The sequence below is a fragment of the Pseudoduganella sp. R-32 genome, assembly GCF_049913245.1.
Lineage (GTDB): Bacteria > Pseudomonadota > Gammaproteobacteria > Burkholderiales > Burkholderiaceae_D > Rugamonas.
In genome coordinates, this window is record NZ_CP183987.1 from 4,419,291 (window position 1) to 4,531,403 (window position 112,113).

General features: G+C 63.0%; 109 protein-coding genes, 1 tRNA gene and 1 pseudogene (2 of these 111 running past the window's edge). 46 read left to right on the plus strand and 65 right to left on the minus strand.

The features are described from left to right. Both mdcB and ACN9MU_RS20005 read left to right on the plus strand, forming a co-directional pair. On the plus strand, positions 1–920 hold the 3' portion of the coding sequence (gene mdcB, locus ACN9MU_RS20000; RefSeq protein ID WP_426162167.1) for a triphosphoribosyl-dephospho-CoA synthase MdcB. Its footprint begins 7 nt before the window's first position; only the last 920 of its 927 coding nucleotides appear in the window; its start codon lies off the left edge, out of view; it ends in the stop codon at positions 918–920. Further along, positions 878–1,810 (plus strand): acyltransferase domain-containing protein, encoded by a 933-nt coding sequence (locus ACN9MU_RS20005; RefSeq protein WP_426162168.1) that lies wholly within the window; start codon positions 878–880, stop codon positions 1,808–1,810. Before mdcB ends, ACN9MU_RS20005 begins: the two co-directional genes overlap by 43 nt. Here ACN9MU_RS20005 and trxC read toward each other — a convergent pair. Then, positions 1,807–2,241, minus strand: a complete 435-nt coding sequence (gene trxC / locus ACN9MU_RS20010; RefSeq protein WP_426162169.1) for a thioredoxin TrxC — start codon at positions 2,239–2,241, stop codon at positions 1,807–1,809. The genes ACN9MU_RS20005 and trxC overlap by 4 nt on opposite strands. Before the next feature lie 61 nt (positions 2,242–2,302). On the opposite strand from trxC, the gene ACN9MU_RS20015 reads away from it, so the two are divergent. Next, positions 2,303–3,184 (plus strand): alpha/beta fold hydrolase, encoded by an 882-nt coding sequence (locus ACN9MU_RS20015; protein ID WP_426336001.1) that lies wholly within the window; start codon positions 2,303–2,305, stop codon positions 3,182–3,184. Here the strand turns inward: ACN9MU_RS20015 and ACN9MU_RS20020 are convergent. From ACN9MU_RS20020 to ACN9MU_RS20045, 6 genes are read right to left on the minus strand one after another with little or no spacing between them, the layout of a single operon-like run. After that, positions 3,181–3,987 (minus strand): substrate-binding domain-containing protein, encoded by an 807-nt coding sequence (locus tag ACN9MU_RS20020; protein WP_426162171.1) that lies wholly within the window; start codon positions 3,985–3,987, stop codon positions 3,181–3,183. The genes ACN9MU_RS20015 and ACN9MU_RS20020 overlap by 4 nt on opposite strands. After that, positions 3,988–4,641 (minus strand): energy-coupling factor ABC transporter ATP-binding protein, encoded by a 654-nt coding sequence (locus ACN9MU_RS20025; protein ID WP_426162172.1) that lies wholly within the window; start codon positions 4,639–4,641, stop codon positions 3,988–3,990. Next, the gene (locus ACN9MU_RS20030) at positions 4,638–5,345 is read right to left on the minus strand and encodes an ABC transporter permease (RefSeq protein ID WP_426162174.1); all 708 of its coding nucleotides are present in this window, start codon (positions 5,343–5,345) and stop codon (positions 4,638–4,640) included. The genes ACN9MU_RS20025 and ACN9MU_RS20030 overlap by 4 nt, the downstream gene beginning before the upstream one ends. Continuing rightward, positions 5,345–6,301, minus strand: coding sequence for a formate dehydrogenase accessory sulfurtransferase FdhD (locus tag ACN9MU_RS20035; RefSeq protein ID WP_426318358.1), 957 nt, complete (start codon positions 6,299–6,301; stop codon positions 5,345–5,347). The genes ACN9MU_RS20030 and ACN9MU_RS20035 overlap by 1 nt, the downstream gene beginning before the upstream one ends. Continuing rightward, positions 6,298–9,081 (minus strand): formate dehydrogenase subunit alpha, encoded by a 2,784-nt coding sequence (gene fdhF / locus ACN9MU_RS20040; protein WP_426343344.1) that lies wholly within the window; start codon positions 9,079–9,081, stop codon positions 6,298–6,300. The genes ACN9MU_RS20035 and fdhF overlap by 4 nt, the downstream gene beginning before the upstream one ends. Further along, positions 9,078–10,772 (minus strand): NADH-ubiquinone oxidoreductase-F iron-sulfur binding region domain-containing protein, encoded by a 1,695-nt coding sequence (locus ACN9MU_RS20045; RefSeq protein WP_426343345.1) that lies wholly within the window; start codon positions 10,770–10,772, stop codon positions 9,078–9,080. The genes fdhF and ACN9MU_RS20045 overlap by 4 nt, the downstream gene beginning before the upstream one ends. A gap of 99 nt (positions 10,773–10,871) precedes the next feature. Here ACN9MU_RS20045 and ACN9MU_RS20050 point away from each other — a divergent pair, with 99 nt between their 5' ends. Continuing rightward, positions 10,872–11,282 (plus strand): hypothetical protein, encoded by a 411-nt coding sequence (locus ACN9MU_RS20050; RefSeq protein ID WP_426162179.1) that lies wholly within the window; start codon positions 10,872–10,874, stop codon positions 11,280–11,282. On the opposite strand, the gene ACN9MU_RS20055 is transcribed toward ACN9MU_RS20050, so the two are convergent. Then, positions 11,283–12,323, minus strand: coding sequence for a dienelactone hydrolase family protein (locus ACN9MU_RS20055; protein ID WP_426323801.1), 1,041 nt, complete (start codon positions 12,321–12,323; stop codon positions 11,283–11,285). A gap of 201 nt (positions 12,324–12,524) precedes the next feature. Then, on the minus strand, positions 12,525–13,082 hold the full coding sequence (locus ACN9MU_RS20060) for a TetR/AcrR family transcriptional regulator (protein WP_426318362.1): 558 nt from the start codon (positions 13,080–13,082) through the stop codon (positions 12,525–12,527). A 114-nt stretch (positions 13,083–13,196) separates the two neighbouring features. On the opposite strand from ACN9MU_RS20060, the gene ACN9MU_RS20065 reads away from it, so the two are divergent. The 3 genes from ACN9MU_RS20065 to ACN9MU_RS20075 are packed head-to-tail and all read left to right on the plus strand — an operon-like array spanning position 13,197 to position 15,236. Then, positions 13,197–13,532, plus strand: coding sequence for a flagellar basal body protein (locus ACN9MU_RS20065; RefSeq protein WP_426318363.1), 336 nt, complete (start codon positions 13,197–13,199; stop codon positions 13,530–13,532). Between the two features lie 54 nt (positions 13,533–13,586). Continuing rightward, on the plus strand, positions 13,587–14,228 hold the full coding sequence (locus tag ACN9MU_RS20070) for a phosphoribosyltransferase (protein ID WP_426318364.1): 642 nt from the start codon (positions 13,587–13,589) through the stop codon (positions 14,226–14,228). A gap of 54 nt (positions 14,229–14,282) precedes the next feature. Beyond that, positions 14,283–15,236, plus strand: coding sequence for a gamma-glutamyl-gamma-aminobutyrate hydrolase family protein (locus tag ACN9MU_RS20075; RefSeq protein ID WP_426162183.1), 954 nt, complete (start codon positions 14,283–14,285; stop codon positions 15,234–15,236). 24 nt (positions 15,237–15,260) lie between these two features. On the opposite strand, the gene ACN9MU_RS20080 is transcribed toward ACN9MU_RS20075, so the two are convergent. The 5 genes from ACN9MU_RS20080 to ACN9MU_RS20100 all read right to left on the minus strand — a co-directional run bounded on the left by ACN9MU_RS20080 (position 15,261) and on the right by ACN9MU_RS20100 (position 20,437). After that, a complete protein-coding gene (locus ACN9MU_RS20080) occupies positions 15,261–15,737 on the minus strand; it encodes a hypothetical protein (RefSeq protein WP_426162184.1) in 477 nt (158 codons plus the stop codon). A gap of 49 nt (positions 15,738–15,786) precedes the next feature. Next, a complete protein-coding gene (locus ACN9MU_RS20085) occupies positions 15,787–17,742 on the minus strand; it encodes a hypothetical protein (RefSeq protein ID WP_426343346.1) in 1,956 nt (651 codons plus the stop codon). Next, positions 17,735–18,049 carry a hypothetical protein gene (locus ACN9MU_RS20090; protein WP_426343347.1) on the minus strand — a complete coding sequence of 105 codons (315 nt, stop codon included), beginning with the start codon at positions 18,047–18,049 and terminating at the stop codon, positions 17,735–17,737. Before ACN9MU_RS20090 ends, ACN9MU_RS20085 begins: the two co-directional genes overlap by 8 nt. 83 nt (positions 18,050–18,132) lie before the next feature. Next, positions 18,133–19,251 carry a YbdK family carboxylate-amine ligase gene (locus tag ACN9MU_RS20095; protein WP_426162187.1) on the minus strand — a complete coding sequence of 373 codons (1,119 nt, stop codon included), beginning with the start codon at positions 19,249–19,251 and terminating at the stop codon, positions 18,133–18,135. Between the two features lies 1 nt (position 19,252). Continuing rightward, entirely contained in the window at positions 19,253–20,437 is a 1,185-nt protein-coding gene (locus tag ACN9MU_RS20100) for a cation:proton antiporter (protein ID WP_426162189.1), read from the minus strand. Positions 20,438–20,511: 74 nt separating this feature from the next. Here ACN9MU_RS20100 and fghA point away from each other — a divergent pair, with 74 nt between their 5' ends. Beyond that, positions 20,512–21,357 (plus strand): S-formylglutathione hydrolase, encoded by an 846-nt coding sequence (gene fghA / locus ACN9MU_RS20105; protein WP_426343348.1) that lies wholly within the window; start codon positions 20,512–20,514, stop codon positions 21,355–21,357. Between the two features lie 7 nt (positions 21,358–21,364). Here fghA and ACN9MU_RS20110 read toward each other — a convergent pair whose 3' ends face one another. Together ACN9MU_RS20110 and ACN9MU_RS20115 are read right to left on the minus strand one after the other, a co-directional pair. Continuing rightward, positions 21,365–22,318: a chemotaxis protein gene (locus tag ACN9MU_RS20110; protein ID WP_426162191.1), complete on the minus strand. Its 954-nt coding sequence runs from the start codon at positions 22,316–22,318 to the stop codon at positions 21,365–21,367. 141 nt (positions 22,319–22,459) lie between these two features. Next, positions 22,460–22,535: transfer RNA gene (locus ACN9MU_RS20115), tRNA-Gly, on the minus strand. A gap of 77 nt (positions 22,536–22,612) precedes the next feature. Between ACN9MU_RS20115 and ACN9MU_RS20120 the strand changes: the two genes are divergently transcribed. The 4 genes from ACN9MU_RS20120 (at position 22,613) to ACN9MU_RS20135 (ending at position 26,814) form a co-directional block, all read left to right on the plus strand. Next, positions 22,613–24,259 carry a Na+/H+ antiporter gene (locus ACN9MU_RS20120; protein WP_426162192.1) on the plus strand — a complete coding sequence of 549 codons (1,647 nt, stop codon included), beginning with the start codon at positions 22,613–22,615 and terminating at the stop codon, positions 24,257–24,259. Beyond that, positions 24,256–25,305 (plus strand): sensor histidine kinase, encoded by a 1,050-nt coding sequence (locus ACN9MU_RS20125; protein ID WP_426343349.1) that lies wholly within the window; start codon positions 24,256–24,258, stop codon positions 25,303–25,305. Before ACN9MU_RS20120 ends, ACN9MU_RS20125 begins: the two co-directional genes overlap by 4 nt. After that, complete coding sequence (locus tag ACN9MU_RS20130) at positions 25,293–26,009, plus strand: LytR/AlgR family response regulator transcription factor (RefSeq protein WP_426336007.1); 717 nt, start codon at positions 25,293–25,295, stop codon at positions 26,007–26,009. Before ACN9MU_RS20125 ends, ACN9MU_RS20130 begins: the two co-directional genes overlap by 13 nt. 88 nt (positions 26,010–26,097) lie before the next feature. After that, positions 26,098–26,814 (plus strand): SDR family oxidoreductase, encoded by a 717-nt coding sequence (locus tag ACN9MU_RS20135; RefSeq protein WP_426336008.1) that lies wholly within the window; start codon positions 26,098–26,100, stop codon positions 26,812–26,814. Here the strand turns inward: ACN9MU_RS20135 and ACN9MU_RS20140 are convergent. Continuing rightward, complete coding sequence (locus tag ACN9MU_RS20140; protein WP_426336009.1) at positions 26,695–27,693, minus strand: LysR family transcriptional regulator; 999 nt, start codon at positions 27,691–27,693, stop codon at positions 26,695–26,697. The genes ACN9MU_RS20135 and ACN9MU_RS20140 overlap by 120 nt on opposite strands. Positions 27,694–27,783: 90 nt before the next feature. Between ACN9MU_RS20140 and ACN9MU_RS20145 the strand changes: the two genes are divergently transcribed. Next, entirely contained in the window at positions 27,784–28,803 is a 1,020-nt protein-coding gene (locus tag ACN9MU_RS20145) for a metallophosphoesterase family protein (RefSeq protein ID WP_426162197.1), read from the plus strand. On the opposite strand, the gene ACN9MU_RS20150 is transcribed toward ACN9MU_RS20145, so the two are convergent. Continuing rightward, positions 28,777–30,366 carry a sigma-70 family RNA polymerase sigma factor gene (locus ACN9MU_RS20150; protein ID WP_426343350.1) on the minus strand — a complete coding sequence of 530 codons (1,590 nt, stop codon included), beginning with the start codon at positions 30,364–30,366 and terminating at the stop codon, positions 28,777–28,779. The genes ACN9MU_RS20145 and ACN9MU_RS20150 overlap by 27 nt on opposite strands. A 177-nt stretch (positions 30,367–30,543) precedes the next feature. Between ACN9MU_RS20150 and ACN9MU_RS20155 the strand changes: the two genes are divergently transcribed. Next, positions 30,544–31,716: an acyltransferase family protein gene (locus ACN9MU_RS20155; RefSeq protein ID WP_426343351.1), complete on the plus strand. Its 1,173-nt coding sequence runs from the start codon at positions 30,544–30,546 to the stop codon at positions 31,714–31,716. Positions 31,717–31,855: 139 nt separating this feature from the next. Here ACN9MU_RS20155 and ACN9MU_RS20160 read toward each other — a convergent pair whose 3' ends face one another. From ACN9MU_RS20160 to ACN9MU_RS20180, 5 genes and pseudogenes are all read right to left on the minus strand, one after another. Continuing rightward, positions 31,856–32,569, minus strand: coding sequence for a hypothetical protein (locus tag ACN9MU_RS20160; RefSeq protein WP_426343352.1), 714 nt, complete (start codon positions 32,567–32,569; stop codon positions 31,856–31,858). A 155-nt stretch (positions 32,570–32,724) separates the two neighbouring features. Then, positions 32,725–33,312: a hypothetical protein gene (locus tag ACN9MU_RS20165; protein WP_426343353.1), complete on the minus strand. Its 588-nt coding sequence runs from the start codon at positions 33,310–33,312 to the stop codon at positions 32,725–32,727. A gap of 21 nt (positions 33,313–33,333) precedes the next feature. Continuing rightward, positions 33,334–33,525 (minus strand): hypothetical protein, encoded by a 192-nt coding sequence (locus ACN9MU_RS20170; protein WP_426343354.1) that lies wholly within the window; start codon positions 33,523–33,525, stop codon positions 33,334–33,336. 41 nt (positions 33,526–33,566) lie between these two features. After that, positions 33,567–34,157 carry a hypothetical protein gene (locus tag ACN9MU_RS20175; RefSeq protein WP_426343355.1) on the minus strand — a complete coding sequence of 197 codons (591 nt, stop codon included), beginning with the start codon at positions 34,155–34,157 and terminating at the stop codon, positions 33,567–33,569. A 398-nt stretch (positions 34,158–34,555) separates the two neighbouring features. Next, a pseudogene (locus ACN9MU_RS20180) lies at positions 34,556–34,723 on the minus strand (IS3 family transposase); the annotation flags it as partial. 44 nt (positions 34,724–34,767) lie between these two features. Here ACN9MU_RS20180 and ACN9MU_RS20185 point away from each other — a divergent pair. Both ACN9MU_RS20185 and ACN9MU_RS20190 read left to right on the plus strand, forming a co-directional pair. Beyond that, on the plus strand, positions 34,768–37,518 hold the full coding sequence (locus ACN9MU_RS20185) for an AAA family ATPase (RefSeq protein WP_426343356.1): 2,751 nt from the start codon (positions 34,768–34,770) through the stop codon (positions 37,516–37,518). 48 nt (positions 37,519–37,566) lie between these two features. After that, on the plus strand, positions 37,567–38,754 hold the full coding sequence (locus tag ACN9MU_RS20190) for a Shedu immune nuclease family protein (RefSeq protein ID WP_426343357.1): 1,188 nt from the start codon (positions 37,567–37,569) through the stop codon (positions 38,752–38,754). Between the two features lie 349 nt (positions 38,755–39,103). Here the strand turns inward: ACN9MU_RS20190 and ACN9MU_RS20195 are convergent, their stop codons facing one another. Beyond that, positions 39,104–40,033, minus strand: coding sequence for a sensor domain-containing diguanylate cyclase (locus ACN9MU_RS20195; RefSeq protein WP_426318374.1), 930 nt, complete (start codon positions 40,031–40,033; stop codon positions 39,104–39,106). A 101-nt stretch (positions 40,034–40,134) separates the two neighbouring features. Here ACN9MU_RS20195 and ACN9MU_RS20200 point away from each other — a divergent pair, with 101 nt between their 5' ends. Further along, positions 40,135–40,998, plus strand: coding sequence for a dienelactone hydrolase family protein (locus ACN9MU_RS20200; RefSeq protein WP_426344897.1), 864 nt, complete (start codon positions 40,135–40,137; stop codon positions 40,996–40,998). Here the strand turns inward: ACN9MU_RS20200 and ACN9MU_RS20205 are convergent. Further along, positions 40,988–43,375: a penicillin acylase family protein gene (locus ACN9MU_RS20205; protein ID WP_426343358.1), complete on the minus strand. Its 2,388-nt coding sequence runs from the start codon at positions 43,373–43,375 to the stop codon at positions 40,988–40,990. The two genes, ACN9MU_RS20200 and ACN9MU_RS20205, sit on opposite strands and share 11 nt — an antisense overlap. Before the next feature lie 185 nt (positions 43,376–43,560). Between ACN9MU_RS20205 and ACN9MU_RS20210 the strand changes: the two genes are divergently transcribed. Further along, entirely contained in the window at positions 43,561–43,974 is a 414-nt protein-coding gene (locus ACN9MU_RS20210) for a hypothetical protein (protein WP_426318377.1), read from the plus strand. A gap of 34 nt (positions 43,975–44,008) precedes the next feature. On the opposite strand, the gene ACN9MU_RS20215 is transcribed toward ACN9MU_RS20210, so the two are convergent. The 6 genes from ACN9MU_RS20215 to ACN9MU_RS20240 form a co-directional block, all read right to left on the minus strand. Next, entirely contained in the window at positions 44,009–47,260 is a 3,252-nt protein-coding gene (locus ACN9MU_RS20215) for an EAL domain-containing protein (protein WP_426343359.1), read from the minus strand. 19 nt (positions 47,261–47,279) lie between these two features. Beyond that, positions 47,280–48,158, minus strand: a complete 879-nt coding sequence (locus ACN9MU_RS20220) for a pyridoxamine 5'-phosphate oxidase family protein (RefSeq protein ID WP_426336017.1) — start codon at positions 48,156–48,158, stop codon at positions 47,280–47,282. Continuing rightward, entirely contained in the window at positions 48,155–48,766 is a 612-nt protein-coding gene (locus ACN9MU_RS20225; protein WP_426343360.1) for a glutathione S-transferase family protein, read from the minus strand. Before ACN9MU_RS20225 ends, ACN9MU_RS20220 begins: the two co-directional genes overlap by 4 nt. 99 nt (positions 48,767–48,865) lie before the next feature. Next, the gene (locus ACN9MU_RS20230; protein ID WP_426162210.1) at positions 48,866–50,005 is read right to left on the minus strand and encodes an esterase-like activity of phytase family protein; all 1,140 of its coding nucleotides are present in this window, start codon (positions 50,003–50,005) and stop codon (positions 48,866–48,868) included. Then, positions 50,002–51,303, minus strand: a complete 1,302-nt coding sequence (locus ACN9MU_RS20235) for a DUF3422 family protein (RefSeq protein WP_426162211.1) — start codon at positions 51,301–51,303, stop codon at positions 50,002–50,004. The genes ACN9MU_RS20230 and ACN9MU_RS20235 overlap by 4 nt, the downstream gene beginning before the upstream one ends. A 67-nt stretch (positions 51,304–51,370) precedes the next feature. Beyond that, positions 51,371–52,129 (minus strand): hypothetical protein, encoded by a 759-nt coding sequence (locus tag ACN9MU_RS20240; protein WP_426343361.1) that lies wholly within the window; start codon positions 52,127–52,129, stop codon positions 51,371–51,373. A gap of 178 nt (positions 52,130–52,307) precedes the next feature. Here ACN9MU_RS20240 and ACN9MU_RS20245 point away from each other — a divergent pair, with 178 nt between their 5' ends. The 3 genes from ACN9MU_RS20245 to ACN9MU_RS20255 are packed head-to-tail and all read left to right on the plus strand — an operon-like array spanning position 52,308 to position 55,080. Then, entirely contained in the window at positions 52,308–53,288 is a 981-nt protein-coding gene (locus ACN9MU_RS20245; protein WP_426172248.1) for a L,D-transpeptidase Cds6 family protein, read from the plus strand. Between the two features lie 5 nt (positions 53,289–53,293). Next, entirely contained in the window at positions 53,294–54,514 is a 1,221-nt protein-coding gene (locus ACN9MU_RS20250; protein ID WP_426162213.1) for a L,D-transpeptidase family protein, read from the plus strand. Next, a complete protein-coding gene (locus ACN9MU_RS20255) occupies positions 54,484–55,080 on the plus strand; it encodes a CPBP family intramembrane glutamic endopeptidase (RefSeq protein ID WP_426162214.1) in 597 nt (198 codons plus the stop codon). Before ACN9MU_RS20250 ends, ACN9MU_RS20255 begins: the two co-directional genes overlap by 31 nt. Here ACN9MU_RS20255 and ACN9MU_RS20260 read toward each other — a convergent pair. Next, positions 55,035–56,060: a GlxA family transcriptional regulator gene (locus ACN9MU_RS20260; protein WP_426343362.1), complete on the minus strand. Its 1,026-nt coding sequence runs from the start codon at positions 56,058–56,060 to the stop codon at positions 55,035–55,037. The two genes, ACN9MU_RS20255 and ACN9MU_RS20260, sit on opposite strands and share 46 nt — an antisense overlap. 65 nt (positions 56,061–56,125) lie before the next feature. Here ACN9MU_RS20260 and ACN9MU_RS20265 point away from each other — a divergent pair, with 65 nt between their 5' ends. Then, positions 56,126–56,875, plus strand: a complete 750-nt coding sequence (locus tag ACN9MU_RS20265) for an SDR family oxidoreductase (protein WP_426318385.1) — start codon at positions 56,126–56,128, stop codon at positions 56,873–56,875. Positions 56,876–56,878: 3 nt separating this feature from the next. On the opposite strand, the gene ACN9MU_RS20270 is transcribed toward ACN9MU_RS20265, so the two are convergent. Further along, positions 56,879–58,369 carry an AMP nucleosidase gene (locus tag ACN9MU_RS20270; protein WP_426162217.1) on the minus strand — a complete coding sequence of 497 codons (1,491 nt, stop codon included), beginning with the start codon at positions 58,367–58,369 and terminating at the stop codon, positions 56,879–56,881. A gap of 43 nt (positions 58,370–58,412) precedes the next feature. Between ACN9MU_RS20270 and ACN9MU_RS20275 the strand changes: the two genes are divergently transcribed. Beyond that, a complete protein-coding gene (locus ACN9MU_RS20275) occupies positions 58,413–59,156 on the plus strand; it encodes a substrate-binding periplasmic protein (protein WP_426162218.1) in 744 nt (247 codons plus the stop codon). A gap of 2 nt (positions 59,157–59,158) precedes the next feature. On the opposite strand, the gene ACN9MU_RS20280 is transcribed toward ACN9MU_RS20275, so the two are convergent. The 6 genes from ACN9MU_RS20280 to ACN9MU_RS20305 all read right to left on the minus strand — a co-directional run bounded on the left by ACN9MU_RS20280 (position 59,159) and on the right by ACN9MU_RS20305 (position 64,486). Beyond that, complete coding sequence (locus ACN9MU_RS20280; protein ID WP_426343363.1) at positions 59,159–59,743, minus strand: NAD(P)H-dependent oxidoreductase; 585 nt, start codon at positions 59,741–59,743, stop codon at positions 59,159–59,161. After that, positions 59,740–61,239, minus strand: a complete 1,500-nt coding sequence (locus ACN9MU_RS20285) for a thymidine phosphorylase family protein (RefSeq protein ID WP_426343364.1) — start codon at positions 61,237–61,239, stop codon at positions 59,740–59,742. The genes ACN9MU_RS20280 and ACN9MU_RS20285 overlap by 4 nt, the downstream gene beginning before the upstream one ends. A 64-nt stretch (positions 61,240–61,303) precedes the next feature. Beyond that, entirely contained in the window at positions 61,304–62,029 is a 726-nt protein-coding gene (locus ACN9MU_RS20290) for a TorF family putative porin (RefSeq protein ID WP_426343365.1), read from the minus strand. After that, positions 61,987–63,258 carry a S8 family peptidase gene (locus ACN9MU_RS20295; RefSeq protein WP_426323803.1) on the minus strand — a complete coding sequence of 424 codons (1,272 nt, stop codon included), beginning with the start codon at positions 63,256–63,258 and terminating at the stop codon, positions 61,987–61,989. Before ACN9MU_RS20295 ends, ACN9MU_RS20290 begins: the two co-directional genes overlap by 43 nt. After that, positions 63,258–63,938 (minus strand): zf-HC2 domain-containing protein, encoded by a 681-nt coding sequence (locus ACN9MU_RS20300; protein ID WP_426343366.1) that lies wholly within the window; start codon positions 63,936–63,938, stop codon positions 63,258–63,260. The genes ACN9MU_RS20295 and ACN9MU_RS20300 overlap by 1 nt, the downstream gene beginning before the upstream one ends. Then, on the minus strand, positions 63,935–64,486 hold the full coding sequence (locus tag ACN9MU_RS20305) for an RNA polymerase sigma factor (RefSeq protein WP_426162226.1): 552 nt from the start codon (positions 64,484–64,486) through the stop codon (positions 63,935–63,937). Before ACN9MU_RS20305 ends, ACN9MU_RS20300 begins: the two co-directional genes overlap by 4 nt. A 171-nt stretch (positions 64,487–64,657) precedes the next feature. On the opposite strand from ACN9MU_RS20305, the gene mrtJ reads away from it, so the two are divergent. From mrtJ to ACN9MU_RS20340, 7 genes are read left to right on the plus strand one after another with little or no spacing between them, the layout of a single operon-like run. Further along, positions 64,658–64,993, plus strand: a complete 336-nt coding sequence (gene mrtJ, locus ACN9MU_RS20310; RefSeq protein ID WP_426162228.1) for a JDVT-CTERM system glutamic-type intramembrane protease MrtJ — start codon at positions 64,658–64,660, stop codon at positions 64,991–64,993. A 26-nt stretch (positions 64,994–65,019) separates the two neighbouring features. Next, positions 65,020–67,602, plus strand: coding sequence for a choice-of-anchor D domain-containing protein (locus ACN9MU_RS20315; protein WP_426318392.1), 2,583 nt, complete (start codon positions 65,020–65,022; stop codon positions 67,600–67,602). Continuing rightward, a complete protein-coding gene (locus ACN9MU_RS20320) occupies positions 67,599–67,817 on the plus strand; it encodes a DUF4266 domain-containing protein (RefSeq protein WP_426162230.1) in 219 nt (72 codons plus the stop codon). The genes ACN9MU_RS20315 and ACN9MU_RS20320 overlap by 4 nt, the downstream gene beginning before the upstream one ends. A gap of 11 nt (positions 67,818–67,828) precedes the next feature. Further along, entirely contained in the window at positions 67,829–68,974 is a 1,146-nt protein-coding gene (locus tag ACN9MU_RS20325) for a DUF3570 domain-containing protein (protein ID WP_426343367.1), read from the plus strand. Beyond that, on the plus strand, positions 68,968–69,858 hold the full coding sequence (locus ACN9MU_RS20330; RefSeq protein ID WP_426343368.1) for an FAD:protein FMN transferase: 891 nt from the start codon (positions 68,968–68,970) through the stop codon (positions 69,856–69,858). Before ACN9MU_RS20325 ends, ACN9MU_RS20330 begins: the two co-directional genes overlap by 7 nt. 3 nt (positions 69,859–69,861) lie before the next feature. Then, positions 69,862–71,736 carry a protein-disulfide reductase DsbD gene (dsbD, locus tag ACN9MU_RS20335; protein ID WP_426343369.1) on the plus strand — a complete coding sequence of 625 codons (1,875 nt, stop codon included), beginning with the start codon at positions 69,862–69,864 and terminating at the stop codon, positions 71,734–71,736. Next, on the plus strand, positions 71,733–72,479 hold the full coding sequence (locus tag ACN9MU_RS20340; protein ID WP_426343370.1) for a carbonic anhydrase: 747 nt from the start codon (positions 71,733–71,735) through the stop codon (positions 72,477–72,479). Before dsbD ends, ACN9MU_RS20340 begins: the two co-directional genes overlap by 4 nt. Positions 72,480–72,481: 2 nt before the next feature. On the opposite strand, the gene ACN9MU_RS20345 is transcribed toward ACN9MU_RS20340, so the two are convergent. Both ACN9MU_RS20345 and ACN9MU_RS20350 read right to left on the minus strand, forming a co-directional pair. Further along, a complete protein-coding gene (locus tag ACN9MU_RS20345) occupies positions 72,482–73,504 on the minus strand; it encodes a diguanylate cyclase domain-containing protein (protein ID WP_426343371.1) in 1,023 nt (340 codons plus the stop codon). Between the two features lie 8 nt (positions 73,505–73,512). Then, positions 73,513–74,877, minus strand: a complete 1,365-nt coding sequence (locus ACN9MU_RS20350) for an MBL fold metallo-hydrolase RNA specificity domain-containing protein (RefSeq protein ID WP_426343372.1) — start codon at positions 74,875–74,877, stop codon at positions 73,513–73,515. Positions 74,878–75,025: 148 nt separating this feature from the next. Here ACN9MU_RS20350 and ACN9MU_RS20355 point away from each other — a divergent pair, with 148 nt between their 5' ends. Both ACN9MU_RS20355 and ACN9MU_RS20360 read left to right on the plus strand, forming a co-directional pair. Then, complete coding sequence (locus ACN9MU_RS20355) at positions 75,026–76,372, plus strand: amino acid permease (RefSeq protein WP_426343373.1); 1,347 nt, start codon at positions 75,026–75,028, stop codon at positions 76,370–76,372. Next, positions 76,372–77,202 (plus strand): hypothetical protein, encoded by an 831-nt coding sequence (locus ACN9MU_RS20360; protein ID WP_426162241.1) that lies wholly within the window; start codon positions 76,372–76,374, stop codon positions 77,200–77,202. The genes ACN9MU_RS20355 and ACN9MU_RS20360 overlap by 1 nt, the downstream gene beginning before the upstream one ends. Before the next feature lie 81 nt (positions 77,203–77,283). Here the strand turns inward: ACN9MU_RS20360 and ACN9MU_RS20365 are convergent, their stop codons facing one another. From ACN9MU_RS20365 to ACN9MU_RS20400, 8 genes are all read right to left on the minus strand, one after another. Continuing rightward, entirely contained in the window at positions 77,284–77,847 is a 564-nt protein-coding gene (locus ACN9MU_RS20365; protein WP_426162242.1) for a hypothetical protein, read from the minus strand. Next, a complete protein-coding gene (locus tag ACN9MU_RS20370) occupies positions 77,844–79,157 on the minus strand; it encodes a peptidylprolyl isomerase (protein ID WP_426343374.1) in 1,314 nt (437 codons plus the stop codon). Before ACN9MU_RS20370 ends, ACN9MU_RS20365 begins: the two co-directional genes overlap by 4 nt. Further along, positions 79,157–80,182 carry a phospholipase gene (locus ACN9MU_RS20375; protein ID WP_426336024.1) on the minus strand — a complete coding sequence of 342 codons (1,026 nt, stop codon included), beginning with the start codon at positions 80,180–80,182 and terminating at the stop codon, positions 79,157–79,159. Before ACN9MU_RS20375 ends, ACN9MU_RS20370 begins: the two co-directional genes overlap by 1 nt. Before the next feature lie 87 nt (positions 80,183–80,269). Next, positions 80,270–81,943, minus strand: a complete 1,674-nt coding sequence (locus ACN9MU_RS20380) for a methyl-accepting chemotaxis protein (RefSeq protein WP_426336025.1) — start codon at positions 81,941–81,943, stop codon at positions 80,270–80,272. 85 nt (positions 81,944–82,028) lie between these two features. Next, on the minus strand, positions 82,029–82,949 hold the full coding sequence (locus ACN9MU_RS20385; RefSeq protein ID WP_426162247.1) for a hypothetical protein: 921 nt from the start codon (positions 82,947–82,949) through the stop codon (positions 82,029–82,031). A gap of 80 nt (positions 82,950–83,029) precedes the next feature. Further along, the gene (locus ACN9MU_RS20390; protein WP_426318399.1) at positions 83,030–83,668 is read right to left on the minus strand and encodes a dienelactone hydrolase family protein; all 639 of its coding nucleotides are present in this window, start codon (positions 83,666–83,668) and stop codon (positions 83,030–83,032) included. 42 nt (positions 83,669–83,710) lie between these two features. After that, on the minus strand, positions 83,711–84,073 hold the full coding sequence (locus ACN9MU_RS20395; RefSeq protein WP_426162250.1) for a DUF5329 family protein: 363 nt from the start codon (positions 84,071–84,073) through the stop codon (positions 83,711–83,713). Further along, complete coding sequence (locus tag ACN9MU_RS20400; protein ID WP_426162251.1) at positions 84,070–84,489, minus strand: hypothetical protein; 420 nt, start codon at positions 84,487–84,489, stop codon at positions 84,070–84,072. Before ACN9MU_RS20400 ends, ACN9MU_RS20395 begins: the two co-directional genes overlap by 4 nt. A 143-nt stretch (positions 84,490–84,632) precedes the next feature. Here ACN9MU_RS20400 and ACN9MU_RS20405 point away from each other — a divergent pair, with 143 nt between their 5' ends. From ACN9MU_RS20405 to ACN9MU_RS20425, 5 genes are all read left to right on the plus strand, one after another. After that, positions 84,633–86,030, plus strand: a complete 1,398-nt coding sequence (locus ACN9MU_RS20405; protein WP_426162252.1) for an amino acid permease — start codon at positions 84,633–84,635, stop codon at positions 86,028–86,030. A gap of 146 nt (positions 86,031–86,176) precedes the next feature. Next, positions 86,177–87,376, plus strand: coding sequence for a porin (locus ACN9MU_RS20410; RefSeq protein ID WP_426318400.1), 1,200 nt, complete (start codon positions 86,177–86,179; stop codon positions 87,374–87,376). A 10-nt stretch (positions 87,377–87,386) separates the two neighbouring features. Further along, complete coding sequence (locus ACN9MU_RS20415; RefSeq protein ID WP_426162254.1) at positions 87,387–87,794, plus strand: hypothetical protein; 408 nt, start codon at positions 87,387–87,389, stop codon at positions 87,792–87,794. A gap of 83 nt (positions 87,795–87,877) precedes the next feature. Further along, entirely contained in the window at positions 87,878–88,756 is an 879-nt protein-coding gene (locus ACN9MU_RS20420) for a DMT family transporter (RefSeq protein ID WP_426318402.1), read from the plus strand. A 92-nt stretch (positions 88,757–88,848) separates the two neighbouring features. Beyond that, positions 88,849–89,526 carry a PEP-CTERM sorting domain-containing protein gene (locus ACN9MU_RS20425; RefSeq protein WP_426318403.1) on the plus strand — a complete coding sequence of 226 codons (678 nt, stop codon included), beginning with the start codon at positions 88,849–88,851 and terminating at the stop codon, positions 89,524–89,526. Between the two features lie 18 nt (positions 89,527–89,544). On the opposite strand, the gene ACN9MU_RS20430 is transcribed toward ACN9MU_RS20425, so the two are convergent. Further along, positions 89,545–90,246, minus strand: coding sequence for a 2OG-Fe(II) oxygenase (locus ACN9MU_RS20430; protein WP_426318404.1), 702 nt, complete (start codon positions 90,244–90,246; stop codon positions 89,545–89,547). A 255-nt stretch (positions 90,247–90,501) separates the two neighbouring features. Here ACN9MU_RS20430 and ACN9MU_RS20435 point away from each other — a divergent pair, with 255 nt between their 5' ends. Next, positions 90,502–92,067 carry a S8 family serine peptidase gene (locus tag ACN9MU_RS20435; protein WP_426318405.1) on the plus strand — a complete coding sequence of 522 codons (1,566 nt, stop codon included), beginning with the start codon at positions 90,502–90,504 and terminating at the stop codon, positions 92,065–92,067. Positions 92,068–92,259: 192 nt separating this feature from the next. Here ACN9MU_RS20435 and ACN9MU_RS20440 read toward each other — a convergent pair whose 3' ends face one another. From ACN9MU_RS20440 to ACN9MU_RS20465, 6 genes are all read right to left on the minus strand, one after another. Continuing rightward, positions 92,260–92,676 carry an ExbD/TolR family protein gene (locus ACN9MU_RS20440; protein WP_426318406.1) on the minus strand — a complete coding sequence of 139 codons (417 nt, stop codon included), beginning with the start codon at positions 92,674–92,676 and terminating at the stop codon, positions 92,260–92,262. Positions 92,677–92,761: 85 nt separating this feature from the next. Next, positions 92,762–93,541: an exodeoxyribonuclease III gene (gene xth, locus ACN9MU_RS20445; RefSeq protein ID WP_426323805.1), complete on the minus strand. Its 780-nt coding sequence runs from the start codon at positions 93,539–93,541 to the stop codon at positions 92,762–92,764. 24 nt (positions 93,542–93,565) lie between these two features. Beyond that, entirely contained in the window at positions 93,566–94,099 is a 534-nt protein-coding gene (locus ACN9MU_RS20450) for a GNAT family N-acetyltransferase (RefSeq protein ID WP_426318407.1), read from the minus strand. Further along, positions 94,099–94,455 (minus strand): hypothetical protein, encoded by a 357-nt coding sequence (locus tag ACN9MU_RS20455; RefSeq protein ID WP_426318408.1) that lies wholly within the window; start codon positions 94,453–94,455, stop codon positions 94,099–94,101. Before ACN9MU_RS20455 ends, ACN9MU_RS20450 begins: the two co-directional genes overlap by 1 nt. 81 nt (positions 94,456–94,536) lie before the next feature. After that, on the minus strand, positions 94,537–95,571 hold the full coding sequence (locus tag ACN9MU_RS20460) for an NADP-dependent oxidoreductase (RefSeq protein ID WP_426323807.1): 1,035 nt from the start codon (positions 95,569–95,571) through the stop codon (positions 94,537–94,539). 79 nt (positions 95,572–95,650) lie between these two features. Beyond that, positions 95,651–96,244, minus strand: coding sequence for a TetR/AcrR family transcriptional regulator (locus tag ACN9MU_RS20465; RefSeq protein WP_426318409.1), 594 nt, complete (start codon positions 96,242–96,244; stop codon positions 95,651–95,653). A gap of 94 nt (positions 96,245–96,338) precedes the next feature. Here ACN9MU_RS20465 and ACN9MU_RS20470 point away from each other — a divergent pair, with 94 nt between their 5' ends. After that, positions 96,339–96,773, plus strand: coding sequence for a DUF411 domain-containing protein (locus ACN9MU_RS20470; RefSeq protein WP_426162263.1), 435 nt, complete (start codon positions 96,339–96,341; stop codon positions 96,771–96,773). On the opposite strand, the gene ACN9MU_RS20475 is transcribed toward ACN9MU_RS20470, so the two are convergent. Continuing rightward, complete coding sequence (locus ACN9MU_RS20475) at positions 96,770–97,126, minus strand: hypothetical protein (RefSeq protein WP_426162264.1); 357 nt, start codon at positions 97,124–97,126, stop codon at positions 96,770–96,772. The two genes, ACN9MU_RS20470 and ACN9MU_RS20475, sit on opposite strands and share 4 nt — an antisense overlap. A 122-nt stretch (positions 97,127–97,248) precedes the next feature. Between ACN9MU_RS20475 and ACN9MU_RS20480 the strand changes: the two genes are divergently transcribed. Next, the gene (locus ACN9MU_RS20480) at positions 97,249–98,055 is read left to right on the plus strand and encodes a ferritin-like domain-containing protein (protein ID WP_426318410.1); all 807 of its coding nucleotides are present in this window, start codon (positions 97,249–97,251) and stop codon (positions 98,053–98,055) included. Between the two features lie 11 nt (positions 98,056–98,066). Further along, positions 98,067–99,521 (plus strand): DUF4832 domain-containing protein, encoded by a 1,455-nt coding sequence (locus ACN9MU_RS20485; protein WP_426343375.1) that lies wholly within the window; start codon positions 98,067–98,069, stop codon positions 99,519–99,521. A gap of 3 nt (positions 99,522–99,524) precedes the next feature. Here ACN9MU_RS20485 and ACN9MU_RS20490 read toward each other — a convergent pair whose 3' ends face one another. Further along, complete coding sequence (locus ACN9MU_RS20490) at positions 99,525–99,902, minus strand: GFA family protein (protein ID WP_426162268.1); 378 nt, start codon at positions 99,900–99,902, stop codon at positions 99,525–99,527. 64 nt (positions 99,903–99,966) lie between these two features. Here ACN9MU_RS20490 and ACN9MU_RS20495 point away from each other — a divergent pair, with 64 nt between their 5' ends. Further along, entirely contained in the window at positions 99,967–100,296 is a 330-nt protein-coding gene (locus ACN9MU_RS20495; protein ID WP_426162269.1) for a hypothetical protein, read from the plus strand. Between the two features lie 63 nt (positions 100,297–100,359). Then, on the plus strand, positions 100,360–101,031 hold the full coding sequence (locus ACN9MU_RS20500) for a CatA-like O-acetyltransferase (RefSeq protein ID WP_426343376.1): 672 nt from the start codon (positions 100,360–100,362) through the stop codon (positions 101,029–101,031). Here the strand turns inward: ACN9MU_RS20500 and ACN9MU_RS20505 are convergent. From ACN9MU_RS20505 to ACN9MU_RS20515, 3 genes are all read right to left on the minus strand, one after another. After that, positions 101,028–101,579 (minus strand): hypothetical protein, encoded by a 552-nt coding sequence (locus ACN9MU_RS20505; protein ID WP_426343377.1) that lies wholly within the window; start codon positions 101,577–101,579, stop codon positions 101,028–101,030. The genes ACN9MU_RS20500 and ACN9MU_RS20505 overlap by 4 nt on opposite strands. 4 nt (positions 101,580–101,583) lie before the next feature. Further along, positions 101,584–101,940 carry a hypothetical protein gene (locus ACN9MU_RS20510; RefSeq protein WP_426343378.1) on the minus strand — a complete coding sequence of 119 codons (357 nt, stop codon included), beginning with the start codon at positions 101,938–101,940 and terminating at the stop codon, positions 101,584–101,586. A 129-nt stretch (positions 101,941–102,069) separates the two neighbouring features. Continuing rightward, positions 102,070–102,933: a hypothetical protein gene (locus ACN9MU_RS20515; protein WP_426162276.1), complete on the minus strand. Its 864-nt coding sequence runs from the start codon at positions 102,931–102,933 to the stop codon at positions 102,070–102,072. A 274-nt stretch (positions 102,934–103,207) separates the two neighbouring features. Here ACN9MU_RS20515 and ACN9MU_RS20520 point away from each other — a divergent pair, with 274 nt between their 5' ends. Beyond that, on the plus strand, positions 103,208–103,408 hold the full coding sequence (locus ACN9MU_RS20520) for a hypothetical protein (protein WP_426318414.1): 201 nt from the start codon (positions 103,208–103,210) through the stop codon (positions 103,406–103,408). Positions 103,409–104,029: 621 nt separating this feature from the next. Here the strand turns inward: ACN9MU_RS20520 and ACN9MU_RS20525 are convergent. The 4 genes from ACN9MU_RS20525 to ACN9MU_RS20540 all read right to left on the minus strand — a co-directional run bounded on the left by ACN9MU_RS20525 (position 104,030) and on the right by ACN9MU_RS20540 (position 110,312). Next, a complete protein-coding gene (locus tag ACN9MU_RS20525) occupies positions 104,030–104,452 on the minus strand; it encodes a hypothetical protein (protein WP_426318415.1) in 423 nt (140 codons plus the stop codon). Between the two features lie 31 nt (positions 104,453–104,483). Further along, positions 104,484–104,864 (minus strand): hypothetical protein, encoded by a 381-nt coding sequence (locus ACN9MU_RS20530; RefSeq protein WP_426318416.1) that lies wholly within the window; start codon positions 104,862–104,864, stop codon positions 104,484–104,486. A 637-nt stretch (positions 104,865–105,501) separates the two neighbouring features. Further along, a complete protein-coding gene (locus ACN9MU_RS20535; protein ID WP_426336027.1) occupies positions 105,502–105,849 on the minus strand; it encodes a hypothetical protein in 348 nt (115 codons plus the stop codon). Next, on the minus strand, positions 105,849–110,312 hold the full coding sequence (locus ACN9MU_RS20540) for a hemagglutinin repeat-containing protein (RefSeq protein ID WP_426343379.1): 4,464 nt from the start codon (positions 110,310–110,312) through the stop codon (positions 105,849–105,851). The genes ACN9MU_RS20535 and ACN9MU_RS20540 overlap by 1 nt, the downstream gene beginning before the upstream one ends. A gap of 48 nt (positions 110,313–110,360) precedes the next feature. Between ACN9MU_RS20540 and ACN9MU_RS20545 the strand changes: the two genes are divergently transcribed. Beyond that, positions 110,361–111,035, plus strand: a complete 675-nt coding sequence (locus ACN9MU_RS20545; protein WP_426343380.1) for an integrase core domain-containing protein — start codon at positions 110,361–110,363, stop codon at positions 111,033–111,035. A 50-nt stretch (positions 111,036–111,085) separates the two neighbouring features. Continuing rightward, positions 111,086–112,113 (plus strand): IS3 family transposase gene (locus ACN9MU_RS20550; RefSeq protein WP_426336026.1). Its coding sequence is split into 2 segments (ribosomal slippage): positions 111,086–111,524 and positions 111,524–112,113, totalling 1,569 coding nucleotides; it runs 540 nt beyond the window's last position; the frame shifts between segments, so codons are not numbered across the junction.

Genomic DNA, 112,113 nt, shown 5'->3' on the forward strand with positions numbered 1-112,113 from the left:
CCTCCGCCATCCGCACGACGGAGGCCGCCCGCGCAATGGCGGCTGCGCTCAGGCGCAGCGCCGGCCCTACCGCACACCGGCATCCAGCGCAAGCGCTCTCCCGCGAAGTCGCCCTGCGCGCAGTGCGCAGCCTGTACCACGAACTGGCCCTTTACCCCAAGCCCGGCCTGGTCTCCTTCGTCGACAACGGCAGCCATGCCGACATGGATGCGGACACCTTCATGCGCAGCCTGTTCTCGCTGCGCCACTACTTCGCCCGCATCTGCAGGGCGGGCTACGACGGCGTCCCCTTTGCGGAACTCAAAAGACTCGGCATCGCCGCCGAACAGCGCATGATGGCCGCGACCCAAGGCATCAACACCCACCGCGGCGCCATCTTCGCCCTCGGCTTGCTGTGCGCCGCAATGGGCCGCGTCCGCGCGTTGCGCATGACCTTGACGCCAGCCGCCTTGCGTACCGCCCTGCTGCTGCACTGGGGCGAAGAGCTGGCTGCCCATACGCATGCCAGCGGTGACTCGCATGGCCAGCAAGCCGCCGCCCGGCATGCCGCCAGCGGCGCCCGCGAAGAAGGCGCGCTCGGCCTGCCCTCGGTATTCGAAGTCGGCCTGCCCGCGCTGCAAGACACGCTGGCGCGTGGCGCGCCCATGCTGCACGCCCGCGTCGACGCCATCTTCGCCCTGATGGCGCATATCAGCGACACCAACATCTACCACCGCGGCGGGGCCGAAGGCGCCGGCACGGTGCGCCATGCCGCCCGCGACTTTCTGCGACAGGGAGGCACCGCAAACCGGCAATGGCAAGAGCATGCGCTGGATTGCCACCGGCGCTTCATCGCCCAGCGCCTGTCGCCGGGCGGCGCCGCCGACCTGCTGGCCGCATGCTGCCTGGTGCACAGCCTGACAACCCTGCCACCGCCATGAATAGCCGCTTGCTGATCCTGTGCCCCGGCCAGGGCGGCCAGCATGCCGCCATGTACGACCTGGCCCGTAGCGACCCGCACGGCGCGGCCCTGCTATCACAACTGGCGCCAATGCTGCCCGGCTTGAGCGACCCCGCAGCGATGTTCAGCAACCACAACGCCCAGCCAGCCATCGTTGCCAGCAGCCTTGCCATGTGGGAGGCATTGCGCCGCGATTGCCCGCAGCCGGCGCTGGTGGCCGGCTACAGCATCGGCGAACTGACAGCATACAGCGTGGCAGGCGCATTCACGCCGGAACGCACCCTGGCCCTCGCAGCACAGCGCGCCGCACTGATGGACGCCTGCGTCGCAGGCGACAGCCCGCAAGCCATGCTCGCGATCAGCGGACGCCGGACAGCAGCGCTGCGGCCCCAGCTTGCAGCTCACGGCTTCCACATCGCGATAGAAACAGGGGAAGACAGCTGCATCGCCGGCGGTCCCGCCGCGAATGCTGCATCCCTGGCGATTCCCGGCGCGCGCATCGCACAGTTGCCGGTCGCAGTCGCTTCGCACACACCCTACTTGCGGGCCGCAGTCGAACCCTTCGCAAGCCTGCTCTCCCAGGAAGCATTCGGTACGCTGCAGGCGCCGGTACTGGGCGGCATCGACGCCGCGCCCGTACGCGACAAGGCGACGGCAATTGGCCATCTCTCCCGTCAGTTGGCAGAAGCAATCTTGTGGGCAGATTGCATGGATGCCTGCGCCGAGCGGGGAATCACCGCAGCGCTGGAACTGGGGCCAGGAAGTGCTCTATCGAAGATGTTGTTGGCACGCCACCCTGGCATTGCCTGCCGCTCGGTGGCCGACTTCCGCTCATTGGACGGAATCAGGAACTGGCTGGCGCATTTCTAACGCAAGTGCTGCTGCACCCAGGCGATGATGCTCTTGCTGTCCATTGCGCCGGCCTGGCGCGCCAGTTCGCGGCCACCCTTGAACACCGCCAGCGTAGGAATACTGCGGATGACATAGCGCGCCGCCAGTTGCTGTTCCGCCTCGGTATTAACCTTCACCACACGGAAATAGGGTTCGAGGTGCTGGGCCGCCTGCTCGTAGAAAGGCGCCATCGTGCGGCACGGGCCACACCACGGCGCCCAGAAATCGACCAGCACAGGAATATCGTTGCGCTCGATATGCTTGAGGAAACGCTCCGTCGACAGGTCCACCGGATGGCCAGTAAACAAGGGCCGCTGGCATTTGCCGCAGGTAGCCTCTTCTTCCAGGCGTACCGAAGGCACGCGGTTGACCGCGTCGCAGTGGGGGCAGACGATATGCAAGTTTTCCATGGGTCCCAGTATAGCGCAGGCTTATAATCCTGAGGGCACGCTTCGCCAGCCAGGAGTCAACATGGAATACGTGAACACCGACCGCTTGCGCATTGCCTTTCGCCAGCATGGCGACCTGCAGGGGGAACCGATCATCCTGCTGCATGGCTGGCCGGATGATATGCACACCTGGGATGGCGTGCTGCCCTTCCTTGCAGGCTCCGGCTACCGGCTGATCGTGCCCAGCCTGCGCGGCTTCGGCGAAACCCGCTTCCTCGATCCGGCCACGCCGCGCAGCGGCCAGCTAAGCGCCCTTGCGCAAGACCTGCTGGACTTCGCCACGGCGCTGGGCATCGAACGATTCAATGTCATCGGCCACGACTGGGGCGCGCGCGCCGCCTACAACGCCGCCTTGCTGGCGCCGGAACGCGTGATGCGCTGCATGGCCTTGTCGGTCGGCTGGGGCACCAATGACCCTGGCCAGGCCCTCAGCTTGCACCAGGCGCGCAATTACTGGTACCACTGGTATATGGCAACCGATCGCGGCGCCGAAGCGCTGCGCAAGGACCGGCGCGAATTCGCCCTGCTGCTTTGGCGCACCTGGTCGCCTTCATGGCATTTCGGCGAAGGCGTGTTCCACGACGCCATGCATGCCTGGGACAATCCGGACTGGGTGGACGTCACGCTGCACTCCTACCGTCACCGCTGGGGTCTCGCCCTGCCCGACCCTCACTACGCCTTGCAGGAAGAGCGGCTGCGGCACGAATCCATGATCAGCGTGCCGACGCTCACCCTGCACGGCACGGAAGATGGCGCCAACAGTCCGCAGACCTCGGAGCACAAGGCGCACCTGTTCAGCGGGCCGTATCACCGCGCGCTGCTGGCCGGCGTCGGCCACTTCCCGCAGCGCGAGAATCCGGGCGCCGTGGCAGACGCCCTGCTCGCCTGGCTGCAGCGCGCCTAATCAGGCCTGGCGCTTGGGAAGAACAACTGCTGCCCGCCTGGACGGAACTGCGCAATCCCGGCCTGTCCTTCCTGCGACGTGATCCAGTCGATCAGCTGGCGCGCGCCCTTGTAATTCACGCCGGGATGCCTCGCCGGGTTGGTCGCGATAATACCGTAAGGGTTGAACATGCGCTGGTCGCCCTCCACCATCACCGCCAGGCCGGTCCTGGCCTGGTACGCCGCATACGTTGCGCGGTCGGTCAGGGTATATCCGCCCATCTCGGCCGCCATGTTCAGCACCTCGCCCATGCCCAGGCCAGCCGAAACGTACTGCGCGCCTGCAGGCTGCGTGCCCACCTGTTTCCAGTAAGCCTTTTCCATGATGTCGGTGCCGGAATTGTCGCCGCGCGAAATGAACTTCGCCGGACCGCCCGCCAGCTTGCGGAACGCGGCCAGCACATCCCTGCCGCCTTTGATACCCGACGGATCGCTGGATGGGCCGACCACGATGAAGTCGTTATACATCACGTCGCGCCGGTCAATGCCCCAGCCTTCTGCCACGAACTTGTCTTCCGCCGCGCGTGCATGCACCAAGGTCACGTCCACGTCGCCGTTTTTCGACAGTTCGAGCGCCTTGCCGGTGCCCACCGAAATCACATGGACCTTGCTGCCGGTCCTGGCTTCGAAGGCCGGCAGCAGGAAGGCCAGCAAGCCAGAATTTTCGGTGCTGGTCGTGGTGGACAGCCGGATGACCTGCTGGGCAAAGGCGCTGCCGGACAGAGCAAATGCAGCGGCAAAGGTGAGCAGCAGCCTGCGTTTCATTCACTTCTCCTCAAGTTGTCCATCGCGCAGCTTCAGGCGCCGCACATCCGGCAGGTTGATCAAGTCACGGTCGTGGCAGGCCATGACAACGGTGCTGCCCGACTGGGTCAGCGACGGGATCAAGGCCAATACCTGCTCGCGCGCCTCGCCATCGAGGCTGGCAGTCGGTTCATCGAGCAGCAACAGGCGCGGATGCAGCACCTTGGCACGGGCCAGCGCCACCCGCTGCTTCTCGCCGCCGGACAGCGTGGCCGGCCGGCTGCCGCGCAAATGCTGCACCCCCGCCCAATGCATCGCCTCCTCCACCATGCTTGCAGCCTCGGCGCGCGCCATGCCGCGCGCCTTCAGGCCGAAGCCGATATTTCCCGCCACGCTGGTCGAGAACATCACCGGATGCTGGTGCACATAGACGATCTCGCGTCGCAAGGCAGCAGGGTAAGGAGACAGCATCACCGCCTTGCCCGCAAAATGCACGCCATCCGCGTCAGCCGGCGCCAGGCCGGCCAGCACGCGCAGCAGCGTGCTCTTGCCGGCGCCGTTCACTCCGGTCAGGACGTAGGCCCGCGCCGCATCAAGCCTGAAATCACGCAGGTCGAACAGCATTTTTTCACCATAGCGTTTGGTCAGGCGGGCGATCGACAGCATGGGCGTCATCCCCGGCCCCTGGCGGCATGGGCATCGCCCTGCAGCACCATCATCGCGCCATTCATCGCCAACGCGATGGTGACCAGCACCACGCCCAGTGCAATGCCCTGGGCGAATTCGCCCTTGCTGGTTTCAAGCGCAATGGCGGTGGTGATGGTGCGCGTTTCGCCGGCGATATTCCCTCCCACCATCATGGCGCAGCCGACTTCCGAAATCACTCGCCCGAAGCCGCTGATGATCGCCGCCATCACGCCGAAGCGGACCTCATACAGCAGCGTCCCCATGACGCGCCATGGCGAAGCCCCGTGTGCGATGGCGGTTTCCGCAAAACGCGGATCGGCCGCCTGCACCGCCGCCAGCGTGAAAGCCAGCAGCACCGGCAGCGCAATGACGACCTGCCCCGCCACGATGCCCGGCTGCGAAAACAGCCACTGCAAGCTGCCCATCGGACCGTGGCGGGACAGCATCATGTAGAGGAGCAGGCCGATCAGCACCGTCGGCAGCGACAAAGCCGCCTGCACCAGCCAGATCACCACACGCCGGCCGCGAAACTGCGTCATCGCAATCGCATAGCCCCCGATCACGGCGAAGGGCGCCGCCAGCAGCAAGCCGAGTACGCTGGTACTGAGCGAAACCCAGACGATCCCCCACAGCACAGGATCGCCATTGAACAGCAGCCCGAACGCCCCCCGCACCGCTTCCATCAGCCCCATCACGCCTCCCGGCCGAGCCCGTGTCCCACCATGGGGTCACACCCCAAAGGTGACACGGGCTCGGCTGTGGGCTCGGCTGAGGCTGTGTCACTCTGAGGGTGTGACCCCAGGGTGTGACACGGGCGCGGCGGTAGGTCGGCCAACTCGGGTTCGGGGATCAGGCGCTGCGGTGAGGTCAGCAGCAGGTAGTGGCGTCCGGTGCAACGGGCCAGCAGGGTCATGCCGAGGCGGGTGGCGACGCTGTGGCCCATCTGGGTGGTGCCGGAGCGCGATAGCAGGAAGGGGATCGACATTTGCGCGCCCTTGATCACCATTTCGGAGGTCAGGCGGCCGGTCGTGTAGAACACCTTGTCGCTGCCCTCCATCCCGTCCAGCCACATCTTGCCGGCAATGGAGTCGACCGCATTGTGGCGGCCGACGTCTTCGACAAAATACAGGAGTTCGCCGCCTTGCGTGAACAGGGCGCAGCCGTGCACCGAGCCGGCCTGCTTGTAGATCGACTGCAGCGTGCGGATCGTTTCGACTATCCGGTATACGCCCGATTGCTTCAGGCGTGCAGCGGGCGGCAGGACGATGTCGTCCACTTCGTCCATCAGGTCGCCGAACACGGATCCCTGGCCGCATCCGGTGGTCACCACCTTGCGCGCTGTGCGCTCTTCGATACCGGCGATGCCTGCGCGCGTCCTGACCGCTGCGGCGCCGACCGACCAGTCGACGTGGATGGATTCGACATCTTCCACTGATCGTACCAGGCGCTGGTTGCGCAGGTAGCCGAGCACCAGGGCTTCGGGGGCGCCGCCCAGCGTCATCAGGGTGACCAGCTCGCGCTTGTCTACGTACACCGTCAGCGGGCGCTCGGCGGGTATGTGGATCAGCGAGCGGCGTCCTTTTTCGTCGATCGCTTCCACTTCCTGCGTCAGCGGCACGCTGGCCTGTGTCATCTCCGGTAGTCTCATGCGCCTGCTGCCTCCATTGCCTTGCCGCCGCCAAAACTGGACTGGGCGCCGACCGTGCCGCCCAGCGTGACCTTGACTGCACAGTACTTGAATTCGGGGATCTTGCCAAACGGGTCGAGCGCCGGATTGGTCAGCTTGTTGATGGCGGCTTCGTAATAGCAGAACGGTACGAACACTGCGCCGCGCGGGGAACTGTCGTCGGCTCGCGCATACAGCGAAACCTGGCCCCGCCGCGAGGCGATGGTGACCACGTCGCCCGGCGTGCCGCCAAGCGCCGCCAGGTCAAGCGGATGCACCATGGCCACCGGGTCCGGTTCGATGGCATCGAGCACCGCCGTGCGGCGCGTCATGCTGCCGGTGTGCCAGTGTTCGAGCTGGCGGCCGGTGATCAAGACCATCGGGTACGCGGCGTCGGGTCTTTCATCCGCGGGAATGATATCGGCAGGGACAAAACAAGCCCGGCCGGACTCGCGCGGGAAATCCTCTGTAAATACCACCGGCGTGCCTGGATCGCCCTCCGCATGGCAGGGATAGGTCACCGCGTGCTCGCGCTCGAGCCGCTCCCACGTAATGCCTGCGATGCTTGGCATCACTTGCCGCATTTCCGCAAACACGTCGGCTGCAGAGCCGTAGTGCCAGTCCAGCCCGAGGCGCTGCGCAAGCTGCTGGATGATCCATAAATCCTGCCGTGCCTCGCCCGGCGGGTCCAGCGCCTGCCGGCCGATCTGCACCAGGCGGTCGGTGTTGGTGAAACTGCCGGTCTTTTCGGGGAAGGCGCTGGCAGGCAGGATCACGTCGGCCAGGCAGGCTGTCTCGGTGAGGAAGATGTCCTGTACTACGAGGTGCTCCAGCGACGCCAGCGCCGCCCGCGCATGGTTGGCGTCGGGGTCGGACATGGCGGGGTTTTCGCCCATGATGTACATGCCCTTGACCTGGCCTGCCTCGGCGGCGTCCATCACCTCCACCACGGTCAGGCCGGGTTTGTCGTCCAGGGTGCCGGGCGCCAGGCCCCAGGCGCTTTCGAACCGTGCCCTGGCGGACGGCTCGGTCACGCGCTGGTAGTCCGGGTACATCATGGGAATCAGGCCTGCGTCGGACGCGCCTTGCACATTGTTCTGCCCCCGCAGCGGGTGCAGGCCGGTGCCCGGCCTGCCGATCTGCCCCGTCATCAGGGACAGGGCAATCAGGCAGCGTGCATTGTCGGTGCCGTGCACGTGCTGCGAGATGCCCATGCCCCACAGGATCATCGAGGCGCGGGAACCGGCGTACAGGCGCGCCACCTCGCGAATCGTCCCGGCTTCGATGCCGCAGATCGGCGCCATGGCCTCCGGGCTGTAAGCTGCGACGTTTGCCGCCAGTTCTTCGTAGCCGATGGTGCGGCTGGCAATAAATTCCTGGTCGACCAGCCCTTCCGTCACGATCACGTTCATCATCGCATTCAGCAGCGCCACGTCGGTATCGGGCTTGAATTGCAGGAAGCGGTGGGCGATGCGCGACAGGTCGGAGCGGCGCGGGTCGCATACCACCAGCTTCGTGCCTAGCCGCACGGCGTTCTTGATCCAGGTCGCCGCCACGGGGTGGTTGACCGTCGGATTGGCGCCGATCACGAGCACCACTTCGGCCTTCATCACGTCCTTGACCGGATTGGAGACTGCACCCGAATCTATCCCCTCCAGCAGCGCCGCTACCGAGGAGGCGTGGCACAACCGCGTGCAATGGTCGACATTATTGCTGCCAAAGCCGGTGCGCACCAGTTTCTGGAACAGGTAGGCTTCTTCGTTGCTGCCCTTGGCGGAGCCGAAGCCGGCCAGCGCACGCGCGCCGTGCCGGTCGCGGATGGCGGCCAGCTTGCCGCCGGCCAGCGCCAGCGCTTCGTCCCAGCTCGTTTCGCGGAAGATGTCGTGCACACGCTCTGGGTCCATGCTGAAGTCGCCCGATTTTGGCGGTGCGTCGGTGCGCCGCACCAGCGGCTTGGTCAGGCGGTGCGGGTGATGCGCGTAGTCGAAGCCGTAGCGGCCCTTGACGCACAACCTGCCCTGATTGGCAGGGCCGTTTCTGCCTTCCACGTATAGGATCCTGTTGTCCTTGATGTTGTAGGTGAGCTGGCAGCCCACGCCGCAGTATGGGCACACCGAGTCGATGCGTTTGTCCGGCATCGCCAGCGCCGCTTCGCGCGCCGGCATCAGCGCGCCGGTCGGGCAGGCTTGCACACATTCGCCGCATGCAACGCAAGTGGAGGCGCCCATCGGGTCGTCCATGTCGAACACGACTTTTTCATGGTCGCCGCGCCAGGCCAGGCCGATGACGTCATTCATTTGCTCGTCGCGGCAGGCACGCAGGCAGCGTGTGCACTGGATGCAGGCGTCGAGGTTGACCGCAATCGCGGCGTGCGTCAGGTCGCAGGCGGGTTGCAGGCGGGCTGAAAAACGGGGCTTGCCGAGGGCCAGCCTTGCGGCCCAGTGTTCGACTTCGTTATGCCGCGTATGCGTTTGTTGCGGCATGTCCGCCAGCAGCAGTTCCAGCACCATCTTTTGCGCTGCGCGCGCCCGTGGGCTGTCGCTGGTGACCTTCATCCCTTGCACGGGATGGCGGCAGCAGGATGGCGCCAGTACGCGCTCGCCGTCGATCTCCACCATGCACGCGCGGCAATTGCCGGCCGGCGCCATGCCGTCCTTGTAGCACAGGTGCGGAATCTCGATGCCTGCGCGCCTTGCCGCCTGCAGCAGCGTTTCGCCTTCCGCCGCCTGCATTGCGCGCCCATCGAGCTCGAAGTCGATCATCGCGTGACCTCGTGCGGGAAGTAGTTCAGCACGCAGTCGACCGGATTGGGGGCGGCCTGCCCAAGTCCGCAGATCGATGCATCGCGCATCACTTGCGACAGTTCCCTGAGCAGGCTTGCGTCCCACACCGGCGCTTCGATCATGTCAGCCGCCTTGGCGGTGCCGGCACGGCATGGCGTGCACTGGCCGCAGGATTCGTGACGGAAGAAGCGCATCATATTGGCTGCCGCGGCCCGCGCGCTATCGTGTTGCGACAGCACGATGACGGCGGCGGAACCGATGAAGCACCCATAGGGCTGCAGCGTGTCGAAGTCGAGCGGGATGTTGTTCATGCTGGCAGGAAGGATGCCGCCGGATGCTCCGCCCGGCAGGTAGGCGTAGAGCTGGTGCCCGTCCTGCATGCCGCCGCAGAATTCGTCGATCAGCTCCTGCACCGTGATGCCGGCAGGCGCCAGCTTGACGCCCGCTTGCTTCACGCGGCCGGACACGGAGAACGAGCGCAGCCCTTTGCGGCCGTTGCGGCCATGGCCGGCGAACCACGCGGCCCCTTTTTCCAGCATCTCGGGCACCCAGTACAGGGTTTCGAAGTTATGTTCCAGCGTTGGACGGCCGAACAGGCCCATCTGCGCCACGTAGGGTGGCCGCAGGCGCGGCATGCCGCGCTTGCCTTCGATCGATTCGATCATCGCCGATTCTTCGCCGCAGATATAGGCGCCGGCGCCGCGCCGCAAATGGATGCGAGGCGTTCCTTCACCGAGCCGCGCCAGCTCCTGTTGCAGCAATCTGCGGCAATCATGGTATTCATCGCGCAGATAAATATAGATTTCGTCGATGCCGGCAGCCCAGGCGGCGATCAGCATGCCTTCGATGAATTGCCGGGGATTGCGCTCGAGGTAGTAGCGGTCCTTGAAGGTTCCCGGCTCGCCTTCGTCGATATTGACCGCCATCAGGCGCGGGGCCGGCTCCTTGCTGACGATGCGCCATTTTCGCCCAGCCGGGAAACCGGCTCCGCCCAAGCCGCGCAGGCCAGAGTCTTCAAGCTCCGCGATCACAGCCTCGACGGAGCGCAAGCCCGACAGGCATTCGCGCAAAACCGCAAACGCGCCGGCCTCCGTCGCCGCAACCGTGCCCGCTGTGGCGGACTGCGCCGCGTGGCCGCCCGCCACACCCGCACTGGGAACGGCCGCCGACACGCCCTCGCAACTGGCCGGCGCGATCGCGCGCTGTCCAAGGAGGACGGCGGGCGCCTGGTCGCAACGCCCGAGGCAAGGCGCCGGCACGACCCGCACTTCCCGTCCCAGCAACTGCGGCAGGCGCGCCAGCAGTTCGCCAGCGCCTGCCATCTCGCACGACAGGCCGTCGCACACGCGCACGGTCAGCGCCGGAGGCGCAAGCTCGCCCTCGCGGACAATATCGAAATGGTGGTAGAAGGAAGCGACTTCAAAGACCTCAACCTGCGCCAGCCGCAGTTCGGATGCCAAGGCCGCCAGGTGTGCCGCCGACAGGCAGCCATAGGCATCCTGGACCAGATGCAGGAATTCGATCAGCAGATCCCGCCTGCGCGGCAAGTCGCCCAGCAAAGCCTGCACCTGCTGCAGCGCAGCAGCATCGACTTGCCGACCTTTCGGCAGCTGGCGTTTCCTCTCCCGGCTGGCACCCTGCACTGCAATAGGAATCATGCCCTGATTCACCTCGCAAAATGGCGTTGCTTACCTCAGGGTATCATGCGTAGCCCTGCGGCGGAACATGTTATTGTCAGTATAAGGATGCCACAGCACGGGAGGTCAACCGTGGAAATTTTTCAATCGCTGGCGTCCATGTTGGACCTGTACCAGTTGAGCCTGACGATCATCCTCGTCCTGCATGCGTTCAGCCTGGTACCGCAATGGCAGCGCCAGTATTTTCACCCCCGCCTGATGCGGGTGGCGATGCTTGGAATGATGCTGGGGATAACACAAGGTGCGGTCATCGCCGTCGGCGTCGAAGATGGCGCGATCGCGCGTGGCGGCGGCATTGCCCTGCTGGGCGCCGCAATCATGATGCATGCCTGGGTCGCGCTGCAGAACCTGCTGGCCAGCTACGCCTTCGTCCATCTGCACCACGCCAGCGCCCTCATGTCCCACCGCATGCGCTGGGGCCAGCGCCCGCTCGGCTACCTGAGTGCCGCGCTGACCCTGGCCGCCGGACTCACGCTGGCGTAATCAGTTGCGGCCGGCGGTGCCGTGCTCCGACGACCAGACGATGTCGTTGTCGACCGAATACAGGCGGCACGGCTCCCTGCTCGCCGCCTGGCAGGCCGCCAGCGCCTTCTCGTTGGTGTTTTCGCCCTCTTCCGCCCAGCCCCACGATCCCGTCGCCGAAATCGCAAACGCACGCGGCGTGGCCTTCTTCAGGAATTCACGATACTGTTCGCGGCCGCGTTGCGGCAGGTAAGGCACGGCATTCACGTCATCCAGCGCGGCGTAATGGGTGGCCTTTTGCGCAGGCGGTTCGGCAATTGCATAGACTTCGCGCGTCGGCATGCCAACCGCGGCCAGGAAGCGCTCGACTTCCGGCAGCCAGATCGCTGCGCCATCGCGGTTGCCCAGCAGGCCATGGGCATCCTTCTTGAACGGGCCATACGCCACCAGGTCCGCCTTGCCGCCGGCCGCCGTGAAGGCGCCGTGCATGCGCGCCACCAGTTCCGGGCCGAAGTAGCTGTCATTGGCGCCGTACAGCCACATGCTGGGCAGCTTGTTGCGGCGGCCGTACTCGCCGAAGGCCTTGACCAGGGCGCCCTGCCAGTTGCACAAGTCCCCGTGCACCTTCAGGCCGCCGGCGAAATTCATGATGCCACGTACGCCGGGCAGGTCTTGCGTGGCGGCCGCCATGCTCGCCAGTCCGCCGAAGGACTGGCCGGCCAGCACGATATGTTCATTGTCGACCCAGGGCTGGCTGCGCGCAAATCGCACCACGTCGGCGATATCGCCAGCCTGCTCATAGCCATTGGCCGTCATATTGCAGCCGTATTCGACAAACTTGCCTGTCGAATTGGCGAATCCGGTGCGCATCGGCACCATCACCGCATAACCGCGGCGCACGAACGCCGTGGCCAGGTAGATGAAACGGTCGCGCGCCTGCAGCTTGGGGTTGCCGGGCGCCTTGCCGTGGTTGACGATCAGCAGCGGGAAGGGGCCGGGGCCGGAGGGACGGAACACGGTGGTCTCCAGCTGCACGCTCTGCGCGCGGCCAGCCGGCACCATGATGACTTGCTCGTTCAGGCGCGCATCGAGCGCAGCCTCCCCCGCCTGCGCCAATGGCAGGCTTGCACAGGCCAGCAGGATGGCAGCGACACGTGCAATGAGGGAATTAATGATGCTCTCCAGAACAATGCGTTTGGGCAATAACCCAGATTCTTATGCGCACAGTTCAGGAAAGCAATCCCAAAACGTTAAACGTAGCAATTAGCTCAGCTTCAGGAGCATGGAACGTACCGATTCCAGCACTTCATCGGCCAGTTTGGGGTCGGTTTTGTAGACATTTCGCGACACTGAGACGCCGCCTACCATCGCTGCCACGATGGCAAGCGCCTGTTGCCGCCGGCCCTCCCCGGCCGGCAACAGGGTTTCGATGTAGTCCGCCATCTGCCGCACACCGCCGGTATAGCCCGCGCCCACCGAGGCATCCTGGCGCGCCACCTCGCTGGCGGCGGCGGCCAGCGGGCAACCCTGCGCTAGGTTGTCGCGCTGCTCGGGCGCCAGGTAGTAATCGACCAGTTGTGGCAGCGTGACCGGATGCTCAGTCAGCTTGCCGTAGGCGGAGCGGGTGCTGAACTGCATGGCCTCGGCCGCCAGCGCGTCTTTCGAGGGGAAGTGGGCATACAGGGCGCCGTGGGTCAGCCCGGCTGCCTTGCTGATCTCTGCCACGCCGACCCCGTCCATTCCCTTTTCCCGGAATAGCCGGGAGGCCGTCTCAACCAGCAATTGCCGGTTTTCCGCTGCTTTTTCCTTGGTAATCTTCATGGCCAGCCTCCCGCCTCAATCATTGCGATCATCATCATATCATGTGTTGCGCGGCGTGCCCGTTTTTTAGGCAGGTAATGGCAATTTCCGTATGGAATCATGTAAACTAGGACCATGACGATCCCAGCACTTCAATCCGGCCTGTCCGGCCTCCAGGCAAACCAGCGCGCACTGGATGTGGAAGGTCACAACGTCGCCAATATGGCGACCCAGAACTTCCAGCCGCAACTGGCTACGTTCCAGGAAACGCCGGGCGGGACCAGCGTCACCATTTCGACTGCCGCGCGCGACCTGTCGGCGGCCGCCAATGCCGGCGGCGCCCCATCGGGCACCGACCCGGCCAGCTCCATCACCAACTCACTGGTCTACAAGGCCAACTTCGACCTGTCGGCCAAAGTGATCCAGGCCGCCGACGAGCGAATTGGCACACTGCTCGATATCAAGGCTTAACGCCGCCGCCTTCCCGCGCTATGCTGTCGTATGTGCAGCGTGGCGGAGGCTAGCATGGACGACCTCGAACTCCCCCTGAAGGACCGCAAGCAAGCGGCCGAGCTGCTGGCCGAAAAGCTGGCGCACCTGCGCGGCAGCCATCCCCTGATCCTTGCCATTCCGCGCGGCGCGGTACCGATGGGGCGCATCATTGCCGATCGCCTCGAAGGCGAGCTCGATGTCGTGCTGGTGCGGAAAATTCCCTCTGCCATTGATCCCGAACTGGCGGTTGGCGCCGTCGACGAGCATGGCAACCGCGAACTGGCCCCCTACTTCAACCGCACCCGCACCAGCATGGAATGGGTCGAGCTGCAGACCCACGAGCAGCTTGAACTGATGCGCCGCCGCCGCGCCTCCTACGGCGGCAAGCGTCCGCCAGCCGATCCGGCAGGCCGTACCGTCGTGATCGTCGACGATGGCCTGGCCACCGGCTCCACCATGGCGGCGGCCCTGCGCTCCACGCGCGCCCGCCAGCCAAAGCAACTGATCGCCGCCGTGCCGGTGGCTGCCCCGGATTCCCTGGAAATGATCGCACCCTTGGCCGATGGCATCGTCTATCTCGCCGCGCCGATGAACTTCATGTCGGTCAGCCGTCATTACCGCAGCTTCCCCCAGGTATCGGAAGAGGAAGTGCTGGAACTGCTGACGAGCCAGTAGTGCGACTTTGAATTGCCGCGTGTGCGACACTGGCGACAAGGAGGCAGCCAACGGATGACCGAACACGATCCCCGCCAGCATGACCGCCGCGAGAGCGACCGCGGGCAACGGCGCCGGGCCGGCGATGCGCCGCGCTACCTTGATCCGGGCGAGACCATCTTTACCTTGTGGGGACGCGTGATCGTGGCGCGCTACAAGCGCTGGGCTGCCGCCGCCACGCGGCATATCATCCAGCGGCCTTTGCACATCGGGGTTTCAGCCCGCATCTACCATCCCGAACCTGGCGCCACGGGGCTGCGCAGCAAGAACCTGCAGTACCTCGAAGAGTCGGTGGCGCAGTGGGTGATGTCGCGCGACGTGCTGGTGTTCATGATTCCGACCGTGAATACCTCAGGCCTGCTGCATCCGTCCAATATCCGCCTGCGCGATTATGCCAAGCACCTCGATGGCCTGGTGCTGCAAGGCGGCGCCGACGTGTCGCCCCAAAGCTATGCCGAATCGCCGACCAAGCCCGAATGGAGCGGCGACCGGGCGCGCGATATGTACGAGCTGGAACTGCTGCATGAGTTCGTCGAAGCAGGCAAGCCGGTGCTAGGCATCTGCCGCGGCTGCCAGCTGTTGAATGTCGCGTTCGGGGGCAGCCTTTACCAGGATATTGCGACCGACGTGCCGGACGCGCATGCCCACGTGTCCGATGACTACGACCGGCACCGCCATGAGATCACCTTCCCGCCCGGCTCTTCCCTGCCCGCGATGGTAAGGGGGCCGCAGCGCGCGCTGGTCAATTCCATCCACCACCAGGCGGTGAAGTCGCTCGGCAAGGATATGCAGGTGGAAGCGCTGTCCTACCCGGACAATATGATCGAAGCGATCCGCTACACGCGGGCGCCCTTCGTCATGGGGCTGCAATGGCATCCTGAATTCCACCGCGCCGGCGGCGTCGAGCTGCTCGATTGCACCGGCATCCTCGACAGCTTCCTGCGCGCCGCCCGCGAAACGCGCTTCTAGCTTGCGCCGGCCGCTTCCCGCTCGTCAGCGCTGGCAGGGCTTGCCTTCGTATTGCTTGCCAACGACCTTGTATTCGCTGCCGTTCCAGCGCTCGACGGGGAAGCAAAAGCCCGGGCCGCCGATTTCCAGGTCGGGCCAGCCATCCTTGCCTCGCGCTCCCAGCACCAGCAAGATGCCAACGCCGCGCGACATCACCTTCCAGTTGCCGTCGGCTTGCTTGCTGACCAGGGTATAGCCAACGCCCGTATCGCCAAAGCAGGCCGTGCTGCCTTCCGTGATGATGGCTTCGGGAAGGCCATCGCCATTCAGGTCCTGGACCTTGTCGATTGCGCCGGGAACATAGCTGCCGCTCGCGTCCTTGCAGGACTTCCAGTGCTTGCCGTGTTCTTTGAAGCCCGCCGCCTTGAAGGCGGCAGCCTCGTCGGCCGGCTTCAAGGCGCCGCCCGCAGCCAGCGCAGCCTGGCATAAAACCATGCTTGTTATAGCGATAATTGCTTTCATATTGCACCTCTAGGGGGAAAGGATACGCCTCCCTCCCGTCCAGGGCAACTTATGGCTGAGCCGCCAGCCAGTCCAGCAACGCCTTCTCTTGGGCCTTCGATGCCGACATGGCAACAACAAGCTCGCGAAGTTCGCCGCGCCTGGCGGGCGATAAAGGCTTGCGCGCAAGGACCTCCAGCACCGGCTTCATTCTTTCCGGCCCGATCTCCCGGGCTGCAGCCTTCAGCAAATGAGGCTTGTAGTTGGCCACCTCCTGAGTCACATCACTGGCGTAGGAACCCAGGTGCGGCACCAGCTTCATCAGCATTTCCCTGGAGTTCCGGGTATCGGCGACCCGCGAATAGGCGAGGAGCGCGGCTTCATCGGCAGGTTCCGCTTGAAGGAAACGCTGCAACAGCCCGGGCAGTTCCGGATCGCCAGGCGCCACCTTCTCCATCGTCCGTATCGCGATGGAAGCGTAAATTTCATCCGGGCGGATCAGCCTCTTCAATGCCGGCGCGGCGAGCCGCCCTCGATCCCCCATGCGCGCAATGATTTCGAGTATGTCACCGGTCTGCCCCGGCTGCGGCGCCCCCGCCAGTAACGCGGAAATTTGCGGCAGCTTCGCTTCCAGTTGCATCTGAAGCAGTTGGGTCGCTTGCGGATTATCGACTGTGGCGTCCAGCATCCGTTTATAGTCAAGGACACCCTGCATGCGCGTTGCGGGATCTGCCAACTCACGGCCGCCAATCACTCCAAACATGTGAACCGCCTGTAGGGCCTGGTAGTTTTTTTGCCACGCATACCCGGCCATCAAATCCGTCGCGCAGGAATTGGGCAAAGGATGCACTTGCATCAGGCGGGCGATCGTAGCCAGCGACGGCATTTTTGGTGCGGCTCCCCGGCTATTTCCCACTTCGTTCATGCTTGCATCGTTCGCGATATTGCAAGCCGCGTAAGCAGCACTATCCATGTCGCCCGCCATCAGCGACTCATTCAACAATGCCACCGCCGTGCATGCCCGCCCTTTGGCCGACCCAAATGGGGCAAGAACAGGCCCAACAAGCTGCAACCTGCCGTCAACCTCGGGAAAGCCTACCCAGCCGCGCACCTGTACTGGCCGTGTTGTCTCGCAGCCGACTAGCGCCTCCCCGCGCCCGCCAGTATTCCTCGCCAACTCCGGCTCGGGCACGCTGCAAAGCGAGCCATGAATGACAGTGTCGTGAAATCGCCCGGGCACTTTCCGGCTTTCGACTTCCGGCAAATAGGTCAACGCATCCCGATAGGGCTTGAGCGATTCCGGCGGCTCGAAATGGAATTCCTGCCGCAAGCTCAGATAGTCGCCGCTGCAACTGCCGCCTTGGGCAAAGGTGACCATCCTGCGGACCGGAACGCCATCAAGGACCAGTTTGTAGGCGCCCCTGGTATCCACCGCATCCGGCGCGATCTCGTGGACCACCACCGCGCGTCCTCGCCCCGGAAAAGGCGAACGATAAGAAATGGTATAAGTCTGGCCGGGCTTGAAGCCGCCCTCAGGTGCAATCAGGAACAGCCGGCGCTCATCGGACATGGTGTACGAGATGTCCTTTACCTGCCCGCCACTCAGCAGCTCGGCGAGAGCCGGCTTCTCACGGGCAGCGGCGAAGTCCTTTTCCGCTTTCTTGCTGGTGAATGCGTAATAGCTGCCCCATTTCGACGCAGGAATGTCGCCGTCGCCCCTCAGCTCCAGCGGCGTGACCCGGGCGCGATATTTCTTGCCGGCGCCATCCTTGATGTCGAACGCTGAAGGCGAAAGCTCGATTCGCGGCGCCTTGATGATACTGGCGTTCTCGAAAGGGAAGTCGGCAATACTGACCGGCCCTGGCGGAGGCGCGAGGAACAGCGCGCCTTTGGCGTTGGCAGGCAAGCGCCGGACGAATTGGTGAGGAAACGATCCATCGACCGGATCGGGCATGGCGCAGCTGCAGGCGCCGGCAGCCAGCGGCAAGGCCGCCAGCACTGCCGCCAGCAAAAACCGCTCAAGCATCCGCGTAGAAGACCAGCGAGCTGCCCAGGGTCAGGGATTCTTCGATGTGGGAATGAAGGTCAACGAAAGGCTTCTGCTCCAGCATTTCGGTTTGCAAGATACTGAAGGCATCCATCGCCACTTCCTCAAAGCCGAACTTGCCGGCCTCGATGATCGCGGTATCCCAGAGCGCGTCGGCGCCTTCCTGCAGCAGGAAGAGCATGCACTTATGCAGCGCATGCTCTTGCGGGTGCGCGTATTCATAGACCGGCTTGCCTTCGAAAATCCCTTCGAAGGTGTAGATCCCCAGGACACTGTTATCGCTCATGAGCTATTCGAATTAACTGGTAGTGCCTGATTATACGATGGACTCAAGCCAGGCCAATCGCGGGAACAGAACCCTGAAAAAGCTCAATTCCCCCTGAACTTCGCAATCGCCGCATCCACCACGCCCTCCACGCTGCCGGAGGAGTCGAATTCCGCCCGCAGGTAGTGGGCGTCGCTGCCCATATGCGTCACCTGCATCAGGTGGTTCAGCGCGGCGCTGCCGCCGAGGGCTTCGGCGTGCAAGTCCATGCGGCGCAGCGTGGTCAGGATGTCTTCGCGCAGCGACAGGCTTTCATAGGTCTTCGGATGCACCACCGTGCCATCCAGGCCGAACCGGCAAGCCTGGAAGCGGTTGTAGTTGTAGACCAGGTAGTCGTCCTCGGCCGGCGGCGCTTCCTTGCGTTCCAGCAGGTAGGCGCACAGGGCCTGCAGGTAGCAGGCCAGCGCCGCGGCGCGCTCCACCGTCAGCGGCGTGTCGCAGACGCGCAGCTCGATGGTGCCGTATTCGGGCTTGGGCCGGATGTCCCAATAGAAGTCCTTCATCGACTTGATCACGCCCGTATGCTCCATCTTCGAGAAGAAGCTGTGCTCGAACTCGTCCCACTTGAGGATGAACGGCGCGCGTCCGCTCATGGGGAAGGCGAACACGCTGTTCAGGCGCGCGGAATTGAACAGGGTGTCGTTCCCCTGCACATAAGGCGAAGAGGCCGACAGCGCGATGAAGTGCGGCACATAGCGGCTCAGGGAATGCAGCAGGTACAGCGCATCGTCGCCGCTGGCGCAGCCGATGTGCACGTGCTGGCCGAAAATCGTGAACTGCTTGGCCAGGTAGCCATACAGCGCCGACACTTCCTTGAAACGCGGCTTGGAGAAGATCTTGCGCTCCGACCAGCGCTGGAACGGGTGTGTTCCACCGCCGCAGATGCCGATGTTCAGCGTGTCGGCCGCCCGCACCAGCGTATCGCGCGTTTCGCGCAGTTGGGCAAGAAGCTCGCCGTGCCTGGTGTGCACGTCGCTGTTGATCTCGATCATGCTCTCAGTGATCTCCGGCGTGACGTGGCCGGGGAATGGCTTGCGCGCCAGCAGGTGCAGCAAGTCCGGGCTCGACGCGGTCAGGTCGAAGTCGGACAGGCTGACCAATTGCAGCTCCAGTTCGACGCCCATCGTCAATGGCTGCGACGATTTGAATTCTTCCAACGGCATCTCAGCCCTCCTCTTTGGCCGTTTCGCGCGCGCGGATCAGCGCGCGCTGCGTGATGATCGGCCCCAGCACTTCCATGAACAGGGTCATGGAAGCCAGCGCTGCGAGTTCATCAACCAATACAATACCCATGTAGCGCGTCTGCTCCAGCAGCAGGATCGCGAACACGGACATCGGCGACAAGGCCACGCCGATCAGCGCGCCCTTGCGCCACGAAATGCCGGCGACGTGCGAGAGCAGCGCCACCGCAACGGTCTTGGTGGCAAAGCGCACCAGCAGCAGCAGCAGGCCGAGCGAGGCACCAAACACCACGCGCTGCCAGTCCAGCGTGGACACGGCAAACACGAACAGCAGCACCGTCAGCAACTCGCCGATCGCGCCGAAGTTGCGCTGCGTGCGCGTGAAGGTCACGCGGCGATGGCGCGCCATCAGGCCGAAGGTCAGTGTCGCCAATACCGGCGACAGGTCGGCCGCCTGGGTGATCGACACCAGCAGCACGACTACCATGGCAAAGGCCACGGTGCCGTCGCGCGCCAGCGTGCCGAGGCTGCGCAGCAGCGCAGGCACCAGCATGCCCGCCACCGCGCCCAGCACGGCCGACGCCAGCAATTCAATCACGCTGCGCGACACCGCTTGCGTCAGGCTGCCGGAAGTCTGGAACACCCAGAATCCAACGACAACCTTGAACACGAACAGCGCAAGCACGCAGTTCATCGCCACCAGGTGCAGCAGGCGCTCCGTCACCTGGCCCGAGCTGCGTTCTTCATTGATCACGCGCAGCACGCCGGCCGGCGAGGTGGACATCGCCAATGAAGCAAGCAGAAGCGCCGTCAACGGCGGCATGCCCTGCCAGTAGGCGATTGCAAACACAGCGCCGAACGTGAGCGCCGATTCTGCAAGGCCGCTGACGGCAATCCAGGGATTGACGCGCAGCCAGCGCAGATTGATGCGGTAACCAAATTCAAACAGGATGAGGCCGAAAGCGATATTGGCAAGCAGCGTTACCTGGCTGCTGCCGTCCGGCACGAGAAGATCGGGCATGGCCTGCGCAAGCAGGAAGCCCACCAGGCCGTACACACTGATGCGCGGCAGATTGGTCCAACGGTGAACAAACTCGCCTGCAAGCCATGCAAGCAGCATGGCGCAAGGCCATGCGAGTTCGTCAGAGATGACTAACAAATCGGTCATAGACTTACCTCCGAGCCGTACTATATTGCAATTGTGAAAAACGTGTCACACGAATCTTGGTTACAATGCCACGTATGGACATGATCAGCGAACACGTTTGCCACGGTGGAGTGCAGCGCTTCTACCGGCATGAGTCGGAAACGATTGGCTTGCCAATGCGCTTCTCCATCTTCATTCCGCCGCAGGCAGCGCAGGGGCCGGTGCCCGCGCTGTTCTATCTCGCGGGACTTACCTGCACTGAGGAGACCTTTGCCATCAAGGCCGGCGCGCAGCAGCATGCCGCACGCGAAGGCCTGGTCCTCATTGCACCGGACACCAGCCCGCGCGGCGCCGGCATCGAGGGCGAATCGGCAAGCTGGGACTTCGGCGAAGGGGCAGGCTTCTATCTCGACGCAACGCAAGCGCCGTGGTCGCGGCATTACCGCATGGAGAGCTACATCCACGAGCTGCGCCAAATGGTGATCGATGAATTGCCGGTCGATGCGAAGCGCATCGGCATCTTCGGCCATTCGATGGGCGGGCATGGCGCGTTGACGCTGGCCTTGCGCCGGCCGGACCTGTTCCGCAGCGTATCGGCTTTCGCGCCGATTGCAGCGCCGGTGCGCTGCCCGTGGGGACAGAAGGCTTTCGAAGGATACCTGGGGCCGGACAAGGAGACCTGGCTGCAGCACGACGCCAGCGCGCTGATGGCGGTGCAGGACGAAGCGCCCTTCCCCAGCGGCATCCTGATCGACCAGGGCCTGGCCGACAAGTTCCTTGACGAGCAGTTATATCCGGGAGTGTTCGAGGATGCGTGCCGCGCCGCCGGGCAGCCTTTGGAGCTGCGCCGGCATGCGGGCTACGATCATGGCTACTACTTCATTTCGAGCTTCATTGCCGACCATGTGAAATTCCATAGCCGGCAGCTGAAAGAGCTTTAATGCGACATCACTTGGTGAGGACGCGGCGGATGGTTTCCGCCAGTTCTTCCGCGACAAACTTGGCCACGTAAGCGTCTGCGCCGACACCCTTCACGTGGTCTTCGTTGGTCTTGCCGGACAGCGAAGAGTGGATCACCACCGGAATCTTGGAGAAGCGCGCATCCTGCTTCACCAGGCGGGTCAGCGTAAAGCCGTCCATCTCCGGCATTTCCAGGTCGGTCAGCACCAGCGCTACGCGATCCTCCACCGCGATGCCTTCCGCCTTGCAGCCCTCGGCGATGTGATTCAGCTTGTCCCAGGCTTCCTTGCCGGTCTTCATCATCACGAACGGCGCATGCATGGCTTCCAGGCCGCGCTCGATCAGGTTGCGCGCCACCACCGAATCGTCGGCCGCCAGGATGAAGGTGCCCGGCTTCAGCGGCAGGCGGCCCACCGCGGTTTCATCGATATCCTTGCCGTCGCTCGGGGTCAGGTTGCGCAGGATGGTTTCCACGTCCAGCACCTGCGCCAGGCGGGTGTTCTGCACGTCGCCATCGACGCGGGCGATGGACGTCACCATGCCGCCGCCGTGGCTGCCTTCGGCGCTCAACACCTGGCTCCAGTCCAGGCGCACGATCTCGTCCACCGATTCGACGGCGAAGGCCTGGGTGGTGCGCGCGAACTCGGTCACCAGCATGATGTTCAGGCCCGTCTTCGGCTTGACGCCGACGATGCCCGGCAAGTCCATCACAGGAATGATCTGGCCGCGCAGGTTGACCACGCCCAGCATGTGCGGCTCCGAACCCGCGACGGCGGTCACGGTCGGCATCGCCACGATCTCGCGGATCTTGAAGACGTTGATGCCGTACAGCTCGGAGTTGCCGCTGGTGCTATCGACGCCGAGGCGGAACAACAGCAGCTCGAATTTGTTGGAGTTTGTGAGGTTACTGCGCTCGTCAACTTCTTGTTGAACGGAATTCATCGATCGCTCCAGTCTGCTTTAAATGGCATTCCCTTTGGTATGGAATGTTTCGGCAGTATACCGGCCCTTTTTAACAGCCGGGAGCGATGAGGGCCAGAAACAACAAAAAAAGGACGCGCGATGGCGTCCTTTCAAGAATTCTGGAGCGGGAAAAGAGTCTCGAACTCTCGACCTCAACCTTGGCAAGGTTGCGCTCTACCAACTGAGCTATTCCCGCAGAGGAGGCGCTATTATGACAGTGACTACCCCGAGTGACAAGTTCTTTTTCATTTGGCATGCCCCTATAATGTCCGGATGGATTCTATCGAGATAGTTTTGGCAATGCTGCTGGCCGTGATCGCCAGCGCCTACGTGAAGCGGATGCTGTCAGGCGGCATTCCCCTCCCCCTGGTACAGATCGGCCTTGGCGCCGGGATCGCCGCATGGTCCGGCCACGGCATCCAGCTTGACCCTGAGATGTTCTTCCTGCTGTTCATTCCGCCGCTGCTGTTCCTCGATGGCTGGCGCATTCCGAACACGGGCCTGTTCCGCGACCGCGTGGTGATCCTGGAGCTGGCCTTGGGCCTGGTGATCTTCACCGTCCTGGGCGCCGGCTACATGATCCACTGGATGATCCCCGCCATGCCGCTGCCGGTAGCATTTGCGCTGGCCGCCATCCTGTCGCCGACCGATCCGATTGCGGTCGGCTCGATTGCGTCGCGCGCCCCGATTCCCAAGCGGCTGATGCACATCCTGGAAGGCGAAGCCTTGCTGAACGATGCCAGCGGCCTGGTGTGCTTCCGCTTTGCCGTGGCAGCGGCGCTGACCGGCACCTTCTCCTTGACTACCGCTTCGCTGACTTTTGTCTGGCTCGCGGCGGCCGGCATCGCGACCGGCGTGGCCGTCACTGCAGCCATCGCCTGGCTGCAAGGCCAGCTCACCATGCGCTACGGCGAACCGGCCGGCTCGCCCATCCTGGTCAGCCTGCTGATTCCCTTTGGCGCCTACCTGGTCGCCGAGCGCCTGCACGCCTCGGGCATCCTGGCAGCCGTCGCCGCCGGCATCACCATGAGTTACGTGGAGCTGGGCGGCCAGGCCCTGGCAGCAACGCGCATCCAGCGCACCGCCGTATGGGACACGGTGCAGTTCACGCTGAACGGCGTCATGTTCGTGCTGCTCGGCGAGCAGTTGCCCGACATATTGCGCGGCGCCAGCGAATCGCTGGAACAGAGCGGCCATATCAATCCCTGGTGGCTGGTGCTGTACGCCTTCGCCATCAGCTTTGGCCTGATTGCGCTGCGCTTCGTGTGGGTGTGGGCGACGCTGCGCGTGACCCTGTACCGCCGCAGCCGCCGCGCCACCTCGGCGCAAGGCGGCAAGCCACACTGGCGGCTGCTGCTGGCAACCGCGCTGGCCGGTGCGCGCGGTGCGATCACCCTGGCCGGCGTGCTGACCTTGCCGCTATTCCTGCCGAACGGCGAGCCCTTCCCGGCGCGCGACCTGACCATCCTGTTGGCCAGTTCGGTGATCCTGATTTCCCTGCTGGCAGCCAGCATCGGCTTGCCGCGCCTGCTGGGCGGCATGCGCTTCCCGGAGGAGCCGGCCGAGCGCCAGCAGGAAGACATGGCGCGGCGCCAGGCCGCATCGGCGGCGATTGCCGCCATCGAGCGCGCGGAACTGGCGCTGGCCGACGCCCACCATCCCGACGTGCTGCCGCAAGCGGCTGCGCGCGTGATTGCACTCTACGAATACCGCCTGAACGTGGCCTGGTCGGCGGAAGACCAGAACAAGGAGCACTTCCGCAAACTGGACCGCGCCGAGCGCGAACTGCGCCTGGCCGCCATGGTGGCCGAGCGCCAGGCCATTTTCGACCTGGCGCGCCACCACCATATTTCCGACGAAACGGCGCGCAAGCTGGTGCGCGAGATCGACCTCGTCGAAGCACGCCACCAGAAAAAATGAACCGGCGCGCCACGCTATCACTCCTCGCCGCGTGGCTGCTGTTCTGGGCCATGATGGTGGCGACCGCGGTGCAGGATTTCCTGCGCCACGACAGCGGCCCGCTGTGGCAGCCATTTCTCTGGGAGTCGTCGTCCATGGCGGTGGCCACGCTGCTGTTTACCGCACAGCGGCTTGCCACGCGGCGCTTTGACGGCATGCTCGCCACGCCGGCGCGCTGGTTGGCGCGGCAAGCCTTGTGGCTGCCGGCCTGGTGGGTCCTGTTCACGCCCCTCGCCTTCGGCATCCGCCACGCCGTGTATGCCATGGCCGGCATGACTTATGAACATGAGCCATGGGGCCAGACTTTCCTGTACGAGAACATCAAGATCTCGATCTTCGTCGTGATCTTTACGCTCATTGCCTTCGGCATGCTGTCCTTCCGCGCGGCCGAGCAAGCGAATGCCCAATTGCGCACGGCGCAGCTGCACCAGCTCACGCAGCAGATGCAGCCGCATTTCCTGTTCAATGCGCTGAACACGATTTCTTCCCTGATGCACAGCGATGTCGAGCGCGCCGACGCCACGCTGGTGCAATTGGCCGACGTGCTGCGCGCAACGCTGGATGTCAGCGGCCAGCAGCAGGCGCCTTTGCCGACCGAGCTGCGCCTGCTGCGTGGCTATGCCCGCCTGATGGAAGAGCGCTTCATTGACCGCGTACAGATCGAATGGGATATCGACGCGGCCTGCGGCGAGTGCCTGGTACCGGTGATGAGCATGCAGCCCTTGCTGGAGAACGTGTTCAAGCACACGGTCGAAAGGCGGCGCGGCGTAACGAAGATCGCCATCAGCGCAAAACGGGATGGCGGCAGCCTCGTGCTAGCAGTCTGCGACGATGCCGGGATGCTCGCCTCCCACGCCGCGGGCAGCGCCACAGGCGGTGCAGGCATCGGCGTGAGCAACCTGCGCGAACGGCTACAGGCGCTGTATGGCGAGCGGGCGAGCCTGCGCCTGGTGCAGCTCGAACCGGCCGGCGTGCGCGCGGAGATGAGACTGCCATGCGTATCCTGATCGTCGACGACGAACGGCCGGCGCGCGACAAGCTACGCCGCATGCTGGCGCATGAGACGGACATAACAGCCATCGAAGAAGCGCGCGATGGCGTGGAGGCGCTGGAAAAAGTCGGGACCTTCGCACCCGACGCCATCTTCCTGGACGTGCAAATGCCCGAGGTAAGCGGGCTGGAGGTGGCCGCCTCCCTGCCCCATCCAGCGCCGCTGGTGGTCTTCGCTACCGCATTTGACGAATATGCCGTCCCTGCCTTCGACGCCAACGCCATCGACTACCTGCTGAAGCCCTTCGACGCCGCGCGCCTGCAGCGCGCCATGCAGCGCCTGCGTGAACGCGTCGCCAGCCGCGCCGCGCAAAGCGAGAACGCGCCCGGCGCCCTCGGCCTGCCGCTGCGGCAACTGCTGGTCAACGAGCGCGGCGGCACGCGCGTGGTGCCCGTCGCCGACATCGAGTGGCTCGAGACCGCCGACAACTACGTAATGCTCCACACAGCGCAAGGTGCACCGCTGCTGCGCCAGACCCTGGCCGACCTGCTGGACAGCCTGGGCAGCCAATTCGTGCGCTGCCACCGCCGCGCCGCCGTGCGCCTGGCGCTGGTCGACAAAGTCGACCAGCAAGGTCAACTGGTGCTGCGCAACGGTACCCTCGTCCCCCTCGGCCGCAACTTCAAGGCCGCCATCCTGGACGCCCTCGCCCATCGGTAATTCCGATAACAGGCATCGTAAAATCCCGTTTCCGTTTCGCGCAGTGCACCCGCGACAATGCCCCTGTCCACAACCAAGGAGGAATTCAATGGAACGGGTATTGATCGCCGGCGGCAGCTCCGGCATGGGTCTGGCGCTTGCCGAGCGCCTGCTGCGCGAGGACTGTGCAGTGACGATAATCGGCCGCACCGAGGCGAAGCTGGCCATGGCACGGGAAAAACTGAAGCACTCGCCGCAGCTGACAACCATTGTTGCAGACATCACCCAGGAAGACCAGGTCGCCGCCCTGTTCGCACAATGCGGCAATCTTGACCACATCGTCTGCACCGCCGCTGACATCGGCGGCGCCTACCAGCTCTTGCCGGACATCGACGTCGCGGTGATGCGCAAGGCCATGGACTCCAAGCTGCTAGGCCCGCTCCTGTTGGCCAAGCATGGCGCCCCGATGCTGCCCGCTTGCGGCAGCATCACCTTCACCACAGGCATCGCCTACTGCCGCCCAGCGGCACGCGGCTCGGTCGTCGCCGCGATCAATGGCGGCCTCAATTCGCTGGCCTACGCCCTGGCGGTTGAACTTGCGCCGATCCGCGTCAACGCAGTCTCACCCGGCTGGGTCGATTCACCAATCTGGGACTTTGTCGCAGGCGATGCCAAAGCCGGCATGCTCGAAGGAATGGCCAGCAAATTACCGGTTGGCCGCATCGGCCACGTCGACGACATCGCCGACGCCATCTGTTTCCTCATGCGAAACCGCTTCACTACCGGCAGCGTGCTGCACGTCGATGGCGGACACCGGCTCGTGTAACCCAACAGCCCCTAGCCGAAACGCATCCAGGAGCTGGCGCAAGGCAAATGGCAGTTGGCTTGGCCGCCAGCTCATATGGATGCCGATGCGCGCCGCGCCGCCCTCCCAAGGCAGGGCGGCAAGCCCGGCACCTTGCCCCGCGACGGCCAGGCGCGGCATCAACGCGCAACCGAAGCCGCCACGGACCATATTCACGATCGCACCCAGGCTGCCATATTCACCGGCCACCTGAGGCACCTGGCAACCCGAAGCGGAAAAAGCGCTGTCAAACATGCTGCGGTAGACACATCCTTGCGCTGTCACGAGAAAGCGTTCATGCGCAGCGTCCCGCGGCCCAACGCTGGCGAGACTGCCAAGCGCGTGTCCCGCAGGCACCAGCAGGACCAGTTCGTCCGAAGCAACGCATTCGCTGTGCAGGCCGCTGTCGGGCGGCGGCGGGGAAAAGGAAAAGCTCAGGTCCAGCGAACCATCCCGCACCGCATCGCGCAGCGCCCCGGTTCCGGCCACCTGCAAATCAACCTGCAATGCCGGATGCCGGCCCTGGAATTCTGCCAGGATCGGCGCCAGCCATTGCGCACACAAAGTTTCCAGCGCGCCGACTGCGAGCCTGCCCCGCACTTCCACACTGCCAAGCACAGCAGCCCGGGCATCGGCCGCCAGCGCCAGCATGGCCCCGGCATACTCCACCAGTGCCGCACCAGCATCGGTCAGCGCCAGTTTGCGCTGCGAGCGCTCGAACAACGCCACGCCCAAGTCCGCCTCCAGCGCCTGGATCTGCTCTGTTACGCTGGACTGCGCAAGATGCACCTTTTGCCCCGCCCTGGTGAAACTGAGGGTGGAAGCGACGGCCAGGAAAGTTCGTAAGTGTTTGAGCTGCATGTCACGCATTATCGCCGAGATTTCCCTTAAAAATCCCCTGAACTTTTGGTAGCCCCGCCTGTCCAAAGCGGACTAACCAGGGAGACCATCATGACAACAACACTGCTGACAACCTTGCTGCACATCTCCGATTTGCACATCGGAAGCCTTGATCCAAGCACAGGCGATGCAACGATCAGCCCCACCGTACAAGTTGGACTGGACAATTTTCCCCTCTTCGATGGTCTATTGGGACATCACGCCGTTGGCTTGCGTGCGCTTGCCGAATTCGTCGCAGACCTGCGCAACAGGGACGAGCAGTTCCAGATCCTGGTCACTGGTGACCTTAGCCGAAACGGAGATGCAGATGAACTCGCACTGGCGCGTCGTTTCTTTGAAAGCGAAATCGACCTTATCCCACCCAATGGTGATTACGTAGGCCTGAACGCCGCCGGAAAAATCATCGCCATCCCCGGAAACCACGATCACTGGGCAGGACTGCCGGTGCCCATTGGCGCGACCCCCACCAATTTTTACCACTACTTCATCCGCTCGTTGCCGGCAACACGCAGCTTCCCGCTGGGGAAGCACGGGCATGAGTTAACCCTGATCGAACTTGATTCGGATGCGGACGTGCGCCCCAATTCGATACAGCGCACCTGGGCGAGGGGAAGTTTCTGCTCGCAATTGAAACTACTGGATACGATGCTCGCAGCCCGCAAAGAACGAGAAATCCGCGCACTGGTCATACATCATGCCAGGACATGCACTGGCTTCAGCCTGGCCATGTCCAGCACTACGATGCAGGCGCTGGATCGCTTTCTGCAGCAGCATCAGATTGCAGTCATCTTATGTGGCCACACGCATAAGGCCTCCGTACGGCGCCATTATGCCGGCGCCAGGGAGTGCTGGGAATGCGGCGCGGGCTCAACGACGCAATTTGATGTCGTTCCCCGCAAGTGGCGGCTCAGGCTGCGCAAGCCAAACGCCATCAGCCCCGGGCCGAATGCATTAATGCTCCATCGCATCTTCGACAAGGATGGCAGGCTCGAGTGGACGACGACAACTTACGAGCGTTCAGCAAGGGGGTTCACTGCCACGCGCTCACCGCGCGAGTTCGCCTTGCAATAGCGGCGAGCCATGTGCGATGTCGCGTTGATTGGCGCACCAACGCTTCACTAGTGCGTCCCGCGTGAGGAATCCTGTTGGGCGCGTCGTTTCCGGCAACTTGAAGAAAGTGTTCGCACCCAGATAATAGTAGCCGCTGACCAGGAGCGGCGACGCTTGCATCATGCAGACAAGACTTCGCGCCAGCGCGGGCGCGAGCTCCAGCTCAAGATCAAGCGTACCCGCGATGGTCCCGCATAACAGCTTGGGCTTGATTGCTACGCTCTTGCCTTTTTGCTTGACGACGAGATCAGCGTCAGAGTCCTTGCGAGCTATCGCTCCTTCGCCGGCGCGACGAAGCGAGCGATTGAACAGCAGTTCCATTTCGCGCAAGGCTTCAAACACCATGCCGGGCGACAGGCCGTATTTCAGCAAACGTTCGCTAGCGGGGTCGCCACGCCGGCAGGAAGCGTGATACTGGCGCAAATGCTGTACCAGATCGGGTTCCGGTTTCTCTGCGGCCATCAACGCGAGTTCCCATTGCCCCGGCCCGGAAGGCGGACGCACTTCATCCAGCTTCTCGAGCAGCGCTGCCCAGGCATCGGCGATCACTTGCTGTTCGCCATCGAGCATGGCGGTCATGGAAGGCTGGAGCTCCTCCGATTCGATGCCCGCCAAGTCATTGCTACTCAGCGCAGTGTAGACGCTTGCAAGCCATTCGGGATGGGCAGCCAGTGCGGCACATTCGGCATTGTCAAGCAGCAGGTCTTCCTGCTCTAGCGCCAGGCGAATATCCTGCGCATGCGCGCGCAAATGTTCGAGGGCGTCGCTGTCATCAAATGCGCTGAGCGCTTTCCTAAGTATGTCGAGTTCCGGCATGATATTTCTCCCCTGTCGAACCGGCCGCTCTATGCCTCGAATCGAGTTGAGCAGGGCTTGCGCAAAGCGCGCCTTGGCCTGGTTCACCTGTTCAGTTGACATTCCGAGTTCGGCGGCCACAAAGCGTGGCGACTGGTCCATCACCCAAACCCGGTAAGCGATATCGGCGTCGGCCTCTTGCGGCCTTGCCTCCATCAATTGCAACGCGACCCGGCTGACCGTAGCCGCCAGCTGTTCGCGCATGCGATAGCGCGTGAGACGGTGTTTCTCCGCGAGTTCGCGCTCGCCAGGCGCATAGTCCGACAGGAAATCGGCCAGCAAAGCCTGCTCCGCCTCGGGCAAATGCGAAATGGCCTCCTTGAGCTGCGCAGTTTGCTGCTTCAATTCGGCCGCTTCGAGCGGCAAAGGGTCGGCTGCCGCCAGGTCGAGGCATTCCTCGATATCGACGGCGCGCGAGCGCAGCCGGTGCAGCTTCAATTGCCGACGGCGGCCAAAGCGGTAAAAGGCGGTGGCGAGGTAGGGGGCGAATTCGCCCTTGGCCGCGTCAAAGCGGCTATTGAGCGCTTCCCACTCAAGGAAGAAGTCGTGGATCAGGTCGCGGGCGTCGTGCGGCTGGATGTGATATCCATCGCGCACCAGCTTGCTCAGCACGCGCCACAGCAGCGGCTCATACTCGAGGAAATTCCTGTGGGACGGCAACGCACTCATCACAACTCCAATCGGGGCACTCAATACAGTCATATTGCACGGCGCCAGCCAACTGGTTGAAATCTGGATCAATAAATGCGTTCGCCCCAACTAAATGCCGTTCGCCACCTATTGCTGGCCTGGCAAGACCGCCTTCCCTAAGCTGAGGCCATCTCCAACCCAGCTTGCCAAGCCATCATGCAAAACCAACGCCTGTATTTCCTCGACTGGCTGCGCATCGGCGCATTCTTCCTGCTCGTGCTGTACCACACCGGCATGTATTACGTGACCTGGGACTGGCACGTCAAAACGCCCCACCCCAGCGACGCCATCGAACCGTTGATGCTGCTGTCTTCGCCCTGGCGCATGTGCCTGCTGTTCCTGATCGGCGGAGCCGCAGCCGCCTTCCTGCTCGATAAGCTCGGCGGAAAAGGACTGGCCAAGGAACGCAGCAAACGCCTGCTGATTCCGCTTATCTTCGGCATGTTCGTCATCGTCCCGCCACAATCCTACTTTGAAGTGGTGTCTGACGTCGCCTACCAGGGCAGCTATGTCGACTTCATGCAACTCTACGTCCGCGCCTACCACGGCTTCTGCGACCACAATGGCTGCCTCGACCTGCCGACCTGGAACCACCTCTGGTTCCTGCCCTACCTGTGGATCTACACCCTGATGCTGGCCGCCATCGGCAGTCGCCGCGCGCAAGTGATGGGCAACTGGCTGCTGCGCCACCTGCAAGGCTGGAAGCTGTTTGTGCTGCCGGTCGCATTCCTCGCTGCGGGCCGCATCCTTCTCCTGCCGTACTGGCCGCATACCCACAACCTGACCTCCGACTGGCATAACCACGCCATGAGCCTGCCCTTCTTCCTGCTGGGCGCGGCCATGGCGCGCCAGGCTGAATTCTGGCAGCGCCTGGAAAACGCCCGCTTCGCCGCGCTGGGCTTTTTCCTCGCCAGCTGGGCTTGCCTCATTTTCTTTTACGCGACGGGAGACACGTACAAGGACTGGCTGCCGCTGGCGCGCACCGTGTACGCTTTCTGCCAGTGGAGCGGGATCGTTGCCGTCTGCGGCTTCGGCCACCGCCACCTGAACTTCGACAGCGCCAAGCGCCGCTACCTGACGCAGGCCGTCTTCCCGGTCTACATCCTGCACCAGACCCTGATCGTCTGTCTTGCAATGGGATCTCGCGCGGCGAGCCTGCCACCCATGACGGAAGGCGCGCTAATTGTGGTGCTGACACTCGCCATCAGCTTTGGTGTGTTCGAAGTTGTGCTCCGTGTGCCGCTGTTGCAGCCATTGTTTGGAGTCGCCAGACTTGCGGTTCCAACGATGAACTTCCCGCTCGACGTTACGAAAACATCTGGCCATTGAAAGGTAGTGTTCAGTGTCACGTTTGCAGCGGCCACAGCAGCGCATGATTTTCCTATGTACTCGCTCTTGCGCTAATAGTTTCATTGAACCTGACCCGTTGGTAGGCCAAGTATCTTTTTCGAAAGCAACCTAGTAGACCTCACGCACTGACATCAAGCGTACGCAGGCCGTTGTTATCTCTTCCCACTGTTGCCTGCGTGGCATGGCATACGGCTTGGAGCAGCAATCGATCCCCACGATCCGCCGTGAACTGCAGCGCCCCCGTCACAACTGATGGCTCTCCGATGCTTGCGCGGGTAACCTCCGGGGTTGGGAGAACTGAACCGGTCCGGCGATTTGTCACGTCTAGCCGCAGAACAATAGTGCCGGGGCTGTTCGGTCCAAAGTTTATTCGCTGGGCTGCTACCGCCGTCTTTACAGCATCGTCGCCGCTGACAGTTGTGTACAACTCCCCGTCGCCTTTGCAATACATGTGTATTGGAGTGTTTGCGATAGCGTATTCCACATAGCCCCGCTGGTCCACTTTTCCAAGAGCTTCGCCTTCATTCACTTCGGCTCTCCACGCATACCTGCCTGGGCCAAGATACAAGAGCGCAGACACTCTCGAATCGCTAACTTCCTTCTGACCGCGGGCACATATCGATGAATATGCTATAGGTTGATAGGTGGAGCCTGACTCATCAAGCGAAATGAGTTGCAGCGATTGACCAATAGTGCCGCGAACATAATGAACATAACTCAATGCCAAAAAAAATACGTAGGTGGGCTCACGCAGTTCAAAAGATGTGCCGACTATTGCTCCCCCTTCAGAACGGATACGCGAATTTGGTAGGTCAAGACGTTGCATGGTCATGAAGAATCCTCCAGCGTTGGAACTGACTGGCATCGCATCCGTTCACCGGTCAGTCAACGATGAACCTCTTACCGATAGGCAGAAAACTGCTCGCGACTAAGATGCGGAGTTCTACAGTATTCAGCAGCAAATTTTCCTTGGTCGTTTTCGCACAACTAGTTCTGCACGTCCGTCTCGTTCTTCGTACTTGGCTGGCCGTAAATCTGATTCAGAACCAGTTCATGAACAGCCTCTAGGCGATGACGCAAGGAGCTGATGAAATCAACATCCATCTGCGCAACCTCCGGGTCGATGCGCTTGTACCGATGCATCACACCATTTCGGGTCGAGCGCGTCTTGACCTTGATGTATGCCTCAGTCCGTAGACCGATCCAGTCAGCGTGAGCATAACCGTTACGGATAGCTGCGGCTTCGGTCAACGCCTTTTCAAGATCAATTAAGTCCTGGGTTGGAAGACGGCTTGCGCCGAAAGCAATGGCCTGTCCGTACAAATGAACGAGAGCCCGCGCCTTGACTTGATACCCCATCTCGGCCAAGAACACATCCAGACGTTCATCCTGATACGCATCGCGGAGCATCATTTCACGTAAGCACTGCGCGATTTGGTCCTCTAACGAGTTGAAGTAGATAACAATCCACCCAATTTCCTCCGCAATCTCTGAAAGATAATTGGACAGTTCTTCCTCCGTGTCAACAGTCTCCGGATGCGTATCGAAATCAGCGTTGAGAATTTCTTTATCCATTGGCGCAGTTTTCCTTGACATCTATTCGGTTGGTGATCGAGCCAGGAGAGGCCGTAGCGTATCGTGCAAAATTCTTGCAATCTGATCTTGCACGTCCTGAGCTGCCTCGAAGAATGCCAGTGGCGCATCTGCATCACCGTTAAGAATGATGTCTTTCATTACTTCGACGATCTCGATCACGCTGTCCAGCCTCTCAGTGATTTCGTTTTCCATAGCTTTCGGGTTGTTAGTTGACTCAATACGTCATTTTGCGTTTAGTTCGCCAGCGCAACTAGCGCATTTACACAAGACGCGATGCTTGCCACGTCAGGCAATGCAGCAAGCATTGCCGTGATAACGGAGCGTTTCGGTTTTGCACCCGAGAACTGTGCTTCGACTGCTTCGACGATACCGGCCGCATCTGCTTTTGCAGATGCGGATAAGCCCGCGGCCTCGATTGCACGGCGGAGCTCCGTGATCAATTGAGCTACGTCTGCAGAATCTTGAACAACATTGGTCGAATTATCGACTGACTGGTGGTTGATTCGAGCATTGTTGCCATGCACGTTATATGTGATTGATTGCACCGCTTTTTGGGCGTCTGGCAAGCCTAACTTTTCGACGACCAACTGATAGCCCGCAGGAATATCGTGGAAGCGTTCGTGAAACCCTGGATCAATTACCTTGAAGGTCTCTTCTCCGCCGTTCGACATCTTCCGAAGCACCAAGTCGGTCGGTTCAATTATTGGCTCAACTCGGTTGATGAAGATTTTGCGGCTTTGCACGCAAGCGGGAATATCGTCAAAGCGACGGCCGTCAGCCTTTAAGATGGAGACGCTGTCCGTCATCAGGTCATCAAAACTCATTGTTAGCTTCCTTATAAACCGTTTACAGGGTATTTTCCGGTGAATTAGGTTGTCGTAGGTCCTGCTGGCACCCACGGCTTCAGCCGGCCAGTAATGGCCCAACGAATGGCGTAGAACAGGGCCATTACACCTATGGGGCCACCGAAAGCGAACACCATGGCCAACAACCTCTCTTCAGCGCTGTTCGTGACTATAGAAACCGCCATGCAGAAGAGGGAGATGCCGACTGCACCCAGGCATGTAAAACGAAATAGAATTTGTTCGAGACGCTTCATCAATTCAACCCTATCGCTGGCAACCGGCCAGTAACGGGCGCCGCGAAGGCGTAATTTCTGTCCTGGCAGGCAGCATGCCCACACTGAGGTGCCCTCTGTTTTTCGTCTTCCAACAGACGACTCTTATGCGGCGTGTTTTCCCTGATTCTGTTCACTGATCCAATGGTTCAAGAACTGGACCGGCGATTTATATCCGAGGGTCGAATGCTGCCGTTTGCGATTGTAAAACACTTCGATGTACTCGAAGCTGGCCGCCTTCAGCGCGGAACGGCTGCGCAAGCCGTTTCGAGCCTTATAAATCAACTATTTGAGATGCCTTCGCGTTGCGCTCGGTGATGCCAGCACATCTGCAACCAAAACTGGACTTGGTTGCAACTTGCCATGGATTCTTTCCGTTAACAGACGTTGCACGTGGCCTCCACCATAACTTACTATTGGTTTTCTTGGTAGATAAACGCACAATACACGCCGCCATGTCCATTCTTCAAGAAATCCAGAAATGGTCCACCGACCAGCCCCTATGGCAGCAAGACGCTATTGCCCGCATTTATAGTCAATCCGAGCTGTCAGGCCTGGACCTCGACGACTTGTATGCATTCCTTAAAGCCGAGCACGGCATTCCAGATCCTGCCGGGCGAACGCCCGGCAGACTCGCTGCGGACCAGATTGCCGGCGCCTTGCCGAAGGGCCAACTCGTACAGTTGGAATCAATCAAAAATCTCCAGTTTGTCAACGCGCTGGCCCCACAGCAACGCCTCCCCATCGCCAAGACCGGACTGAGCGTGATCTATGGAGAGAACGGCGCAGGCAAGTCCGGCTATTCCCGTGTATTGAAGAAAGCCTGCCGCGCGCGCGATCAGAGTGAGCCGATCCATCCCGACGCCCGCTTGGCACCGGGCCAGGTTGGCGTCCCGCAGGCCAGCTTCGACCTCCTGATCGACAATCAGCCAGTGGAGGTCACGTGGCTCGCGGATCAGCCGGCGCCAGAGCCTCTGTCCGCGCTGGCTATCTTTGACTCACACTGCGCTCGGGCGTATGTGGACAACAAGGGCGACTTCGCTTACATCCCCTACGGCCTGGACATCCTCGAAAAGCTGGTGGGCGTGTGCGCCAAGCTCAAGACGAAGGCAAGCAATGAGGCCAACGCCCTGCGACCACAGCTCGATGTATTCGCCGCACTGGGCCAAACGCCCACAAAAGCTGGAGCGCTGGCGCGGGGGCTGTCCGCTAAAACCAAGCCAGCGGACGTCGAAGCCCTCGCCTATCTGACAGATGGAGACCAAGAGCGCCTTGCTCTGCTGAACAAGGCACTGTCCGAGCGCGACCCCAAGCAGAAGGCGCAAGATCTCAAGGCGAAGGCGATTCGACACACTGAGCTTGCCCAACGCATGGCGACGTCGGCCGCGCACCTGTCAGAAGGCAAGCTAGCCGTGCTTCGCGATCTGATCGGCAACTCCATCGCGGCTAAGGAAGCCGCCGAACTGGCAGGCAAGGGGTTCAAAGAAACGCCTGGCTTGCTGCCCTGCACTGGCGGCGAGTCATGGAAGGCGCTGTTCGAGGCCGCTCGGCAATTTTCGGTGGAATCCCATCCTGACAAGGAGTTCCCCCATCTGGGTTCCGAATCGGAATGCCCGCTTTGCCAAAACAAATTGAAGCAGGAAGGCGCCGACCGCTTGGCGCTGTTCGAGACATTCGTTCAGCAGGAGGCCGAAAAGCGAGAAAAAGCCGCGCGCGCCGTCGCCGTTAAGGCCTTCACCGAACTGCGCGACGCGTCAATGACCCTGGCGCTTGAAGGCGCATTGACGGCGGAGCTGGAAGCGAACGAGCCTGCATTGCTAGCAATGTGCAAAGCTTATCAAAAGTCCCTCTCCTTGCGCCAAGCCGCGGTCGTCAAAGCCTGCTCGCCAGGCGAGCACTGGAACGCCATTCCCGCGCTGACCGAAGATCCGCAAGCGCGGCTGAACGAAATCGCGGTCAAACTGATGGCCGAGGCCAAAGCCTTGGAAGACTCCGCCGACGACCAAGCCAAAGCGTTGATGGTGGCGGAACGCGCAGAGCTGGATGCCCGATTCAAGCTGTTCGACTTGAAAGCGGTGGCGCTGGACACGATTGAAAAGCTGGTCCTCGTCGGCAAGCTGGAAACCTGCGCGAACAAGGCGGGCTCCACCACGGCCATTTCCAAGCAATCCACTATTCTTTCCAATTCGATCGCCACGCAAGAAGTGGTCGCGGCGCTCAACGAGGAGCTCAAGGCGCTGAATGTCCATGAGCTTAAAGCCGTGATGAAGGCGGAGACCTCGAAGGGCAAAACGCAATACAAGCTCGTGTTGGAGATGCCAGGGAACATGGCGGCCAAAGACATCCTCAGCGAGGGCGAACAACGCGCCATTGCGATCGGCGCCTTTTTGGCAGAGGTGAACCTGGGCGGCGGGCTGGGTGGCATCGTCTTTGACGATCCGGTGTCCTCCCTCGATCATCGCCGCCGTTGGCATGTCGCCAAGCGCTTGGCGCAGGAAGCTCTCAAACGCCAAGTGATCGTGTTCACGCATGACATCTATTTCCTCTGCATCCTGCAGCAATGCGCGGAGGCCGCGAGGCTCGATCTCGACCCGCAATGCATTCGCAAAGCGCCAAGCGGCTTCGGCGTGCAATCGGACCGCGTTCCTTTTGACGCCATGCCGACGTCCAAGCGCGTCGGAGCTCTGCGTGTGATGCAAACGAAGGCATCGACGGCTAAAAAGGCTGGAGACGAAGAGGAGCGAATCCGATTGACCCGCGACGCCTACTACAACCTCCGCCTGGCTTGGGAGCGGGCCGTCGAAGAGGTCCTACTGTTTGGCGTCGTGACCCGCTTTGAAGAAGGCGTATCGACCCAAAGGCTTCACTCTGTGATCGTGGAAGACGCTGATTACAGCGTGATCGAGGCGGGTATGACAAAGTGCTCTAAATTCGCGCATGATCCCGCCTTGGTAGCCCAGCTCCCCACGCCGGAGCCGGATGAGCTGGAGGCCGACATTCAGGACTTGGAGACCTGGCGCGTTGCCGTGGAGGCAAGGCGGAAAGACATACGAGACCGCCGCAAGTGATCTCGGCTATGCCGATCTAAAAACTGTATGGCTAGGGGATGCCTTTCCATGGACGACGCGGAGTTTGACCTAAATAAACTGCCGAACAAGACTTACATAAGCAGTCCTATGCCGAACTTTGGCGAGGCGCTGAGAAAAGTGCGCATCGCCAGCAAGGCGTTCGGGCCGACGGACGAGCCGAGCTTCGCCACGGTCAAAGGCGAGCTCGTCATCCGGCAGAAGAAGGACGCGAAACGCGTCATCAAGGCCACGTTCTTCGAGGATGATCGCCAGGTCAGCGTGCTGAACCTGCAAACCTACACGGTCGAGACTGGGGTCGCTCACAAAACCAGTTTTGCCCTCATCGGTCAGGAGATCGCGAATTTCCTTGAGTTCACCAAGCACATCCAAGAGCACATCTTCAAGCACGACCATCCTGTCAACATCACCGACGAGGAGCTTCGGCGCTATATCTTATCCGAGAAGCAGGCGACTCAATTCATGTCGGACAATCCCGAGGTGCTTGCGGAAGTGCTGCGCACAAGGATCACCAAAGAAGACATCGTCGCGGTCGCGTATCGACGTGAGCAACTGGTGACATACGGCCGCTTGTTGAACGAGTCAGGATATTTTGCCCGTGCGGAGGCGGCCAAGGGCCGCGCGGGCGAAGCGTTGTGGCAGAAATTCTTCGAGAAGAACACCTGGTTTTTTGGATACGGCTTAGGGTATCTCTTTCTCTCCTCGCTGGACGACCGCAAGCTTGAAACAATGGTGCAAGGCCACTCGATCGTGTCGCACGGTAAACGGGCCGACGCTTTGATGAAAACACGCGGCTTGATTTCGAGCCTCTGCTTTGTGGAGATCAAAATCCACACCACCAAGCTCCTCGCCCCCAAACCATACAGAGCTGGATGTTGGGCGCCATCGGCGGAGCTGGTTGGCGCGGTGGCGCAAGTTCAAGGCACGGTCCAAGGCGCCATCAGCCAGATCGGCGCCAAGTTCATCGGGAAGGACGAATCCGGAGCGCCGACGGGCGAGCAAGCCTTTAATGTGCAGCCAAGGTCATTCCTGGTGATTGGAAGCTTGAGCGAATTCATGGGAGAGCACGGTATCAACGAAGAGCAATATCGCTCCTTTGAGCTGTATCGTCGTAACACCGCCTGGCCGGAAATCATAACCTTCGATGAGCTATACGAACGGGCCAGTCATATTATTAATCACAATACGAGCCAAGCGCTGACACCGTCTAGATCTTAGCGCGGACCGCCTTCATTTAAAGTGTGTGATTCAGATTGCAGCGGAGGGACTGCCCAAAAGTGGTGAAGTCATCTCGCCGACGTGAGATGGCGCGACATTACGACGAGGCAGGGCCCATAACAGCAAAGAGCAAAAACGCCGCACTTGATCTCATTCCTACCGCACTTCGGGCACACATTTTCCTCGGAAAATTGCGCAGTCGCTGCCTTTGCAACGGCATTGCAACCCATTGCTCAGTAATAGAACCAATGGGTTGGGGACAATCAGAACAGTTGCCGAGGCGAAAGGATAATAAGGAAGCTGGGGCGCGAGCAACACGCTTCGTCTGAAGGCAAGCGACTAGGTTTGGCTAATTCAGAACTTTGCGTGACCGTTTTGCACGGTACATCTCAGCATCGGCTATTGCGAGAGCCTCCTCCAGGTCGATGCCGGGTTTGCGCATCGCCATGCCGATTGACGCGCGCACGTCGTAGCCGGCGAGCGTTTCCTGCACCCGTAGCAACATGGCCTGGGCATCGAAGTAATCGCATTCAACCATCAGCATCGCGAACTCATCGCCACCCATCCGTGCCACCACGTCGGAACCGCGCGTCACTTCTTTTAATGCCTTACTGCAACGAATCAACAGCGCATCGCCGGAAGCGTAGCCCTGCGTATCGTTATAGAACTTAAGGTCGTCCAGGTCGATCGAGACCACGCAGGCCGGGTGGCCATAGCGGCGGCAGCGCTCTTCTTCGCGCACCATCAGCATGTCCCAACCGCGGCGGTTGTACAGGCCGGTCAGTTCGTCGCGCGTGATGTCGACATCCATGCGTTCAGCCTTGCGCACGTTTTCAGCGTTGGCCAGTTCGGCTTCCAGCAAGCCGCCCAGCAGTTCGCCCATCAGCACGACCATGTCCTTGTCTTCGCGGATGCGTTCCGGTTGCGGCTCTGGATCGATGGCGCATAGGGTGCCGAACAGGGTGCCGTCGGCGCGCCGCAGCGGGACGCCGACGTAGGCGCCCACCGTGATCTTGTCGGTAATCGGTGCTTGCGCATAGGCCGGTTCGCTCGTCACGTCGGGCGCGATGTGCGGACCCTGTCCTTCGACCATGCGCGAGCACAAGGTTTCGGCCCAACTGTAGACCTGGCCGGCCTTCACGCCATAGCCATGGTCATCGGCAAACAGCACGATCCAATCTTTCCCGTCGGTACGAGTGACCATCCACAATTTGAAGCCCAGGCGCTGCCGAAGGAACTGCATGGTGGCCTTGGAAGCGGCCGCAAAATCGTTCATCATTGCTTGCCTCATCAATAGCTGGTTCCGGCTCGGAGTCGAAATGTCATTATGCACCGGTCGGAGTAGACTTGACAGCGCTAATTTACCTGGAGACCGCCACGATGACACGCCTGACCGCCAAAGACTTTGACCCCGAAGTACTGAAGCTGTTCGACAAATACGTTCATGGCCAGTTGAGCCGCCGTGAGTTCATTGCCGCTGCCGGCGCTGGCCTGCTGGCATCCCTGTCGCCGAGTTTTGCCGCCCCGCTGGTGCCGGCCGACGACAAGCGCCTCAAGGCCGGCTATGTGGAGCATCCTTCGCCGCAGGGCTACGGCAAGCTGCGCGGCTACCTGGTGCAGCCGGCCGCTTCCAAGGCCAAGCTGCCTGCCGTGCTGGTTGTGCACGAGAACCGCGGCCTGAACCCGCATATCGAGGACATCACGCGCCGCCTGGCGCTCGACGGCTTCCTGGCCTTTGCGCCGGACGCCCTGTTCCCGCTGGGCGGCTATCCCGGCGACGAAGACAAGGCGCGCGAACTGTTCGCGAAGCTGGACCAGGCCAAGACCCGCGCCGACTTCCTCGCTGCCGTGCAGGTCTTGAAGTCGCATCCGGCGGCAAATGGCAAGGTCGGCGTGGTGGGCTTCTGCTACGGCGGCGGCATGGCCAATTACCTCGCCACCATGGTGCCGGACCTGGCGGCAGCCGTCCCGTTCTACGGCGCCCAGCCGCCGGCCGCCGATGTGCCGAAGATCAAGGCGCCCTTGCTGGTCCACGATGCCGGCAACGATGCGCGCATCCTGGCCGGCTGGCCGGGCTACGAAGCTGCGCTGAAGGCCGCCGGCGCCCGCTACGAGCACTTCGTCTACCCTGGCGTCGAGCATGGCTTCAACAACGACACCACGCCGCGCTACGATGAAGCGGCCGCCAAGCTGGCCTGGCGGCGCACGGTGGACTTCCTGCGGCAGAACGTCGCTACTTCGTAAACGCCAGCGTGTGGGCCGCAGGCCCCGGCAGCAGCGGCGTGGCCTTGCCGGCCACCCAGTCGGCATGCCCGGCCAGGAAGAACGGCGACAAAGGATGGCCGCTCTGGCCGCCCGGCATATTGAACAGGCCCTGCTCCTCGTGTCCTGGCGAGACCGTCATGCGCTCGGACTGGCCGAAAGCGGGACCCGCCACGCGCGGCATATTGCTGTCGCCCGGCAGCTGGTCGGGCGGCACGCTGAGCCACTTCTTCAGCATCGGTACCGCGCCTGCAATCGGATGCGCAATCGTGGCCGTATTGCGCGCGCCCCAGGTGGCCGAAGCCAGCGGCTTGCCGCCGGAGGTCAGGTGCGCGATGGCGCGGTCCAGCGCCGCCAGCTGCAGGGCCTTCCAGTCGGCATGACCTTGCGGCAGCCAGCCGCCGGGCTGTTCATCCAGCAAGCGTCCGATGACCACCGGCCAGCGGCTGGAGGCGGCGCGCATATTGGCATCCTTGTTCAATTTGGCCAGCTCGATGTTGGCGCCGCCATACAGCAGTTCGTAGAGCGACCACATGAAGGCTCGGCTGGCGCGGTAAGCCACCGAATCGACGCTGGCGTGCCCATTCCAGTTGTCCTTCAACAGGCGCGCCAGCTCGGCGCGCTGCGGCTTGCCCTTCACCGCTTCCGCATCCAGCACCGCCAGCGCGCGGTCGCGCCATTGGGAAATGAACAGTGCGCGATCGTCCAGCATCACGCCGTAGACGCCCTTCTCGTCAATCTTGTCGCCCAGGGCTGCCAGCGCGTCGCGCGCCTGCCTGGCGCGGGCGCCCATGTCGAAGCCGCCGTCGCCCAGCTTGATCGAGTCGGCGCCCAGCAACTGGCGGCTGTTCGCCGTCACCAGCTGGCCGCCGGGCGGATTGCGCACCGACGGATACGCCGCCGCCGGCAGCAAGCCTTGCCAGCCGCGCGTGCTGCCGTTGGCCGACAGCGGATAGCTGGCGTCGACCGGCGTAGCGGGCCGCTGCGGCAGCGGGCCGACGATGGTCCAGCCGATATTGCCGTCGCTGTCGCCTGCCACCAGGTTCTGCGCCGGCATGCCGACTTTCGGCGCCAGCGCCAGCGCTTCGGCCACACTGTCCACTTCCTCCATATGGCGGATCGCCAGGTTGACAGCCTTCACGTCGTGCGCCACCCAGTGCACGGCATACTCGCGGCCGCCGCTCTGCATGACGGGGCCCAGCGAAGTCTCGCGCACCTTGAGGGTGACGGCCGGCTGGCCTTTGACCAGGATGGTCTCGGCATGCTCCGTCGGCGTTTCCCAACCGCCGGGCAGCTTCGCTTGGCCGGGCCGGTCCTTGGCCGACCCCACTTCCACCAGGTCCACATAATCGCCATAGCTGTTGGTGAAGCCCCAGGCCACATTGCCATTGCTGCCCGCCACTACGGCCGGCACGCCCGGAATGCTGACGCCGACAATGCGGCGCGTGCTGCCGTGCTGGCCCGGCACGTGCAGCAACAGGCGGTACCAGGTGTTGGCCAGCTTGATCCCCAAGTGCATGTCGTCGGACACGATGGCGCCGCCATTGGCGCTGCGCTTGCCCGACACCGCCCAGTTATTGCTGCCGACGCCGTCGACGAATGCAGCGGCGGCCAAGGTGGCCGGCTCGCTGGCCACGCCCTTGCCCCACCAGTCCGGCGCGCGGGCCGGGATCGGCGCATCCGGTGGCGGCGGGCTGGCGGCGTCCAGCGGTGCATCCCACTGCGTGCTGGCCGGCAGCAGGAAGGCCAGTTGCTCGGCGCTGGCATGCTCTTTCAGCCAGCCGCGTGCGAACTCGCGGCCGATGCCTGTCACTTGCAGGTCGATATACATGGCCCAGGCCACCAGGAAGGAATCTTCCGGCGCCCAGGCACGCGGGCCGACGCCGACCAGGCCATATTCAAAGGGACGATTGCCAAGCGCATTCAGGCCATCGTTCACGCCTGCGGTATAGCGCTCCAGCAGCTGGCGGTCCGCCGCCGGCATGAGTTCGATCGCTTGCGCGGCGCGGGCACGGAATCGGTGCAGGCGGTTGATACGGTCGGTCTCCAGGGCCTTCTCGCCAAACAGTTCGGACAGCTCGCCGGCCGGCATGCGGCGCAGCAGGTCCATCTGGAAGAAGCGGTCCTGCGCATGCACGAAGCCGGTGGCATAGGCCACGTCGTTCCGGTCACCGCCGGAGATGGAAGGAACGCCCCTTGCGTCGCGGGTCACTGTGACGTTGCCGCTTAGTCCCGTTGCGGAACGCCGGCCATCGAGCTGGGCCAGGCTGCCGCGCAGGAAGAACCATAGTCCCAGTACGACCACCAGCAGCAGCGCCAATATTGCGAGGACAAGACGTTTCAGCCATAACTTCGCCATCGGCAACCCCATTGTTATTCTGTTGCCTTAAATCTTGCCAGAATTCCAAACGAAACGGAGCAAAAAAGTGCGGTGGGAGGGTGCTTCGTGCACGACTGGGAACTTTTCTGAGCTAGCCCTGTCCAAGCTCAAACATCTGCGCGGCAGTTTGCTACAGAGTTGGGGCATCTGTGCGGAGGTATTATATGACTGACTATGAGGCGAGAATCACGAAACTCGAAGCTGGGATGGAAACCGTTCGCGAAAGCAATGCAAACCTGTTGAGGGCTCTGGAACTGCTGCAAAGTGAGCACGTAGCACTGCGCAATCAAATTGAGCTGGGATTCGAAAAGCAACATGACCGCCTCAATGAAATGCGGGACAGAATCGACGCATTGCGAGACAGAATCGACGCATTGCGAGATGGCTTCGGACAGCAATTGGCCGAACAACGGATCTGGTCCGAGAAGAATTTTTCCGAGATAAGATCTGGCATTGAACGCGGCTTCGCCGAGAGCCGAGCCGAAGCCAGAGCCAGCACGCGCTGGCGAATCGGAACCACCATCGCCGTCATCCTCACGCTCGCGGGCCTCGCCGCCAAAGCGTTTGGCGCCTATTGAAAGACGGGAAACGTTCGCACCTCTGGCAGGGGAGCTAAGTCCCGGTCGGGGCATGGCCATCGCCGCCGTGCATCAGCGCGTGGTAGCGGAATGCTTCGCGGATATTGTCGCGCAAGGCCTGGTCATCCCAGGGCTTGGTGTAGAAGCGGTAGATCTCGCCGCGGTTGATGGCGCCCAGCACCGATTCCAGTTCGGCATAGCCGGACAGGATGATGCGCACCGTACCCGGGTAGAGCTTGCGCACCCGGCTCAGGAATTCGGTGCCGTTCATGTCCGGCATGCGCTGGTCGCTGACCACCACCTGGACCTCGTGTGTCGCCAGCATGGAAAACGCTTCCTGCGCATTATGCGCTGCCAGGATCTGGTAGCCGTCGCGGCGCAAGAGGCGCATCAGGGACGACAATACGTTCGGTTCATCATCGAGCAGCAGCAAAGTGCCCTTGCGCTGTTCCGCCGGGCGCAGCGCCGGCTGGCGCGATTGCTCCTGCTTCAGCAAGGCGGCAAAGGCTTCCGGCATGATCGGCTGGCTGAGGTGGAAGCCCTGGGCTTCGTCGCAGTTATAGCGTTGCAGGTAGGCCAGTTGCCCTTCCGTCTCCACCCCTTCGGCAATGATGCGGAAGTCCAGGCTGTGGCCCAGCGAAATGACCGAGCGTACGATGGCCGCCACCGTGGGGTCGCCCAGCATGTCGCGCACGAAGGACTGGTCGATCTTCAGGTAATCGATGGGGAACAGCTTGAGGTAAGCCAGGCTGGAATAGCCGGTGCCGAAATCGTCGATCGATATGCCGACGCCGACTTTCTTCAGGCGCTGCACCGTCACCACCGCCTCGTCCGCGTTTTGCATCATCATGCTCTCGGTCAGCTCCAGCTCGAGGTATTGCGCCTGCAGGCCGGTACTGCGCAAGGCTTCCACCACTTCGTCGGCCAGGTTCTTGTCGCGGAACTGGCGCGCCGAGACATTCACCGCCACCCGCAGCGGCCGCAGGCCGGCATCCTGCCAGGCCTTGTTCTGGGCACAGGCCGTATGGATCACCCAGCGTCCCAGCGCCACGATCAGGCCCGTCTCTTCCGCCACGCCGATGAAGCGGCCCGGCGGAACCAGCCCCAGGGTCGGATGACGCCAGCGCAGCAGCGCCTCGACGCCGGAGATCTCGCCGCTGGCCACGTTCATCTTCGGCTGGTAGACCAGGAACATCTCGCCGCGCGCCAAGGCGCCGCGCAATTCGTTTTCGATGGCGGCCCGTTCCACGATGCGCGCGTGCATGGCCGGCTCATAGAACTGAACCTGGTTGCGGCCGCTTTCCTTGGCGCGGTACATGGCGATGTCGGCATAGCGCATCAGCAGCTGCGGATCGGTGCTGTCGCCCGGGTAGAGCGAGACCCCCATGCTGCAGGTCACCGTACGCTCCTGTCCTGCCAGCTGCATTGGTGCCGAAATGCTGTCGAGGATCTTGCGCAGCATGGCTTGCGACGGCGTCGCCTCATGCCCGTCCAGCAGCACCAGCACGAACTCGTCGCCACCCATGCGCGCCACCGTGTCGGTGTCGCGCACGCAGCCGCGCAGGCGGGCCGCCACGGTGCGCAGCAATTCATCGCCGGCATCGTGGCCCAGGTTGTCGTTGACCAGCTTGAAGTTATCCAGGTCGAGGAAAGCCACCCACACCGTATGGCCATAGCGCTGCGCATAGCTGATCGCCTGCGCCAGCCGGTCGCCGCACAGGTTGCGGTTGGGCAGGCCGGTCAGCGCGTCGTGGCTGGCCTGGTGCTCGAGCTGCGCCTGGTAGTCCATGGTCGAGGTCATGTCGGTCAGCACGCAGACGCGGTGCGTGTGCTGGCCTTCGCTGCCGCCGACCGGCGCCACGTGCAACTGGGCCCACCAGCTGCGGCCGTCCCGATGGCGTCCGCGCAGCATGAGCTGGACGTCGCTTTGTCCTTGCACGGCTTCGTGCAAGGCCGTGCGGGCAGCGGCATCGTCGTCGCTGGCCAGCAGCTCTTCCAGGCTACGACCGGCCAGTTCGCCGGCTGCGTGGCCGGTCAGCTCGGCCAGCGCCCGGTTGGCATAGTTGATGGTGTCGCTGCCGTCGTCGATGGCCGTGATAGCAATAGCGTTGACGCTCGATTCCAGCGCGCGGTTATGTAGCTGCAGCATCAGCTCGACCTGCTTGCGCTCGGACACGTCCTCGATGGTGCCAAGCAGGCCGATGGTGCGGCCGGCCTGGTCGTGCAGCGGCAGCTTGTTGATCAGGAACCAGTGCACGCTGCCGTCGGCGAACAGCAGGTGGTCTTCACGATTCAGCTGCGGCACGCCGCTGTGGATGATCTTCGCGTCGTCGGCGCGGATGCGCTCCGCGTTGTGCGACCAGGGGAAGTCGAAATCGCTCTTGCCAACCACCTCCTCCTGCGAGGACAGGCCGGCCGCGCGCAGGAACACGTCGTTGCAGCCGCGGTACCGCAAGTCCATGTCCTTCCAGAAGATCTGGTGCGGAATGTGGTCAACCACCAGCTGCGTCATCTCCTGCGATTCGTGCAGGGCTTTCTCGATGCGCAGGCGCCGCGTCACGTCGTGGGCGAAGACGAAGCGCGCCTTGTGGCCAGCCATCAGCAAGGGATGCGAGGAAATCTCCACCTGGATCAGGCGGCCGTCCTTGCAGCGGTGGGTCCAGGCGCCGGATTGCTGCGCCGCCGCCCGCGGCGAGGTTTCCAGGTCGTTGTGCAGGCGCGCCAGTTCGTGATCGGGACGAATATCCTCGATCGTCATCTCGAGGAATTCTTCTTCGCTGTAGCCGTAGATTGACACAGCCGCGCGGTTGACCACCAGGAAGCGCAGCGTGCTGACGTCGTACACCCACATCGGGTGCGGGTGGTGGTCGAACAGACGCTTGAAGCGCAGCCGCGAGCCATAGGAGTCGGCCTCGGGCAGCGGCGTGACGAGGCAGCGGAAGCATTCGGGCTGGGCGCCGTGGCCTGCGTAGTATTCCAGCGCCAGCGAGACCGGCGTGCCGTCGCCGTCTTTCTCGCACAGGGCCAGTTCGCCGCGCCAGACGCCGCGCAGCTTGGCCTCGGGGATGGCGTCGTCGCGCAGTTCGGCGGCGGCCCAGCTCCGGAACAGGCCGAACGCCTTCTCTCCGGCGCCGAGTTCCTCCGCCAACCGTCGCGCATGGGCGTTTGCGGCAAGCAAAGTGCCATCGGCATCCATCATGAAAGCCAAGTTGGGGCTGTGCTCATACACCGCAGTGAATGCATCCAGCCTGGTCCTTCCCGGCGAAGCGAGGGAAACCCTATCCATGCAATCGATGGTAGCAGAACTATTTTGCTAGCAGCGCCCATCTGAGCGGCAATGCATCTTCCCGCCACACAATCTGTTGCGGCTGGAATTCCCAGTGCCTTTCCGTTCCGTCCACGACAACGCGCGCGGTTCCGCTCATCTGCAACAAACCGCCGCTTTCAAAGTCCGGGAACACCAGCCCGGCACGGCCATTCAGCAGTATGTTACCGAGAGTCGCAAAGAAGCGGTTCCCTTCATAGTCTGGCACCAGCAAGCTTCCTGTGCTACTGATCTGGACAAACCCGGGCGGACCGCCGCGATGCGAGACGTCGACCCGCATTTCCTCGCCTTCGCCGGAATACGTTCCGACAAAAAAAGTTCCCGAGCGGCCGATCAGGTCGCGCGCCAGCGCATCGAGCTGCGGCAGGCGGCGCGGCGGCAGTCCCGATGGCTCGCCTGGCGCGCGCTCGAAGCGATAATCGCGCTGATGGATGTACTTCGGGCAGTTGCCGAACGATTCGGCGACCGCGATCTCGAACTGTTCGCCACCCAGCGCGCGCAGGCGGCCATTCAGGCGGTTGCGTCGCCGCGTATGCAGTTCGATGCCGAGCATGCCCACTGCAGCACCGTCGCGCAGGCCGGCCTGCGCCGGATCGTCGAGCTGCGCGGGCAGCAGCAACTGCAGATGCTGCGGGTCCGGCGAATGCATGAAACCCTCTTCCCCGGCACGCAGCGTGGCCCACGGCCGACCTTCCGCATCGACATTGCCGAACACGGCGAACGGCAACTGCGCGAAAAAGTCGCGGTGCTGGTCCGGCATGTAGTCGCGGATCACCTTGCGGCCGATCTCGTCCATGCGTTCCACCGCGCCGAGCGTGGCCTGCAGCGCGATTTCGCCGGCATGCCAGGGCCCGTTCATGCTGCCAGCCCGACCGCTGATTTGATGAAGGGCTGGAAGCGTGGCAGGCTTTCGACGCGTGCCAGCCAGGCGCCGACATTGGCGTAGCCCGAGAGGTCGACATTGCCCTCCGGTGCGCGTGCGATATAGCTGTACAGGGCGATGTCGGCGATGGTCGGCCAGCCGGCCGCGATCCATTCCTTGCCGGCCAGGCTGGCCTCGACCAGGGCGAGGATGCGGTGGGCGCGGGCGATGGCGTCGGCCGGATCGACCGGTTTCCTGAACAGGTTGATGATGCGCGCGGTGGCGGGCCCGTTGGCAATTTCGCCGGCGGCGACCGACAGCCAGCGCTGCACGGCAGCCGCGCCGGCCGGGTCTCGCGGCAGCCAGCTGGCATCGCCATAGCGCGTGGCGAGGTAGACCAGGATGGCGTTGGAGTCGGCGATCACCACGCCGTCGTCTTCCAGTACCGGCACCTGGCCGAAGGGATTGAGCTTGAGGAAGGCTTCGGTTTTCTGCTCGGCCTTCAGCAGGTCGACTTCGACCAGCTCAAAGTCCAGGCCCAGCAGGGAGAGGAACAGGTGGGCACGGTGGGCGTGGCCGGAAATTGGGTGGTAGTACAGCTTCATGGGATCTCCTTTCAAGTAATGATGAGAGTCTGATCCATGTCGGCGATGACGGGAATCACCACCGGCAGCAATTAACCATTCCACCCAGCGGAATAATACTCAGGGCAGCACTTCAAACAGCAGGAACTGGGTAACCTGGCCCTTGCCAAAGTTGTCGTCGCTGGCGAACACCAGGGTGGCGTGGCCGTTCGGCAGGCGCGGGCCAAAGGACATCGCCTCCAGGTTGTAGGCTCGCGGCATGGGCTGCTTGCTGAAATCATGCACCAGGCGTTTGCGCGCCGGCGTGTATTGCGCGCCCGCCAGGCCCGGCAGCGCTTTCACATCGCTGGCGCCGCGCGCATCGGTGGCATACAGGCGGACGTAGTTGATGTATGCGCCGGCGGCATCCTGCACCGTGGCGCGCTCCAGCACCAGCAGTTCGCCATCTGGCAGCGCGAGAATCTCGGAGACGCCGTTTTCGGCTTCCTTGCCCGATCCCGGTGCGGCGGGAATCGCATCCAGCGGATAAGCGAACTGGCGCAGCACCTGTCCATCGCGCTGGAACTGCGTCATGCGCAGCACCGCGCCGTGCTGCGGGGTCGCGATCGGGCCGTCTTCGTACAGCGGCCATTCGATGGAAGCCCACAGGCTGCGGCCATCCGGCGCGAAAGCCAGTCCTTCGAAGGTGGCGTTGTAGCGCGAACCGCGCTCTTCGCCCTGGTGCACCCGGAAGTTTTCCGGCAAGGGCAATTCGGCCAGCAACGCGCCATCGCGCGTGGCATGGCGGATGAAGGGGTCGAGGCCATAGCGGCGGTCGCCTTCGCTGGAATACCACATGCTTCCATCCAGCGGGTCGATGCGGATTGATTCCACGTCAGCGCGCGTGCACGCGGTGGCTGTGGCGGTAAAGTCCTTGCCGTCGGCGTTCAGAAAATAATGCAGGCCGCTGAAGCGCACAGCACGGAACGCACTGGCGTCAAAATCGAGCTCCGCTTCGTAATAGCGCGCGGGGTTGTGGGTGCAGCGGTCATCGCTTTCGACCACCCAGCGGCCGCGCGCCGCATCGTAATCGAGCCCGGAGAAACCGCCCAGCATGGTGTCCTGGAACATGGCTTGGTGTGCAACCCGCTGCTCGCCGATGAAGCGCAGCGCGCCCACCGGCGATGCCGTCGAAGCGGGTGCAAGTCGCGTGGCCGGTGCACAGGCGGCCAAAGCCGCGCCCACCGCCAGCCAGGCGAATCGACGAGCAAGGTGCATCATGCGTGGTGCAGGCGCTTGTGCATGCTGCGCAGGCCGAGCCACATGCCGACCGCCACCACCGGCACCATGATGCCCATCAGCAGCTCGGGATTGACGCCGACACCCAGCACCTTGGCGCCCTTGGCGCTATAGCCGATCAGGCCCACCACATAGTATGAGATCGCCGCCACGGACAGTCCTTCCACGGCCTGCTGCAGGCGCAGCTGCTGCGCCGCGCGCGTATTCATCGACTGCAAGATCTTGCGGTTCTGCGCTTCCTGCACGATGCCGACGCGGGTGCGCAGCAGGTCGTTGCAGTTGGCGATACGGCCGGCCAGCGCCTGCTGGCGCGCGGCGACGGCCTCGCAAGTCTTCATGGCGGGCGCCAGGCGGCGCTCCATGAACTCCTCCACCGTTGGCGTGCCCTCGATACGCAGTTCGCGCAATTCGTCGATGCGCGCATTGACCAGGCCGAAATAAGCCTTGGCCGCGGCGAAGCGGTAGCTGGTGTCGGCCGAGACCTTTTCGATCCGCGCCGCCAGGTGGGTGATGCGATCGAGCAGCGCCTGTTCGGTGGAGCCGTCGTCGACCTTGCCGTCGGCTTCCACCAGGGCGCCGGCCAGGGTGGCCAGCTCGGCCTCCACCTGGTTCAGTTCCGGTGTCGCGTTTTGCGCGACCGGCAGGCCAAGCAGGGCCATCATGCGATAGGTTTCGATTTCAAGGACGCGCTGCACCAGGCGGCCCGACTGCTGTTCGTGCATGCCGGCGTCGCAGATCACGAAGCGGCTGAAGCCATCGGCATGGATGGCGAAGTCGGTCCACATCTCGCCGCCGTTCATCACCTGGCTGCCCGCCAGCGGGGCGCCCTGGAACAGGCGTTGCAGGCTCTCCGCGAAGGCGTGCTGCATGCCGCCCGGCCGCCCAAGCAGCACGTGCGCGGCCACCAGCACCCTGCCCTGCAGCTGCAGCAGCCACTGCTCCGGCAGATGGCGCGAAGGCATGTTGCTGAAGGCCTCTTCCGGCAGCGGCATGCTGGCCACTGTTTCGGCGAAGGTGAAGGTGGCGAATTCGGTGTGCAGCTCCCACTTCAGGCGGAAACGGCCGAAATCATGGGTAAAGTACTTGCCGCCTGCGGCCGGCGCCGCCACGCCGAAGTGTCCGCACAGCCCTGCCAGCAACTCTTGCTGTTCCTCCTCGCCCATGATGGCGAAATGGGACAGCAGGGTCGGCGCATCCAGTTTCAGGAAGGGGCGCGAGTGGATTTCGGCAGCGAGGGGCACGCGCTGCGCGTGGTTCAGGCTGGAAAACACGATACTCATTGGGCTGGGCTCGGTAATGGGGGAGTCCAGATATTAACATTGTTGTTACCACAAGCCCTGCGGGGGCCTAAGGCTGGGCAGTGAAGCGCAGGACCAGTTGGCCGCCGGCTGCCGCCATGATGGGCTCCAGCCACAGGAAGACGGGCGGATCGCCGCAGCCCAACCGCAAGCTGGCGGCATCGGTGGCAAGTTCGAGCACGCGGCCCGTGGCAGGGTCGAGCAGGCGCAGCGAAGCCGCGCCGTTTCCGTGCTTGTCCAGGAGGTAGCGCGCCTGCCCTGGAAATTCGGCCAGCGGGCGCGGCGAACGGCAATCCCATGGCGTGCCGGCCACGTCGCGCTCGTGTTCACCGGCCGGTACGACGCGCGTTGCGCCTACCTCCAGCTGCTGGCCGAGGACATCGCCCTCGCCGGCCATATTCAAGGCGATGCGCAGGCAGACGGTGGCCGAAGCGGCTGCCGGCGCCTGGCAATGCAGCGTCAGGCCGTTCGCCTCATCCAGCCAATAGGTCGCCAGCACCGCTTGCGGGCCCGGGCTGGCCAGGCGCAGGCCGACGCTGGCATCTTCCACCAGCGGCATGGCGTGCCAGGGCACCCGGTGCAAGGCGCGCCCCGGCGCCGGCAGCAGGTGGATGCCGCAATCGGGCGCCGCGCCATGGATGACGTTGGCGAGCCGGCCACGCCGGTCGGGTGCTTGCAGCTTGGCAATTGCACCGCCCAGGGTAGTGATCCTGGCTTCCATTCCGTGGCGGTTGCAGAGCGCAAAAATGAACAGCGGCAGACCCTCCGCCGTATGCCCCGCGTCCTCCTGCGTAATACTTAGTTCCATCTTCTAAGTATATTCAGCCCCCTGAGTTTTGATAAAATGGTTCTTTATTTCCCGTCGGCAAAATAAATAAATGCAGGCATCGCAAATTTCCTCTCGTACAGCCCTTGCGCTAGGGGCCGCGCTATTAATCGCGTGCTTTTCCGCGCAGGCCGATGAGGTCGCAGATATCAATAAAATGATGCGCAGTGGACAGCTGCCAGCCGCCTTGGCGAAGGTTGATGTTGCGTTATCGCAACGGCCAAAAGATGCGCAATTGCGATTTATTAAAGGGATGATTTTGTCCGAACAGGGCAAAACAGCCGATGCAATTAATGTTTTCCAAAAGCTGACGGAAGATTATCCCGAATTACCGGAACCTTATAACAACCTGGCCGTGCTGCACGCCTCGGGCGGCAATTACGATAAGGCCCGCGTGGCACTGGAACGCGCGATTCGCACCAACCCGGCTTATGCCACCGCCCACGAAAACCTGGGCGATGTCTATGCCAAGCTGGCCAGCCAGTCTTACGACAAGGCCATGCAGCTGGCCGATCCGAGCCAGCAGCCGCCGCAGAAGGCCAAGCTGGCAATGGTGCACACCTTGACGCCGAAAGGCGGAGAAGCTGCCTCGCCGCTGGCTGCAATCGCTGCGGCGCCGGCGCCCGCGCCTGTCAAGGCGGCGGCGCCTGCCGCGGCGCCGGTCCCGGTCGTGGCGCAGGCCAAGCCCGTGGCAAGCGCCCCGTCCGCCGCGCCGGCTGCAGCTTCCGCACCAGCTCCCGCCCCGGCGGTACAATTGGCAAAAGCTGCTCCGAAGGCTGAGCAGGTACAGAAGGAAGACGCCGATGGCGCCGATGTCATCAAGGCTGTCGATAGCTGGGCCAAAGCCTGGAGCGCGCAAGACATGAAAGCCTACCTGAATGCTTACGGCAGCAATTTCCAGACGCCGAAGGGCCAGAACCGCAAAGCCTGGGAAGCCGACCGTACCGCCCGCATCGAGGGCAAAGGCCACATCAAGGTAAGCGTCGAGGCACCGCAAGTGACGGTCAACGGCAATACGGCGACCGTGAAATTCCGACAGAAGTATGTGTCGGATCGCCTCAGCACCACGGGCCGCAAGACACTGGTGCTGGAAAAGCAAGGCAAGAATTGGCTGATCAGGCAAGAGCAGTCGGGGGGCTGATGGAGATGTCGAAGCGAGCAAGTGCCAGCGCCGCTGCCGCGCTGTTGGCAGCATGCGCCGTGCTGGCGCCAGCCGGCACCGGCATGGCCAAGTCCATCCATCCAGCCGAAGCCCCGCGCGCCCGGCAGGATGCCGAAATCATGCTGCTTGAGATTTACAAGAATCTGCGCGCCAGCCAGCTCCAGGAGGCGATGGCCAAGGCCGACGCACTGGTGCAGGCTTACCCGAATTTCCGCGTCGGCCACCTGATTCGCGGCGACCTGCTGCTGATGCACACCAAGCCGGTGGCCCAGCTCGGCGCCGGCGCCAGCGGCCCGGCCGACAAGCTGAAAGACTTGCGCGACGAAGCGCGCGTGCGCCTGCAAACCTTGGTGGCGCGCCCCGGTCCCGAACTGGCGCCGCGCTCCGTGCTGCAGCTGCGCGCCGACATGCGCCATGTGCTGGTGGTCGACGCCACGCAATCGCGCCTGTACGTCTACCAGAACAACAACGGCGAACTGAAACTGGTCACCGACTACTACATCAGCCAAGGCAAGCTGGGGGTCGACAAGTTCCGCGAAGGCGACCAGAAAACCCCGCTCGGCGTCTACTACATCACCGGCCGCGTAGCGGGCCCCAAGCTGCCCGACTTCTACGGCGCCAGCGCGCTGCGCATCAACTACCCCAACGAATGGGACCGCCTGAATGGCCGCAGCGGCGGCGGCATTTTCCTGCACGGCACGCCGGCCGACAATTACAGCCGCCCGCCCCTCGCTTCCGACGGCTGCGTGGTGCTGACCAACGACGATTTGCGCAAGCTTGAAAACACCGTCGATATCGGCAGGACGCCGGTAGTGATCGCCGACCACCAGGAGTTCATCAGCAAGGCCAAATGGGATAACGAGCGTTTTACCGCGAACCGCCTGGTCGAATCCTGGCGCGCCGACCTGGTCAGCGCCGACAGCAAGCGGCTGTTGAAGAATTATTCGGGCAAGTTCAAGTCGGCCAATGGCGAAGACCTGAAGACCTGGTACGAAAAAGACATGCGCCCGCTGGCCAGCGTGAATGGCCTCAGCGTGTCCCTCAGCGAAGTCACCATCTTCCGCTACCCGAGCCGCGACGATATGCTGGTCAGCACCTTCACCCTCGAATCGAAGATCGGCAAGAACCGCTCCACCCAGCGCAAGCGCCAATACTGGGCGCGTGAAGGCAGCGAGTGGAAGATCATCTTCGAAAGCATGATCTGAAAATCCCCCTGCGCACGCAGCTACTGAGTTGCGCCGCGCTGGCGGGCATCGCCCTTGCCATCCTCCTCTTCCGGCGCCAGCGGCTTGCCGCACTGCTGCTGGGCGGCTGGCCATGGTGGCAGCAAGCGCTGGCCGGCATCGCGCTGGGGCTGGCCGCCGGCGGCATGTCGGCCCTGACCACATTGCGCAAGCCCCATGCCGAAGCGGTGCAGCGCACCGCCGCCAGCTATACAAGGCTGGACCTCAGCGGCTGGAATCCCCTGTGGATTTCGCTTGCCGCCGGGGTTTCGGAAGAACTGCTGTTCCGCGCCGCGCTGCAGCCGCTGGCAGGCGTCTGGGGCGCCAGCCTGCTGTTCCTGCTGGTGCACGCCGGCGCCTACGACTTCCGCCGCTTCGACCGCGCCGCCCTGTGGCAGGCCAGCGGCGTATTCGGCATGGGCGTGCTGCTCGGCTTCGCCTTCGACTACATCGGCTTGCTGGCCGTGATGATCGCCCATGCGCTGGTCGACATCATCGGCCTTTACCTGGTGCGCCGCATAGCGGAAGGCGCAAAGCGCTTGCGGTAATCGCTGGGAGAAACGCCCAGCTTGCGCTGGAAGACGGTGCGCAGCCGTTCTTCATTGCCAAACCCGCACAGGCGCGCCACCTGTTCGACCGTGCGTTGCGATGCCTCCAGCATGCGCCGCGCAGCCTCAAGCCTGAGTGCCTCGACGCCCTTGGCCGGCGTGCGGCCGGTCTTCTCCTTGTACACCCGCGCGAAGTTGCGCGGGCTCATATTCACCTGGCCGGCCAGCACTTCGACGGGCAGCTCCAGCGTCAGGTTTTCCATGATCCACAGGTGCAGGCGTTCGAAGGTATCGCCGCCCGCCTCCTGCGCCAGCAGCAGCTCGCTGAACTGCGCCTGGCCGCCGGGGCGCTTGAGGAAAACCACCAGTTCGCGCGCCACCTGCATCGCCACCTCGTACCCGCAATCGGCCTCCACCAGCGCCAGGGCAAGGTCGATGCCGGCTGTGACGCCGGCCGACGTCCATACCGCCTCCTGCCGCACGAACAGCGAGTCGCGGTCGATGTCGACGGCCGGAAAGCGCTCCTGCAGCAGGTCGCACATCGCCCAGTGCGTAGCGGCCCGCTTGCCGTTCAACAGGCCGGCCTGCGCCAGCAGGAAGGTGCCGCTGCAGACCGATGCCGTGCGCCGCGCGCGGCTTGCGGCAACCGCTAGCCAGTCGCTCAGCTCCCGCAACAACGATTGCACGCGCGGCATCTCCGGCGAACCGGGAACGATGATCGTGTCGATCTCCTGCAGGAGGAAGGAAGACAGCGGCTCGGTCGCCAGGGCCATGCCTTCGGCGCTGCGCACCATGCCGCCGGCCAGGCTGGCGACCCGGCGCGCATAGCCTGGCAAGCCGCGTTCGCGCATGCGTTTGTCGGCGGCCCAGAACACGGTCTGGGGGCCGCTCAAGTCCAGCAGGCCCACCTCTTCATAAGCCAGGAACAGCACCAGGCGTTCGCCCTGCATATTTGGCAGGAAATTAGGGGTATTCGTCATTCCTGCCGATTCTCGCCGTCCTAAGATGGTCTGTCAACGTGACAGCAACCCATAGGAGAAAAACCATGAAAATCGTAGTCATTGGCGGCACCGGCTTGATTGGCGGCAAACTGGTCAAGCTGCTGCAGGCAAAAGGCCATGCAGTGCTGGCGGCATCACCGGGCACCGGCGTCAACGCCGTTACCGGCGACGGCCTGGCCGCCGCACTGGCCGGCGCCGAAGTCGTGGTCGACGTGGCCAACTCGCCGTCGTTCGCACCGGACGACGTGCTGGACTTCTTCCGGAAATCCAGCCACAACCTGGGCAAAGCGGAGAAAGAGGCTGGCGTGCGCCATCACGTGGCGCTGTCGATCGTGGGCACCGACCGCTTGCCGGAGAACGGCTACTTCGCCGCCAAGGTGGCGCAGGAGGAACTGATCAAGCAAAACGGCGTTCCCTACACCATCCTGCGTGCCACGCAATTCATGGAATTCCTGGCCGCCATCGGCCAGTCGTCGGCAGTGGAAGGGACCATCCGCCTGTCGCCGGCCCTGATCCAGCCAGTGGCGGCCGACGACGTGGCGCAGGCGCTGGCCGATGTGGCGCTGGCCGCGCCGCTGAACGGCACCAGCGAACTGGCGGGCCCGCAAGCCTACCCGCTGGAGCAGATCGTGCGCCGCGCGCTGGCGGCGGCCGGCGAAACGCGGCCGATCGTGACCGACCCGCAGGCGCCCTACTTCGGCTCAGTCCTCGATCATGGCAGCCTGGTGCCTGCCGCCGATGCAAGGCCCCGCCTCGGCGCCGTCAGCTACGAAGCGTGGCTGAAGCAGCGCTAAGCCTTACTGGAAGGCCACCTCGGCGAAGCTGCGCAGCTTGCGGCTGTGCAGCTTGTCCGAGCCGAGGCCGCGCAGCAGTTCCAGCGCGCGGATGCCGATGCGCAGGTGCTGGTCGACGCGGTCGCGGTAGAACTGGTTGGCCATGCCGGGCAGCTTGATTTCGCCGTGCAGGGGCTTGTCGCTGACGCACAGCAGCGTGCCGTAGGGGACGCGGAAGCGGAAGCCGTTGGCGGCGATGGTTGCGCTTTCCATGTCCAGCGCCACGGCGCGGCTCTGGCTGAAGCGGCGCTCCGGCGTGCGCTGCGGCAGCAGCTCCCAGTTGCGGTTATCGGTGCTGGCCACGGTGCCAGTCCGCAGCACACGCTTCAGGTCATGGCCGCCCAGCTGCGTCACTTCGGCCACCGCCGACTCGATCGCCACCTGCACTTCGGCCAGGGCCGGAATCGGCACCCACAGCGGCAAGTCCTCGTCCAGCACATGGTCTTCGCGCACGTAGCCGTGGGCCAGCACGTAGTCGCCCAGTTGCTGCGTGTTGCGCAGACCGGCGCAGTGGCCCAGCATCAGCCAGGCGTGCGGGCGCAGCACCGCAATGTGGTCGGTCGCAGTCTTGGCGTTGGCCGGGCCGACGCCGATATTGACCATGCTGATGCCGCTGCCGTCGGCGCGCACCAGGTGGTAGCCCGGCATCTGCGGCAGGCGCGGCGGCGCCGCGCCCAGGTCGTCGCCCGGCTGCATGGCGTGGCCGACGCGGCGCGTGACGATATTGCCCGGCTCGACGAAAGCCACGTAGCCGTCGCTGTCCGGACTGGCCATCAGCTCATGGCCCAGGCGCACGAATTCGTCGATGTAGAACTGGTAGTTCGTGAACATGACGAAGTTCTGGAAATGCTCGGGCGAAGTGCCGGTGTAATGGCGCAGCCGCTGCAGCGAATAATCGACGCGCGGCGCGGTAAACAGCGACAGCGGCTGCGCCTCGCCCGGCGCCGCTTCGAACGTGCCGTTGGCAATGCCGTCGTCCATGGCAGCCAGGTTGGGCAGGTCGAACACGTCGCGCATCAGCAGGCGCCGCTCGGCGCTCAGGCTGCCCTCGATGTGGTCATGCTCGGCAAAGGAGAAGTGGATCGGGATCGGCTGGGCGCTCAGGCCCACTTCGATCTGCATTTGCTGCTGGCCGTGATTCTTCAACAGCAGGCGGAATTGTTCGGTGTAATAGCCTTCAAACAGGTCGGGGCGCGTCAGCGTGGTCTCGAAGGCGCCCGGGCCTGCGACAAAGCCGTACGACAGGCGCGAATCGGCGCGCGCCACGGTTTCCGTCTGTACCCGCACATATGGGTAGCAGGCGCGCACGCGCTCGGTGGGGGTTTCGCCCTCGACAAAGCGCTGCAGGGATTCGCGCAGGAAGCGGATACTGTCGTCGTAAATCGCCCGGACCTGGGCCAGTGCTGCGGATGGATCGTCAAACATGCGGGGTGCTACGTGGGGACGGCTGAACATCGTGCGACTCCTTTCTGCTGTTGCCCCCTATTATAATGGCAGCATGTGGCAGAAATATTTCATCGGGTTGCTGGCGACAGCCGGCGCGGCAGGAGCGGAGGCGGAAGCGCCGCTGACCGTGGCCTGGCGCGAAAAGCCGCCCTACTATTATTTTGACGAAAGCAAGGTCGCGAAAGGCTTCATGCTGGAACGCGCCAGGCAGGTATTCGCCGCCGCCGGCGTGCCTGCGGTCTTCGTCAACGAGCCGCAAAAGCGCATCTGGGCCAATTTCAACCACGGCATGCCGAACTACTGCTCGATCAGCTGGTACCGCCTGCCCGAGCGCGAGGCCGTGGCGCAGTATTCGGTTCCGGTGCACGCGGACCTGCCGCACGCCGTGCTGGCGGTGCCGGCGGTGGCGGCCCGCATCCGGTCGCACCCCAGCCTGAAATCCCTGCTATCGGACAAGTCGCTGACGCTGGCCGTAATCGACGGTGTCTCCTACGGCCCGGAACTGGATGCCCTGATCAACACCAGCCAGAACCGCATCATGCGCCGCACGGTGGAAACATCGGCCATGTTCCGCATGGTGGCCTTCGGCCGCGCCGACTACCTGTTCGTGGACCGCGAGGACTGGAACTACCTGCGGCTCAAATTCCCGGAATTGCAGTCGCTGGTGCTGATCGATTTCGCCGACATGCCGCCCGGCCTGAAGCGCTACATCGTCTGCAGCCGCGACGTGCCGGCCGACACGATGGAGCGCCTGAACCGCGCCATCATGGCGCGCAGCGATACCCCGCGCCGCTAGCTTCAGATTCCCTTGGCGCCCAGTACCTGCATGCGCTGGCGCCATGCCGCCACAGCCCCGGCAGCCATCTTTCCGGCGCCGCCAACCAGCGTCTTGCGCACCGGCTTGATGCCGACGAAGTTCAGGATATTGCGTTCCAGCGATTTCAGGCTGTGGGCGCCGAAGTACCAGCGATAGATCAGGGCCGGCATGCCCATCGTCACCACCACGCGTGCGCTGCGGCCGGCCAGCAGCCCCGCTTGCAGCGGATTCTTGGCTTCCCGCGCCAGCGCGAAGCCGGGCCGCGCCACCTGCTCCAGGAATGCCTTCAGGCTGGCCGGCATGTCGCCCAGCCAGAGCGGATAAAAGATGACGATATGCAGCGCATCCTCGATGGCGCGCTGCATCGGCGCCAAGGCCGGCGGCACCTCGCCTTCTTCCCATTCATGCGCGTTGGCCAGCATGGGAAACGCCAGCGTTGCGGGCGTAACGACCTGCACCTCGTGGCCGGCCGTGCGCGCGCCATCGACGTAGGCTTCGGCCAGCGCGTGGCACAGGTGCCCTCCTGCAGGATCGGGGTGCCCCTGGATCACGAGGATCTTGCTCACGCATCCTCCACGGTGACCAGGTTGCTTTGCGCTTCGGCGTATTCCAGCGCGTAGGCCAGCTCGCCCGGCGTGTCGGCATGGATCGCCAGGATCGGCTGCCCCACTTCGAGCCTGCCGCCCAACGGCGCGAAGAATCGCACGCCAGCAGCGGCGGCGCGCGGCGCGCCGGCCAGCTTGGCCAAGGTGGCCAGCTTGCGGTTGTCGATGGCGACCACGCGGCCGGCATGGCGCGCTTCCAGCACATGGGTGCAGGCCGCGACAGGCGGCTGGCGCAGGCCGCCCTGGGCCGCGCAGATGGCCTGGAACTTGGCCCAGGCGGCGCCGCTATCGAGCGTCTGCGCGGCCAGCGCCATGCCTTCGCCGGGGGCGGCGCGGCCGCCCAGTTCCAGCACGCCTGCGGCCAGCGCCAGCGCGCGCTGGCGCAAGTCCTGCGGCGCATCGGACGCACCTTGCAGCACCGCCAGCACGTCCATCGCTTCCAGCGCCGGGCCGATACCGACGCCGACCGGCTGGCTGCCGTCGCTGATGACGCACTTCACGGCCAAACCAAGCGCCCGCCCCGCCCCCTCCAGGCGCTCGGCGAGCTGGCACGCGGCCTGCCCGGAGCGCACCTTGGCCGTGCGCCCGACCGGGATGTCGATCAGCACATGGCTGGCGCCAGCCGCCAGCTTCTTCGACAGCACGGAGGCGACCAGCAAGCCATCGCTATCGAGTTCCAGCGGGCGCTCGACGCGGATCAGGACATCGTCGGCCGGGCTCAGTGTCACGCTGCCGCCCCAGACGATGCAGCCGCCCTCCTGCTGCACCACGCGGCGCATGGCGTCGATGCCGATCGCCACCGGCGCCAGGGTTTCCATGGTGTCGGCCGTGCCGGCCGGCGAAGTGATGGCGCGCGAAGAAGTCTTGGGCATGGTCATGCCGCAAGCGGCGACGATCGGCACCACCAGCAGCGTGGTGCGGTTGCCCGGCAGGCCGCCGACGCAATGCTTGTCCACCACCACTTGCGACGGCCAGTGCATGCGCTCGCCCGCCGCCGCCATGGCGCGCGTCAGGGCGATGGTTTCCGCCAGGTCGAGGCGGTTGCCGGAACAGGCGGTGATGAAGCTGGAGAGGTGGATGTCCGGATAGCGCCCGCCGGCGATATCGGCGATGATGGACTCGGCCGCTGCGTCGTCCAGCGGCCGGCCGTGGATCTTGCCGCGCACCGCCGCGAACGATGCCAGCGGCGCCGGGTGGCGCACGCTGACTGGCGCACCCGGCGCCGCAGCCAGCGCTTCCCAGGCCGCCTCGGACAGGCCGATGTCCTGCTCGTCCAGCAGGTCGCCGTCTACCACGTTCAGCGTGGCCGCGACGACCTGCGTGCCGCATTGCAGCTCGATGCGCGCTTGCGCTTCAAAGCCTTCCGCCAGGCAGACCTTGCAATCGCGCCGCATGTAGGCCACCGGCTGCTGGTAGGTGTCGATGCCGAGCCGCCTGGCCCGCAATGCATATCCCATGTGTCACTCCTTTCGCCCAGCCTATGCGATAGCCCCGGCGCACGGAATGACCTGGATCAAAATTTCAGAAGCCTCGCGCCAGGCCTAGAACCACTTTGCTGCGCACCTTGCTGGACGGTGCGCTGGCGGTGTTGCCGTAGCCGGCTACGCCGCCGGTTCCCTGGCGGCGCAGGCGGGCCGCATCCAGCGAGAGCTGCATTTGCCAGCCCTCGACCGACGTGCCGACGCCAATGCGCCCTTCGGCGCGGTTGCTGGCTGCATTGCCGGGCGCAGACAGGTAGCCCCCGCGCCAGAAATAGCGCCAGCTGGAGCCTAGCGCGCCGCCGCCATTGAGTTCAGCATATACCGTACGCTCGCGGAAGCCGAGGTAGTCGGGCGAATAATGCAGTCGCGCCGAGTAGTTTTCGAATGCCAGGCCGGCGAACACTTCGCGGAAATTCCAGTCCGGCGCGCCGTGGAAGGCGTAGGCCGACATGCCGGCTTCCCATGACAGGCCGGACGGCAGGCGCTGCGCATAGCCGCCATATCCCAGCCACTGGGCTGTGCGGTGCGATTGCGGCGCCAGTTGGCCGCTGACCACCTGGCCACCGGCGAACCAGCCATTGGCGCCATCGACATCGAGCGAGAGCCGCGCCGCCGGCTTGCCGGAACTTAAGGAGATGCCGCGGTACATATAGTCCGATACGATGCCGGCGCTGCCGCTCACCTGTGCCTGCGCACTCGCTGCAAGGATGCAGGCCAGCCCGGTCAGGGCGAACGTGCGAGGTTGTCGGAGGGAGGGTTGGGGCATGCGCAGGAACATTTACCGGTAATGCGCATGATGGTGGCGCAAAGATCTATCCCCGTCAACGGTGCGGGACCGCTATTGCGCACGATGCCCTCGTGCAGGCGCTCGCCGCTTAGCTGCGGCTTGAGTTCGCCGATCAGGGCGAGCATGCCGCTGACATGCGCGGCCGCGTAGGAGGAGCCGGACACCATGCCCCAGCGCGCGCCGGGCATGGTGGTCGGCACGTCGCGTCCCGGCGCCAGCAGGCATTGGCCGCCATGGCGCGGCGCATCGTCGGCAGCGACGGCAAACACTCCGGGACTGTTGGCTGGAAAGCCGCCATCGCCACGCGCCGGATCGATCGCGCCGACCACGCGGATGCCGCGCGCCTGCGCCACGCCGACCAGCTGCTGCAACAGGCGGTCCTGCGGCCCGGACAGGCTCAGGTTGATCACTTGGGCATTGTGCAGCAAGGCATAGTTGAGAGCCTTGGCCAGCGTGAAGCTGTTGCAGCGCGTGCCGCCGTCGGCTTGCCAGCAGGCCCGCAGCGCCATCAGCCGGGCTTCCGGCGCCACGCCGGCGATGCCGATGCCGTTGTCGGCGCGCGCGGCGATCACGCCCGCCACCGCCGTACCGTGCTCCTCGGCGACGTAGGACTGGCCGTCGACGAAGTTCTCCTGCACCGCCACCTGGCCGGCCAGGTCGGGGTGGTTGGCCTCGACGCCGCTGTCGATCACGGCCACCAGCACCTTGCGGCCGGTGGCCGACTTGCGCACCTGCTCCAGTTGCCAGGGCGCGGCGGCGGGCTGCACGCGGTACAGCGGGTCGCCCGAGGCGCCGGAGCCGCCTTGCGCGCTGAAATCCTGGATCGCCTGCGCCCAGGCGACACGGCTGTCGCGCGACAGGGCTGCCAGCACGGCCGACGGGTCCTGGCCGGCGGCAAGGCGCATGCGATAGCAATCGACATTCAGGGCCGGCATCGGCCAGTCTTCCATCATTTGCAAACCGTGCTCGCGCGCCAGGGCGGCGGCAATGCGCTGGCGCGCCAGGCGGCCCGCATCGTCGCGGTAACTGGCGCCGCTATAGCCATCGGCCCGGAAATGCGGCGCCGGCAAGTGCAGCATAACGAGGATTTCGCTGGCCCTGGCCGCGGGCGCCGCGACAGCGTCCGGCCTGGCCTGCGCCGCTGCCTGCGCGCCGGGCGGACCTGCCAGTGCGCACAGCGCCCAAACAATCATGGCGGCCCAACGCATCACTGACCGCCCTCCGCTGCCAGCGCTTCTGCCAGGTCCACGGCGGGATCGGCGCGCAGGGCTGCCAGCACTGGCGCGCGCTGCGCCGGTTCGACATCGAGCAGCCAGGCGCCGGTGGCGGTCGGGCCGCCAACCAGGTGGGCGCCGGAGATTTTCAACAGCCGCTGCACGTCCTGCACGCTGGCATCCGGCTTGAACACCACCAGCACGTCGGGCGTGGCCGCCGGTGCGCTGCCGAGCGCCTTGTATGCAGGCGGCGCGCCGGACGGCAGCATATTGGCTGCCAGCACGACAATCACGGCTGCCTGGGCGGCGATGGCCCAGCCCTTCCAGTCGCCGGGCCCGCGCAGCCAGTCCAGCAAGGCACTGGCGAAGCGGGACGACGCCGGCACGGCGGGAGATGGCTTGGCGACGGGCTGGGCCAAAGGGGACGGCGCCTCGTCCAGGCGCGGCATCAGGCGCGCCAGGGCGCGCTCGGGGTCCAGGCCGGCCGGCAACGGAGCTGCCGTTTCGATCAGGCGGCGCTGCCAGGCCAGCTCGGCGCGGCATTCGGGGCAATCGCGCAAATGCTGCTGCACGCGTGCCGCCTCGCCGTCGGCCAGCGAGCCGGCGGCATACCAGGGCAGCAGTGCCTGCATGTCCTGGTGCTCCGCAACGTTCGATGGGTCTTGCGTATTCATCGTATCTCTTCCAAATGATCGGACAACATGTCCTTCAAGCGCAGCCGGGCGTGGAACATGCGCGTCTTCACGGTATTGACCGGGCAGCCGATGGTCTCGGCGATCTCCTGGTAGGCCATGCCGTGGTAATAAGTCAGGCAGACCACGGCGCGCTGCTCCAGCGGCAAGGCGTCCAGCGCGCGGCCGACGCCGCGCTGCAACTGCAAGGCCGCCAGCGCATGCTCGGGCTCGTGCCATTCTTCGCCTGCTGCATCCGGCGCGTCCTCCAGCGGCTCGTCCAGGCCGCGCAGGGCTTTCAGGGCCTGGCGATAGGCAATGCCGAAAATCCAGGTGGAGACCTTGCTGCTGCCGTCATAGCTGGAAGCCTTCTGCCACACCACCAGCATGGTGTCGTTGACGATTTCTTCCAGCAGCGGCACATTGCGCGTCATGCGGTCGAGGAAACGGGCCAGGCGCGGGAAGTAGGCGCGATACAGGGCCTGGAAAGCCAGGCGATCGCCGCCTCCTACCAGCCGTACCAGCTCACCGTCGTCCACGTCCCCTGTCACTCCCGCCCTCCTGCCAAGCCGCATGCACTTTTCTCCTTTTTACGCCTGTGAATACACAGCCGGAGCAAAAAGGTTCAAAGAATTTTCAAAAATATTTTCACACCCGATTTTGAACCATTTTCGCGTGCGCCGGTATTGACCGTAACAACATTGACAGAATGTTCAGTACCTGTGTTCGCTCAAACTGCCGTCTGCGGCCCCGCCCTGCTCTCGCCTGACCTGGCCGCCGTGCTGCGCCTGCTGGTGCTGGCGCCGCTGCTGGAGGAATGGGTGGTGCGCGCGGGATTGCATGCATGGCTGTTGCCGCGCTCGCGCGGCGCAGTCGCGGTGCTGGCCAGTGCGGCGGCCTTCAGTGCGCTGCACCTGGGCTCCGGCCCGCTGGCGGCAGCGCTGGTGTTCGGGCCGGGCGTGATGTTCGGCCTGGCCTACCAGCGCTGGCGCGACTGGCGGCTGTGCTCCCTGCTGCACAGCGCATGCAATGCCTGGGCCCTGTCGATGTGCGCATGAACCAATTACCAACCACGGGAGCTCCGATGAAACATCACCGACTTTGGGCTTTGCTGGCACTGGGCCTGGCGCAAGCCGCGCATTTCGCGCAGGCCGCCGATGCCCTGAACGGCAAAAGCCTGTACCTGAACGGCCCCACTTCAGGCGGCACCACCTGCTCCGCCTGTCACGGCGCAAACCCGGCCGCCAACGTCAATAACGTCCTGGCGGGCGCTAACAACCCCACCGTCATCAGTTCTGCCTTCGCAGCCAACAAGGGCGGCATGGGATCGCTGTACAACGGCAAGTTCACGGCGGCGGAAGTTGCCGACCTGGCAGCCTTCATCGGCAACCCCAACGTGACGGCGGCGCCGGCGGCTTCGGTGGCGCCGTCCACGCTGTCCTTTGGCGGCGCGACGGTGGGCCAGGACAGCGGCGCCCTGTCCACCACGCTTTCCAATACCGGCTCGTCGGCGCTGAACATCAGCGGCCTGGCGGTGGGCGGCGGCAATGGCGGCGACTTCCGCATCACCGGCGGCACTTGCGCTTCCGGCCAGGCCGTGGCGGCAGGCAGCAGCTGCAGCGTGCAGTTGGTGTTCCGCCCGACCGCTTCCGGCGCCCGCAGCGGCGCGCTGACCATCAGCCACAATGCCACGGGCGGCTCCAGCAGCGTCACCCTGTCCGGCACCGGCAATGCCGTGGCGCAGGCCACGCTGTCGCTGTCGGCCACGGCGCTTGATTTCGGCGCCCTGCTGACCAATGCTCCGGCGCAGCGCACCCTGACCCTGGCCAATAGCGGCCAGGCGGCACTGAGCTTTTCATCGATCGGCGTGAGCGGCGCCCAGGCGGGCTTCATGACGCTTGGCGGGACTTGCGCGACCACGGCGCCGCTGGCCATTGGCGGCAATTGCACCGTGGTGGTGCAGGCACTGCCCACCACGGCAGGCGCCTTCGCTGCCAGCCTGAACCTGGCGTCGAACGCCAGCAATGCGAATGTGGCGGTCGCGCTGTCCGGCAACGCGTCCGCACCGGCTCCTGCCATCGACGCCAGCCCGAGCGCCGTTGCCTTCGGCCTGTGGACCATTGGCGCCGCCCCGATCGTGCAGCCTGTCACGCTGAATAACCGCGGCAACGTGGCCCTGGCCTTCAGCAGCATTGCCGTCAGCGGCGCGCCCGGCATCACCATCGGCAGCGGCGGCGACTGCGGCAGCAGCCTGGCCGTTGGCGCCAGCTGCACCGTGCCGCTGGCCTTCGCCCCGGCGGCCGCAGGCAATGTCGCCGGCACCTTGCTGGTGCGTTCCAACGCAGCCGACCTGTCCGTTGCCGTCACCGGCGCCGGCACCACATCCCCGGTGGCCCGCCCGCAATTGAGCAACAGCGGCCCGCTGGCCTTCGCCAATACCCAGGTGGGCCAGCAGTCTGCCGCGCAGCGCGTCACCCTGGCAAACAACGGCACGGGTTCCATGAAAATTGCTTCGCTGGTCCTGGGCGGCAGCAATCCCGGCGACTTCGCGCTGGCCGGCAGCTGCGCCGCCGATGCCACCCTGAGCCCTGGCGCAAACTGCACCATCGATGCAAGCTTCAAGCCGACTGCGGCCGGCGCGCGCAGCGCAGACATGCAGCTGGTCACCGATGGCGGCGCCCAGTTCACCGTGCGACTGAACGGCAACGCCAGCGCGGTTCCCACTCCCACGCCATCGCTCGGTCTTGCGCCGCAAGCCTTCGACTACGGCAGCACCGCTGCCGGCAGCGCGGGCGTCGTCAAGCGCTTCACCCTGTCGAACACTGGCTCCGCTGCCCTCGTATTGAGCGGCATTAGCTTCAGCGGTCCATTCGCCGTGGCAACCGGCGAAGCCAATGCCTGCGGCGCCTTCCCGTTGACGCTGCAAGCCGGCGCCTCCTGCGAACTGCCGGTGCGCTTCACGCCAACCGCAGCGGGCAGCGCCAGCGGCGGCGCCACCTTGCAGGCGACAGGCGCAAGCTGGCAGCTCGCGCTGACCGGACAGGGTTCGAGCGAGGCGGCGGCCGGCGCGACTCAGAATCGCGGCGGCGGCGGATGCTCTTCGATCAGCGGCGGCAACGATCCGATGCTGGCCGTGCTGGCCGTGCTGGCGGCCGCGGTGCTGCTGTGGCGCCGCCGCCAGGCGCGCATGCTGGCGGCCGCCGCCGCGCTGGCGGTAGCCGGCCAGGCGATGGCGCTGGAACCGGGCCAGGCGGCACCGGCCTTTTCGCTGAGCGGCCCTGCAGGCACCGTGAAGCTGGAGCAATACCAGGGCAAGCTGGTGTACATCGATTTCTGGGCATCGTGGTGCGGGCCGTGCCGCCAGTCCTTCCCGTGGATGAACGAGATGCAGGCCCGCTACGGCGGCCAGGGCTTGCAGGTGGTCGGCATCAACGTCGACGCCAAGACCGATGACGCGCGCAACTTCCTGACCGCGACGCCTGCCAGTTTCGTGATTGCCTTCGACCCGAGCGGCACCGCGCCGCGCAACTACGGCGTCAAAGGCATGCCGAGCAGCGTGCTGATTGGGCCGGACGGCAAGGTGCTGTATGAACACAGCGGCTTCCGCCCCGCCGACCGCACCGTGCTGGAAGCGCGCATCAAGAGCGCACTGGGAGTACGTCAATGAGCGCCCGCCTGCTTGCGGCCTGCGCCGTGCTGGCCGGGCTTTCCGGTTGCGCCGTGAAACCCGTCCAGCCCTGGGAGAAAGGCGAACTGGCGCGCACCGACATGCTGCTCCAGGGCGACAGCCTGGAAACGCGCTTCAACGAACACATTTACGCCAGCAAGGAAGCGGCATCCGGCGGCAGCGCCGTGGGCGGCGGCGGATGCGGCTGCAACTGACAAGGAAGACCATGGAAAACAAACCACAGAACGGCATGCCCGTCGGCCAGGCCTTGCTGGCGGCGGCCATGCTGCTGCCGGGGATCGGCGTCGTGCATGCAGAAACGCCGCCGGAACGGGGCAGCATCGGCGTCAAATACCTGTATTACAAGGAAGACCAGCCGGGCCTGGACCGGGTGCGCGTGCATGCGCCGGCGGTGTCGGTGCTGGCCCCGGTCGCCGGCGAATGGTCGGTGGCCGCCAGCGCCACGGTGGACGACGTGTCGGGCGCTTCTCCGCGCTACCACACAGCCGTCTCCGGCGCCTCGCGCATGGACGACTTGCGCAAGGCCGGCGACGTGACCGTCACGCGCTACCTGCCGCACGGCACGGTCGGCGTGTCGGCGGCGTATTCGACCGAGCATGACTATGTATCGCGCGCGCTGTCGATGCAGGCGTCGCTTTCCAGCGAGGACAAGAACACGACCTGGAATTTCGGCGTGGGCGGTTCGGACGACAGCATCAACCCCGTCAACCAAATCGTGCAGGACGCCGGGCGCCAGACCGTCAGCGTGCTGGCAGGGGTGACGCAGGTCCTGACGCCGGTCGACGTGGGCCAGTTCACCCTGACCCACACCCAGGGGCATGGCTACTATTCCGACCCGTACAAGATGGCCGACAACCGGCCGGACAAGCGGCGCCAGGATACCGCCCTGCTGCAGTGGAACCACCGCTTTGTCGCGCTGGGTGCGACCAGCCGGCTCAGTTACCGCTTCTACCGCGACAGCTTCGGCATCAGCGCCCACACGCTGGGCGCCGAATGGGTGCAGGGATTCAGCGATGGCTGGACTGTTACGCCGGCCGTACGGCTGTACACCCAGCGCGCAGCCGACTTCTATTTCGACCCGGTCTATGACCGCACCCTCGGCGAGCCCTTCCCGCCCGGCTACGTGTTCGGCAGCGGGCAGGCCAGTTCCGCCGACCAGCGCCTGTCCGGCTTCGGGGCGGTCACGCTCGGCGTCAAGCTCGCCAAGCAGTTGAACCGGGACTGGGCGCTCGACTTCAAGGTCGAGCGCTACGAGCAGCGCGGTTCCTGGCGCGTGTTCGGCAGCGGCAGTCCAGGCCTGGCGCCAATGCGCGCGGTCAGCCTGCAAATCGGAGTGACACGGCAGTGGTAAATCCGGTCTACACGATCGACTTCCAGGCGATGGCCAGCCGCTGCGAGATCCGGCTGGCCGCCGCCAGCGGCTCCGAGGCACGGGCATTGGCCGAGCCGGCGCTGGAAGAAGTGCGCCGGATCGAGGCCAAGTACTCGCGCTATCGCCCGGACAGCATCGTGAGCCGGATCAATGCGGCAGCCGGTGCGGCGCCGGTCGACTGCGACGAAGAAACCCTGGCCTTGCTGGAGTATGCCGACGCCGTGCATCGCAGCAGCGGCGGCCGATTCGATATCACCTCCGGCGTGCTGCGCAAGGCCTGGGATTTCCGGCTCGGTGCCGTGCCTGCGGCGGGGACGCTGGAGCGCTTGTTGCCGCTGGTCGGCTGGCAACAGGTGCGGCGCGAGGGCGGCAGCGTCCTGCTGCCGCGGGTTGGCATGGAGCTGGATTTCGGCGGCTTCGGCAAGGAGTATGCCGTGGACCGCGCGGCGGAAATCCTGATCGCCCAAGGTGTGCAGCATGGCTACGTCAACCTGGGCGGCGACATGCGCTTTCTCGGCCCCCGTCCGGATGGCGCCGAGTGGAGCATCGGCATCCAGCACCCGCGCGATGCCCGGGCCACCATCGCCAGCGTGCCTTTCAGCCGGGGCGCCTTGGCGACCAGCGGCGATTACGAGCGTTTTTTCGAAGCGGATGGGCGGCGCTATTGCCACATCCTTGATCCGTACAGCGGCATGCCGGTGTCGTTCTGGCGTTCGGTCAGCGTGGTGTCGCCCATGGCCATCGCCGCCGGAAGCTGCAGTACCACGGCCATGCTGCTGGAGCGGGACGGGCTGGACTTCCTTGAGCAGTCCGGCTTGTCCTACCTCGCCATCGACCAGGATGGCCGAATTTTTCGGAGATGAATAATGAAGTTCCTCATTAAATGGCTGGCGGCGCTCCTGCTGGCCGCACTTTTCGGCAACCCTGCCCTGGCCGATGATTTCCTGGCGCCGGAGCAGGCCTTTGACCTGCGCGCCGAACTGCGCGCCGACGGCCAGCTTGCCTTGCACTGGAAGATCGCGCCCGAGTACCACCTGTATCGCGATCGTATCAGCCTGCACAGCGACGGCGCCGCAGTGCCGGTGCGGCTGCCGCCCGGGAAGCGCAAGTTCGACGAGAATTTCGGCAAGGAGATGGAAACCTATGCGGGCGGACTGGCCTTGCAGCTTCCCTGGCAGGGCCGCTCCACCGCCACCTTGACGGTCGCCTACCAGGGTTGCGCCGACGCAGGCTTGTGCTACCCGCCGGCCGAACGCCGCTACCGCATCGATCCAGCGCGCCCGGGCGTGCTGGAAGCGCTGCCGGAAGCGCCGCCCGGACAGGCCGCGGGCACCGCTGCCGCAAGCGCTCCGGCGGCGAATGCCGGCGTGGCGCAGGCCAGTGCCCCGGTGGCGGCCGAAGATGACACCTCGCTCGCCCAGCGCACCCTGCAAAGCGGCAGCGCCTGGCGCATCGGCGCGGCATTCCTGGTGTTCGGCCTGCTGCTGTCGTTCACCCCATGCGTGCTGCCGATGGTGCCGATCCTGTCCTCCATCATCGTCGGCGAAGCGCAGGTGACGCGCAAGCGCGGCCTGCTGCTTGCCGCTGCCTACAGCCTGGGCATGGCCCTGGTCTACACCTCGCTGGGCGTGGCGGCGGGCCTGGCAGGCGAAGGCCTGGCCGGCGCGCTGCAAAAGCCATGGGTCCTGATGACCTTCGGCGCCCTGCTGGTTGCCCTGGCGCTGTCGATGTTCGACGTCTACCAGCTGCAGCTGCCAAGCGCCCTGCAAACGCGCCTCAGCTCCGCCAGCGGCAACCTGTCCGGCGGCCGCCTCGCCGCCGTGTTCACGATGGGCGCCGTGTCGGCCCTGATCGTCGGTCCCTGCGTGGCCGGCCCGCTGGCCGGCGCCCTGCTGTACATCAGCCAGACCGGCAATGCCCTGATCGGCGCCGGCGCACTGTTCGCCATGGCCTGCGGCATGAGCGTGCCCCTGCTGCTGACCGGCCTGTCCGCCGGCAGCCTGCTGCCGCGCGCCGGCGCCTGGATGAACCACGTAAAGAAGGTCTTCGGCCTGCTGCTGATCGCGGTCGCAATCTGGATGGTCAATCCGGTCCTGCCGGTAACCGCCAGCATGGCGCTGTGGGGCGCCTTCGCCATCCTGTGCGCCGCCTTCCTGCGCGTCGGCGAAGCTGTCCCGCAAGGCGCCGGCGCGGGCGCCTATGCAACGAAAGCGCTCGGCGTCCTGATGCTGCTGGGCGGCCTGTTCGAGCTGGTCGGCGCAGCCAGTTCCGGACGCGACGTGCTGCAGCCGCTGGCGCACCTGCGCGGCGGCGGGAACAGTGCTACCATGGCCGCCGCGGGCACGGGCCAGGCGCACGATGCCGAAACCCGCTTTACCCGCGTGCGCACGGTAGCCGACCTTGACCAGGCCCTGGCCAGTGCCAAGAAACCTGTCATGCTGGACTTCTACGCCGATTGGTGCGTCTCATGCAAGGAGATGGAACGCCTCACCTTCACCGACACGCGCGTGCAAGCGGCCATGCAGGACATGCACCTGCTGCAAGCCGATGTCACAGCCAACAGCGAAGAAGACCGCGCCCTGATGAAACGCTTCAGCCTTTTTGGACCGCCCGGCATCGTCATGTTCGACGCTAGCGGTAATGAAGTTCCTCAAGCGCGCCTCATCGGCTACCAGCCACCCGAAAAATTCCTGCGCCGCCTGGAACTGGCGGCCAACAACCCTGAAAGGACCACTCAGTGAAACGCACCCTCTCCCTCCTGCTCGGCGCCGCCCTGCTGCCTGCCGCGGCCTTCGCTGCAGACAAGCCGGCACACTGGAGCTATGACGGCGCCACCGGCCCGCAGAACTGGGGCAAGCTGGAACAGGACTTCAGCACCTGCAAGCTGGGTCACAACCAGTCGCCGATCGACATCCGCAAGACCAGCAAGGCCAAGCTGCCGCCGCTGGAATTCGCCTACAGCCCGTCGCCGCTGAAGATCCTCGATAACGGCCACACCATCCAGGTGAACTACGCCGCAGGCAGCAGCGTCACCATCGACGGCAAGCGCTACGACCTGCTGCAATTCCACTTCCACAAGCCAAGCGAAGAAAAGATCAATGGCCGCAGCTACCCGATGGTGGCGCACCTGGTGCACAAGAATGAAGAAGGCAAGCTGGCCGTGGTAGCGGTGCTGTTCCGCAAAGGCGCCGAGAACCCGCTGGTGCAAACCCTGTGGGATGCCTTGCCGAAGGAAAAAGGCGAAGCACAGGAAGTGCCCGGCGTGAGCATCGATATCGGCAAGCTGCTGCCATCCGCGCAAGGCTATTACAACTTCGCCGGTTCGCTGACCACCCCGCCCTGCAGCGAAGAGGTCAACTGGTTCGTGCTGAAAAATCCGGTTGAAATGTCGGACGCCCAGTTGAAGCGCTTCGCCCAGGTCTACAAGCACAACGCCCGCCCGGTGCAGCCGCTGAACGGCCGCACCGTCCAGGAAAGCCTGTAAATTCAACAGCGGGCCTGCGCCCGCTTGCAGCGATCGCGTCCCTGTCGCTTGGCGGCATACATGGCCGCATCGCTGCGCCGCAACAGCTCTTCGGCCAGTTGCGCGTCGTACGGAAACACGGCCAGCCCGATGCTGGCCGATACCAAGGCCGGCTGTTCTCCCGCCAGCCGCACCGGCGCGCGCACTGCCGCCAACGCACGATCCAGGATCTCCTCCGCCTCGCCCACATCGTTCAGGCCAGCGAGCAGCAGCACGAATTCGTCGCCGCCCAGGCGCGCCACGGTATCGTTGGCCCGCACCACCTGCTGCAGGCGCCCCGCCACCTCCACCAATACCGTGTCGCCAGCCTCGTGGCCAAACGTATCGTTGACGTGCTTGAAGCCATCCAGGTCCATCACGCAAACGGCCACCAGCTTTTCGGCACGCGCCGCAAAGGCCAGCGCCTGCTGCAGGCGGTCTTCCATCAGGCGCCGGTTCGGCAGGCGCGTAAGCGGGTCCATGAAGGCCATCTTTTCGATCTCTTCCTGGCGGGCGCATTCATCGGTAATGTCGGTAAACAGGCCGAAATAGTGCTGCACCCTGCCGTGTTCATCGCGCACCGCGCTCAGGGTCAGGTGTGCGGCAAACAGCGTGCCGTCGGAGCGTTTGTCCCATACCTTGCCCTGCCACTGGCCGGTTCCCAGCAGGCCTTGCCACATCGCCTTGTAGAACCCGGCGTCCTGCCTGCCGGACTGCATGATGCGCGGATGCTGGCCCACCAGCTCGTGGCGCGCGTAGCCGCTCATGGCAGCGAAGGCGCGGTTGGCCTCGACGATGCGCATGTCGCGGTTGACCACCAGGATGCCTTCCGATGTCGCATCGAACACCTTGGCCACCAGGTGCTCGCGCGCCGCGGCGCTGCGCATGCGCTGGCGCAGCAGCCGGGAAATGCTCGTCACATGGCGAAACATCAGCCATGCCGTCAGCGCCGCGGCCAGCAGGGCGCCGCACAGTGCGGCAAGCGAGATTTCCAGCAAGGCCGCCATGGCATCCCCTACTCCAGCACCACCTCTTCCAGGTAGTCCGGCACCCGGCATGGCCAGTGGAGCTGTTCCGAAATGCGCAGCCGCAGGGCATCGGCCGCCGCCGGTTCGCCATGGGTGACGAACACCTGGCGCGGCGTGGCCGAAGAATGCGAGAGCCAGCCCAGGATTTCGTCGGAGTCGGCATGGGCCGACAGGTTGCCGATCAGTTCGACCTTGGCCCGGATCGGGTAATACTCGCCGTGGATCTTGACCGAGGTTTCGCCGGCCAGCATGCGGGCCCCGCGCGTCCCTGCCGCCTGGAAGCCGGCAAACAGGATAGTGTTGCGCGAATCGCCGGCAAAGGCTTTCAGGTGGTGCAGCACGCGGCCGCCGGTAGCCATGCCGCTGGCGGCAATGATCACCATCGGCGCTTGGCGCCGGTTCAGGGCCATCGACTCTTCCACGCTGTTGACGATGTGCGCCACGTGGCCCAGGGCGTGGCAACTGCGTTCGTCCAGCCGGTGCTGTCCCTGGTGCTTGATATAAAGCCGCGTCGCATCCACCGCCATCGGGCTGTTGAGGTATACGGGGAGCGCGAGCGGGATGGCGCCTGCCTCCTTGAGCCGCCAGATTTCATACAGCAGTTCCTGCGCACGTCCGACGGCAAACGAAGGGATCACGGTCACCCCGCCGCGCGCCGCCGTCCTGCTGATGACGTCGGCCAGCTTGCTGCCGGGGTCGGAGACGTCGTGGCGCCGGTCGCCGTAAGTCGATTCCACCACCAGGTAGTCGCATTTGCCAAGCACGGTCGGCGGCCGCATGATCGGATCGTTGGGCCGCCCCACGTCGCCGGAAAACATCACGGTCCGGCTGTTGCAACGTACCGAAACCGACGCGGCGCCCAGGATATGCCCGGCCAGCTGGAAACGCGCCATCATGCCCGGCGCCGGCGAAAACTCCTGCCCGAACGGCACCACTTCCAGGTGCTCCAGCGCGCGCAGCGCGTCCGCTTCCGAATACAGGGGCAAAGCCGGCTTGTGCTTGGAGAAGCTGTGGCGGTTCGCATACAGCGCTTCCTCCTCCAGCAGCCGGCCGCTATCGGGCAGCAGGATGCGGCACAAATCGCGCGTCGCCTCCGTGCAGTACACCTTGCCGCGGAAGCCGGCGCTGACCAGCACCGGAAGGAAGCCGCTGTGATCGAGGTGGGCATGGGTCAGCACCACGCTGCGGATGGCCTCCGGCGGCACCGGGAAAGCATCCCAGTTGCGCAAGCGCAGCTGCTTATAGCCTTGGAACAGGCCGCAATCGACCAATACCTGTTCGTCGCCATGGCGCAACAGGTATTTGGAGCCGGTGACGGTGCCGGTGGCACCAAGGAATTTAAGTGTGAGCATGTTTGCAGCATATCCAAGCCGACGCACAAAATATTTGATCCAGGTCAAAGAGAAGTCTTGCGAAATGCGGCAGTGCGAAAATGACATTGTTGCCTTGCGAGGATGTAGAATCAGGGCCTTTGATCTTTTCGACACCAGGACGCCATACATGACAGAACTGAAACGGGGCCTGAAAAGCCGCCATATCCAGCTGATCGCGCTGGGCGGCGCCATTGGCACGGGCCTTTTCATGGGCATCGCCGACACCATCAAGCTGGCCGGGCCTGCCGTGCTGCTTGGCTACGCGGTGGCTGGCTTCATTGCCTTCCTCATCATGCGCCAGCTGGGCGAAATGGTGGTCGACGAGCCGGTCGCGGGTTCCTTCAGCTATTTTGCCGACAAATATTGCGGCCACATGGCCGGCTTCATGTCAGGCTGGAATTACTGGGTGCTGTACGTGCTGGTCAGCATGGCCGAGCTGACGGCAGTCGGCATCTACGTCCAATACTGGTGGCCGGGCATTCCCACCTGGGTCAGCGCCCTCGCCTTCTTCCTGATCATTAACGCCATCAGCCTGGCCAATGTGCGCGCTTACGGCGAAATGGAATTCTGGTTCGCCATCATCAAGGTGGTAGCGGTGGTCGGCATGATCGTGTACGGCGGCTACCTGCTGGTGTCCGGCAACGCCGGGCCGGAAGCGACCGTGGCCAACCTCTGGCAGCACGGCGGCTTCTTCCCGAACGGCGTGTCGGGGCTGGTGATGGCGATGGCTGTCATCATGTTCTCCTACGGCGGCCTGGAACTGGTGGGCATTACCGCCGCCGAAGCCAGCAACCCTTCCGAGACCATTCCCAAGGCGACCAACCAGGCCATCTACCGTATCCTGATCTTCTATGTCGGCGCATTGGGCGTGCTGCTGTCGCTGTACCCGTGGCAGAAGGTCGTCACCGGGGGCAGCCCGTTCGTGATGATCTTCCACGCACTGAACTCCAACTGGGTTGCGAACATCCTGAACGTGGTGGTGCTGACCGCCGCACTGTCCGTGTATAACAGCGGCGTGTACTCCAACAGCCGCATGCTGTACGGCCTGGCCAGGCAAGGCAATGCACCGAAAGCCCTGCTGGGCGTGAACAAGCGCGGTGTGCCCTTGGCGGCGCTGGGCGTATCGGCCCTCGCCACCGGCATTTGCGTGGTGCTGAACTACTTCATGCCGGGCAAAGTGTTCGGCTTCCTGATGGGGCTCGTGGTCTCTTCGCTAGTGATCAACTGGGGCATGATCAGCTGGATCCACCTGCGCTTCCGCGCCCAGAAAAAGATCGAAGGGCACGAGACGGGCTTCAAGAGCTGGGGCTACCCGCTGACCAACTACCTGTGCCTGGCCTTCCTGGCCGGCATCCTGCTGATCATGTACCTGAGCGAAGGCCTGCGTATTTCGGTGTACCTGATCCCGGTCTGGCTGCTGGCACTGTACATCGGCTACCGCCTGCGCGGCGTGCCTGAAAAGGCGGCGGCGTAATGCCCAAGGTCGCACTCCTGACGATCCACGGCATGGGCGAGCAACCGCTCGACTATGCCGACGACATGCGGCGCGCGCTGTCGCACCGCATGGGCGCGGCCTTCTCCGACGTCGACGTGCATAGCGTGTATTACCAGCACCTGCTCAAGCCCAACGAGCTCGATGTATGGAACCGCACGCGCGAGCGCTCCACCGTGCGCTACGAACAGCTGCGCAAATTCATCCTGTTCGGCTTTGCCGATGCGGCAGGGCTGGAAAATCGCAAGGAATACGACAATTCGGTCTACGAGCAGGCGCAGATGGAGATTGCGCGCGCCCTGCTGGCGATTCTTGCCAACCGCGGCCCGGAAACGCCGATCGTGCTGCTGGCGCATTCGCTGGGCTGCCAGGTCATGTCCAGCTTTATCTACGACGCGCAAAAGCGCGCCGGCGGCGGTGCTGTAGCCGCCGGCATCTGGAAGCCGGGCCGCATGGCCGACAGCCTGACTGCCGAGCAGCGCAAGTTCCTGCAATGCGGCACGGTGCGCACCTTCGTGACGACCGGTTGCAATATCCCGGTCTTCGTCTCCGCCCACCAGCGCATGGACGTCAAGCCGATCATCAAGCCCAATCCAGCATTCACCTGGCTCAACCTGTACGACCCCGACGATGCACTCGGCTGGCCCTTGCAGCCGCTGGAAGGCGGCTACGAAACCCTGGTCGAAGACCGCGTCGTCAACGCCGGCCAGGGCATCCTCGACTTCATGACCAAGAGCTGGAACCCGCTCTCCCACACCGCCTACTGGACCGACGACGAGATCATCAAGCCCTTGGCCAGCTTATTAGTTTGAAAGTCGGGGTCAGGTCTGGCAATCCGCCATTCTTTTCGCAATGCGAAAAGAATGGCGGATTGCCAGACCTGACCCCGACTTTTATCTTGAACGCATGTTGTCGGCGGCTTGGCGCTGCTGTTCGATGCGGCGGATCTTTTCTGCGACTTTGGCCAGCTCCTCAGGCGGCACGCCGGCTTCGCGACCTTGCTCGAGATCGGAATGCAGGCGGGCTAGTTCGGGGACTGCGGCTTGGGCGTAGGCCGCGGCCAGGCGCTGTTTCTGCGCCAGCTCATGGGCGGCGTAGGCTTGCGGGTCGGCCATTACGCTGGCGTCGGGGTGCTCGGCCGGGGCGTCGTGCTGGATCGGCGGGGTGCGGGCATCGCCGGATTCCCGTGCCTGGGCCAGCGAGAGCCAGGCTGGCGCCCGCGCGTCGACCGGCGGGATCGGCACGCGGCGCAGTCCATCGCCTTCGCCCGTATCAGCCATCGCCGGACGTTCGCCAGCCCCCGGTGCGGGCATGGGGGCCGGCGGTGCGGGCTTGGGTGGTGTGACGGCGGGCGCCTGGGGAGGGGGCGTCGTTTCGCGAACGCTGGCGAAGTACCATTGGCCAACGACGGCGGCGACAATAGCGGCGATGACGGCGATGGCTTGCCAGTGTTTCATGGCGCCTCTGCGATTTCAATGCGCACTGTGCGGCGCGACTGTTCGATCATCTGGCTTAGCTGCTGCCTGGCTTTCTGCAGCGCGATCATGCGGCTGGCCTGGTAGCGCACTGTTTCCGATTGCAGCGGGTGGGCGCCATGGACCTGTTCTTCAACGAGCACGATTTCCCAGTAGGCGTTCTCGTTCGGGCCGACCGGTGCCCGGACCGGGGCGGATGGCTTGCCCGGCGGCTGGCTGAAGGCGAGGCTGGCCAGCCAGTCCTTGCTGCCGTCGGCGCTGATCCAGCCAAGGTCGCCGCCTTTGGCTGCGTCGCCGGCGCGCGACATGCGGCGTGCAGTGGCGGCGAAGCCTGCGCCTTGCTGCAATGCCCTCACCGCACGCTGCGCCTGCGCTTCGTCCGCTACCCGGATGTGGCGGGCGCGGACCCTGTCGACGCGGGCGAACAAGTCCTTGTGCTCGCGGTAGAAGCCTTCAATCTCCTGCGCACTGACTTCGCCGGACAGGCGATTCAGCAGCGGGCTTCCGGCGTCGGTATCGAGGCCGACGCCGTGCAGGTTCTGCAGCGCCACCACCGTGTCGCCATCCTCGATGACCTTGCGCAGGTCCGCCACGGCTTCGGCGCCGAAGCGTTGTCGGGCCCAGTGCAGCACGAATGCGTTGGCGACGATGCGGCGTGCCTGCTGTGCTGCGACGCTGGCCGGTTGCTGCGACAGCGCCAGCCGCCCCTGGACGTTCTGGCGGTGGTACACGTCGTAAAGGGTGACGCTAGCTGGTTCGCCGCCGGGAAGCCGGTAGCGCAGGACGTCGGCCTTGCCGGCCAGGGACTGCTGTTCGGCGGTCAGCGCGATCTCCAGCTTCAAGCGGCCCTGGCGGCCGAAAATGGCGTCCAGCTGCGGCTGCGACATCGGCGGCTGCGCGATCACCAGGCTCTCCAGCGTGGCGCCCGGCTGCGCCTTCACGGCGGTGTCGATGTCCTTTCCATACACTTCGCGCAGGGTTGCGACAAGGCGTTCTTCCACCATGACTTCCGGGGCAAAGGCTACCGTGGCGCCGGGCTGCTCTTTTGGCGCTGCGTTGCCGGCACGTGCCGCCAGCAGGCGAACCTGGATGATGTCATCCAGCACCGCCCGCCGCTCCAGCGAGGGCTTGGCGGCGCGGCGCTGTTGCCAAAGGGCGTCCAGCGTGAAGGCATAAACCGGCTCGCCGTCGATGCGGGCGGCGATGGCGGCGCCGGGCGCGGTGGGGCCCGCCACCGCGCTTGCTCCGGCGAGCACTGCGGCGACGGCGGCGACGAAGTGGCGGGCGGCCATCAGTTGGCCAGGCGCTCGGCGGCGCGGTTCAGCACGTGGACCACCATGGCGATCGAGTGCGGAATCATCTTCTTGCCAACGACCACGCGGTCGCCATGCGCAGTCGACGACAGCACGATGCCGCCGTTCGCGTACGAATAGGTGCCGCCCTGGGTCAGCAATGGACGAATATCGCTGCCGCTTGCAGCCACCGACGTGAAATCAGCCATGGCGGCAGTCACCAGCGCCGAGTCGTTCAGGCGTTCGCTGTCGTAGTAGTCGTACACCCATTGCTCCCAGCCCGAGTGGTCGTGGGCGGAAGTGGTCCAGGTGTGGTGCGGCTGCAGCAGGTCGGTGGTATGCAGCACGAAGCCGAGCGACTGCGCGGTCGGCTGCGCCAGGAATTGCGAGAACCAGTACTGGCCCAGGTTGTCGATCGGCTGGAATGGCGCCGCTTCGAAGTCGGCATACATGGACGCGGTCGAATAGCCGCCCAGGCGGTAGTGGGCTTCGGTGATGCCGTAGGCGTTGTATTTGCTTCCGTCGCCGAACCAGCCTTTCAGGCCGCCGGCGCCGTCGTCCAGGTAATCGCCATACAGCCAGCTCGCCGCCAGGTTGTCGATGTCGCCTGCCACCGCCATCTTCGCGTAGTTGTAGCCGCCGAACGGATTGCCGTGCACATCGCGGCCGGAGGTATGGTTCTGGAAATGCCAGAAGGTGGTGTACTTGACGATGCTCGCGCCGGCGCCCCACACCGGCGCCAGCTGGCAATTGCCGGTGGTGGCGCCGCAGATATAGGTGTCGGCAAAGTCGTCCACGTCGTACGCGCCCTGCCCCAGCGCTGCCGCGAACTGGTCCATCGTGTAACCGGCGCGCGTGACGCCGGAGAGCAGCTTGTTGTAGTTGGTGGTACCAGGATTGGCCTTCATGTAATTGACTGCGTCCAGCACGATACGACGGTGCGTTTCCTGCTGCCATGCGTGGGCCGGAAGGCTTACTGCGGATGCTGCCAGCGCGAGGCTGGCAGCGATGGTGCTCAGTTTCATCTGGTGTCTCCTGGTTGAAAAGAGTCCAGACGATAGCGTCAATTTATGACGGACAGATGAAAAAGTATTCTAAAAATATTAACAAACTCAGAACTGCTCCCACTCGTCGCCGGCGGTGGCGCTGGCAACCTTGCGCTGCCGCGCCGGGCGCACCGCAACGGCGGTGGAAACGGGGGCGCTGCTGGCAGCGCGCAGCACCGGCGCCGCCTTCAGGTGGGCCGCGCCGATGCGGAACGCGCTCACCGCGCGGGCCAGGACTTCCGCCTGGTCCTGCAAGGCTTGCGACGCCGCCGCGGTTTCCTCCACCAGCGCCGCATTTTGCTGCGTGACCTGGTCCATCGAGGTAATCGACTGGTGCACCTGGGCGATGCCTGCGTTCTGTTCCGCGGTGGCGGCGCTGATCTCGGCCACGATGTCGGATACCTGCTTCACGCTGGCCACCACGTCGCTCATGGTGTCGCCGGCGCGCACCACCAGCCTGGTGCCGGAATCGACCTTCTCCACGCTGTCGTCGATCAGCGCCTTGATTTCCTTGGCCGCCGCGGACGAGCGTTGCGCCAGGCTGCGCACCTCGGTTGCCACCACGGCGAAGCCGCGCCCTTGTTCACCGGCGCGGGCCGCTTCCACCGCGGCGTTCAGCGCCAGGATATTGGTCTGGAAGGCGATGCCGTCGATCACGCTGATGATGTCCACGATCTTGTGCGAGGAGGCATTGATGGACGCCATGGTGTCGATCACTTCCTTCACCACCTCGCCGCCCTGCACCGCGATCTGCGAGGCGTTCTGCGCCAACTGGTTGGCCTGGCGCGCATTGTCCGAGTTCTGGCTCACGGTGGAGGTCAGTTCCTCCATGCTGGAGGCGGTTTCCTCCAGTGCCGCGGCCTGCGCCGAAGTACGGTTATTCAGGTCGCCGGTACCGGCTGCGATCTGGCGCGAAGCGGTGCTGACCGCATCGGCCGCCGACCGGGCCGTGCCCACCACGCCGCCGATTTCACCGAGCAGCTTGTTGAAGGCCACGCCGGCATGGCCGATTTCATCCATGCGCTCCACCTCGACCTGGTGCGTCAGGTCCAGCGAGGAGCTGACGTTTTCCATCGTGCCCTGCATCCTGTCCAGGCCACCGGTAATCACCAGGTACATCTTGTAGCCCATGAACGCCACCACCAGCAGCACGGCCACGGTGACCGCTACCAGGATGGTCAGCGCCTTCGAGTAATCCGCATCGCTGTCGGCCTTGACCTTTTCAATCAGCTTCTGGTTGTAGGCGACGTGGTCATCCAGGCTTTTCTTGACGCCGGCCGCGCCCAGCGCCAGCGGCGAGCCAGCCACCAGGGTGGCGCGCACGGCGTCCATGTCGCCGGCATGCGAGGCGGCGATAAACGGCACCAGCGCCTGGCGGTAGGTTTCCATTGCCGCCTTGTCCTGCTCCAGCATCTTGCGGTCGGTCTCGTCGAAGACGTTGTTCTTCGCGTAATCGGCCAGCACCTTGTCGAAGTTGGCGTGGGCGTCGTTGTAGGCCTTGTCCAGCGCAGTCTTGTCGGGCAGGTTGGAGAACACCGACAGGCGGTAGCCGGCCAGGCGGCTGTCGCTCACCGCCGCCTTGGCGGCATTGATGGCTGAAACGCTGGGGATCAGGCGGGTCTGCACCAGTTCCATGCGGCGCTGGGCATCGCGCAATTGCCAGATGCCTTCGGCCCCGACGAACAGCAGGCCAATCAGGGCAATTGCCAGGGTAATGATCAGTCGGTTGCTGATTTTCATGATGGGGTTTCTTCCTATGCAAGTGAATCAGTGTCGCAGTCTTAGAAACCTGGCCGGCGCACGCTGCCAGCTTACAGCCTTGCCCTCAGAATTGCGTCGCCAGTGATTCGTGGAAGATTGGCGGCTGGACGTCCGAACCGAAACCGTTGTCCAGTTCCTCCAGACGACGCTGCGGCACTTCCTTGAGGTCCGCAATCTGCGGCGTCCAGCGCAGCAAACGGTCGGCATCGAAGCGGTCGACCGCGCAGGCAATCGCATAGCCGCTCATAGCGCTGAGACGGCTGCGTGCCTGGGCTTGGGCCTCGCGAATTGCCAATACATAACGTTCGACAGTCAAGCCGGTGGAAGGCGCCTTGCCGACCCGTTCGCGCAGGCGGGACAGCAGATCGGTGTGCGTCGCAAGCAGTTCCATCAGTCCGCTGCCCGGCCGTGCAGTCGTCACATCGTGCTCGCCACGCATCAGGTAGGTGACAGCCATCGGCTTATGGTTGCTGGTGACCACACGAATGCTGCCGCCCACCATCGACATGATGCTGAAATAGATCCCATCGTTCAGCGCAGCCTTGCCTGCCTGCGGCAAGAGCTTCAATTGCTGGATTTCGATAATCATGCTGCCTTCGGCGTCCGTGAACATGGCAGCGACACCGGCCAGGGTTGGCGCACTTGGATAGGTTGTATAGTCGCCAAGCGGGCGAAAACCGCGGGTGGCGAGCTGGGTCGCGTAATCGTCGATCAGGCTCCAGTCGACCTGCTTGCGCGCTTGCTCGCTGTCGCGATCGATATGCACGTAAGAGGCGAGGTCCTGCAGGCGGGACAGCAGGCCTTTCCTGATCTTCCAGGCAGTGCGCAGGAAGGTCAGCACGCCGACACTGCAAATCAGCATGCCTGGCCAAAGCATGCCGCCGGGTGCGCCAAGCAATGGGATGAGAATGGCAGCCAGCGCGGCACAAACAACGCTGTTGACTAATGAATTCCTGAACATTGCCTTCTTCAAATGCAGCGCCATACGCTCTCCCAATAGATGGGGAAAATTATAGCGATGCAGATGGGGTTAAAAATGCACGCATTCTCACCATTCTTCACCATTCATGATGAAAGGTGCTGGCTGAACCAGTCGCGCGCCAGGCGGGCCACTTCTTCCAGTGCGCCCGGCTCTTCAAACAGATGAGTCGCCCCGGGCACGATGTCGATGCGTTTTTTGCAATTCAGCTGGAGGTAGGCCGATTCGTTGAGTTCGATGACGCCTTCATCGCGGCTGCCCACGATGAACAGGGTTGGCGCCGTCACGCGCGCCAGCGCCACCTGCCCGGTCAGGTCGGGCCGTCCGCCACGCGAAACGACGGCCGCCACCCCGCCCTTGCGCTCAGCGGCCAGTTGCAAGGCCGCTGCGGCGCCGGTACTGGCGCCAAACAGGCCAAGCGGCAGGCCGCGCGCCGCTTCGGACGCCGCCAGCCAGTCGGCCGCCATGCCAAGGCGTTCGGTCAGCAGGATGATATTGAAACGGATGCGGTAGACGTCGTCCTCGGCAGGCGTGAGCAAGTCCATCAGCAAGGTGCCGATGCCGGCCGTGCGCAAGACGCCGGCCACGAAATTGTTGCGCGGGCTGAAGCGGCTGCTGCCGCTGCCATGCGCGAACAAGACCACGCCCTTCGCCCCTATCGGCAGGTCGAGCGTGCCTTCCACTTCTCCGGCGGGCGTGGCGATGCTGGCGGTCTGGTGGTGCATGGCGGGCTGTCCTCCTGGCCCACTATACCGCTAGCCTCGCAGTCAGTGCGCGCGGATGGCTTTCAGCTCGGCGCTCAGCCAGGCCTTGCTTTCTACCGGCGCCGCCGCGCCGCACTTGACCGTATATGGCTTGCCGCTCGAGCTGCTGGCGCTGGCGCCAAGCTCGATGAACTGCTCGGCGTTCTTGACCAAGTCTTTCTTCTCGAGATATTCCAGCTTGCGCAGCAGGTGGGTCCTGGCGTCGGCGCCGCTATACCAGCTGCCGTTGCGGTTGAACTGGCAGCCGGACGATTGCAAGCGCGTCAGCAGCGCGTCGACTTCGGCACGCGCCGGCGCCGGCAGCGGCGCGGCCTGGACGCTGGCGCCGGCCAGCGCGAAGGCGAGGACGAGGATCTTGCGCATCATTTCTCCTTCTTGCGAACTTTATAAGGCGCGAGGATGTTGCCGCAGCGGATATTGCCGGCAGCGACGCGAGCATTGAAGGCATGCAGCTCTTTTTCCAGGCTGGTGCCGGCCGCGTTCAGGCTCGCTGCCTGGGCGTTCAATTCATCCTGACGGGCATTGTATGCGGCGACGGCCGCGTTGTCGGTCCGATTGACCTGGGCCGATGCGGCTTCGTGCGCCGACAGCGCGGCCGAAGTGCGCTCCAGTGCCGCTTCATGCTCGCGGAAGCGGCGCGCCAGGGCCTGGCGCTGGGGACGCAGTTCGCCCTCCTCCGCCATGCAGGCTTTATAGGCCGGGGTATCGGGCTGCGGCGGCATCGGCTGGGCGAAGGCGGCGCCGGCAAAAGTGGTCGCGGCAGCAGCCGCGGCGAGTATCATATATTTCATCTGTGGGGCAAGGACTTTTAAGGCAACAAACAATTCAGATTTACAATCCTACAACATCCCCCTCAAACCCGTGTGCTAATATGCGGCAGCCTTTTTTTGGCGATCCCAAAAGAGAAGAGATATTGGAGAGACTAGTGAGCATTTTTAGGACTAAGAACCTGGACGACATGGTAGCAGCCACCCGTACCCCGGGCGGCCTGCAGAAAGTGCTGGGTCCGATGGACCTGGTGCTGATGGGCATTGGCGCCATCGTCGGTACCGGCATCTTCGTCTTGACCGGCACCGGCGCACTGACCGCTGGCCCGGCCCTGACGATTTCCTTCGTGGTCGCAGCGCTGGCCTGCGGTTTCGCCGCCCTGTGCTACGCCGAATTCGCCTCGACCGTTCCGGTGGCCGGCTCCATCTACACTTATAGCTACGCCACCCTGGGCGAGCTGGTGGCATGGATGATCGGCTGGGACCTGATGCTCGAATATGGCCTTGCCACGTCCGCCGTGTCGGTGGCCTGGTCCGGCTACTTCCAATCGCTGATCGCCGGCATCGGCATCCACCTGCCGACCGCGCTGACCGCCGCCCCTGGCGCCGTGCCTGGCACGACCACCCTGTTCAACCTGCCAGCCTTCGTGATCATGATCGTGCTGACCGCCATGCTGGGCTGGGGCGTGCGCGAATCGGCCCGCGTCAACAACATCATGGTGGTCATCAAGATCGGCGTGGTGCTGCTGTTCATCGGCGTTGGCGCCGGCCACGTGCAGCCAGCTAACTGGCAGCCATTCATGCCCTTCGGCGCCTCCGGCGTGATGAGCGCGGCGGCCCTGGTGTTCTTCGCCTTCATCGGCTTCGACGCCGTAACTTCCGCCGCCGAAGAAGTGAAGCGCCCTGAGCGCGACCTGCCAATCGGCATCATCGGCTCGCTGGCCGTCTGCACCATCCTGTACGTGATCGTGGCCGGCATCATGACCGGCATCGTCCCTTACAAGCAATTCCTGGGCGTCGACCACCCGGTCTCGCTGGCCCTGCAATACGCCGGTGAAAACTGGTTCGCCGGCTGGGTATCGCTGGGCGCCATTCTCGGCATGACCACCGTGATCCTGGTGATGGCCTACGGCCAGACCCGCATCATCTTCGCCATGTCGCGCGACGGCCTGCTGCCGAAGAAGCTGTCCCAGGTGCACCCGAAATACCACACCCCGTTCTTCGCCACCTGGATGGTCGGCCTGATCTTCGGCTTCATCGCCGCCCTGGTGCCGCTGAACGTGCTGGCCGAACTGGTCAACATGGGTACCCTGGCTGCCTTCTGCCTGGTGTCGATCGCCGTGATCATCATGCGCAAGAAGCGACCCGACCTGCACCGCGCCTTCCGCTGCCCTGGCGTGCCGGTGGTTCCGGGCCTGGCGGTCGCCTTCTGCCTGGCCCTGATGGCCTTCCTGTCGGCCATTACCTGGATCGCCTTCGGCATTTGGCTGGCCATCGGCCTGGTCGTGTATTTCGGCTACTCGCGCCACCGCTCCGAACTGGGCAAAGCGAAGTAAGCAGCACCCTCCCCACATGAAAGCCCGCAGTAGCGGGCTTTTTTCATTGTTGCGCGCCTACCACGAACGGTGGCGCACCTGCCTGCAATCTGTGACACTTAGCCCCGTAGTCAGCTTGTTCACCACCAATAACAACGGGAGAGAGCATGACGATGAAAAGAATGTGCAGCGCGCTTGCCGCGCTTTCAGCAGCCAGTTTCACCATCACGGCAAGCGCCCAGGAAGGCGGGCCTACCGTCACCATCAGCGGCTTTGGCACCGCTGCCCTGACCTCCACCGACACCGACGACGCAGAATTCATCCGGCCCAACCAGGCATCCGGCGTGAAGAAGGATTGGCGCACCGGCGTCGACTCGAATTTCGGCATCCAGGCCACGGTCAAGGTCAACGACATGATCTCGTTCACCGGCCAGGGCCTGGTGCGCAAGGACGCCATCGACCATTACCGCGCCCAGGCCGCGTGGGCTTTCGCCAAGTTCAAGCTCAACGACGATTTCAGCGTGCGCGTCGGCCGCATGGGCGCGCCGATCTACATGATTTCCGACTTCCGCAATGTGGGCTATGCCAACACCATGCTGCGCCCGCCCGCTGAAGTCTATCGCCAGGTCACGCTCGATTCCTTCGACGGCGTCGACGTGCTGTACCAGCACAGCTTCGGCGATACCTCGCTGAGCGTGCAGCTTGGCACCGGTCGGGCCGACGTCGACCAGCCGGCGCAGAACATCGAGTTCCGCAAGATGCTGCTGCTGCACGTCGTGGCGGAAAACGGCCCGTTCACGCTGCGCTTCGGCCGCGCCCAGGCCGACTTCAGCGTGGTCGACAACCCCACGCTGACCGGGCTGGTGACCACGCTGCGCACCGTGGGCCTGGCTTCGGTGGCGAACATGATGCCGCTGAACGACGTGAAGGGCACTTTCACCTCCGTAGGCGGCACCATGGACTGGAAAAACGTGGTGCTGCAGGCCGAATACGCCATGCGCCGCACCGATACGCTGATCGTGCACGACACCAACTCGTGGTACGCGATGGCTGGCTACCGCTTCGGCAAGTTCCTGCCCTACTACTACCACGGCAGCATCAAGCAGAAGTCCGACCGCAGCGTCGCCGGCTTGCCCACCAGCGGACCGCTGGCGCCGCTTGCCGCGGGCGTGAACGGCCTGGCCAAGGCGGCCCTGCAATCGTCCGACGCGATCGGCGTGCGCTGGGACTTCTACAAGTCGCTGGCACTGAAAGTACAGGTCGACCACATCAAGCCGAAAGATGGCCCCGGCGCATTCATCAATTACAAGCCTGGCTTCAATGAGTCGGTGAATGTGTATGCGGTAGCTCTCGACTTCGTGTTCTGAGGAGGCAGCCATGGACAAGCGAATCAAGCCGCTGCTTGCCGCAGCGATGTTGTGTGCCGCCCTGCCCGCGCTGGCAGCCGAAATTGTGGTGATCGTCAATCCGAAGAACCCGGCCTCGCGCATGTTCAGCGAGCAGGCGGCCCAATTCTTCCTCGGCAAATCGACCTTGTTCACGCCGGTCGAACACACCGAAGGCCCGCTGCGCAATGAATTCAGCCAGAAGGTGCTGGGCAAGGACAGCGCCCAGGTCAAGGCGCAGTGGTCGAAGCTGGTGTTTACCGGCAAAGGAACGGCGCCCAAGGAGTACGGGTCCAGCGCCGAAGTGAAGAAAGCCGTGGCAGCCGACGTGCAGGCTATCGGCTATATTGAGAAATCCGCCGTCGACGACAGCGTCAAGGTCATCCTCACCGTGCAGTAAAAAAAAGGGGACGTACCCATTAAGGGGGACGTACCCTTTTTTTTAAGGGATACGTCCCCTTTTTTCATGCGATGATGATGGCAATGCGCCATCCCGTCCTCCCCTACACCGTCGCCATGCTCATGCTGAGCACCCTGGGTGTCTACGTCCAGGAGGCGGGCCTCGATCCAGTCACCACAGTGTTCTTCCGCTGCGCCATCGGCGCCCTTGCGCTGGCGCTCTATTGCGGCTGGAAAGGCATGTTCAGGCGCGAGAACATGCCGCCGCGCGCATTCAGGCTGGCGGCCTTCAGCGGCGTGCTGATGGTGGTGAACTGGGTGACGTTCTTCGAAGCGATCCGGCGCATCGGCATCGCGGTCGCCACCATTGTCTTCCACGTGCAGCCCTTCATGGTGCTGCTGCTCGGCGCGCTGATCCTGCGCGAACGGCTGGCGGCCAACAAGCTGGCCTGGGTGTTACTGGGCTTTGGCGGCCTGGCGCTGGCCTGCGGCGTGCGCTTCGACGCGCCGATGGACGCCAATTACCTGCTCGGCATCGCCAGCACACTGACCGGCGCCCTGGCCTACGCGGGCGTAACGCTGGCCACCAAGTCGATGCGCGGCACGCCGCCACACCTGACGGCCCTGGTGCACTGCATGGCCGGCGCGCTGCTGCTGGCCGCCTTCACCAGGATTCCCCCCGGCGGCCTGGACGCCGCGCAATGGGGCTGGCTCGCCACCCTCGGCCTGGTGCCCACTGCCCTGGCCTACGTAATGATCTACGGCGCCACGCCGCACATGGAAACGGCGGCGATCGCGGTACTGACCTTCATTTATCCCGCAGCGGCGGTGTGCTGGGACTACGTGGTCTATGGCCACCTGATCAGCGCGTGGCAGGTCACGGGCTTCGCCCTGATCATCCTGGCCAGCCTGGGCGTCAATCTCGATTGGCGAATTGCTGTCGGAAAACTTTACAGTCGATAAATGCTTCTTGCATAAGTCATTGATTTATTTACGTGGCACAAGATTTGCTTTAAGGCATTCCTGTTTGACCAACAATAATTATGGAAACCTTAATGAAATTCAAAGCAATCCTCGCCGCACTGGCAGCAGCCGCCACCATCCCGGCGTCGGCATCCGTCCTCTACTCCAACAATTTCGAAGCCAACGCGAACGGTTTCACCGGCGCCGGCTTCCTGACCGGGACCCAGGGCTACGGCCAGGTGGGTTTTGGCAACCAGATGCTGCGCAACTCGGCCGCGGGCAATCCAGCAGCCGCCTCGGTCCTGAACCTGAATCTTGAAGGCGCGGTCAGCGACGCCACGCTGAAACTGTCGTTCGGCGCCATCGATTCGTGGGATGGCAGTAACTGCTGCGGCCCGGATTACTTCAATATCCGCGTCGACGGCACCCTGCTGTACCAGCAGAACTTCGACACTTTCGGCGCATCCGCTTCCGACTCGCACCTGACCCTGCTGTCCCACACCCACCTCGGTTTCTCCGGCTCGGAAGACCAGGCCTATAACATGACCTTCAACCTGGGCAACCTGGCTGCCGGCGTGCACACCATCGAGTTCTTCGCTTCCGGCAACGTGTGGCAGGCAGGCGACGACGAGAGCTGGGCAATCGACAATCTCAGCGTTGACGGCGAGCGCGCCGCGCCTCCGGCCGACGTGCCGGAACCCGTCAGCGGCGCCCTGCTGCTGGGCGGCCTGGGTGCAATGGCCCTGGTACGCCGCCGTCGCCGCGCCTGATCCCTTCCAACGCGCGCCTCAAGCCGGCGCGCCGAACATCGCTTCGGCGCGCTGGAACAGGATCCACGAAGTAGCCACATATTTATCGCCGCTGCGCGATACATTTCCCTTGTGCGTATGGGTGAAGCCGGCCGGCGCGATGATCAGCCGGCCCTGGCGCGCTTCCACCTTGCGCTGCTGATAGAAGAACTCCGTTTCCCCGCCCTCCGCCACGTCGTTCAGGTAGAACTGGAACAGCAAGGCGCGGTGCAGCGTTTCACAACTGGCATTCTGCGGATAGATCTCGGAATGCCAATGGTGGTAGCCGCCGCTGGCCTGCAGGTATTTCTGCACATTGATCGGGCCGCAGCGGTACATGGACTGGATCAGCTCCGCCAGGTAGGGCCGGCCGCAGCGCTCGAAATTGTCGATATTGAGCGTGACCGGCTGGCCGCTCTCCGGATCGGCCACGCGCGGCGACAAGGCGCCGGTCAGCAGCATGCGGTACTTGTCCATGTAGGCCGACAGGTGGGTCAGCACGCTGGCCATCATCAAGTTCGACACATCGTTCCATTCCGCGTGCTGGCTGATGGTCAGGTCGTAGCTGTCCTTCTTGGCCACGTCCACGCCCTGCCCGGTCTTGCCGCGCACGGCTTTGCCGCTGGCTTCGAAGCGCGCCAGAATTTGCTGGCATTGATCGGGCGTCAGGGCGCCGTCGTAGATTTCAATAAAGTCGTCCATGCCGGGCAGCATACGGCAAAACCAGGCTCCGTTTGTCCAGTTTGAGACAGTGACTTTCAAAATGTCTCATTCTTAACAAATGTGTATGCCAAATTCAACAGCTGGATACAACTGGAGACATTTCGATAGATTTCTTGCGTTTTTCTCCATACACTCAGTCCTGTCGAACGCAAAATCTTTGCGATACGGCAAATAATATTCGCGCCGAACAACGGCCCGGGGACATACACCTTACACAAGAGTGGGAGAATTTCCATGGTTCAAAAGCAATTCCAGGTTTCGAAAATCGCTGCCGGCGCCAAGCTGCTGGCTGCAGTAGTTGCTGTCGGTGCTGCTGGCCAGGCTTTCGCCGCCAACGACACCACCCGCGTCATCGTGCAATTCCAGCCAGGCAAGGCAGCCGCCATGAAATCGGCCGTCGCTGCTGCCAAGGGCAACATCAAACATGAAATCTTCGGCATGGACGCGATGGCGATCGAAGTGCCGACCCAGGCCATCAAGGGCCTGGAACACAACCCGAACGTGATCCTGGTTGAAGAGGACGTCAAGCGCCAGCTGTTCGCCACCACCTCGCCTTCGACCGGCACCCCATACCAGCTGGGCCAGCTCGTACCATGGGGCATCAAGGCTGTGCAAGCGGACCAGCTGTCCGATGCGAACACCTCCAACCGCAAGGTCTGCATCATTGACTCCGGCTACGACAACGCCCACGAAGACCTGAACGGCAACGTGGTGACCGGCGAGTACGACTCCGGCACCGGCAACTGGAATACCGACGAAAACCACCACGGCTCGCACGTTGCAGGCACCATCGCCGGCATCAACAACGGCCTGGGCGTGGTTGGCGTGAACCCGAACAAGAAGCTGAAGCTGCACATCGTCAAAGTGTTCGGCGCTGATGGCTGGGCATATTCCTCGACCCTGGCAACTGCAGCCAACAAGTGCGGCGCAGCCGGCGCGAACGTGATCTCGATGTCCCTGGGCGGCGGCCGCTCCAGCCAGACCGAGAAGAAAGCCTTCGACACCCTGCAAACCAAAGGCGTGCTGTCGATCGCCGCAGCAGGCAATGACGGCAACACCGTGATTTCCTACCCAGCCGGCTACGCCAGCGTGATGATGGTCGCCGCTGTGAACGAGAACAAGCAATGGGCCGACTTCTCGCAGTACAACAGCAAGGTTGAAATCTCCGGCCCAGGCGTGGCTGTGCTGTCGACCGTGCCGATGGGCGCCGGTTCCGAATCCCACCTGAGCGTAGGTTCGACCGTGTACACCCCAGGCGATATGGACGGTTCGCCAAAAGTGACCCGCACTGCTCCGCTGGCTGACTTCGGCCTGGGCGATGCGGTCAACAGCTCGGTATCCGGCAAGGTCTGCCTGATCCAGCGCGGCACCGTAGACTTCGCGACCAAAGTGTCGAACTGCCAGGCATCCGGCGGCGTTGGCGCCATCGTGTACAACAACGCAGCAGGCAGCTTCGGCGGCACCCTGGGCACGACCGTGACCAGCATCCCATCGGTCACCGCGACCGACGTTGACGGCGCAGCGATGAAGAACCAGCTCGGCCAGTCCGCGACTGTGGAAGTGAAGCCGACCAACTACTCCTTCTACGACGGCACCTCGATGGCAACCCCGCACGTATCGGCTGTAGCGGCGCTGGTATGGTCCTACTTCCCAAGCTGCACCGGCTCGCAGATCCGCGCCTCCCTGACCAAGTCCGCACTGGACCTGGACGTGGCCGGCAAGGATAACAAGACCGGTTACGGCCTGGTGCAAGCCAAGGCAGCCTACAACCGCATCCAATCCCTGGGCTGCGGCAACTAAGTTACTGCTTTCTCCAAGCACGAAGGGCGCCTCGCGGCGCCCTTTTTTTATTCGGGGTCAGGTCTGTCAATCGGACAGTTAGCGCAATCGTTTGATCTAGCTCAATACGCGAAATCATCGAAATTTGCGTATTGAGATAAATCAAGGAACCCGCATGGGTGTCCAAATGACAGACCTGACCCCGACTTGGGGTTACTGGAAGCGCTCGTTTCCTACGATGGCGATATTGCGTACCCCGAGCCGCTGGGCCGTGGCCAGCACGCCGGCTACGACCTTGTATGGGGCGAGGCCGTTGGAGCGCAGCTGGATGCTGTCGTCGCCTTTCAGCGCCGCCAGCTTTTCTTCCAGCGCGGCGCGGCTTGCGAGCTGGGCGCCGTTCCACCACAGCGTGCCGTCGAAATCGACTTCCAGCGTCTGGGCCAGCTTCTCGATAGCGCCGCTGTGCCGCGGCATGTCCATGCCGATGGAATGATTGGCTTTCGGGATGGTGACGATCAGCATGATGATCAGGACCAGCATGACGTCAATCAGCGGCGTCATGTTCAGCTGGTTCAGGGGCTCGGCTTCGGCCGATGGTGCGGACAGTGCTGCATTGCGTGCGTAACGCATGGTGCCTCCTCGGGTTAGTGTTAGCAAAACGATCAACTCCGGAGTGAAGCCAATATACCGCGTGGAAACAACAGTTGCGAAAATTTTAGAAGGCGCCCTCTAACTCAACCCATGTCGGCGCGTGGTCGCTGGGCTTCTCGCGGCCACGCACTACCCGGTCGACATCCGCGCCGCGCAGGAGCGGCGCCAGCACCGGATTCAGCAGGAGGTGATCGATGCGCAGGCCGGCGTCGCGGCCAAAGGCGTTGCGGAAGTAATCCCAGAAAGTGTAGATCTTTTCGTCGGGATGCATCGTGCGCAGGGCGTCGGTCCAGCCCTGCCCCACCAGCTTTGCGAAGGCTGCGCGCGTTTCGGGGCGGAACAGCGCGTCGTCAACCCAGCGCTCCGGCTTGTACACATCGAGCTCGGTCGGCATCACGTTGTAGTCGCCGGCCATGATGACCGGCTTTTTCGACACTACCAGTTCTTCTCCGCGCGCTATCAGGCGATCGAACCATTTGAGCTTGTAATCGAATTTGGGACCGGGCGCCGGATTGCCATTGGGAAGGTACAAGCATGCAACCAGCAACTTGCCCACCATCGCTTCGATATAGCGGCTCTGTACATCTTCCGGATCACCGGGCAAGGCGCGGCCAAGTTCCACCGGCGTGGTGCCGCGGGCCAGGATGGCAACGCCGTTCCAGCTTTTCTGTCCGTGCCAGATGGCGCCATAGCCGGCGTCGTTGATTGCAGCTTCGGGGAATTTTTCGTGCGGGGCTTTCAGCTCCTGCAGGCACACCACGTCAGGCTGGGTCTCATTCAGCCATTGCAGCAGCGCCGGCAGGCGGGCGCCGATTCCGTTGATGTTGAAGGTCGCGACTCGCATGGCGACCATTATGCATAATCCCGGTCAGTTGCGGCGCATGACGATGGCGGGCAGGCGCTGGCCGCTGCCGGAGGCGAAATAGCCCTCGATTTCGCCGATTTCGGCAAAGCCTTCGGCGCGGTAGATGCGGCGGGCCGCATCCCATTCGGGATTGACGATCAGGATCGTGCTGCGCAAGCGTGGGTGGCGGGCGAACATTTCGACCAGGGCGTCGCGGAACAACCGGCGCCCCCAGCCAGTGCCGCGTGTTGCGGGATCGACCACCATGGAGGAAACGTAGACTTCTTCGCCGTCTGGCACATGGGCTTCGGCTGCAGCATGGTTGCGCGCGAAGCGGGCTGAATTGAAGCCCTGCTCCAGCGGCCAGAATTCGGCACAAAGGTAGCCGTACAAACGCTTTGCTTCGCCGGCCAGCACCCAGCATCCTTCGGGCGCGGAAGACAAGCGCTCGGCAAAAGCTTCCTCAGTTTCCTGGATCGCCTCCGCAAAACCGGCGCGCTCAAGCCGCATGATTTCGGCCATGTCGGCCATCGCGGCTGGCCGCAGGGTGAAAGACATTACTGCTGCTTCGGGCAGCCTTGCGCCACGCTGCGCACTTTGAAGGCTGCGACGGATTCGCCTTCGGTTACTACCTTCAGGCAGATGCCGTCATACGACACGAAAAAGTGCGTGCACTGGCCGCTGGCGGCCTCGCAAGACCGCAGTTCGGGGAACTGCCCCTGGAGCTGGCGCTCCCATTCGGACGAGGCATCGCGGTGGTCGGCACGCCAGCCCGCATCGATGACTTCCTTGCGCGCCTTGGCGTATTTCATGCCTACGAGGTTGTCCCAGGTATTGGTTGGCTGGGGGGCGGCGGCTGCAGTGCCGACGGCCAGGGCCATCGAAAACGCCATAATCAATCGGGTGACATTCATGAATTGTTCAGGATTATTATTAAGAACTAAATCAATTATGCCACGCAGAAATAGCCCCCGGCCAGTGTTATATACAACATTTCAGGAATTTGCGACGCACACTACAACCTTGCCGAAATTGCTGCCTCGCAACAAACCGATCAAGCCCTGCGGGGCCTGCTCCAGGCCGTCCAAGACATCTTCGAAAACCTTGATTCTGCCCTCTGCAACCCAGGCCGACATGTCGCGGGCGAAGTCCTCATAGCGGGTCTCGTAGTGATCGAGGATGACCATGCCCTGCATCAGGATGCGCTTTTGCAGGATGGCCGACATCACTTTGGGCAACCGGTCTTCGCCGTGCAATGCACCATTCTGATTGTATTGGGCGATCACTCCGATCACCGGAACACGGGCGCCGATGTTCAATAGAGGCAACACTGCATCGAAAACGGCTCCGCCCACGTTCTCGAAGTAGACGTCGATGCCGTCCGGCGCCGCCTCGGCCAGCTTTTGCGCCAGTTGCGGGTCATGGCGGTCCAGGGCGACGTCAAAACCCAGTTCGTCACGTGCAAACGCCACCTTGTCGGCGCCGCCGGCAATGCCAATCACGCGCGCGCCTTTCAGTTTGGCCAGTTGGCCGACGATGGAGCCGACCGCGCCGGTCGCCGCCGCCACCACCACCGTTTCGCCCGGCTTGGGCTGGCCAATATCCAGCAGGCCGACATAGGCGGTGAAGGCAGGCATGCCCAGGCCGCCCAGCGCCAGCGATGGCTGTTTCATGTCGCCCAAGGCGCGCAGGTCGCTACCATCGGACAGCGCGTAATCCTGCCAGCCGGCGTTGCCAAGCACGATTTCGCCTGCCTTGAAAGCGGGATGGCGCGATGCCACCACGCGATTGACGGTGCCGCCCACCATCGTAGCGCCCAGCTCCACGCGCGGCGCGTAGGCTGGCGGGACTTCGTCCATCAAGTTTCGCATGTACGGGTCGAGCGACAGGTAAAGGGTGCGCAGCAGGACCTGGCCTTCGCCCGGTTCCGGCACCGGGCCTTCCTCGAGGCGGAAGTCGGCCTGCACAGGCTCGCCATGCGGGCGCGAGGCCAGGACAATGCGGCGGTTGGTAGTGGCAGTCATTTTGATGCTCCCTTCAGTATTAGACCAGTCGTCTAGTCGACAATTACAAAAAAGGCGGGAGGCCTGCGTCACATTCCCGCCCGGTTCACGCTTGCAGCGTTTGATTCAGTACTTGCTGCGTTCCCGCCATGGCCGTATCAAGCGGCGCACGGTCATGGTTGATCTTGGCGAGCAGGCTCGCGCCCACCCAGCTCTGATACAGGGCAACGGCCAGCACTTTGGCGTCCAGGCCTTGCGGCAGCGAACCGTCGGCCATGCCGCGTTCAATGCATTGCGCCAGCCGCGTGGTGATGCCGCTGACGCCGCGATGCAGCGATGCGCGCAGGGCTTCAGACAAATCGCTCACTTCCGCGCCCAGCTTGACGGCCAGGCACTGGCTGGATTCGCCCAACTGGCATTCGCGCCAGTCCTCGAAGTAATTCTGCAGGCCTTCGCGCCCGGTGGCTCCCTGCGCCAGCAGATCGTCGATGCGCGCCAGGGTCCGCTCGAAATAGCTGTCGATGACGGCCGCTCCAAAGACTTCCTTGGAGCCGAAGTAATGATAGAACGAGCCTTTCGGCACCCTGGCGGCGCCGAGCAGTTCTGTCAGCCCGACGCCGTTAAAACCCTTGTGCATGAACAGCGGCATCGCCGCATCGATAATGCCCTGGCGAACGTCGGCGTAATTGGTAGAAGTCATGAAATACAGTCTAGACCGAATTAGACCAGTCGTCTACAAATATTTTTGACCCAGGTCATGTCGAGGCCGAACAGGCCCGTGGCACCATGGGCGCATGAAGATCCGCAAAACATTCCTGGCCGCGATGCTGGCCATGCCGGTGCTGGCAATGGCTGCCGCGCCTGTCGTCAACGTCTACAAGAGCGCGACCTGCGGCTGTTGCGAAGCATGGGTCAAGCATTTGCGCGACAACGGCTTCAAGGTGGAGGCGTACAACGTCGCCAACCCTTCCGACATGCGCGAGAAGATGGGCATTCCTGACCGCTTCGGCTCCTGCCACACGGCGGTGGTGGACGGCTATGCGATAGAAGGCCATGTGCCGGCAGCGGACATCAAGCGCCTGCTGGCATCAAGGCCAAAGGCGATAGGCCTGGCTGCGCCGGGCATGCCGCTGGGCTCACCGGGCATGGAGGGGCCGCGCAAGGACGCGTACGACGTGCTGATGGTACTGCCCGATGGCTCGTCCCGGGTCTACCAGCGCTACAACTAGAGTGCGAGCAGCAGCAAGGCGACACCGGCCACCGCCAATAGTGCGTGGCCGACCATGACGGCGCTGGGTATCAGCACGCCCTGCTGGTGACGGCCCAGGTTCATCCACACGCCGCCAGCAGCAGCCAGCAGCAGCGCCAGCAAGCCAAGCTGCGCGAAATCCGGCACATGCGAGAAGATTGTCACGTACGCCAGCAGCGTCACGCCGGCTGCGGCGATAAAGCCGTGCAGCATGGCGATCCAGTGCGGTGGATTAGCCTTTTTCCCCAGGCGGATCAGCGCCATGACGATGCCGCCGGCAGCGGCAACACCGAACAGCACACAGGCAACAAATAATATTGTTTGGGTATCCATGCGGGCATTCTGCGCCCCTGCCTGTGGCCGTTCGGTGCGCTGGCTCACGCAGGCACTATACTGTCGGCCCTGCGCCGGAAAACAGAGCGCAGGGCAAGACAATCTTTACCTCGTGCAAAAAAATGGAAGCAAAGCCTGAACTCCGCAGCCTTGCGTTGCAATGCCTGGTCGAACCCGATCCCGCTGCCAAAGTCGCTGCCGTCGCCGCCATGGCCGAAGCCTGGGCCGGCGGCGCACTCGCACTCGATGCCGCGTCCGCGCTGAGCGCGCCGGATGCGCAGATACCCGGCCGCCCTGCCCGCCCTGAACTGGTGGCGCCGCGCCTGGTGGGCCGCCGTTCCATGGCAACCGTGGAGGGACGGGCCATGCTGGTGCACGCGCTGGCGCATATCGAGTTCAACGCCGTCAACCTGGCGCTGGATGCGATGTGGCGCTTCCCCGCGATGCCGGAACAGTTTTATACCGACTGGCTGCGCGTGGCGAAGGAAGAGGCCTATCACTTCTCGCTGCTGTCGGCCCATCTCCTTACGCTTGGTTGCGCCTACGGCGACTACAGCGCGCACGGCAGCCTGTGGGAAATGGTGGAGAAGACCACCGGTGACGTGATGGCACGCATGGCCCTGGTGCCGCGCACGTTGGAAGCGCGCGGCCTCGATGCCATTCCACCGCTGCGTGCCAAACTGTCGCAGGCCGGCGACGAGGCGGCGGCCGCCATCCTCGACATCATCCTGCGCGACGAAATCGGCCATGTGGAAATCGGCAACCGCTGGTACTGGCACCTGTGCGGCCTGCGTGGAATCGACCCGATAACGACCTACGACCAACTGGTGGTAAAGTACAAGGCCACCGTACGCGGCCCGTTCAACATGGAAGCACGCCGCAAGGCAGGCTTCAGCGAGGAGGAGCTGCGCGCGCTACCTGACCAATGACAGGAGCCCCTATGCCGCGCCTGAACTTTATCATTGCAACCATCCTGCTGGCGGCCAGTGCCGCACCAGCGATCGCCGGCCCGAAAGGCTGGACTGCCTTGAATGCCAGCCGCACATACACGGCGATTCCCGTCGCCAGCGACGACACCGTCAATCCCTTGCGTGGGTATTATCGCTGGCAGAACCAGGAGCTGGTCCCGCAGTCGGCGCCGGCCAGGGACGCCTACCGCCGCTATTACTGGAAAGACCTGGAAACCGCCGAAGGCCAGTACAACTTCAGCGCCATCCTGAACGACCTTGCCTTGGCAAGGAGCCAGGGCCGCAAGTTCGCCTTCCGCCTGCGCACGATGGCGGGCTATGACGACAACGTGGTCTATGCCCCGGCCTACATCGTCAACAACGCCAATTGCCAGGCAGGCTGCGGCTTCTGGGCCGACACCGATACCACGGTCCCCGGCCAGACCTTCATCCCCGACTGGAACGACCCGTGGCTGCAACAGCGCTCACGCGCCCTTCTCACCGCGCTGGCCAGCGCATTAGGCCCGAACAATCCGGACCTCGCATGGATCGACGTGGGCATGTACGGCCAATACGGCGAATGGGCACTGCGCTCCAGCGCCTACGCCAACCCACCGGCCGGCATCACGCCTGCGACCGATGCCAGCAAACGCGAATATGCGAAGATGCATTTCGAGGCATTCCCCAACCAGCAGCACGTGATGTTCATCCCCTACTCCAGCAAGGATGCGCTGACCTTCGGCCTGCTGGAACAAACCATCACGAGCCGGCCGGTAGGCTTGCGCGCGGATTGCCTGAGCCGCTACGGTTATTTCGACCAGTGGACCAACCGTCCCGCCGAATGGGCGGCCTTTGCGGCTCAATGGCAGAAGGCGCCGTTCGTGTCCGAATTCTGCCCGTTCAGCAGCGGCGATCCGCAGAACAATCCCGCCACGGCACGCCAGCAGGCCGCCGCCTTCCATATCACGCTGTTCAGCAACGGGAATTTCGAGACCAGCCGGCCGGATGCCGAGCGCTGGGGTGCGCTGTCCGTGGCCGAACAGAATGACTTGCTGATGATGGCGCGCGAATCAGGCTATCGCTACGCCGTCGCCAGCAGCACCGTCAACCTCACTGCCGGCGGCGCGCTGACGCTGACAACGACGCTGCGCAACGACGGCAGCGCACCGGCCTACGAAACGTGGCTGGTGAAAGCGGAACTGGTGAATGCTTCCGGCACGGTGGTGTGGACGGGTCAGACTTCCGCCCAGCTGAAGTCCCTTCTGGGCGGCGGCGCCAGTGCCAGCTACCAGGACAACTGGACGCTACCGGCACTACCGACGGGCGACTACATCTTGCGCCTGGCAGCGCGCGATACCAGCGCCTCGCCGCGCGCGCCCTTGAAATGGACCATCGGCGAACGCGCCGGCGACGGCACGCTGGCTGTGGCAACGCTGCGCCGCCGTTAGGCGTCAGGCAGTCGGCAGCCAGCGCGGCTTGGTGTCCGTGTGCAGCTCACGCTGCACCGGGCCATCATATTCAGGCTCCATGGTGCCAAGCGTGATAGCGATACGGTCCGGCGCCTGCGTGCTGCGCCAGGTCAGGGTCGAACCGCACACCTTGCAGAAACCGCGCCGTCCATGGTCGGAAGAATGGAATTCCGTCACCAGCTCGGCGCCTTTTTCGAAACTGAAGCCAGAGCTGGCGACATTGGCATACGTGCCCGATGCGGCGCCGTGCTGCTTCTGGCACATGGTGCAATAACAGTGGCTCGCACTGTGCACCGAATTTTTCTCAGCCTTGTATTCGACACCGCCGCAAAGGCAGCTACCGCGCAGATATTCCGTCATGCCTAGTCTCCTTTGGAGGAATGTCGGGAATGATAATATATCCAGGCACCCAAGGGAGACGCACATGACGACCGAAGCCATGCCTTTCCGCACCCTGCTCTACCGCTTCATCTTCTTCGACTGGCTGTTCAAGGATGTCAGCGCGGCACGCAACGTGATCGAGCGCCACGCCGCCCTGCAGCACAACAAGTACATGAGCCGTTACCTGCCGATTTATTTCCGGCGCTGGACCGTCATGGCGACCTTTGACTTTGGGCTGGGCTGCCTGTTCGAACGCGCGCTGCAGGCCACCGTGCTGTCAGCTTATTTCTTCACCTGGTCGTGCGTGACAGTGGCCGGGATGGTGGTGATTGCCGCCGCCTGGATCTTCCTGACCTTCGGACGCCTGAGTTGACGCAAAATTGAGCAGCCAGATTATTCTCATTAGAATCATGGCTTTAGCAGACGGAGGGATTCCTTGTTAACAGACTTTTCCACAGAAACCGTTAACAACTCCTTGCAGCGCCGCCTCGACCGTTTCGAGCTGTTCGACAGCATGGACAGCCCCGCGCTGAACCTGACCTTCGTACTGGAGTTGCCGGATTTCCGGCCTTGGTGCAAAGAGCAAGGCCTGCCGCCCTTCCACGTGATGCTGTGCGCCGTGCTGCGCTCCGTGCTGAAGGTGGAAAATTTCCGCTACCGCATCCTGGACGGCAAAGTGATTCGCATCGAGCGCCTGACACCGTCCTTCACCGTCAAGAACCAGCATGACGACTTGAACTTCGCCCAGTTCGAATGGTCGGACGACCTGCGCGAGTTCGTAGCACGCGGCCTGGCAGCACGCGAACAGGCATCGAATATGGAAGCACTGAATCGCAAATACCGCAGCATGACGCCGCGCGAAGCAAAGGAGCAGGTATTAGTTACCTGCATACCGTGGCTGAACTTCACGTCAATCCAGCATCCCACCGCCGTGCTGGCGCAGCCGGATATTCCATCGTTCGCATGGGGCAAATTCCGGGATGCTGGCGCCGGGCGCCTTGAGCTGCCATTCTCGGTTCAAGCGCATCATGGTTTCGTCGACGGCTATCACATTCACCTGTTCGCCGAACAGGTAGCCACCGAACTCACCGCCATCATGCAGGCCTAGGCCAGGCGGATGTCGCGTGCGCCTGCTGCAGCCAAGCGCGCCAGCAAATCTTCCAGCGCCTGTACAGGCGCCGAACCAAGATCCAGTTCGACCGCGACCATGGCGCCGTCCGGCCGCGGATCGCTCGCAAAATGAACTACGCCAAACAGCCCCTCTTCATTCAGCCGATTGGCATCCTCCGCATCGAACCAATCCATGAACCACGGCGCCAGCACCGCGCCGACCTGCTGCGGAACCAGGCCGCCGATACGCAAGGCGACGTCGTCCCACACAAAAGGCGCGACATAGACAATGGCTGGAGGAAGCGGCAAGGTGTGCACGCTGAACTGCATGCGCGTGTGCGAGTCGACCGTAAGCAACTTGCCCGCCTGCGAGCCCCGCCTTGGAACCAGGTCGGCCCGCATTGGCAAGTCATACTCGCCATCGAGCGCAAGGCTGCCGTCGTCGCGACGCAGTGCCGCTTCCACATGGGCGCTCGCGGACGATGCAACCGCATCGGCGAACGTGGCAGCATAGGCCATGCGAATGACCGAGAAAAGTTCTGTCATCGGTCTACAGCACGCTTGGCAGGGTGATGTAGACGAGCCCGGACAACAACAGGAACGAAGCGCATGCGACGAGACGATTGAGCGACTGCTCCCAAGCGTGATCGCGAGTTCGTGCCATGCGCGCATCGGCTGCAGCCTGGATGCGCTTGAACTCTTCGTCCGTCACTGCGGTAGCGACGATGTGCATGGGGTTGTGGAGCAGCTCGACAGCATCCTCATATTGGTGTGCGAGCCAGATGCAAAGTACCCGTCCTTCTTTCGACGGTTTGGAAGGCTCGAATACCGGGATGCCTGCACGGGACAATCGATCCCATGCATCCTCGTATTCGAGCTCGCAAGTTGTGACAAAGACCTGACGCATAGCGCGGTATGGTAACCGCCAAGGAGGCCTTAGAAACTCTCAGAATTTCACTTATCAAATAATTTTATTTGATGGCGCACGCTTGACCTTAGCGAAGCCGAACAGTGACGCCGGCTTCGCGCCAGTCAATTACTTGCAGGTGAACGTTGCAATACCGCTGTAGCTAGTCTTGTTCTCGTTCGCCACGACCACGTTATAGATCGCAATGACGTTCACTGCGCCGTTGCCCGCGTCACCGACTGCAACCATGCCACCATTGCCGGTGCCGCCCAACCCACCCGAGATATAAGTGGCATTGCCGGTCTTGACCGTGCCTGACAGATTGACCGTACCGCTGGCGCCAGCACCGGTGGTGGTGATCATTAACGACACATTGGCGCCAGCCCCATCAAAAGTAACGCTTGCGCTGCCGGTAGACGTACCAAAGTAGTCCGTGGACCGTACGGTTCCTCCAGAATAACCCGGTTTGGTGAATTTGCCGGAATTGCAGGTCATGCTGCCATTCGTTGGGAAGGTCTCGAGGCTGTTGTAAACAGAGTAGTGAAACGCGTCAAAAGAATCGCCGGTCATCGTCCAGGTGCTGCTGGAAAATTTGGCCGTGCCGACACTCCAACGACCTTGAGCGAAGCTCGCGTTACCAGAAATATCCTGGGTTGCAATTGTCGTTCCGGTCAGGGTGGTGCTTCCCATGACCGTCACTGCCCCGTCACTTGTCTGCGTTAAAGGTGATGCGATTCCGCTCATCTGACCCAAGCGGCCAGTCATCAGGAATCGTGGCTTTGCTCCGGCAACGAAAGGCGCATCGACAGAGCCCGGATTGGCCGGCTTACTTTCGGCTGGTGGCGGATTGACTGGGGCAGGCGGATTGGTTACGGAAGCCGAGCTACCGCCGGCACCTGGAGCAGCAGCGGAAGTACTATCGCCGCCACCACCTCCACAACCGACCAGCGTAAATGCCGAGACTACTGCCAACGAAAGAAATTTAATGTTCATGTTCTTCTTCAAAAAACTACGCAACTATCCAAATCCGATCCATGAGATGCGTAGATACCTCATGAAACCAGCTTTCCTCGAGTGAGATTCAGTCTCCAATGCGCGAACCCAAAGGGCGTGACTAAGCCTCGCTGGACTCGCGCGTTCTTTTTAATTGAGGGGTACATTGATGAGCCCACCGACCAGGCGGCGGGTCCGTGCAGGACGTCGGCCGCGCCCCCCACCCGCATGAAGGGCGGCGGACGAGGCTTCCAGACTTACGGCGACTACTTAATTGAAGGGTTCGTTTGCGGGCAATTGGCTGGCCGTGCATGCGGCAGAGCAATTACACAATGGCACCAAACATTTCATCAATGCATTTTTTACAGCTATGAAGTATAGCGGCGCATCGCCCCAAAATCAATTGTCCGGCTTACATTCCCTTAAGCTTTTAGAACAAATAGCCCAACATTTGAACGAGCTTGCCGTCATTTAGTGACATTTGGTGAGAATATCTCTTGCTCAAGCACATGATCGCCGCAAGAGATGCGTTGACCTATTGGCATTTTCCATTGGAGTCAGATGCTAGGCATTTGGTGGAGCCAAAGAATTCTGGCCTATCGTCGCGCCAAACCAATGCAGGCCAAGCGCCGCAGCACAGGAAGCGAGGCGCGGCCTGTATTGTTGACTGGCTTTCGAATACGGCGACGATGCCGCTATTTGCAGTTTCGGCAAGAACAGCCGCCGAGGTGGCGCACCGACCATATTGATTGGAATCTACACAACATGGGTCAGAAAAAGCGCGCCCCCTTGCAAACACCGGCTGGTATCAGCCGGCGCCCATGAAAATCACTCCTCACTTCAAAGAAAACGGACTATTCCCACGGCTCGCTTCACTTATGGTCATTTGGAGAAGAATCACGACACTGGGCACAACTGGGATTGACCAGGTCAGTCATCCAGCCAGTCGCGCATAGCCGACTTTTCGGTGCCGAATTGATAATCCCCTTGCGCCGCGACAAAGGCGTCTTCCGCTACCTTGTTTAAGTTTACTTCTGAGAAAGCGGACTATTTTAAACGAATCACTTCGCTTATTAAACATTTGCACAGGACCACACTATTGTTCATTGGGCTCGGATGAGTTCGTCGCATCGAAGTATCGTGATCTTACTCGATCTAAATTCGCCAAAATTCTGCTTTCTTCACTTGGGAATTCGAGCAGATAAGAGCGACATAATAATTCAATCAGGTAGACATAGTCAGCAATCGGCAAAATTGAGCTTTCGTACTCACCAATAACGAATACGACCCCATCAAATTCGTCCGGATGATCTAAATCCTCTTCGAGAACGAACTCTAACCCCTCATGCACTCGAGTTCCAACGCCTTGAGCAGCAGAGGACAGCATTTCATTAAATGAAATACGCTGCTCCATCAACATCGTTTTAATCAAGTAAAAGAAGTCCTTGCCCGCAAAGCCCATCTCGTCAAATGAGGTTACGAGCTTCACCAGCCAATCTATTGTTCTAGCATCAATCATTGCTTACCCCGCGCGGGAGTCGTGATAGAGTCTATCTCCCAATTGTGTCCTCTTCGTCATCCCAGAAGTTTCCAGGTGGAGAATATTGTCTATTTTCTAGTATAGGACACCAACCAAACCGTGCATAAAAGAGCGCGAGATTGACAATCTTATAAATATTGGGCTGCACTTCCTCCAATGTAATAGTTCCATTCTCATAATGGGTGTATTGCCCTCCGCCTCCAGCCATGGCCCGCTCTTCTAGCAAATCCCGGTCCCAGCCTTGTACCAAACCAATTACCTCCGGTAGCGGGTGAGAAATGATAACTTCGAACTCTCGGCCAACTCGACAAACACACGGAATTTTTTCTTGTTGTACCATTGCCGCACTGACCAGATTTTTAGGAAAATTGATATGTAAATAAAGGCTCAATTGGCTTCTTAGGTACGATGACCTCTCCTGTAACGTTTTATGCAAAAATCTCGGCCAGGCTATCTCATCATAACGGCTTCCGTGAGGTCACGACTTGCCACCTCAGATTTTCCCGCTTTCGTCGCTACCGCGTCAACGACCACAGAATGGGAAAAGTCCGCACATGATGTTCATTCGGCCGCATGTACATTTGGACGGCGTGACGCCGGACGAGGTTTGACAAGGGATAGACCCTCATCGACGAATGCCAATGCGCGTGGAGTGGTTCGAGGCGTGGGATTGCCTGCTGACTAGGTTTCGAATACGTCGACGCTGATGTAGTTCGCAGGTTCGAAGAGTAACGGCGCTTTCCACGGTCGCCGCGGCCGCGATCGTCAACTCATCGCGATCTATGGTGATCTGCTTTAAAAGTGGACAAATAAATGGCGCGGTCCTCCTAGGCGACCGGCTCGCATCAGCCGGCGTCCACGAGATTCGCGCCTCTTTTCTGAGAAAGCGGCCCGCTCCCCTTATTGATCATTTGGACAGGACATGCCAGGTTTGCACCGTGGAGGTGACATCAACCAGCGACTTTCGTTGAAAAATCGCTGCTTTAATTGTTGCCCAATCCTTTGTGGGCGTGTGGACGGGCAACAATTTATCCAATGAAGACTGTCAGTGAGCTGCTACCATTCAGGCTTAGCGAATTCAGTCCCTTTAGAAGAGCCTCAATTCGCTCAAGCACTTTGTCCTTCTCAGACTTAGGGATATTAGTCTGGGGTTGATGATCAACCCAGCGGCGCAATAAATTTAACTCACCAGAAACCTCTTCAAAATCACTGACACTCACGTCAACGCCGGTTTCAAACATCGGCAACCAAAAAGCATTAGTTTCCTTCGCTGCCGTCAGCCAAATACGCCGAAAAACCTCTTCTGTTGCCAAAGGGATATAGAAGTTTCGATACTCATCAGACTTTGGCGACGATACAATCAACGAAACAGTCATTAATTTCCTCCATATTCAACGCCAAATCTCCATAGTGGATACTTTGCTCGTAATCTGCTGAGCTGAAACTCAACGGCCGGCTTCAACTCCGGACTGACACTCTCAATCCTAAACACCAAGTTTTTGTATCCTTTGATCTCTTCAAGAGACGGAACCACTTCACTTCCTGAAGCAGCAGCTGGCCGTGTAGTCACCGCAACGTCTTCCAAATTTGTCAAGCGTACGACCGTTTTATCATAGACTTGCTTCTCTGCCCATTCAACTGCGGTCTGCTGCGGTTGTCCTGTCCGAGGATTAATAACTTTTAGTCCACGTCCAGACTTATCCTCGATTAGTAGTCCCTGCACGACTACGTCGAATTCTCCAAGCGCCTTACCTCCGGCACTGGCAAGCTCCACTTCACGATAAACTGTATTCGCTGCACGAACTGATTTCCATAGATCATCTATTCCACCGAGCAGTATGCCCCCTCTAACTGCCAACCCCAATGGCAGCGAAGCAATATTCATGAGTCGCTCAGTTTCATATGTTTGTCTTGCTCGATAATCTTGAGTACCTCGATCGCTTTCGATTAAGCTCGGAGTCCATGGGTCGACAACTGCAGGAGGCACAAATGCGACGGCTGCTCCGGTGGCTCCGTCGCGATATTGGCCAGCGCTACGATCAAATTCCACATAACCCGACTGAGTGTAGACATAGTTCGGCCCCGGCGTCAGAGCATATCGGCTGCTAACACCACCAGTATTGTCGAGGATGTACGCGATCATGTCATTGCTTGGCTTAGTCGGCACCTTCTCTACCAGCGTGTGTTCGTCGCCACTGGTAAAGAGCATTTCCCCGTCATCCTTAAGTGTGGACACTATCGATTCTCGGGTAATAATGTTGACTGGTACGCCATCTTTGCTGAGTTCAGGGGAGTTAACAAAAGTTTCCGCATGGTTTTCCGGAACGATGATATTGCCCTTGCTATCCTTCAGTCCGGCATAACGCAATGCATCCAGGATTTGCTGCTCCGTATACTTGCCGTCGCTTCTTTTCGCCAGAATTTTGGCAACTTCTCGATCGCCAGAGTGGAGTCGACGATTGAAATCATCCACCGTTCCCGCGGACTGGCCACCTTGCGCAGCAGCCAGCAACGCACTGACGTCGCTGGCGTTGCTCGATATGCTCGCGGCACCTGTGCTTGCGACCATTCCACCGATAACCGCGCCGGTGTTCTGATACGCGTTAATGAAGGCGTCGGCCTTTTCGCCGGTCAGGCCGAGCTTCTTCGCTTCGACACGCCCCAGCTGTTCGCCGAGTTGCTGTCCAAGATTGCCGCCCACGACACCGGCGGCGCTCTCCAGGGCCCCCGCTTGACCGTTGGCCAGCCCGCCCAGCAGCCCTTGCGTTGCAGAGTGCAGACCGACCCGGTAAATGCCGTTGTCGCTCCAGTTTGCTGCAGTCGCATCCGCTTCGGCAGCCTTGGCCGCCAATTCGGCTGCCGCTTTCGGATTTCCGTCGATCATCGCTTGCTTCGACTGCTTCTCTAACTCGCGAGCCTCGAGGAAAGCTTCTGCCTGAAGTGAGCCAGCGATGTCGCCAATCGTTTTGGCAACTGTTGGCGCAATGGCATTCGCTGTGACTTGCCCCCCGCCCTGTCCCGCCATGACGCCGGTCAGGATGCCAACGCCGGCATTCAATGCGCGACTGTAAACGCCGCCCGTGCCCCAGTCCTTCAGAGTTTTCTGTGCCTCTTCGCTTGCTTTTGTGGCAGCCAACTTCTGTTCGTCCGTGCTTTTCGGATCTTTCAGCGTATCTTCCGCGTCTTTTTGCGCTTTCGCCGCGCCGATTGCGATGTCACCGGCGATCTGCTTACCGGTCGCAATCACGGTTCCCGTTGCGGCCGACATGGCTTGCTGATCTTTCAGCAGCTTCTGCAAATCTGGCAGCTTGTCGAGCGCGGTGTTGGCTTTGGTCGCATCGGTATTGATGCCCAGGTCCTTGACGGAATTGGTCGTCACGCCACCAATGGTGATCTTGCCGTCGGTGACGGTGGCGTAGGTAGTAGAGCTGTCGCTGCCCTTCTCAACCGTCGGCAATCTTGGCGCGACGTTGCCGTCCTTGGCCGTGCCGAATGCCTGCGTCTGCTGGCTTACCGGCAGGATCTTGCCATCTTCCCCCCTGAGCAACTTGCTGCCGCCGCCAGTGCCACCTGCCACACTGACGTTGCTGGCCGAGTACGTCATCTTGTTTTCGATATTGGACGTGGTCAGCTTGTTGGTCGTCAAATCGGAGGCGGCTGCATTGGTGCTGGCGATGGCGCCGCCTTTCAGGTCGATCGTATCGGCCTTGACGTGGTAGCCGCCGTCGCCTGCGAACAGGCCCGATTGCTGGCCAACGCCGGCGTAGGTGCCTTTGCCGTTTTGCTGAGACACGTTGCCCGAAGCACTCCACGCGTTGCCGATCGCGACCTGCACGCGTACACCAACGTTGGTCTGCTTGCTGTCGAACGCACTGGTGTCCTGCAGGCTTTCCACTGCCAGCTTGCCGCCAACGTCGGTGTTGATGGTGTTGGCTGTGGCCGTTGCGCCTTTCAGCGTGGTGTCGCCCTTGCTGCGAATGTTGATCGTGTCGGCTTTGAGCTCGGTATTGTTGTTGATCGTGCTGTCGTTCTTGTTGTGGCCCTTGCCCATGTTGGCCGCGGCGTAGACGTACACGCCGGTCTGTGCGCCAACCTGGAAGCCAACACCCGCCTCAACACCGGAGCTCTTGTTCTTGCCGTCGCTGTGCAGCGTGCTTTGGCTGGCGTCGAGCACGATGTTCTGTGCTGCGTCAAGGCTCAGGGTCTTGCCGGCATTGAGCGTGGCGCCGGTGGCGTGGATGTCGCCGCCGGTGGCCGTCAGGTTGACGTTGCGGCCGCCATTGATGGTGCTGCCCTGCGCAGTGCTGTCGTTGCCGTTGCTGGAATTGCTGCTGCTGGCGAAGCCGATGCCGGCCTCGCCCTTGACCAGGATGCCGCTGCCGGCGCCACCCCTCAGGCTTTCGATCGCGCTGTAGGCCTGGTAGCCGTTGGCGGCGGCCGCCATGCGCTGCATCTCTTTCAGGCGGCCGTCGGATTTGCGCGCTGCTTCCACGTTGTTGGCCAGGTCAATCAACGGGGAGCTGATGCGGGCGAAGGTGCCGATCTTCAGGTCGCTGTTCGATTCCTGGTGGCTGCCGGTGTTTTGCAGCGCCGTGATGTCGATCGACTTGGCGGTGATGTTGACGTCATTGCCGGCCAGGACGTTGCTCGAGGCCTGGGTGTACTTCTTCCCTGCGCTCAGGTTCACGTCGCCGTTCAGGCTGGAGACGTTGGACGCCACCTGGGTCACCTGGTCGCTGTTGTCCTTGTGCTTTTCGTTGTGGTAGCCGGAGAAGCGCTCGGTGTCGGAAATGGCGACCTTGCCGATGGCCTTGTTGTCGCTCTGGTTGGCGTTGTGCAGCGTGTCCTGCGCGCTGGTGATGGTCAGGTCGCGTGCGGCGTTGATCGACAGGTTGCCGTCCGAGACCACGCTGGCGCCGGTCAGCGCGATGTCGCCGGTCTGCGTGGCCATGGTGGTGCTGCCGCCCACCGACAGCTTGGTGCCGGTCACGGTGTCGGTGGCGCCGTTGCCTTTGCCGTTGTTGTTGAGCGAACCAATCACCTGCGTCGAGCGCGTGTCAATACTGAAGCCCGACTTCTTGGTGTCCTGCGACCTGCTTTCCGTGTTGTGGGCCACGTCGAACTTGATGCTGTCCTTGGCCAGGATCAGGGCGTTGCCTTCGGCGCTGATCTGGGCGCCCTGGCTGGTGATCGAGCCGTCGGTAGCGAGGATCGTCAGGTCCTTGCCGGCAAGGAGGCTGCTGGTGCGCGCTTCGCTGGTGGCGTGGTTTTGCGTGCTGTTGGTCTTCTTCGTGCCGAACTGGGTGTTGACAACCGCCAGCGCAGCCGCGGCGCCTTCCGCCGCACCTTCCGCCTTGGCGAATTCCTTGCCGACGAAACTGCCGGACTTGGAGTTTTCGGTGCTGGTCTTGTAGGCATCCTTGAAGGCAGCCAGCGGGTTGACTGTGAAGCCTACGCCGAAGCCGGAGGATTTGCCTTGGGTATTAGCCTGGCTTTGCATGGTGTTCTGCGCTGCGGCCAGGTCGACGTTCTTGCCGATCAGGGTCAGGTTTTCCTTGGCGGCGATGTCGGAGGCGACCACTTGCAGCGTTTCGCCGGATTTGAGCTTGACGCTGCCGTCCAGCGCGCCGATGCTGGAGGCGTGCTGCCTTGCCGCCTCCGCGTCCAGCGAGGCTTTGGTCGTGGCAAGATCGCGCCTTTCCGATCTCGAAGTTCTGCAATGGATCTGCTTCTTGCGATTGCTCTGTCCTTGAACCTGGCACAATTGATTACAGGCTGGCATTTCCTTTGGATTCCAATGCTCGCTGTTCAGCGTCCAGAGAGTGTTGGCCGCTGCCACCGTCGAATCAAACCTGCACAGTCCAATCGACGCAAACCGCAATGGGTAGTGGACGCCATCATTCGCCTGAAAGCCTTGCAGCCAAAGGCCAGCAACCGCGTGATGGCAGCCCAGTTCAACAGGCTCTATGCGGCTTCGCGTCGCATGACCGTCTCCAGCTCCTACGTTCATTACACCGTGCGAGATAATCAGTTGGCCATTCTGCGAAAGCGCCGCGAGATCAAAGCGCAGATCCCTTCTGGCCAGCCCTGCAATGCGATCTGGGGCATCGATATGAGCGGCAAAGTCGACGTAGCAGGCACGCTGCACATGATGTTCGGCATTCTCGATCACGGCAGCAGGAAGGCACTGGCATTGGTCGCCCTCCCTAACAAAACATCGTGGACTTTGCTCGGCCATCTCTGCCTCGCAATTGGGCGCTATGGCAAGCCGCGCGCGATTCGCAGTGACAACGAGCGCGTCTTTACTTCGGGCGTATTTCAACTGGGACTACGCATCGCTGGCATCCGTCATCAGCGCATCAAGCCTGGCTGTCCTTGGCAGAACGGTCGCATCGAACGCTTCTTCGGCACGCTGAAGCAATCACTTGATTGTTGGCAGGTCGCGAACCAGCGCCAATTGCAAGCCGCGCTTGATGTTTTCCGCGATTGGTATTGCTGCATTCGGCCGCATGCACATTTGGACGGCGCGACGCCAGACGAGGTTCCCCCAGTGTCAAAATAGTTGTCGCTCCGATAGATCTGAGAAAATGGGGGCGATAACAGGAGTGTGAAGTGGCACGGTACGGACAGGAATTTAAGGATAAGGCGGTAGCGCGTTTGTTGCCGCCAGAGAGCGCGTCGATCAAGGATGTCGCCTTGTCGATTGGCGTGAGCGAATCGACATTGGAACGCTGGCGCAGTGAAGCGCTGGCCAATCCGACGCAACGCCGCGAATGGACGCCCGCCGCGCGGTTTGAAGCGGTGCTGGCGACGTCCATGATGGACGAGGCAAACAAAGGCGCTTGGTGCCGCAGTAATGGCGTCTATCCGCACGAGCTGGCAGTGTGGCGCGAGCATGCAATCAATGCTTTAGCCGAACCTGGAGAGAAGCGCGTGACTGCGGCAGAGGCCAAGCAAGACAGGCGCCGCATCAAGGAACTGGAACGCGAGATCCGCCGCAAGGACAAGGCGTTAGCGGAGACGGCAGCTTTGCTCGTGCTATCAAAAAAAGCCGAGGCGATCTTCAGCAAGTACAAGGCCGAGGACGAATGATCGGACTCGAAGATCGCCAAGTCATGGCCCGAGATATCGCCGACGCTTGCCAGGCCGGTGCACGCCTGAGTGAGGCATGTGCCACAGTCGGCTTGAATGCGCGCACCCTGCAACGCTGGCAAGCGCACGGCGGCTTGGAAAACGGCGACCGCCGGCCGACGGTAATACGCCCTCTGCCTTCGCATGCGCTGACGGAGAACGAACGCGCTGCCGTTTTGGCCGCCGCGAACGAACCGCGTTTTGCTGACATGCCGCCGGCTCGCATCGTCCCCATGCTGGCCGACGAGGGCGTCTACTTGGCCAGCGAATCGACATTCAGTCGTATCCTGCGCGCCCATGGTCAGATTCGCCATCGCGGTCGGGCCAAAGCGCCGCGTCGGCAGCGGCCACCGACCACACATATCGCCACTGCGCCCGGCCAGGTCTGGTGCTGGGATATGACCTATTTGCCGGCTCGGGTGGCGGGCCGCTGGTTTTACCTCTACTTGATCCTGGATCTCTACAGCCGCAAGATCATTGGCTGGGAGGTGCATGCCGAGGATGATGCC

Coding starts and splice junctions, on each gene's coding strand:
- ACN9MU_RS20365 (WP_426162242.1), bottom strand. CDS start 77,847: ATGAAACACTGGCAAGCCATCGCCGTCATCGCCGCTATTGTCGCCGCC.
- ACN9MU_RS20165 (WP_426343353.1), bottom strand. CDS start 33,312: ATGGATAAAGAAATTCTCAACGCTGATTTCGATACGCATCCGGAGACT.
- ACN9MU_RS20235 (WP_426162211.1), bottom strand. CDS start 51,303: ATGAGTATCGTGTTTTCCAGCCTGAACCACGCGCAGCGCGTGCCCCTC.
- ACN9MU_RS20025 (WP_426162172.1), bottom strand. CDS start 4,641: ATGACGCCCATGCTGTCGATCGCCCGCCTGACCAAACGCTATGGTGAA.
- ACN9MU_RS20270 (WP_426162217.1), bottom strand. CDS start 58,369: ATGTTCAGCCGTCCCCACGTAGCACCCCGCATGTTTGACGATCCATCC.
- ACN9MU_RS20195 (WP_426318374.1), bottom strand. CDS start 40,033: ATGATGAACGATTTTGCGGCCGCTTCCAAGGCCACCATGCAGTTCCTT.
- ACN9MU_RS20465 (WP_426318409.1), bottom strand. CDS start 96,244: ATGACTTCTACCAATTACGCCGACGTTCGCCAGGGCATTATCGATGCG.
- ACN9MU_RS20480 (WP_426318410.1), top strand. CDS start 97,249: ATGGAAGCAAAGCCTGAACTCCGCAGCCTTGCGTTGCAATGCCTGGTC.
- ACN9MU_RS20140 (WP_426336009.1), bottom strand. CDS start 27,693: ATGCAGCTCAAACACTTACGAACTTTCCTGGCCGTCGCTTCCACCCTC.
- ACN9MU_RS20370 (WP_426343374.1), bottom strand. CDS start 79,157: ATGGCCGCCCGCCACTTCGTCGCCGCCGTCGCCGCAGTGCTCGCCGGA.
- ACN9MU_RS20435 (WP_426318405.1), top strand. CDS start 90,502: ATGGTTCAAAAGCAATTCCAGGTTTCGAAAATCGCTGCCGGCGCCAAG.
- ACN9MU_RS20400 (WP_426162251.1), bottom strand. CDS start 84,489: ATGATACTCGCCGCGGCTGCTGCCGCGACCACTTTTGCCGGCGCCGCC.
- ACN9MU_RS20245 (WP_426172248.1), top strand. CDS start 52,308: ATGCGCAGTGGACAGCTGCCAGCCGCCTTGGCGAAGGTTGATGTTGCG.
- ACN9MU_RS20110 (WP_426162191.1), bottom strand. CDS start 22,318: ATGAATTCCGTTCAACAAGAAGTTGACGAGCGCAGTAACCTCACAAAC.
- ACN9MU_RS20085 (WP_426343346.1), bottom strand. CDS start 17,742: ATGCTTGAGCGGTTTTTGCTGGCGGCAGTGCTGGCGGCCTTGCCGCTG.
- ACN9MU_RS20035 (WP_426318358.1), bottom strand. CDS start 6,301: ATGAGACTACCGGAGATGACACAGGCCAGCGTGCCGCTGACGCAGGAA.
- ACN9MU_RS20190 (WP_426343357.1), top strand. CDS start 37,567: ATGGACGACGCGGAGTTTGACCTAAATAAACTGCCGAACAAGACTTAC.
- ACN9MU_RS20475 (WP_426162264.1), bottom strand. CDS start 97,126: ATGGATACCCAAACAATATTATTTGTTGCCTGTGTGCTGTTCGGTGTT.
- ACN9MU_RS20015 (WP_426336001.1), top strand. CDS start 2,303: ATGGAATACGTGAACACCGACCGCTTGCGCATTGCCTTTCGCCAGCAT.
- ACN9MU_RS20060 (WP_426318362.1), bottom strand. CDS start 13,082: ATGAAGATTACCAAGGAAAAAGCAGCGGAAAACCGGCAATTGCTGGTT.
- ACN9MU_RS20510 (WP_426343378.1), bottom strand. CDS start 101,940: ATGCGTCAGGTCTTTGTCACAACTTGCGAGCTCGAATACGAGGATGCA.
- ACN9MU_RS20385 (WP_426162247.1), bottom strand. CDS start 82,949: ATGGCGCTGCATTTGAAGAAGGCAATGTTCAGGAATTCATTAGTCAAC.
- ACN9MU_RS20395 (WP_426162250.1), bottom strand. CDS start 84,073: ATGATGCGCAAGATCCTCGTCCTCGCCTTCGCGCTGGCCGGCGCCAGC.
- ACN9MU_RS20450 (WP_426318407.1), bottom strand. CDS start 94,099: ATGTCTTTCACCCTGCGGCCAGCCGCGATGGCCGACATGGCCGAAATC.
- ACN9MU_RS20380 (WP_426336025.1), bottom strand. CDS start 81,943: ATGAAAATCAGCAACCGACTGATCATTACCCTGGCAATTGCCCTGATT.
- ACN9MU_RS20215 (WP_426343359.1), bottom strand. CDS start 47,260: ATGGATAGGGTTTCCCTCGCTTCGCCGGGAAGGACCAGGCTGGATGCA.
- ACN9MU_RS20225 (WP_426343360.1), bottom strand. CDS start 48,766: ATGAAGCTGTACTACCACCCAATTTCCGGCCACGCCCACCGTGCCCAC.
- dsbD (WP_426343369.1), top strand. CDS start 69,862: ATGAAGTTCCTCATTAAATGGCTGGCGGCGCTCCTGCTGGCCGCACTT.
- ACN9MU_RS20185 (WP_426343356.1), top strand. CDS start 34,768: ATGCCAGCACATCTGCAACCAAAACTGGACTTGGTTGCAACTTGCCAT.
- ACN9MU_RS20425 (WP_426318403.1), top strand. CDS start 88,849: ATGAAATTCAAAGCAATCCTCGCCGCACTGGCAGCAGCCGCCACCATC.
- trxC (WP_426162169.1), bottom strand. CDS start 2,241: ATGGAAAACTTGCATATCGTCTGCCCCCACTGCGACGCGGTCAACCGC.
- ACN9MU_RS20350 (WP_426343372.1), bottom strand. CDS start 74,877: ATGCTCACACTTAAATTCCTTGGTGCCACCGGCACCGTCACCGGCTCC.
- ACN9MU_RS20020 (WP_426162171.1), bottom strand. CDS start 3,987: ATGAAACGCAGGCTGCTGCTCACCTTTGCCGCTGCATTTGCTCTGTCC.
- ACN9MU_RS20410 (WP_426318400.1), top strand. CDS start 86,177: ATGACGATGAAAAGAATGTGCAGCGCGCTTGCCGCGCTTTCAGCAGCC.
- ACN9MU_RS20345 (WP_426343371.1), bottom strand. CDS start 73,504: ATGGCGGCCTTGCTGGAAATCTCGCTTGCCGCACTGTGCGGCGCCCTG.
- ACN9MU_RS20470 (WP_426162263.1), top strand. CDS start 96,339: ATGAAGATCCGCAAAACATTCCTGGCCGCGATGCTGGCCATGCCGGTG.
- ACN9MU_RS20505 (WP_426343377.1), bottom strand. CDS start 101,579: ATGACAGAACTTTTCTCGGTCATTCGCATGGCCTATGCTGCCACGTTC.
- ACN9MU_RS20125 (WP_426343349.1), top strand. CDS start 24,256: ATGAACCGGCGCGCCACGCTATCACTCCTCGCCGCGTGGCTGCTGTTC.
- ACN9MU_RS20430 (WP_426318404.1), bottom strand. CDS start 90,246: ATGGACGACTTTATTGAAATCTACGACGGCGCCCTGACGCCCGATCAA.
- ACN9MU_RS20090 (WP_426343347.1), bottom strand. CDS start 18,049: ATGAGCGATAACAGTGTCCTGGGGATCTACACCTTCGAAGGGATTTTC.
- fdhF (WP_426343344.1), bottom strand. CDS start 9,081: ATGATCGACTTCGAGCTCGATGGGCGCGCAATGCAGGCGGCGGAAGGC.
- ACN9MU_RS20230 (WP_426162210.1), bottom strand. CDS start 50,005: ATGATGCACCTTGCTCGTCGATTCGCCTGGCTGGCGGTGGGCGCGGCT.
- ACN9MU_RS20135 (WP_426336008.1), top strand. CDS start 26,098: ATGGAACGGGTATTGATCGCCGGCGGCAGCTCCGGCATGGGTCTGGCG.
- ACN9MU_RS20515 (WP_426162276.1), bottom strand. CDS start 102,933: ATGAACATTAAATTTCTTTCGTTGGCAGTAGTCTCGGCATTTACGCTG.
- ACN9MU_RS20265 (WP_426318385.1), top strand. CDS start 56,126: ATGAAAATCGTAGTCATTGGCGGCACCGGCTTGATTGGCGGCAAACTG.
- xth (WP_426323805.1), bottom strand. CDS start 93,541: ATGCGAGTCGCGACCTTCAACATCAACGGAATCGGCGCCCGCCTGCCG.
- ACN9MU_RS20390 (WP_426318399.1), bottom strand. CDS start 83,668: ATGCACCACCAGACCGCCAGCATCGCCACGCCCGCCGGAGAAGTGGAA.
- ACN9MU_RS20175 (WP_426343355.1), bottom strand. CDS start 34,157: ATGAGTTTTGATGACCTGATGACGGACAGCGTCTCCATCTTAAAGGCT.
- ACN9MU_RS20170 (WP_426343354.1), bottom strand. CDS start 33,525: ATGGAAAACGAAATCACTGAGAGGCTGGACAGCGTGATCGAGATCGTC.
- ACN9MU_RS20155 (WP_426343351.1), top strand. CDS start 30,544: ATGCAAAACCAACGCCTGTATTTCCTCGACTGGCTGCGCATCGGCGCA.
- ACN9MU_RS20455 (WP_426318408.1), bottom strand. CDS start 94,455: ATGAATGTCACCCGATTGATTATGGCGTTTTCGATGGCCCTGGCCGTC.
- ACN9MU_RS20295 (WP_426323803.1), bottom strand. CDS start 63,258: ATGCGTTGGGCCGCCATGATTGTTTGGGCGCTGTGCGCACTGGCAGGT.
- ACN9MU_RS20485 (WP_426343375.1), top strand. CDS start 98,067: ATGCCGCGCCTGAACTTTATCATTGCAACCATCCTGCTGGCGGCCAGT.
- ACN9MU_RS20095 (WP_426162187.1), bottom strand. CDS start 19,251: ATGCCGTTGGAAGAATTCAAATCGTCGCAGCCATTGACGATGGGCGTC.
- ACN9MU_RS20495 (WP_426162269.1), top strand. CDS start 99,967: ATGACGACCGAAGCCATGCCTTTCCGCACCCTGCTCTACCGCTTCATC.
- ACN9MU_RS20415 (WP_426162254.1), top strand. CDS start 87,387: ATGGACAAGCGAATCAAGCCGCTGCTTGCCGCAGCGATGTTGTGTGCC.
- ACN9MU_RS20300 (WP_426343366.1), bottom strand. CDS start 63,938: ATGAATACGCAAGACCCATCGAACGTTGCGGAGCACCAGGACATGCAG.
- ACN9MU_RS20080 (WP_426162184.1), bottom strand. CDS start 15,737: ATGAAAGCAATTATCGCTATAACAAGCATGGTTTTATGCCAGGCTGCG.
- ACN9MU_RS20320 (WP_426162230.1), top strand. CDS start 67,599: ATGAGCGCCCGCCTGCTTGCGGCCTGCGCCGTGCTGGCCGGGCTTTCC.
- ACN9MU_RS20285 (WP_426343364.1), bottom strand. CDS start 61,239: ATGGGATATGCATTGCGGGCCAGGCGGCTCGGCATCGACACCTACCAG.
- ACN9MU_RS20205 (WP_426343358.1), bottom strand. CDS start 43,375: ATGGCGAAGTTATGGCTGAAACGTCTTGTCCTCGCAATATTGGCGCTG.
- ACN9MU_RS20250 (WP_426162213.1), top strand. CDS start 53,294: ATGTCGAAGCGAGCAAGTGCCAGCGCCGCTGCCGCGCTGTTGGCAGCA.
- ACN9MU_RS20360 (WP_426162241.1), top strand. CDS start 76,372: ATGCCCAAGGTCGCACTCCTGACGATCCACGGCATGGGCGAGCAACCG.
- ACN9MU_RS20355 (WP_426343373.1), top strand. CDS start 75,026: ATGACAGAACTGAAACGGGGCCTGAAAAGCCGCCATATCCAGCTGATC.
- ACN9MU_RS20535 (WP_426336027.1), bottom strand. CDS start 105,849: ATGACTGTTTCGTTGATTGTATCGTCGCCAAAGTCTGATGAGTATCGA.
- ACN9MU_RS20420 (WP_426318402.1), top strand. CDS start 87,878: ATGCGCCATCCCGTCCTCCCCTACACCGTCGCCATGCTCATGCTGAGC.
- ACN9MU_RS20375 (WP_426336024.1), bottom strand. CDS start 80,182: ATGAAACTGAGCACCATCGCTGCCAGCCTCGCGCTGGCAGCATCCGCA.
- ACN9MU_RS20145 (WP_426162197.1), top strand. CDS start 27,784: ATGACAACAACACTGCTGACAACCTTGCTGCACATCTCCGATTTGCAC.
- ACN9MU_RS20005 (WP_426162168.1), top strand. CDS start 878: ATGCTGCCTGGTGCACAGCCTGACAACCCTGCCACCGCCATGAATAGC.
- ACN9MU_RS20325 (WP_426343367.1), top strand. CDS start 67,829: ATGGAAAACAAACCACAGAACGGCATGCCCGTCGGCCAGGCCTTGCTG.
- ACN9MU_RS20210 (WP_426318377.1), top strand. CDS start 43,561: ATGACTGACTATGAGGCGAGAATCACGAAACTCGAAGCTGGGATGGAA.
- ACN9MU_RS20220 (WP_426336017.1), bottom strand. CDS start 48,158: ATGAACGGGCCCTGGCATGCCGGCGAAATCGCGCTGCAGGCCACGCTC.
- ACN9MU_RS20275 (WP_426162218.1), top strand. CDS start 58,413: ATGTGGCAGAAATATTTCATCGGGTTGCTGGCGACAGCCGGCGCGGCA.
- ACN9MU_RS20075 (WP_426162183.1), top strand. CDS start 14,283: ATGACCGAACACGATCCCCGCCAGCATGACCGCCGCGAGAGCGACCGC.
- ACN9MU_RS20070 (WP_426318364.1), top strand. CDS start 13,587: ATGGACGACCTCGAACTCCCCCTGAAGGACCGCAAGCAAGCGGCCGAG.
- ACN9MU_RS20525 (WP_426318415.1), bottom strand. CDS start 104,452: ATGATTGATGCTAGAACAATAGATTGGCTGGTGAAGCTCGTAACCTCA.
- ACN9MU_RS20315 (WP_426318392.1), top strand. CDS start 65,020: ATGAAACATCACCGACTTTGGGCTTTGCTGGCACTGGGCCTGGCGCAA.
- fghA (WP_426343348.1), top strand. CDS start 20,512: ATGGACATGATCAGCGAACACGTTTGCCACGGTGGAGTGCAGCGCTTC.
- ACN9MU_RS20440 (WP_426318406.1), bottom strand. CDS start 92,676: ATGCGTTACGCACGCAATGCAGCACTGTCCGCACCATCGGCCGAAGCC.
- ACN9MU_RS20065 (WP_426318363.1), top strand. CDS start 13,197: ATGACGATCCCAGCACTTCAATCCGGCCTGTCCGGCCTCCAGGCAAAC.
- ACN9MU_RS20260 (WP_426343362.1), bottom strand. CDS start 56,060: ATGACGAATACCCCTAATTTCCTGCCAAATATGCAGGGCGAACGCCTG.
- ACN9MU_RS20150 (WP_426343350.1), bottom strand. CDS start 30,366: ATGAGTGCGTTGCCGTCCCACAGGAATTTCCTCGAGTATGAGCCGCTG.
- ACN9MU_RS20240 (WP_426343361.1), bottom strand. CDS start 52,129: ATGGAACTAAGTATTACGCAGGAGGACGCGGGGCATACGGCGGAGGGT.
- ACN9MU_RS20490 (WP_426162268.1), bottom strand. CDS start 99,902: ATGACGGAATATCTGCGCGGTAGCTGCCTTTGCGGCGGTGTCGAATAC.
- ACN9MU_RS20055 (WP_426323801.1), bottom strand. CDS start 12,323: ATGGTGCCGGCTGGCCGCGCGCAGAGCGTGCAGCTGGAGACCACCGTG.
- ACN9MU_RS20130 (WP_426336007.1), top strand. CDS start 25,293: ATGCGTATCCTGATCGTCGACGACGAACGGCCGGCGCGCGACAAGCTA.
- ACN9MU_RS20100 (WP_426162189.1), bottom strand. CDS start 20,437: ATGACCGATTTGTTAGTCATCTCTGACGAACTCGCATGGCCTTGCGCC.
- ACN9MU_RS20290 (WP_426343365.1), bottom strand. CDS start 62,029: ATGCCCCAACCCTCCCTCCGACAACCTCGCACGTTCGCCCTGACCGGG.
- ACN9MU_RS20030 (WP_426162174.1), bottom strand. CDS start 5,345: ATGGGGCTGATGGAAGCGGTGCGGGGGGCGTTCGGGCTGCTGTTCAAT.
- ACN9MU_RS20120 (WP_426162192.1), top strand. CDS start 22,613: ATGGATTCTATCGAGATAGTTTTGGCAATGCTGCTGGCCGTGATCGCC.
- ACN9MU_RS20160 (WP_426343352.1), bottom strand. CDS start 32,569: ATGACCATGCAACGTCTTGACCTACCAAATTCGCGTATCCGTTCTGAA.
- ACN9MU_RS20200 (WP_426344897.1), top strand. CDS start 40,135: ATGACACGCCTGACCGCCAAAGACTTTGACCCCGAAGTACTGAAGCTG.